Raw genomic sequence first — 113389 nt, forward strand, 5'->3', positions numbered from 1 at the left:
GTTCTTCTTGCCGAACCACAATGCCGCCAGCATCACGCCAATAAAGCCGCCGTGGAACGACATGCCGCCCTTCCACACTTCGAAAATCAGCGTCGGGTTGGCCAGATAGGCATTCAGATCGTAGAACAGCACATAGCCCAGGCGGCCGCCGACGATCACGCCCATCGACATCCAGAACACCATGTCGGAGAGCTTCTCCTTGGTCCAGGTCGGGTCGAAGCGGTTCAGCCGGCGGGACGCCAGCCACCATGCGCCGCCGATGCCGATCAGGTACATCAGGCCGTACCAGTGGATTTTCAGCGGACCGATGGCCAAGGCCACCGGGTCGATCTGCGGGTAAGGCAGCATTGCGACTCCTCGTTAGAGTTGAAACTTTCTAAATTCCCGGGCGACGCTGTCACGCCAGGATTAAGCCAGTATTGCGGAGCGCGTCAAAGCAGGAAGCTGAGCCCGACGCAGAACAGCAAAGCGGCAAACAGTCTTTTCAGCAACTTCGGCGACAATCGGTGAGCCAGCCGCGCGCCCACCCGGGCGAAGAACATGCTGGTCAGGGCAATGCCCAGAAGCGCCGGTAAATAAATAAAACCGAGACTATGGGCCGGCAACAACGGATCGTGCCAGCCCAGAATCATGAAACTTAAAGCACTGGCCAGCGCAATCGGCAGGCCGCACGCCGATGACGTGGCCACCGCCTGCTGCATTGGCACGCTGCGCCAGGTCAGGAACGGCACGGTCAGCGAGCCACCGCCGATCCCGAAAATCGCCGACGCCCAACCGATCACGCTGCCGGCCAGGGTCAGACCGACTTTGCCGGGCACCGTTCGGCTGGCCTTGGGCTTGACGTCCAGAGCCAGCTGCACAGCGATGACCAGCGCAAATACGCCAATAATCTTCTGCAGGTTCGGCCCGGAGATCGCTTCGGCCGTCAGCGCACCAAAGCCGGCGCCCATCAGGATACCCACGGTCATCCACGCGAAGATCGGCCAACGCACGGCCCCGCGGCGATGATGCTCGCGAACCGCATTGACCGAGGTGAAAATGATCGTCGCCAGGGATGTACCCACCGCCAGGTGAGTCAGGATCGACGCATCGAAACCCTGCAAAGTGAAACTGAACACCAGTACCGGGACGATAATGATGCCGCCCCCCACCCCGAACAGCCCGGCCAGTACGCCCGCACAGGCGCCCAGCGCCAGATAGAGCAGAATTTCCATGGCCATATCCCTAGCATCGTGAAATCAGGAGCGGCATGGTAACGGATGCGGGGGCCAAGGCTCCACTGTGCAAGGCGATGGATCGACGGACGATGACTGCGTACAGTGGGAAAAAAACGCATGGGACCCTCTTATGTGCCTGATTGTTTTTGCCTGGCGACCCGGGCATGCCCAGCCGCTGATCGTGGCGGCCAACCGCGACGAGTTCTACGCCCGTCCCAGCCTGCCCCTTGCGCAGTGGTCGCAAGCGCCGCAGGTATATGCCGGTCGCGACCTGGAAGCCGGCGGCACCTGGCTCGGTATCGGCGCCAATGGCCGCTTCGCCGCGCTGACCAATATTCGCGACCCCCATCAGCCACCAGCGCGCAAATCCCGGGGTGAGCTGGTAGCGCGGTTCCTCTGTGGCGACATGCCAATTGATGATTATTTAACCGACGTTGTCGGACGTTCGGTTGAATATGCCGGGTTTAACCTGTTGGTGGGCAACAATCATGAGATGTGGCACTTCAACGCCCGGGAGTCGGAGGCGGTGATGCTGCAGCCGGGTGTCTATGGTTTATCCAATGCCGGTCTCGACACGCCCTGGCCCAAGTTGCTCAAGGCCCGCTCGGCACTGGAAAGAGCGCTGGACGATCCACAGCCTGATGTTCTGCTCGCGCTCCTCAACGACCCGCAGACAGCCGACTTTGCCGAGCTGCCGGATACCGGCGTGGGGCTGGCAACCGAGGCGTTGCTGTCGAGTGTGTTCATTGCCAGCCCGACTTACGGAACGCGGGCGAGTACGGCGCTGATTGTGCAGGCGGATGGCACGCGGTATATGGTCGAACGGAGCTTCGGGCCGTATGGCGGGCATCTGGGGGAAGTGGAAATCAGGGTTTGATTTTTTCTTGCCTGGGCCGGCCTCATCGCGGGCAAGCCCGCTCCCACAGGGTTGCGCGGTGTGACACAGATTGCGGTCACACCAGAGACTCTAAGGGAGAGAGCCTGCTCGCGATCAGGCCATCAGCTATTTAGAGAACCTTGGCAGTCGCCGGATTATTGATCCGGGCCAACCCAAGGTTCTTCAGCGCCAACTGCAACGAGCTGTGGATAACTTGCGGGTTGTCGATGGTCATCAGCTCCGCCAGCAACTCCTTGGCCTTGCTCAGATTGATCTGGCGCAGCATCCATTTCACCTTGGGCAGGTTGGTGGCGTTCATCGACAGGCTGTCGAAACCCATCGCCATCAACAACACCGCCGCCGCAGGATCACCGGCCATCTCGCCGCAGATACTCACCGGCTTACCCTCGGCATGGGCATCACGCACTACGTTCTGCAGCGCCTGAAGCACTGCCGGGTGCAGGTAATCGTAGAGATCGGCCACCCGCGGGTTGTTGCGATCCACCGCCAGCAGGTACTGGGTCAAGTCATTCGAACCGACCGACAGGAAATCGACTTGCCGCGCCAGCTCCTTGGTCTGGTACACCGCCGCCGGAATCTCGATCATCACGCCAATCGGGGGCATCGGTACGTCCGTGCCCTCGTCGCGCACTTCACCCCAGGCCCGGTGGATCAGGTGCAGGGCTTCTTCGAGCTCGTGGGTGCCGGAGATCATCGGCAACAGGATTCGCAGGTTGTTCAGGCCCTCACTGGCCTTGAGCATGGCCCGGGTCTGCACCAGAAAGATTTCCGGGTGGTCGAGGGTGACGCGAATGCCGCGCCATCCCAGGAACGGGTTGTCTTCCTTGATGGGGAAATACGACAGCGACTTGTCACCGCCGATATCCAGACTGCGCATGGTGACCGGCTGCGGGTGGAACGCGGCGAGCTGCTCGCGATAGATCGCCAGTTGCTCCTTTTCGCTCGGGAAGCGCTGGTTGATCATGAACGGCACTTCGGTTCGGTACAAGCCAACGCCCTCGGCGCCACGCTTCTGCGCCCGCGCCACATCCGCCAGCAGGCCGGTGTTGACCCACAGCGGCATGCGGTGGCCGTCGAGTGTCACGCATGGCAGGTCTCGCAAAGAGTCGAGGCCCAGGGCCAGTTGCTTCTCTTCTTCCACCACCTCGGCGAATTGCTTGCGCAGCACGTCACTGGGGTTGGTGTAGACCTCGCCACGATTGCCGTCGACGATCAGCTCGATGCCGTCAACCTTGGCGTATGGCAGGTCAACCAGGCCCATAACCGTCGGGATACCCATGGCCCGGGCCAGAATCGCAACGTGGGAGTTACCCGAGCCGAGCACCGAGACCAGGCCAACCAGCGTGCCTTCCGGAACCTCGCCGAGCATCGCCGGCGTCAGTTCTTCGCTGACCAGAATGGTTTTTTCCGGGTAGACCAGGTTTTGCTGACGCTCCTCCTGCAAGTAAGCCAGCAGGCGTCGGCCGAGGTCCTTGACGTCCGATGCGCGCTCACGCAGGTAGGCGTCGTCCATCAGTTCGAAGCGGTTGACGTGATCGGTGACGACCTGGCGCAACGCGCCTTGGGCCCACTGCCCGGTCTTGATCACGGTGGTGACTTCGTTGCCCAGCGCGGCATCGTCGAGCATCATCAGATAGACGTCGAACAACGCGCGCTCTTCCGGGCGCAGTTGGGTCGCAAGCTTGGCCGACAAGGCACGCATGTCGGCACGCACACCTTCGATGGCAGTCTTGAACAGCCCAAGTTCGGCATCGATGTCGGTAATGGTCTTGTCCGGCACCACATCCAGATCCGCCGGCGGCAGCATGACCACCGCCGTACCGACCGCCGCGCCCGGCGAACCGGGAACGCCGACGAACTTCGCCTCCTGGATGCCCTTGCCCTGGCGCCCCAGCCCGCGGATCGAGCCGGTGGCCTCGGCGTGGGCAATAACGCCAGCGAGCTGCGCGCTCATGGTCACGAGGAAGGCTTCTTCACCTTCATCGAACTGGCGGCGTTCTTTCTGTTGAATGACCAGCACGCCGACGACGCGGCGGTGGTGAATGATCGGCGCCCCGAGGAAGGAGGCGTAGCGCTCTTCCCCCGTCTCGGCGAAGTAACGGTAGCGCGGGTGATCCGCAGCGTTTTCGAGGTTCAGGGGTTCTTCACGCGTACCGACCAGGCCCACCAGACCTTCGTTCGGCGCCATGCTGACCTTGCCGATCGAGCGCTTGTTGAGGCCTTCGGTGGCCATCAGGACGAAGCGGTTGGTCTCGGGGTCGAGCAGGTAGACCGAGCAAACCTGGCTGCCCATGGCCTCTTTGACGCGCAACACAATAATCCCCAACGCCGCCTTGAGATCCTTGGCGGAGTTAACTTCCTGGACGATCTTGCGCAGCGTATTGAGCATGGCTCGGGGTCGAACTCCGTCGTCAGTCGCGCGTTAAAAGGCGCGGGGCAAGCTCTTTGAGAGCGCGTCGATACACCTCGCGCTTGAATGTCACCACCTGGCCCAACGGATACCAATAGCTGACCCAGCGCCAGCCATCGAACTCCGGTTTACCGGTCAAATCCATCCGCACCCGCTGCTCGTTGGAGATCAGGCGCAGGAGAAACCATTTCTGTTTCTGGCCGATGCACAGCGGTTGGCTGTGGGTCCTGACCAGACGTTGCGGCAAACGATAGCGCAACCAGCCCCGGGTACAGGCGAGAATTTCAACATCTTCGCGTTCCAGGCCCACTTCTTCGTTCAACTCGCGGTACAAGGCGTCTTCCGGCGTCTCCTGGGGATTGATTCCACCCTGGGGAAACTGCCAGGCATCTTGATTGATACGGCGAGCCCATAGCACCTGTCCGGCATCATTCGTGAGAATGATCCCGACATTGGGGCGGAAACCATCGGGGTCGATCACGGCAACAACCTCGCAAACGCATGTCGTCGCATTGTTCCACAAAGGTTGTGAAGGCAGCAACGAGCCGGCCTACCTTATGTGCACTCTTGTGAAAAGTCCGTATTCTGGACGCCTTTCTACAGACTTTTCAGCGAGTAACTGCAATGCGGCTGGCTTTATTCGACTTGGACAACACACTTCTGGGCGGCGACAGCGACCACGCCTGGGGCGATTACCTGTGCGAACGCGGGTTCCTCGACGCGGTTGCCTACAAGACACGCAACGACGAGTTCTATCAGGATTACCTGGCCGGCAAGCTCGATAACGCCGCCTACCTGAACTTTTGCCTGGAGGTCCTGGGCCGCACCGAAATGGCCACGCTGGCGCAGTGGCACCAGGACTACATGCGCGACTGCATTGAGCCGATCGTGTTACCCAAGGCTATCGAGCTGCTGGCCAAGCACCGTGACGCGGGTGACAAGCTGGTGATCATCACCGCGACCAACCGTTTCGTAACCGGACCGATTGCCGAGCGCCTGGGCGTTGAAACCCTGATTGCTACCGAGTGCGAAATGCTCGACGGCCGTTACACCGGGCGCAGCACCGACGTACCGTGCTTCCGCGAAGGCAAGGTCACCCGATTGAATCGCTGGCTGCAAGAGACCGGGCATTCGTTGGACGACAGCTATTTCTATAGCGATTCGATGAATGATTTGCCGCTGCTGGAGCAGGTGGCGAATCCGGTGGCGGTTGATCCGGACCCTAACTTGCGGGCTGAGGCCGAGAACCGCGGTTGGCCGGTGATCACCCTGCGCGACTGAAGATCAAAAGATCGTCCGAAGGCTCGGGCCGCGTTCGGACGATCTTTCGGGCTAAACCGGCTTCGCGCCCATTAACCCCGCAATCGCGACCAGGCAAACAAAACTGAACAGCGCCAGGGCAAAAGTAAATCTGCCATTACCCCCCGGCGCCTTGCGCAATTTGTTCAGCCGCACCAGCAGCCAGAACCACCCCAACGCCGCCAAGGTATAAAGCACACTGGAGGCCAGCAGCCAGGTCTGTCCCAAGGGCCAGCCCACCAGGTGCACCATCCACCAGCCGGTGAATGGCATGCTCAGCAGGGCCAGGCCCATCAGCAGCCAGACAAACACCCGTGGCCTCTGCAAGGTGCGGCTGCCCGCCGTGGCGTCGCCACCGCGCCGCGTTTGCCACACCCAGATCCCCAGGCCCAGCGCACAACCCAGCAATATCGCGGTCGCCGCAGTGTGGGCCATTTTCAGGGCGGTTAACGTGTCCATTGTTCGATTTCCTTATGGCTTGCCCAACAGCGTAGTCGCTCAGCCCAGAAACAGCAGATAGGCCGGGTTGTCGCTTTCGTCCCAATACGGGTAGCCGATTTCTTCCAGCGCCGCAGGCACCAGGTGACGCTCGTCATGCGGTACCTGCAGCCCCGCGACGACTCGGCCGTCGGCAGCGCCGTGGTTGCGATAATGGAACATCGATATGTTCCAGCGCCCGCCCAGCTTGTTGAGGAAGTTGAACAGCGCACCCGGGCGCTCCGGGAATTCAAACCGCAGAATCACTTCATCGACCACATGCGCGGCACGACCGCCCACCATGTGACGGATGTGCAACTTGGCCAGTTCGTTGTCGGTCAGGTCGAGCACCGGAAAGCCCTGCTCGCCCAGGCTGGCAATCAGCGCGCTGCGCGGATCGGTGTCCGGATGCGTTTGCACCCCGACAAAAATGTGCGCTTCGCTGCCGGTGTTGTAGCGGTAGTTGAATTCGGTGATCTGGCGCTTGCCGATGGCTTCGCAGAACGCCTTGAAGCTGCCAGGCTTCTCGGGAATGGTCACGGCGATGATGGCTTCGCGACCCTCGCCCAGCTCGGCTCGCTCGGCGACGTGGCGCAGGCGGTCGAAGTTGACGTTGGCGCCGGAGTCGATGGCCACGAAGGTATGGCCGGTGACACCATGCTGTTCGACGTACTTTTTGATCCCGGCCACGCCCAGCGCGCCGGCGGGCTCGGTGATGGAGCGGGTGTCGTCGTAAATGTCCTTGATTGCCGCACAGATTTCGTCAGTGCTGACGGTGATGACTTCATCGACATAGTCTTTGCAGATGTCGAATGTGTGCTGGCCGATCTGCGCCACCGCCACACCGTCGGCGAAAATGCCCACGGTCGGCAAGACCACGCGTTCACCGGCAGCCATGGCTGCTTGCAGGCAGTTGGAATCGTCCGGTTCGACGCCGATGACCTTGATTTCAGGTCGAAGGTATTTAACGTATGCCGCAATACCGGCGATCAGCCCGCCACCGCCCACCGGAACGAAAATAGCATCCAGGCGGCCCGGGTGCTGGCGCAGGATCTCCATGGCCACCGTGCCCTGCCCGGCGATGGTATGAGGATCGTCATAGGGATGAATGTAGACGTAGCCTTTTTCGTCGACCAGTTTCAGCGAGTAGGCCAGGGCTTCCGGGAATGAATCCCCGTGCAACACGACTTTGCCGCCACGCGAGCGTACGCCTTCGACCTTGATTTCCGGGGTGGTCTTGGGCATCACGATGGTCGCTTTCACGCCCAGTACCTTGGCCGCCAGGGCCAGCCCTTGGGCATGGTTGCCGGCAGAAGCGGTGACGACACCGCGCGCCCGCTCTTCCTCGCTCAGTTGGGTGAGCTTGTTGTAGGCGCCGCGGATCTTGAACGAGAACACCGGTTGCAAGTCTTCGCGCTTGAGCCAAATGCTGTTGCCCAGCCGCTCGGAGAGCTGGCGAGCAGTCTGCAGTGGGGTTTCTACGGCAACGTCATAAACGCGCGAGGTGAGGATCTTCTTGACGTACTGTTCGAGCATCGGAAAGCATCACTGAGCGGGTTGGGCAGGACCAACGAGTCTAACCCGGCTTCGCGCCACACGACCACACCCCAATCCAAACCTGTGGGAGCAAGCTTTGCCCCTACCGGGATATCCCCCAGGTTTGAGCATGACCTTCCCTGCCCCGCAGCCTATAATGCCGGCCTTCAGCCCCCTCTTCGGCACTTCGGAGCCCGCATGACCCAGGATCAACTCAAACAGGCAGTGGCCCAGGCCGCCGTCGACTTCATCCTCCCGAAACTCGATGACAAGAGCATCGTCGGGGTCGGCACCGGCTCCACCGCCAATTGCTTTATCGACGCCCTGGCGCAACACAAAGGCGCGTTTGATGGCGCCGTCGCCAGCTCCGAAGCCACTGCCGCGCGCCTCAAGGGCCACGGGATTCCGGTGTACGAACTCAATACCGTCAGCGATCTGGAGTTCTACGTCGACGGCGCCGATGAAAGCGACGAGCACCTGAACCTGATCAAGGGCGGTGGCGCCGCCCTGACTCGCGAGAAGATCGTGGCGGCCGTGGCCAAGACGTTCATCTGCATTGCCGACGCCAGCAAGCTGGTGCCGGTCCTGGGCGAGTTCCCGCTGCCAGTGGAAGTGATCCCGATGGCCCGCAGCCACGTGGCCCGCGAACTGGTCAAGCTGGGCGGCGACCCGGTCTACCGAGAAGGTGTGCTGACCGACAATGGCAACATCATCCTCGACGTGTACAACATGCAGATCACCAACCCGGTGCAGCTGGAGACGCAGATCAATGCGATCGTCGGCGTGGTGACCAATGGTTTGTTTGCTGCACGCCCCGCGGACTTGCTGTTGCTGGGCACAAGCGAAGGCGTGAAAACCCTGCGCGCAGAGTAACCAGAAACACCGATAAACCTGTGGGGGCGGGCTTGCCCGCGATGAGGCCATTACAATCAACATTCTGTTGAGTGACCGGCCGCCATCGCGAGCAAGCCCGCTCCCATAATGTTGTGGGGTGCTGGTTAGTTTTGTGCGGGCTTCCTGAACACGTAGAACAGGTTCGGCTCGCTCACCAGGTACATGGTGCCTTCGTCATCCATGGCGATCCCCTCCGCCTGCGGCACGGTCTTTTGCAGGCCCTGGCGTCCCTTGCTCAGCGACATGGTACTGAGCGGGCGCCCGTCCACGTCCAGCTCCAGAATCAACCGCGACTCGTCCGACAGCGCCAGCAGATGGCCGCTGCGTTCGTCGTACTGCAGGCTGGACAGGTCTCGCACGAACATCCCGGCATCGCGCTTGGGGTTATTGACCACATGTACCGCGTAGGACTTTTCCGGATTGTAGTGCGGAAAACCCTGCACTTCGTAAATCAGCATCGGGTCGCGCTCCTTGGCAACAAACAGGCGCTTGCCCACCGAGTCGTACGCCAGGCCCTCAAAGCCCTTGTTACCGGCCATATGCACGCCAAGGGTCATCTGCTCGGCGTCCGCCGCGTCGAGGAAGGTGGTGTCTTTCTCCAGATGAATCTTGATCAATCGCTGCTCGCGCTCGTCAGTGATCACGTAGGTGTCGGCGCTGATGTACTCCACCGCTTCCGGATCGCCAAAGCCCACCAGCGAAATGCGCCGGATAATCTGGCCATCCAGGGACAGCTCGATCAATTCGGAATTCTTGTTGGTGACCGTGAACAGGCTTTTGCGCACTGGATCGAATGTCAGGGCCGACACGTCGTCATCCAGGCCATCGATCACCCGCGCCTCGACCGTGACCTGATAACGATCAAGACCAATGGAAAGTGCGCTCTCGGCCTGCCACAGCGCATGCAGGTTGAACCAGCCGCGCTCGAACAGGCGCAGGTATTGGCCCATGGCGATCAACGCCAGCAGTGCGACCATCGCGAAGATCAGGATCAGGGGTTTGGGACGGGCAAATCGACGCATTCTGGTGGGCTCGGATTCAGGACAGGCGGATGAAATATCACGTCTGTCTGAACTCAAGCTTAATGGCCACTTGCCCTATCCTACAACTGCACAGGCGTAATCCTGCACAGCAGCGTCATCATTCGTGCTTTTCGAAGCGGTAAAACAAGTTCGGCTCGCTCACCATGTACAGGTTGCCAGCGTCATCCATGGTCACGCCTTCGGCGCGGGGGATGGTGCTCTTCAACCCGTTGAAGCCCCCCAGCAGGGTCATGAAGCTGACCTGCTCGCCTTTCTCGTCCAGCTCCAGCAGCAGGTGGGAATCGGCTGACAGCACCAGGGTATGGCCGGTGCGTGGGTCGATGGCCAGGGCAGACAGATTACGCAGGTCCAGTTCGTCACTGTCGAGCTTCTGCTTGTCGCCCGCCAGCGAGACGCCGTCGCTGCTTTTCCAGGTAAACAGCGCCGGTGGACGCTCTTCACCCAACAACATCTGCTGATTGCGCGAGTCCCAGACAATGGCTTCGAACGCCTTGTTCTGATCTTTCGAAGGGCCAAGATCGTACTTGGGGAAGTCGCCGATGTTCAGCTCCCGGGTATCGGCATCGACCTTGACGATGGACAGCAGGTGCTCGCGCTCGTCGACGATGGCCATCAGGCCATTGCCCATCACCGTCAGGCCTTCCGGATTGCTCCAGCCGACCAGGGGCATCTTGCGCAGCACGTCGCCCTGCAAGGACAGTTCGACGAGAAAGGGGTTCTTGCCCATAACCGAGAACAGGGTTTTGGTCTGAGGGTTGTACGCCAGGTCGGACGCTTCGTCCTTCTCCATGCCTGGCAGCAATTTGGCGTCGATGACTGCGGTGTAATTCGGCAGCCAGATACTTTCCTGGCGCTCGGCAGGGCTTTCGAAACGTTCCTGCAACCAGAGCGCACCGCGGTCATCCCAATGCATGGCAATGGCCAGGCCATAGGTTATGGCGGCAACCAGCAATAGCCAGTAATACCAGCGCATGAAAAAGCGCGGGCGGCGGGCAGGTTTGAGCGTGGGCAGCGGTGGGTTGGCCATTAACGGATGGATTCCGGATAGTCATGAATGGGAGTCATGGGAGCAATCCCGGTCGGGATGCAATTCCTGTGGGAGCAAATTCCTGTGGGAGCAAAGCGTGCTCGCGATGAGGCCTTTGAATTCAACATTGAAGTTGAATGGTAGACCGCTATCGCGAGCACGCTTTGCTCCCACAGGCAGCTTTGCTCCCACGGGAGGCTGTGCTGTCAGCGGACGCTGGTGGTAAAGCTGCTGGCGCCTGGCAATTCGATGACCAGTTCGTCGCCCACATTCAGCGGGCCAACGCCCACTGGCGTGCCGGTCAGGATCACGTCACCGGCCTGCAGCGAGAAGCATCCGGCCATGTGCTGGATCATCGGCACAATAGGGTTGAGCATGGCGCTGCTGTTGCCGTCCTGGCGAACTTCACCATTGATGGTCAGGCGAATGCCGATGTCGGCCAGGTCGGCGAAGGTGCTGCCGGACACGAACGGCGCAATCACCGCCGCGCCGTCGAACGACTTGGCGATTTCCCAGGGCAGGCCCTTGGATTTCAGTTCAGCCTGCTTGTCGCGCAGCGTCAGGTCCAGGGCCGGTGCGAAACCGGAGATCGCATCCAGCACTTCTTCCCGGCTTGGCTTGGTCGACAGCGGCTTGCCGATCAACACGGCAATTTCTGCTTCGTAATGCACCGAACCGCGCTCGGTCGGAATGCTGAAGCCGCCTTCGAGCGGCACGACGCAACTGCCCGGTTTGATGAACAGCAGCGGTTCGGTAGGCACCGGGTTGTCCAGTTCCTTGGCGTGTTCGGCGTAGTTACGACCGATGCAGACCATTTTGCCCAGTGGAAAGTGGATACGCGTACCGTCGACATACTGGTGCTGATAGCTCATTGACCGGCTCCTGGTTCTTAGCGCTTAAGTTCGAAAGTCAAACAGCAAAAATCTTGCCCGGGTTCATGATGCCGTTCGGGTCGAACACTGCCTTGACGGCTTTCATGTACTCGATCTCAACCTCTGAACGGCTATAGGTCAAGTAGTCACGTTTGGTCATGCCCACGCCGTGTTCGGCGGAAATCGAACCGTTGTACTTCTCGACGGTTTCGAACACCCACTTGTTGACCGTGGCGCACTTGGCGAAGAACTCGTCCTTGCTCAGGTTATCCGGCTTGAGGATGTTCAAGTGCAGGTTGCCGTCGCCGATGTGACCAAACCAGACGATTTCGAAATCCGGATAGTGTTGGCCGACGATCGCGTCGATTTCCTTGAGGAACGCCGGCACTTTCGACACGGTGACCGAAATGTCGTTCTTGTACGGAGTCCAGTGGGAGATGGTCTCGGAGATGTATTCGCGCAGCTTCCAGAGGTTCTGCAACTGGGTTTCACTCTGGCTCATCACACCGTCCAGCACCCAGCCCTGCTCGACGCAGTGTTCGAAGGTTTCCAGGGCGTGGTTGGCCACTTCTTCAGTGGTCGCTTCAAATTCCAGCAGCGCGTAAAACGGGCAATCGGTTTCGAAAGGCGCCGGAACATCACCGCGCGCCATGACTTTGGCCAGGGCCTTGTCGGAGAAAAATTCAAAGGCCGTCAGGTCGAGTTTGCCCTGGAAAGCGTGCAGTACCGGCATGATCGAATCGAAATCGGCGGTACCGAGCACCATGGCAGTCAGGTTTTTCGGCGCGCGATCCAGGCGCATGGTCGCTTCGACCACAAAACCCAGGGTCCCTTCGGCGCCGATGAACAGCTGACGCATGTCGTAGCCCGTGGCGTTCTTGATCAGGTCGCGGTTCAACTCAAGCAGGTCACCCTTGCCGGTGACGACCTTCATGCCGGCGACCCAGTTGCGGGTCATCCCGTAGCGAATCACTTTGATTCCGCCGGCATTGGTGCCGATATTGCCGCCAATCTGGCTGGAGCCGGCCGAGGCGAAATCTACCGGGTAGTACAGGCCCTTTTCTTCGGCGACATTCTGCAGGTGCTCGGTGACCACGCCCGGCTGGCACACGGCGGTGCGATCGGTGAGGTTTACCTCGAGAATCTGGTTCATGTAGTCGAACGACACCACCACTTCGCCGTTGGCTGCCACGGCGGCGGCGGAAAGCCCGGTACGACCGCCGGATGGCACCAGCGCCACCTTGCGTTCGTTGGCCCAACGGACAATGGCCTGAACCTGCTCGGTGGTCTTGGGAAACACGATCGCGGTGGGCGCCGGGGCGAAATGCTTGGTCCAATCCTTGCCATAAGCATTGAGGGAGTCGGCATCGGTCAGCACCTTGCCAGGCTCAACCAGGGTCTTCAGCTCATCAATCAGGGCAGGATTGGTCATCGACAGAACTCTCGAACAATTCATGGTCATCCTGAGAACGCTTCACGTCGCAGGAATGAGTGTTTAGCGGGGCGCCTATGCTAGCATACCGACCCCGCAGCATAGTGCCCAAAGGCGATTCTGCGGCGACGGCGTTCCTGCCGTCCGGGGTCAGCGTCTGCTGACTTCCTGCCATTTTTCTCCGGGATACAGGTTTACGCAGATGAGCAAGACTTCTCTCGATAAGAGCAAGATCAAGTTCCTTCTTCTCGAAGGCGTCCACCAATCGGCTGTCGACGTCCTCAAGGCGGCGGGCTACACCAGCATCGAGTACCTCACTGGTTCTCTGCCGGAAGCCCAACTGAAGGAAAAGATCGCTGATGCGCACTTCATCGGCATTCGCTCCCGCACGCAACTGACCGAAGAGATCTTCGATCACGCGAAGAAGCTCGTCGCTGTCGGTTGCTTCTGCATCGGCACCAACCAGGTCGACCTGAACGCGGCTCGCGAACGCGGGATCGCAGTATTCAACGCACCGTACTCCAACACTCGCTCCGTAGCCGAGCTGGTGCTGGCCGAAGCGATTCTGTTGTTGCGTGGCATCCCCGAGAAAAACGCTTCCTGCCATCGTGGCGGCTGGATCAAGAGCGCGGCCAATTCCTTCGAAATCCGCGGCAAGAAGCTGGGCATCGTCGGTTACGGCTCGATCGGTACCCAACTGTCGGTACTGGCTGAAGGCCTCGGCATGCAAGTGTACTTCTATGACACCGTGACCAAGCTGCCACTGGGTAACGCGACCCAGGTCGGCAACCTGCACGACCTGCTGGGCATGTCCGACATCGTCACCCTGCATGTCCCGGAAACCGCTGCGACCCAGTGGATGATCGGCGAGAAGGAAATCCGCGCCATCAAAAAGGGCGGCATCCTGATCAACGCTGCGCGCGGCACCGTGGTCGAGCTGGACGCCCTGGCGGACGCGATCAAGGACAAACACCTGATCGGCGCAGCCATCGACGTGTTCCCGGTAGAACCGCGCTCCAACGACGAAGAGTTCGAAAGCCCGCTGCGTGGCCTGGACAACGTGATCCTGACCCCGCACATCGGTGGTTCCACCGCCGAGGCGCAGGCCAACATCGGCCTGGAAGTGGCCGAGAAGCTGGTCAAGTACAGCGACAACGGTACTTCGGTATCGTCGGTGAACTTCCCGGAAGTGGCCCTGCCGGCTCACCCTGGCAAGCACCGCCTGCTGCACATCCACGAGAACATTCCGGGCGTGATGAGCGAGATCAACAAGGTCTTCGCCGAAAACGGCATCAACATTTCCGGTCAGTTCCTGCAGACCAACGAGAAAGTCGGCTACGTCGTGATCGACGTCGACGCCGACTACTCGGAGATCGCCCAGGAGAAGCTGCAGCACATCAACGGCACCATTCGTTGCCGCGTACTGTTCTGACAGCGATGTTGAGCGACAAAAAAGGGAGCCTTCGGGGCTCCCTTTTTTCTGCCTGCGAAAAGTTACTCCACAGTCACGGTGATCTTTTTCGACACGATCGGCGGATCGAACGGAATGTGCCCGCTGTCACCCAGCTCAAGCTGCAAGGTGTGCTTGCCTGGCGGCAGCTTGATGGTCGCTTCGGTCTGCGCCTTGCCGAAATGCATGTGGTTGGCGTCCGTCGGAATCGGCTGACCGGCGGCTGGGAGCTCTTTGACATCGATCAGCAGGTGGTGGTGACCGGTGTGTTTGGTCGTATCGCCAGCCGGGGCCAGGGAAATGTCCTTGACGCCAAACTTGACCTTGAATTCCTGTGGCACCTTGGCGCCGTCTTCGGGCGACACGATGAACGCTTCTGCTCCCTTGGGAGCCGGAGTGGCTGCCGTTGCCAGCATCGAAGCCCCCATCAACAGGCCAGCCAATGCTGCTCGTGACATAAAGGTTTTCATTCTCTTCTCCAGTTTTTACGTAAAATCTGCGCAGTCATGACAACTTCATGACCATTTGTTGTCGAAGGCACTCGACAACCATAGCAAAGCGAGCCGATCCAGAGCCTCGCAATAATGAATTCAAAGGAGTGACCATGCGTTTTTTGCCTGGCCTGATCTGCCTGCTACCCCTTTTGAGCCCACTGGCTCATGCCGAGTTGATTGACGACATCAACGACCGTGGCGAACTACGCATCGCTCTTGAGGCTAATACACCACCCTTCAATTTCAAGGACGACGGCAAGCTCGCCGGCTTTGAAGTCGAACTGGGCCAGCTGCTGGCCCAAGAGCTGGACGTGCGGGCCGACTTCGTCGTTGCCAATGCCAGTGAGCTGTTGCCTGGGGTTGAAAGCGGCAAATACGATGTCGCCATCAACCACATAGCACTGACCCCGGATCTGAAGGATCGTTTCGACTTCACCGAACCTTACAGCTATGCCAAGGCAGATCTGATCGCGCAGAAAGAACCGGAGCCGCGCTCGATGCTGCTGGTACAGACCCTGGCGCAGGACAAACCCAAGGCGGCTGCGCCGGTGCGCCTGGCCATCCCGTTCCAGAAGGGCAACCCGGCGTTTCATGCCAGCCTGGAGAATGCGCTGGGGCGGATCAAGGCGGACGGACGCCTGCAGGCACTGTCGCAGAAGTGGTTTGGTGCGGATACGAGTGTGGCGCCGAAGCCCTGAGCCGAGGCAGATGGATAACCCAGGGGGCGCGAGCTGCTCGCGATGAGGCCGGCATATCCAGCTAAGGTGTTGAGGGACAGGCCGCCATCGCGAGCAGGCTCGCTCCCACAGCAGATGTGTTCGGGCGGTTAGTCTTGTGTGGTCAAAGCACGGGCCGCTTCCGGCAGTTGCAGCTCGCTGAAGACTTGCACCCCGTAGCGTCGCAGCAATGCCGCAGTGACGCCCTCACCGCTGACCTTCACACCGCTGAACGTCCCGTCGTAAGTCAACAGATTCCCGCACGACGGGCTGTTGGCCTTCAGCACCGCAATCCGGATGCCGTGCTTTTGCACCAGTTCCAGGGCCTGATACGCCCCCGACAGGAACTCGGCGCTGACATCCGCACCATCAGTGGTGATGACCGCCGCCCGCCCATCCAGCACTTCACCGCCCTGCCCGCCGGGGATTTCCGCGGCAGCCCGGGGAGTCGGCAAGCCGCCGGCCACCTCGGGGCACAAAGGCACGACCCGACCCTCATCGACCCATTGCTGCAACTGATCGAAAGGCCCACTGGCACCGCCGTCGTAGCGAACGCGGTGACCCAGCAGGCAGCGGCTTACCAGAATTTTCTGCATGGTCAGAAGGGCTCGTTGCCGCGTCGCCGGAACCAGCCGGTCAACGACAGGCGATTTCGGCTGGCGGGCAGGACTTCGTGGGGCACTTCGCCGGACAGGAAGACCACCAGGCAGCCGCCGGTTGGCACGACGTCATGCTGCACGCCTTCGTCCAGGTACATGCGCAACTGGCCACCGTGCTCGGGTAGCCAGGCATCATTCAGGTAGACCACCGCCGACACCATGCGCCGGTCGTCGTCGCGAAAGCGATCGACGTGCTTGAGGTAAAAAGCGCCTGGCGGGTACAACGCGAAATGGCTTTCGAAATCCTCCAGGCCGAGGAACAGGCCCCGATTCATCGCCTCGCGCAGGCTGTCCATCAGCTGTAGATAACTGTCACACGCCAGCGCCTGGCCGGGCTCGATCCACTGAATGCGGTCACCACGAATGCCCTCGCGAATCTCCGAAGTGGGCCCGCGACCCACGGCGGCAGGCGCCAATTCACCTTCGGCTGAACGTTTATGGCACTCAGCAGCCAGTTCCCGGGTCAGACCCAGAGGCAGGAAAATATTCTGCTGCGACCAGCCATGTGTGGCCAGGTCGTCGACGATACGTAACAGCAGCGGATGATCAGAGGGTATTTGCATGGCGCGCATAGTATTCCTGTGCCTGCAAATCCGACAGAGCCGTGCAGCGGCTTGATACGAATTCTCGACAAGTCCGAATGCCACACGGAGAATAGTCGCCTGCTGACAGGAGTCCCTAATGCGTCGTTTGCTTTTCTCACTGTTGATGTTCTGCGTTTTACCCGCCTGGGCAGACGACCACGACCAGTTGTACAAGGTCGCCGGTTGGCCGGAACAACGCGCGCATTTTAACGATGCCTTGTCGGCGGCACAGCAGCGTTACCAGAACAGCCTGCCACCGGCAGTGTTCCAGGCATTGGTGAACAACAGCAATCAGCGTTTTGCGCCTCAAGCGGTCGATCAGCGGGCGGAAGCGCAGCTGCGCAAGACCCTGGCCGATCCCAAGCCGGCATTGGCCTTTTTCCAGTCACCGCTGGGCAAGAAAATCGTCGCGGCGGAGTTGCTGGCAACCCGCCGCGATCAGCTGGCGAAGAATGCCAAGGGCTTGCCGAAAATCGAGGCCAGTGACACGCGCCTGCTGATCATCGGACATCTGGCCCAGGCCCTGCCTGCGCGCGAAGCGGGCGCCGAGGTCAGCCTGGCGATTGCCGGCGTCGCGGCGGACAGTCTGAGCTCCATGATCCCCGGCCTGCTGGGCGGCGGCCAGGCTCAGGGCATGCTGAATGGTCAGCGCCAGCGCCTGATGGACCAGATCGGCAGCGACCTGAACAACACCTTGCTGTACGTCTATCGCGACCTGTCGGATACCGAGCTGGAAGAGTTCGCGACCTTTGCCGAATCGACTGAAGGCAAGGCTTATTACCAGGCGGCGCTGGCGGCTATTCGGGCGGGGTTGGCGGTGGGGCAGACTAACCTTGGCCAATAATTTTCAGTGCCTGGCATGACGCCATCGCGGGCCTTCACTGCCACTACAAATTCCGCCCCTTGATCCGCTTGGTCAAGAACCCGAAATACTCCGCCCGCAAAGCCAGCGTTTCATTCGCCAGATGATGCCGCGCCTCAGGCAGCATCAACACCTGCGGCCGGTCGAATTTGGCCCGCAACACCCCAAGGTTATGCTGCCAGTCCACCGTCATGTCCGCCTGCCCCTGCACGATCAGCGGCCGACGCAAGCTGTGCGGTGCTGCCTCGATGCGCTTGACCCAACGGGCGAGCGCGCCTACCCAGGCGGTGGGCAGGCGCAGCGGTTGTAGCGGGTCTGCTTGCAGGAAGGGCAGGAAGTCCGGATCGTTGGAGTTTTCGCTGAAGCGCCGGGCGATACCTTTGACGAAGGGCCTGAGCAGGTGATAACTCAATTGTGACCAACCCCACGCCCGTGGTCGAACCAGTGGCGACAGCAAAATCACCTGGCCCTGGGCTGGGCTTTGCGCGCCCGCGTTGAGCACATGATCAATCACAATCGCACCCCCGGTGCTTTGCCCGCACAAGTGCCACGGCTGCGGCAGATCAATCGACTTCGCTTCGGCGAACAAGCCCTGCAGCGTGTCCTGGTACTCGCTGAAATCCCGAATGCTCGCCCGCTCGCCACTGGACAGGCCATGCCCCGGCAGGTCGCAGGCAATGACGGCGAAGCCCTGATCCAGCGCCCAGTCGATCACGTGCCGATACAACCCGGTGTGATCGTAGAAACCGTGAAACAGGAACAACGTCGCTTTCGCCCGCGCCGGCCACCAGAACTGACTGACCAGCTGATAACCACCCGCCTCGAATCGGCCCAGGCCAGTGCGCAGTTCGCGCCCGGGAAAATCCAGGCCATAAAAGTGCCGATACGCCCGCGCTTGCTCCGACAATGGCTGGGCATCGGCCAATGGCCGCAGGCTGGCGCGCAAGTGATCGGGGGCGAAAGTGGCAGACATGAGCAATTTCCAGCGAGTGAAACGGACTTTATCGGCCTGCGATATTCATCTGTCCCGGCAAGCATGGCAAGCTAACCGACCTCCAAGGAAAGCATTCCATGCGCCCGGCCTACCGCACCACACTGCTCGCCAGCCTGCTCACCCTCGTGTGCGCCGTCGTACTGTGGGCGGCATACGACTGGTTTCAAGGTCGCTACCTGCGCGCATTCAGCGAACATACGGCAGTATTCTCCGGCGACCCCTTGCGTCTGCCGGACGACCTTGCAGGCCCCGGGGCCATTCGCCTGGTGCACTTCTGGGACCCTGCGTGCCCCTGCAATGTCGGCAACCAGCAGCATCTCAGTGAGCTTGTCGAGCGTTATGTTCCACAGGGCATCGAGTTCTACTCGGTGCAAAAACCCGGTAGCCACGGTCAGTTACCGAGCACCCTGGGCGGGCTGAAAAACATCAACGTGTTGCCTGGCTCCGAGCAGATCCCCGCCAGCCCCGCCGTGGCGATATGGGATCGAACCGGCAAACTGGCCTATTTTGGCCCCTACAGCGAAGGCCTGACGTGCAATTCCAGTAACAGCTTCATCGAACCGATCCTGCAGGCGCTGAACGAAGGGCGTGAGGTGAGCGCCACTCACACACTGGCGGTGGGGTGTTACTGCCCCTGGCCTGTGGCGGCAACGAAGTAGGGAAGATCCGGCAATACGAATCCCTCCTAAGGGCGATGGGCCGTCGCGGCAGGTCGTGTTAAACAGTGTCGCCAGGGAATTGCTGTCACTCATAACAAGAACAAGGAATCACCATGAAACGCCTCCTGACCGTTCTCGTCCTGCTGGTTGTGCTGCTCGTCGCCGGCGCTGGCTGGTACGTCTATAGCAAACAGCCGACGCGCACGGGCATGGTTGAACTGCAACACCTGCAGGGTCCGGTCACGGTGCGCTACGACGAACGCGGCGTCCCGCATATCCGCGCCGAAAACGAACCCGACCTGTACCGCGCGCTGGGCTATGTGCACGCCCAGGACCGGCTGTTCCAGATGGAAGTCCTGCGTCGCCTCGCCCGAGGTGAACTGGCCGAAGTGCTGGGGCCCAAACTGCTCGATACCGACAAGCTGATGCGTAGCCTGCGCATCCGGGAGCGCGCTGAGACCTACTTCGCCAGCCTGGATCAACAGTCGCCGGCGTTTATCGCCATGCAGGCGTATCTGGACGGCATCAATCAGTACCAGGACAGCCATGCGCGACCGGTGGAGTTCGACGTGCTGGGCATCCCCAAGCGCCCGTTTACCGCACAGGACACCATCAGCATCGCCGGCTACATGGCCTACAGTTTCGCCGCAGCGTTTCGTACCGAGCCCCTGCTGACCTACGTGCGTGATCAACTCGGCGCGAACTACCTCAATGTGTTCGATCTCGACTGGCAGCCCAAAGGCGTGCTGGCCAGTCAGCAGGGTGGCGCTGCCAGGCCCCTTGCCAGTGTCGACTGGAAGGACCTCAACGCCCTCGCCCGACTGAGTGAACAGGCCCTGGCGGAGCACGGCCTGCCGCAGTTCGAAGGCAGCAACGCCTGGGTCGTCGCCGGCAGCCGCACCAAGAGCGGCAAGCCGCTGCTGGCGGGTGACCCGCACATTCGCTTCTCGGCGCCGTCGGTATGGTATGAGGCGCAGCTCTCGGCACCCGGCTTTGACCTTTACGGTCACTATCAGGCGCTGATGCCGTTTGCGTCACTCGGCCTGAATCACGATTTCGGCTGGAGCATCACCATGTTCCAGAACGATGACCTGGACCTGATCGCGGAGAAGGTCAATCCGGACAATCCCAACCAGGTCTGGTATCGCGGCAAGTGGGTGGACATGACCTCCAGCGAGCAGCAGATCGCGGTTAAGGGTCAGGCCCCAGTGACCCTGGTACTGCGCCAGTCGCCCCATGGGCCGATCGTCAACGATGCGCTGGGCGCGAACGTGGGCAAGACCCCGATCGCCATGTGGTGGGGCTTCCTCGAAAGCCCCAATCCGATTCTCGAAGGCTTCTACCAGCTCAACCGCGCCGACACCCTGGCCAAGGCGCGCAGTGCCGCAGCCAAGGTCCAGGCGCCCGGCCTGAACATCGTCTGGGCCAATGCCAAGGGCGACATCGGCTGGTGGGCGGCAGCGCAGCTACCCAAGCGTCCCGCAGGGGTGCGGGGTGGCTTTATTCTCGATGGCAGCACTGCCGAGGCGGAGAAGGACGGCTTCTACCCGTTCAGCGCCAACCCTCAGGAAGAAAATCCGTCGCGGGGCTACATCGTGTCGGCCAACTTCCAGCCGGTATCGCCAACCGGCATGGACATCCCCGGGTACTACAACCTGGCGGATCGTGGCCAGCAGCTCAATCGCCAGCTCGGCGACAAAGCCGTCAAGTGGGACCTGGAAGCCAGCCAGAAGCTGCAACTGGGCACCACCACCGGCTACGGGCCACGCTTGCTCGCCCCATTGTTGCCGGTGTTACGCGAAGTGGTGAGCGATCCTGCCGAACTGCGGCTGGTGGAGCAACTGGCCCGGTGGCAAGGTGATTACCCGCTGGACTCCACCAGTGCCACGCTGTTCAACCAGTTCCTGTTCAACCTGACTGACGCAACCATGCATGACGAGCTGGGCGATGGGTTTTTCGAAACCCTGCTGTCGACCCGGGTGATCGATGCAGCACTGCCGCGCCTGGCCGCCAGCGCGGATTCACCGTGGTGGGACAACCGCGACACCCTCGTCAGGGAAACCCGCGCCGACACGGTCAAGGTGGCATGGCAAGCGAGCCTGGCGCACCTTCGGAACACGCTTGGCGCAGACTTCGCGCAGTGGCAGTGGGGCAAGGCGCATACCCTGACCCATGGTCATCCGGTAGGGCAGCAAAAACCGCTGGACCAGGTCTTCAACGTCGGGCCCTTCGCAGCGCCGGGCACTCATGAAGTCCCCAACAACCTGTCGGCGAAGATCGGCCCGGCGCCCTGGCCTGTCACCTATGGCCCGTCGACCCGGCGCCTGATCGACTTCGCCGACCCGGCCCACAGCCTGACCGTCAACCCGGTCGGTCAGAGCGGCGTGCCCTTTAACAGCCACTATGAAGACCAGGCCGAGGCGTATATCGAAGGGGTTTATTTCCAGGCTTACCTCAATGAGGAGGAAGTGGCGGCGAATACGCGCAGTACTTTGAAGTTGGTGCCAGTGGCTCAGTAGATTTGTGTTGGCTAGGCTGACGCCTTCGCGGGCAAGCCCGCTCCCACAGGATTTGCGCCGTACACATAATTCGTAATCGGCGCGACCATTGTGGGAGCGGGCTTGCCCGCGATGGGGCGCGCATGGACACCCCAGACCTCTGCCTCACACCACCACCGCAAAATTCAGCCTGAACTGCTGGGGCGTCACCCCCAGCCGCCGGTTGAACACACTGCGCATGTGCTGTGCATCGCGAAAACCACACTGATACGCCACTGTCTTCAGTGGTGCACGGGTGCTCTCCAGCAACACCCGCGCCGCATCCAACCTCGCTCTTTCGACGAACTCCGCCGGGGTGATCTTCGCTTCCCGGGCGAACACCCGGGAAAAATTACGGGTGCTCATGTTTGCGGCGTTGGCCAGGTCGGCGATGGTCAGGTCCCCGGTGAGGTTGGCCAGCACATGGAGCTGCACCAGCGCCACCGCCGAGGTCGGTTCGGCATGGGGCGTGAGGAATGGACTGAACTGCGACTGCCCGCCCGAGCGCTGGGTGAACACCACCAGGCGCTTCGCCACGCTCAAGGCGACTTCCGGGCCGTGATCCTGGGCCAGCAGGAACAGCGACAGATCAATCCCTGCAGTCACTCCCGCCGAGGTGTACAGCGCACCATCCTGCACGTACAGCCGGTCGGCTTCGACACGCGTACCAGGACATAAAGCGGCCAGCGCCGCCGCATCGCCCCAGTGGGTGGTCACCGTTTTGCCTTCCAGCAGCCCGGCTCGGGCAAGCATGAATGCGCCATTGCAGATCGAGCCGAACCGTTGCGCCCGAGCGCTGGCGTCGCGCAGCCAGGCATCAAAAGTCGCGCCGAAATTCATGTACGGCAACTGCGGGCCGCCGGCCACCAGAAGCAGGTCATAGTCCTCCAGCGCTTCGCAGTAATGCCGATGGGCATTGACTGCCAAACCGTTGGAACAGGCCATCACCCCATGCTCGACACCAATGACTTCCAGGCGATAGTGGTCGGCCCGTGCCAGGAAACGATTGGCCTCGGAAAACACATCCATGGGCCCGGTGACGTCCAGGGACTGAACGCCGGCAAAGACCACGATGGCAACGGTTTTACTCATGACAGACTTGCCCCCATTCAATGCCCCCTGCAGGAGTGAGCTCGCTCGCAATGGACTCAATGGCGCCATTTCGTCCAGCCAGCCCTCTTCATCGTTCACCTCCATCGCGAGCAAGCTCGCGCCTACAGGAACTTAGCCAATCGCGGCGCAACAAGCGAGGCTGGCGCGATATGCATGTTCATTGGCAAGGATCGCAGCCATGGCTTGATTGTCCGCTGTGTGGTGCAGGAACAGACTTGTTCCATCAGCGCCACCAAGGCGTTCCCCACGAGGAAAGCACCCATGAGCAGCCACATCGCCGGCATCCAGATCCCCGACAGCGCCCTGGCCAGGGCCACCACCGAATACATTCGCGACGTCGAGTCAGACCTGCTTTATCACCACTCTCGCCGGGTGTTCCTGTTCGGCGCTCTTAGCGGCGAACGCCAGCAGTTGGCCTACGACCCGGAACTACTCTACGTCGGCGCGATGTTTCATGACCTGGGCCTGGTGGAAAGCCACCGCTCTGCCGATGAGCGTTTCGAGGTCGACAGCGCGAACGCCGCCAAAGCCTTCCTCAAGCCCTATGGCTTAAGCGATGACGACATCGAACAGGTGTGGTTATCGATTGCCTTGCACACCACGCCGGGAGTGCCGCAACACCTTCGCCCCAACGTGGCCCTGGTAACAGCCGGGGTCGAGATGGATGTACTGGGCATCGATTACGCGGCGTTTTCCACCGTGCAGCGCGAAGCGGTGGTGCATGCGCATCCACGGGGTGAAGGGTTCAAGGAGTGCATCCTGTGTGCCTTTGCCAACGGCTTCAAGGACAAGCCAGGCACCACCTTCGGCACGGTGAATGCGGATGTGCTGGTGGACAGTGAGCCAGGTTTCAAGCCGATGAACTTCGTCGAGATCATCCGCAAGTCCCCGTGGATTTCCTGACCGCTGAAAAACCTGTGGAAGACTTCATGCTGCGGGGCTGCCGCACCTGGACTCCGCACCCAGCGAACAGCCCTTGCCGGCGTGAGCCTGCTCGCGATTGCGGACTGACATTCAACATCTTCGTTGAACGTTAAACCTTCATCGCGAGCAGGCTCGCTCCCACAGGTGTTCGAGCCTACAGACTCAAACGGCTTCCGGTGCCTGCGCGCGACGCACGTCCGGTTGCTTCCATGAGTCGGCAGCGCTTTCCTCAATGGCCTGCTGGATCGCTTTCTTGCGCGACTCTTCCGCACGACGGCTGAAGAACCACACCAGGAAGGTCACCAGCGACACCGCCAGCAGAATCAAACTGGCCACGGCGTTGATCTCAGGCTTCACGCCCAGGCGCACGGCCGAGAACACTTCCATCGGCAAGGTCGTAGAACCCGGCCCGGAAACGAAACTCGCCAACACCAGGTCATCCAGGGACAACGCGAAGGACATCATGCCCCCCGCTGCCAGCGATGGCGCGATCATCGGGATGGTGATCAGGAAGAACACCTTCCACGGCCGTGCGCCAAGGTCCATGGCGGCCTCTTCGATGGACAGGTCCAGCTCACGCAGGCGCGCCGACACCACCACCGCCACATACGCCGCACAGAACGTCGTGTGAGCGATCCAGATGGTGACGATGCCACGTTCCTGGGGCCAGCCGATCATCTGTGCCATTGCCACGAACAGCAGCAACAACGACAGACCGGTAATCACCTCGGGCATCACCAGCGGCGCGGTGACAAGGCCACCGAACAACGTGCGCCCCTTGAAGTGGGTGATTCGGGTCAACACGAAGGCCGCCAGTGTACCCAGCGCTACCGCCGCGACCGCCGTGTAGCAGGCGATCTCCAGCGAGCGCAGCACCGAGCCCATCAGTTGGCTGTTGTCCATCAGGCCGACGTACCACTTGATCGACCAGCCGCCCCATACCGTCACCAGTTTCGAGGCGTTGAACGAGTAGATCACCAGGATCAGCATCGGCGCGTAGATGAACAGCAGTCCCACTACCAGCATGAAACTCGAGAAACGGAAGCGCTTCATTCCTTGCCCTCCATCTCTTTGGCCTGGCTACGGTTGAACAGGATGATCGGCACGATCAGGATCGCCAGCATCACCACCGCCAGGGCAGACGCCACCGGCCAGTCACGGTTGTTGAAGAATTCCTGCCACAGCACTTTACCGATCATCAGGGTTTCCGGACCGCCGAGCAGTTCCGGGATGACGAACTCACCCACGACCGGAATGAACACCAGCATGCAGCCAGCGACGATGCCGTTCTTGGACAATGGAATGGTGATTTTCCAGAAGCTGTTGAACGTGCTTGAGCCCAGGTCGGAGGCCGCCTCCAGCAGGCTGTTGTCATGCTTCACCAGGTTGGCGTAAAGCGGCAGGATCATGAACGGCAGGTAGGAATAAACCACGCCGATATACACCGCCAGGTTGGTGTTGAGAATCTGCAGCGGTTCGTTGATCCAGCCCATGGTCATCAGGAAGCCGTTGAGCAGGCCGTTGTTACTGAGGATGCCCATCCACGCATACACGCGGATCAGGATCGCGGTCCAGGTCGGCATCATGATCAGCAGCACCAGCACCGTCTGCATCTCTTTGCGGGCACTGGCGATGGCGTAGGCCATCGGATAGCCGATCAGCAGGCAGAGGACAGTGCTGATCAGCGCCATCTTCAACGAGCCAAGATACGCGGCGATGTACAGCTCGTCGTCGCCCAGCATCGCGTAGTTGCCCAGGTTCAACAGCACCTGGAGCTTCTGGTCGATGAAGCTGTAGATCTCGGTGTACGGCGGAATGGCCACGTCGGCTTCGGCGAAGCTGATCTTCAATACGATGAAGAACGGCAACATGAAGAACAGGAACAGCCAGATGAACGGAACCCCGATGACCAGCTGGCGGCCACCGGGAATTATTCGATTGAGGCGGCGTTTGAATTTGCGCATGTTCATGAGCGAAGTACCACGCCGCTATCGTCTTCCCACCACACATACACCTGGTCGCCCCAGGTCGGACGCTGGCCTCGACGCTCGGCGTTGGCCACGAATGACTGCACCAGCTTGCCGCTTGGCAGCTCGACGTAGAACACCGAGTGGCCGCCCAGGTAGGCGATGTCGTGGACCTTGCCGCTGGACCAGTTGTATTCGCACGTCGGCATGTCGGCGGTAACCAGCAGTTTTTCCGGACGGATCGCGTAGGTGACCGACTTGTCCTGCACCGAGGTGCTGATGCCGTGGCCCACGTAGATTTTGCGGTCCAGGTCCTTGCAGGTAATGATCGCGTGGCCTTCGGCGTCGTCGATGACTTCGCCTTCGAAGATGTTCACGTTACCGATGAATTCACAGACCAGGCGGCTGGTCGGGGTTTCGTAGATGTCGATCGGGCTGCCGATCTGGGCGATCCAGCCCAGGTGCATGATCGCGATGCGCTCGGCCATGGTCATGGCCTCTTCCTGGTCGTGGGTCACCATGACGCAGGTTACACCGACTCGTTCGATGATCTCGACCAGCTCCAGCTGCATCTGCGAGCGCAGTTTCTTGTCCAGTGCGCCCATTGGCTCATCGAGCAGCAACAGCTTCGGCCGCTTGGCCAGGGAGCGCGCCAGGGCCACACGCTGACGCTGGCCGCCAGACAGTTGATGCGGCTTGCGCTTGGCGTACTGGCTCATCTGCACCAGCTTGAGCATTTCGGCTACGCGGGCGTCGACTTCGGCCGCGGGAATCTTGTCCTGCTTGAGGCCGAAGGCAATGTTCTGTGCCACGGTCATGTGCGGGAACAAGGCGTAGGACTGGAACATCATGTTGATCGGCCGCTCGTACGGCGGCATATCGGTGATGTCCACACCGTCGAGGAAAATGCGCCCCTCCGTAGGCCGTTCGAAGCCCGCAAGCATGCGCAGCAACGTGGACTTGCCCGATCCCGAACCGCCGAGCAGGGCGAAAATCTCGCCTTTCTTGATTTCCAGGGACACATCGTCCACGGCAATCGTCTCGTCGAACTTCTTCGTGACCCGGTCGATTTTGACCAGCACCTGTTTAGGTGTCTGGTCGCCCTCGAGGGCTTTCTTGTAGGCGCCGGAGGCAACTGCCATTTACGAAACTCCCAAAAAAACAGAGTGCAGTTCGCTCAAGGTGAGCCAACCTTGGATAGTTTTGAAGCTATTTACCCGACTTGACCTTGGTCCAGCTGCGGGTCATCAAACGTTGAATATTGGGTGGCAGCTCGATGGACACGTAGGTCTTGTCGAGGACTGCCTGCGGTGGATAAACCGCTTCGTCGGTGCGAATGGACTGCTCCATCAGTTTGTCCGACCCAGGGTTAGGGTTGGCGTAGCCGACGTAGTCACTGACCTGGGCGATGACCTCAGGTTTCAGCAAATAGTTAATGAAGGCGTGGGCTTCCTTGACGTTGCTCGAGTCCTTTGGAATCGCCAGCATGTCAAACCACAGCGCGCCACCTTCCTTGGGAATCGAGTAGGCGATGTTCACGCCCTTCTTCGCTTCTTCAGCGCGGTTTTTCGCCTGGAACATGTCGCCGGAGAAACCGATAGCCACGCAGATGTCGCCGTTGGCCAGGTCCGAGATGTACTTGGAGGAGTGGAAGTAAGTCACGTAAGGCCGCACCGCCAGCAACTTGGCCTCAGCCTTCTTGTAGTCCTGCGGGTTGGTACTGTTGGCATCCAGGCCCATGTAGTTGAGCACTGTCGGCATCATTTCGTCAGCCGAATCGAGGAAGGCGACACCACAGCTGTGAAGCTTCTTGATGTTCTCCGGCTCGAACAGCACGGCCCAGGAATCGATCTTGTCGACACCCAGTACCGCCTTGACCTTATCGACGTTGTAACCGATGCCGTTAGTGCCCCACAGGTACGGCACGGCATAGAGGTTGCCGGGATCGTTCTGCTCCAGGCGCTTGAGCAGCACTGGGTCGAGGTTCGAATAGTTGGGCAGCTTCGACTTGTCGAGTTTCTGGAATGCGCCCGCCTTGATCTGTTTGCCCAGGAAGTGGTTGGACGGCACGACGACGTCGTAACCGGTGCGCCCGGCCAGCAACTTGCCTTCCAGGGTTTCGTTGGAGTCGAAGACGTCATACACCGGCTTGATGCCGGTTTCTTTCTGGAAGTCTTCCAGGGTGGTCTGACCGATGTAATCCGACCAGTTATAAATATGCACCGTACCGGCAGCCTGGGCACCGAAAGCAACTGTCAGTCCGGCAGCCATCAACAGGGCATTGCGAAACAAAGAAGAAATAGGCAAGTGGAGGTCCTCTGAAATTAGTTGGGCCCAAGTTGCCCCGCGCTGCATGACAGCCCTCGACTGCCCGACAACAAACCGGCGCGCAACTTACCCTCGAAAAACCGTTCCAGCAAAACTTTTATGCATATAGCCCTGTAGGAGCTCGCTCGCGATGGTCGCCAACGATAACCAGGGAGGCCTGACACCCAACGGTGCTCCAGCGTTCTTCGCGAGCGAGCTCGCTCCTACAGGTTTATTTATTTACCCGATTTGATCTTGGTCCAGCTGCGGGTCAGGATTCGCTGGGTAGCGGCCGGCAAGTCGGCAATCGCGTACAGCTTGGCCAGAACGTCGGCTGGTGGATAAACGCCCGGGTCGCTGGTGATGTCTTTATCAACCAGCGCTGTTGCCGCTGCGTTACCGTTCGGGAAGCGCACGGCGTTGGTGATCTCCGCCATGATTTCCGGCTTCATCAGGAAGGTCATGAACTTGTAGGCACCTTCGACGTTTTCGGCATCTTTAGGGATGGCGACCATGTCGTAGAAGCTGCCAGCACCTTCTTTGGGAATGTTGTAGCTGACCTTCACCTTGTCACCGGCTTCAGCCGCACGGGACTTGGCCTGGTAGATGTCGCCCGAGTAACCGATGGCCACACAGATGTTGCCGTTGGCGAGGTCGGAGATGTACTTGGACGAATGGAAGTAGCCGATCGAAGGACGGACTTTCAGGAACAGTGCTTCAGCTTCAGCCAGCTGTTTCTTGTCCTGGCTGTCGGTCGGATAGCCCAGGTAGTGCAGCGCCACCGGAATCATCTCGGTTGGCGAATCGAGGACACTGATGCCGCATGATTTCAGCTTGGCAGCATTTTCAGGCTTGAAGATCAGGTCCCAGGAATTGGTTGGTGCATCGGCACCCAGTGCTGCCTTGACCTTTTCGTCGTTGAAGCCGATACCGATCGAACCCCACATGTACGGGAATGCATGTTCGTTACCCGGATCGCTCACCGATACCGCTTTGAGCAGGTCGGTATTGAGGTTTTTCCACAACGGCAGTTTGGACTTGTCGAGTTTCTGGTAAACGCCAGCCTTGATCTGCTTGGCCAGGAAGTTGTTCGACGGCACGACGATGTCGTAGCCGGACTTGCCTGCCAGCAACTTCGCCTCCAGCGTTTCGTTGCTGTCGAATACGTCGTAGACCACCTTGATGCCCGACTCGGCTTCGAACTTCTTGACGGTGTCCGGCGCGATGTAATCAGACCAGTTGTATACGTGCAGAACCTTGTCGTCCGCTTGAACTGCGCCTGCCATCATGCCCATCAGGGACATGGCCAGGAGGGTCTTGCCAGCTATCTTCATACCTAATGCCTTCATGGGTAATGCTCCAATTTTTCTTTTTAACCACGTGCTCAGCGGCCTTTGCCGGGCATCTGAAACAACCGGTAGTCTGGCAAGATCCGAGGCAGCCTTTCAAGGAAAGACCCATCCTTTGTTTGCCCTGAGCGAAATGCAAACCTTGCACCCCGCTCAGAGCCTAGCACTTAGGCTTGCAGCGCACTCAGTGTCAGGTCCAGGCACTTGCGAGCCTTGGTCACCAGCTCATCGATTTCCGCCTTGGTGATCACCAGTGGCGGAGCAATGATCATGGTGTCGCCGACGGCGCGCATGATCAGGCCGTTGTCGAAGCAGAAGGTGCGGCAAATCATGCCGACGCCTTTACCTTCGTAACGCTTGCGAGTGGCCTTGTCCTGGACCAGTTCGATGGCCCCCAGCAGCCCTACCCCACGTACTTCGCCCACCAGTGGGTGATCGTTCAGTTCCCGCAGGCGACTTTGCAAATACGGTGCCGTTTCTGCGTGGACGTGCTCGATGATTTTTTCATCACGGATGATGCGAATGTTTTCCAGCGCCACCGCAGCCGCCACCGGGTGACCGGAATAGGTGAAACCGTGGTTGAAGTCGCCGCCTTCGTTGAGCACTGCCACCACTTCGTCGCGCACGATCAGGCCACCCATAGGGATGTAGCCGGAGGTGAGGCCTTTGGCGATGGTCATCATGTCGGGCTTGAGGTCATAGAAATCGGAACCGAACCACTCGCCTGTACGACCGAAACCGCAGATCACTTCGTCCGCCACGAAAAGGATGTCGTACTTGGCGAGGATTTCCTTGATGCGCGGCCAGTAGGTCTCAGGCGGAATGATCACGCCACCGGCACCCTGGATCGGCTCGGCAATAAAGGCACCGACGTTATCAACGCCGATTTCCAGAATTTTTTCTTCCAGCTGGTTGGCAGCCCACACGCCAAACTCTTCAGGCGTCATGTCGCCGCCTTCGGCGAACCAGTACGGCTGGGCAATGTGAACGATGCCTGGAATCGGCAGGTCGCCCTGTTCGTGCATATAAGTCATGCCACCCAGGCTCGCGCCGGCCACAGTGGAACCGTGATAGCCGTTCTTGCGGCTGATGATGACTTTCTTGTTCGGCTGGCCCTTGATCGCCCAGTAGTGGCGCACCATCCGTAGCATGGTGTCATTGCCTTCGGAACCGGAGCCGGTGAAGAACACGTGGTTCATGCCTTCCGGCGCGATATCGGCAATGGCCTTGGCCAGTTCCAGTACGGGAGGGTGAGCGGTCTGGAAGAACAGGTTGTAGTACGGCAGCTCGCGCATCTGCTTGCTGGCTGCGTCAGCCAGTTCGTCGCGACCGTAACCGATAGCCACACACCACAGGCCGGCCATGCCGTCGAGGATCTTGTTGCCTTCGCTGTCCCACAGGTAGACGCCCTTGGCGCTGGTGATGATGCGCGGGCCTTTTTCCTTCAGCTGCTTGAAGTCACTGAACGGTGGCAGGTGATGGTCGTTGCTCAGTGCTTGCCACTCACGGGTTTGCGGATTGTTACTAGTCATGCGAATTCTCCTAAGTTTGCAGTGAGGGCGCGGTTATTTCCTACCGCGCCGCAGCGCATCAGACGGCGAAGAGCAGGAATTCCCGCTCCCACGAACTGATCACGCGCTTGAAGTTTTCATGCTCGGCCCGCTTGACCGCGACATAGCCAGTGATGAATTTCTTGCCCAGGTACTTCTCGACGGTCGCGCTGTTTTCCATGCGCTCCAACGCGTCCTCGATGGTCAGTGGCAGGCGCAGGTTGCGGCGTTCATAACCACGTCCCACCACCGGCGCACTTGGGTTCAAGCCTTCGACCATGCCGATGTAACCGCAGAGCAGGCTCGCGGCGATCGCCAGGTAAGGGTTGGCATCGGCACCCGGCAGGCGGTTTTCCACTCGACGGTTCTGTGGCCCGGCATCCGGCACCCGCAGGCCCACCGTGCGGTTTTCTTCGCCCCACTCCACGTTTACCGGTGCCGAGGTATCCGGCAGGAAGCGGCGGAACGAGTTGACGTTCGGTGCGAACAGCGGCAGCAGCTCGGGGATCAGCTTCTGCAGCCCGCCGATGTGGTGCAGGAACAGCTGGCTCATGGTCCCGTCTTCATTAGAGAAGACATTCTTGCCGGTCTCTATGTCGATAATGCTCTGGTGCAAGTGCATCGCGCTGCCCGGCTCACCGGTCATGGGCTTGGCCATGAAGGTGGCGGCCACATCATGCTTGAGTGCCGCTTCGCGCATGGTGCGCTTGAAGATCAGGATCTGGTCGGCCAGGGACAGGGCATCACCGTGACGGAAGTTGATTTCCATCTGCGCCGTACCGTCCTCGTGGATCAGTGTGTCGAGGTCCAGCTCCTGCAGTTCGCACCAGTCATAGACGTCTTCGAACAACGGGTCGAACTCGTTCGCCGCTTCGATGGAAAACGACTGACGACCGATTTCCGGACGACCGGAACGGCCAATTGGCGGTTGCAACGGGTAGTCCGGGTCGTCACTGCGCTTGGTCAGGTAAAACTCCATTTCCGGCGCCACGATCGGCTGCCAGCCTTTGTCGGCATAGAGTTTCAGCACTTTCTTGAGCACGTTGCGCGGCGACAGCTCAATCGGGTTGCCTTGCTTGTCATAGGTGTCGTGGATCACCTGGGCGGTGGGCTCCACGGACCACGGCACCAGGTACACCGCGTTCTGGTCGGGACGGCAGATCATGTCGATGTCGGCCGGGTCGAGCAGTTCGTAATAGATGTCGTCTTCGACATAGTCGCCAGTCACGGTCTGTAACAGAACGCTTTCGGGCAGGCGCATGCCTTTTTCCGCAATGAATTTGTTGGTCGGCGAAATCTTGCCCCGGGTGATACCGGTCAGATCGGCGATCATGCATTCGACTTCTGTGATCTTGTGGTCTTTCAACCAATCGGTGAGCTGGTCGAGGTTGTGACTCATAAATGCCTCTTAGGCTGAGTTTCCGGACTCTGATAAGTCAGGCGTTGTTTGACGCATCGGCGTCGTGTGGTACAGATTGCCCTTGCAATTGCCGGGCACATGAATGCTCGCCTCGAAAGAAGCGTGGGGCAACAGGTGTATGGGTGAGGCGTGCACAATTACCGGCAGTCTGCGCTACGAAGTACGGGCCGCTGGAGTAAAACGGTTCTATATTGGATGCAGAGCCGGTAAAGAGAATGCCATCCAGACCGTCCAGAATATCGGACGCTGCCAGCTGATCGGTCTGCCGTGAGCAGCCGGTGACGCCGATTAACGGCAGGCGAGACATGAAACACCCCGGTATTATTGCTGTTATGGGTTTGATTCGAGCTTAGCCTTGTTCATTTTTTTACACAACACCCCCGTAAAAAATACAACACGGCCCGCTCAAGCCTGCGGCTGGCAATAAGCCCGAGGGCAAAAAAACGCCCCAAAGTGCCTCAAAAAAGCCTCACGGGCGCTTTTTTAGGGCAAAAAAGGCCTCGCTTGACTTCGGCATGCCGTTCGGGTTGACTGAAACCCGAAGAGATCAATGATTGATATTTTTAACAACAAAGGTGTTGCATCATGTCGGTACCCCCGCGTGCCGTTCAGCTTAACGAAGCGAACGCGTTCCTTAAGGAACATCCTGAGGTTCTGTACGTTGACCTTCTGATTGCGGATATGAATGGTGTGGTGCGCGGCAAGCGCATCGAACGCACCAGCCTCCACAAGGTTTACGAGAAAGGCATCAACCTGCCGGCCTCCCTCTTTGCCCTGGATATCAACGGCTCGACGGTGGAAAGCACCGGCCTGGGCCTGGACATCGGCGATGCTGACCGAATCTGTTATCCAATCCCTGACACCCTGTGCAACGAGCCTTGGCAGAAGCGCCCTACTGCGCAACTGTTGATGACCATGCACGAACTCGAAGGTGAACCCTTCTTCGCCGACCCCCGGGAAGTCCTGCGTCAGGTTGTCGCCAAGTTCGACGAAATGGGTCTTACGATCTGTGCCGCTTTCGAACTGGAGTTCTACCTGATCGACCAGGAGAACGTGAACGGTCGCCCGCAACCTCCGCGCTCGCCGATCTCCGGCAAACGCCCGCACTCGACACAGGTCTACCTGATCGACGACCTCGACGAATACGTCGACTGCCTCCAGGACATTCTGGAAGGTGCTAAGGAGCAAGGCATTCCTGCCGACGCGATCGTCAAGGAAAGTGCCCCGGCGCAGTTCGAAGTGAACCTGCACCACGTGGCCGACGCCATCAAGGCGTGTGACTACGCGGTACTGCTCAAGCGCCTGATCAAGAACATCGCCTACGACCATGAGATGGACACCACCTTCATGGCCAAGCCTTACCCGGGCCAGGCAGGAAATGGACTGCACGTCCATATCTCGATCCTTGATAAAGACGGCAAGAATATTTTTGCCAGTGAGGATCCCGAGCAGAACGCCGCACTGCGTCACGCGATCGGCGGTGTGCTCGAGACCCTACCGGCGCAGATGGCTTTCCTGTGCCCGAACGTCAACTCCTACCGTCGCTTCGGCGCACAGTTCTACGTGCCCAATGCGCCGTGCTGGGGTCTGGATAACCGGACTGTAGCGGTACGAGTACCGACCGGTTCCGCCGACGCGGTCCGCCTGGAGCACCGTGTTGCCGGCGCCGACGCCAACCCGTACCTGCTGATGGCTTCGGTCCTGGCTGGCGTGCACCACGGCCTGGTCAACAAGATCGAACCGGGCGCGCCCGTGGAAGGCAACTCCTACGAGCAGAACGAGCAGAGCCTGCCGAACAACCTGCGTGATGCACTGCGCGAGCTGGACGACAGCGAAGTGATGGCCAAGTACATCGATCCAAAATACATCGACATTTTTGTCGCGTGTAAAGAGAGCGAGCTGGAGGAGTTTGAACACTCCATCTCCGATCTTGAGTACAACTGGTACCTGCATACCGTTTAAGCGGTTGCAGTAAAAAACGAACGCCGTCGGCTGGTAGAGCTGACGGCGTTTTTTTTATGGCCGCCTGCGGCGGATCGCTGGCAAGCCAGCTCCCACAAGTCACTTGCCGTACACAAAATGAGTGTTTCGCTGGAAATCCTTGAGAGCTGGCTTGCCAGCTCCCACAAGGTTTTCCAGCGAAACACTCATTTTGTGTACGGCAAGTGACTTGTGGGAGCGGGCTTGCCAGCTCCCACAAGGTTTTCCAGCGAAACACTCATTTTGTGTACGGCAAGTGACTTGTGGGAGCGGGCTTGCCAGCTCCCACAAGGTTTTCCAGCGAAACACTCATTTTGTGTACGGCAAGTGACTTGTGGGAGCGGGCTTGCCAGCTCCCACAAGTCACTTGCCGCACACAAAATGTGTGTTTCGCTGGAAATCCTTGTGGGAGCTGGCTTGCCAGCGATGGCGGCCGACAAGACAACACATCACCCGGCTCGTACAATGCCCCCTGCCCCGCAGGAGTCTCCAATGACGCGCACCGCCACCGTCCGCAAACCTCGCGCCCGCAGCCAGGCGCGGATCGATTCCATACTCGACGCCGCCCGTACGCTGCTGGCCGCCGAAGGCGTGGGCAGCCTGTCGATCTACAGCGTGGCCGAGCGCGCCGAAATCCCGCCGTCCTCGGTGTATCACTTTTTCGCCAGCGTACCGTCCTTGCTCGAAGCGCTGACGGCCGACGTCCACGCCGCTTTCCGGGCATGCCTGCAAGCCCCCATCGACCACAACGCCCTCAGCGGCTGGCGCGACCTGTCACGCCTGGTGGAGCAGCGCATGCTCGACATCTACAGCGACGACGCCGCCGCCCGACAATTGATTCTTGCCCAGCACGGCCTGACCGAAGTCACCCAGGCCGACCGCCAACACGACATCGAGCTGGGCGAACTGATGCACAAGCTCTTCGATCATCACTTCGAACTGCCGAAGTTGCCGAGTGATGTCGATGTGTTTGCGCTGGCGATGGAGCTGGGGGATCGGGTGTATGCGCGTTCGGTGCAGCAGCATGGGCAGATCACGCCGCGCATGGCTGAGGAAGGGATGCGGGTGTTTGATGCGTATCTGGGGCTTTATCTGCCGCCTTATATGCCCAAGCGCGCTCACTCAATCTGACTACGGCACATGTCATGCTGGCCTCATCGCGGGCCAGCCCGCTCCCACAAGAATCTCCAGCGAACACAGATTTTGTAAGTGACACATCAACCTGTGGGAGCGGGCTTGCCCGCGATGGCCACACCGCTGACTCCACTGAATCACGCACACAAAAAACCCGAAGGGCTCACACCCTCCGGGGTTGTGCGCAGTGCACGCCCTTTACAACTTGGCGATCGACACCTCGGTGGATTTCACGAACGCGATCACTTCACTGCCCACCACCAGCTCAAGCTCTTTGACAGAACGAGTGGTGATGACTGAAGTGACGATGCCCGAAGCGGTCTGCACGTCGATTTCCGACAGCACGTCGCCCAGCACGATTTCCTTGATCGAGCCTTTGAACTGATTACGAACGTTGATGGCCTTGATAGTCATGAGGTTGTTCCTGTCGTTGGATAAGGTGAGTTATTGCGCCCAACGCAATTGCGTGGGCAATGGTGAAACAGGTTCCGGTTCCGGCGGCTCGCCGGGCAGTGACAGCACGCGGTTGAGGACTTCGGTCTCCAGCGCCGCCAGCCGGTGGGAACCGCGAACCCGAGGGCGCGGTAGTTCCACGTGGAGGTCGAGGCCGACTTCACCCTCTTCGATCAGGATGACCCGATCTGCAATCGCGACCGCTTCACTGACGTCGTGGGTCACCAGCAACACCGTGAAGCCGTGCTTTTGCCAGAGGCGTTCGATCAGTTGCTGCATTTCAATTCGGGTCAGGGCATCGAGAGCGCCCAAGGGCTCGTCCAGCAACAGCAAGCGCGGTTGGTGGATCAGCGCGCGGGCCAAGGCCACGCGCTGCTTCTGCCCACCGGACAGCGCCGCAGGCCACTCATTGGCGCGGTCGGCCAGGCCAACTGACTCCAACGCGTCCAGTGCTTGTGGCCGCCAGTTGCCCTTGAGCCCTAGGCCAACGTTGTCGATAACTTTTTTCCACGGCAGCAGACGCGCTTCCTGGAACATCAAGCGGGTGTCTTCCAGCGCAGCGCTCAAAGGCGCCGAACCCGCCAGCAGTTCACCGCCAGTGGGTTTGTCGAGGCCGGCGAGCAAGCGCAACAAGGTACTTTTACCGCACCCGCTGCGCCCGACCACGGCCACGAACTGCCCGGCCGGAATGTGCAGGTCGATCTCGCGCAGCACCTGCCGCGAACCAAAGGTCTTTTGCAACTTGCGCACCGCCAGTGGAATTCCGCGCAGCAAGCGTGGAGGTTGTTGAGCCGTCATGCGGCACCTCCCTTGGCAGCCTGATAGGCCGGATGCCAGCGCAGCCATACTCGTTCAAGTCCGCGCGCAGCGAGGTCGGCCAGTTTGCCGAGCACCGCGTACAACAGGATCGCCAGCACCACCACGTCGGTCTGCAGGAATTCCCGGGCATTCATTGCCAGGTAACCGATGCCGGAACTGGCAGAAATGGTTTCCGCAACGATCAGCGTCAGCCACATGAAGCCCAACGCGAAGCGCACACCGACCAGGATCGAAGGCAGTGCGCCCGGCAGGATCACCTGGCGGAACAGGCTGAAACCGGACAAACCGTAACTGCGCGCCATCTCCACCAGCGCCGGATCGACGTTGCGAATGCCGTGATAAGTGTTGAGGTAGATCGGGAACAATGTGCCCAGGGCCACCAGGAAAATCTTCGCCGACTCATCGATGCCAAACCACAGGATGACCAGAGGGATCAGCGCCAGGTGCGGCACGTTGCGCACCATCTGCACCGAACTGTCGAGCAGGCGCTCGCCCCACTTCGACAGGCCCGTGATGAAACCCAGCACCAGGCCGATGCTGCCACCGATGGTAAAGCCCAAGGCAGCACGCCAGCCGCTGATTGCCAGATGGGTCCAGATTTCACCGCTGCGCACCAGGCTCACGCCGGCTTCGATGACGGCTATCGGCGCCGGCAGAATCCGTGTCGACAACCAGCCCGTCGACACCGACAACTGCCACACCGCCAGCAACAGCACCGGCAACGCCCAGGGCGCCAGGTTGTGGATAACTTTCTTCATGGCGCGCCTCAGCTCTGCGACGCGGCTTTGGGAAGGATATCGTTGGCGACCATCTCGCCGAACGGGCTGACGTAGTTGGCACCCTGGGGCAGCTGCGGACGCTCGATATCCAGGTGCGGGAACAACAGCTCCGCAACCCGATAGGACTCTTCCAGGTGTGGATAACCGGAGAAGATGAACGTATCGATGCCCAGGTCCGCGTATTCCTTTACGCGGGCGGCCACTGTCGGACCGTCCCCCACCAGTGCCGTGCCGGCACCACCACGCACCAGGCCGACGCCGGCCCAGAGATTGGGGCTGACTTCCAGGTTGTCGCGACTGCCACCGTGCAGCGCGGCCATGCGTTGCTGGCCAACCGAATCGAAGCGCGACAGCGACGCCTGGGCGCGGGCGATGGTTTCATCATCCACGTGGGAGATCAGCCGGTCCGCCGCTTGCCAGGCTTCAGCATTGGTTTCCCGAACGATCACGTGCAAGCGAATCCCGAACCGCACGGTACGCCCCAACTTGGAGGCCTTGGCCCGTACCTGTTCGATCTTCTCGGCAACAGCGGCCGGCGGCTCACCCCAGGTCAGAACCATCTCGACCTGCTCGGCGGCAAGGTCCTGCGCCGCTTCCGACGAGCCACCGAAGTACAGCGGTGGACGCGGTTGCTGGATCGGTGGGTAGAGCAGCTTGGCGCCCTTCACGCTGATGTGCTGACCATCGTAGTCAACGGTTTCACCTTCCAGCACCCGACGCCAGATGCGGGTGAACTCCACCGAAGCCTGATAGCGCTCTTCGTGGGTCAGGAACAGACCATCGCCGGCCAACTCTTCCGGATCTCCGCCGGTCACCAGGTTGAACAGCGCACGCCCGCCGGACAACCGATCCAGCGTCGCCGCCTGGCGCGCGGCCACCGTCGGGGAAATGATCCCGGGGCGCAGGGCAACCAGAAACTTCAGGCGCTGGGTTACCGGGATCAACGACGCGGCCACCAGCCACGAATCTTCGCAGGAGCGCCCGGTGGGGATCAGCACCCCGCCAAAGCCCAGGCGGTCGGCTGCTTGCGCGATCTGTTGCAGGTAACCGTGGTCGACGGCGCGAGCGCCTTCGGCGGTGCCAAGGTAATGGCCGTCGCCGTGGGTCGGCAGGAACCAGAAGATGTTGAGGCTCATGGAGTGGTCTCCTTAGGAATTCAAATTACTGTGCTTTGGCAACGGCCGCCGGTGGCGTCCAGATCACGTCCTTGATGCTCAGCGGCTTCGGAATCAGCTTGAGCTGGTAAAAGCTGTCGGCGATCTTCTGTTGCGCGGCCACCACTTCCGGGGTCAGGAATAGCGCGCCGTAGCCCTGGCGTTTCACCGAAGTCAGGGTGATGTCTGCCGGCAGGCCAAGCAGTGGCGAAACCTGTTGGGTCACGTCTTCAGGGTTGGCCTTGGACCATTCGCCGACTGCGCGCACTTGCTCCACCAAAGTCTTGATCACCTCGGGATTTTTCTGCGCGTAGGGTTTGGTCGCCAGGTAGAACTGATGGTTGTCGACGATGCCTTTGCCGTCACGCAGGGTGCGGGCCTGCAGTTGCTGTTCGGCCGCAGCCTGGTACGGGTCCCAGATGACCCAGGCGTCGACACTGCCACGCTCGAACGCGGCGCGGGCATCGGCAGGCGGCAGGAACACGGTCTGGACATCGCTGTATTTGAGGCCGGCGTCTTCTAGAGCCCGCACCAGCAGGTAGTGAACGTTGGAGCCTTTGTTCAGGGCGATTTTCTTGCCCTTGAGTTCCTGCACCGATTTGATCGGCGAGTCTTTGGGCACCAGGATCGCCTCGCTGTGAGGCGCTGGTGGTTCATAGGCGACATAGAGCAGATCGGCACCGGCCGCCTGGGCAAACACCGGCGGGGTTTCGCCGGTAACGCCGAAGTCGATGGAGCCGACGTTCAGGCCTTCAAGCAACTGCGGGCCACCGGGGAATTCAGTCCATTGCACGTCCACACCTTGGGCGGCGAGGCGTTTCTCCAGAGTACCCTTGGCCTTGAGCAGCACCAGGGTGCCGTACTTCTGATAACCGATTCGAAGTGTCTCGGCCTGAGCTTGAGTAATGGCGCCGAAGGTGACAGCCGCAGCAAACAGAGCGACCAGACCACGACGCAAAATGACAGTGCGCATAGCGCTCTCCTTTTTGCAGTTGGGTTTTGGCTGCACCTGCTTGGCCGTTAGCGGCTGAGTAAGGTGGAGTGAAGCAAATTCAGGGTAGATTGAGTGCGGGCTCAAATGCTCCAGCGAGCACTCAGCAAACGTTCATTCAACAGGTTCGGATCGATTGGTTTCGGCCGTCGCGCCATGGCGATGAGAAACAGCTCCAGTGACTCATCGAGTCGTTGTTCCAGCTCAGGCGCCAACTGCGCCTGGGCGCTGCCCTCGCCGTAAGCGATCTGACTGTCCACGGCGAAAATCCCGTGCAACATTTCCTGGGCTTTGAGCGCCGACAGCACCGGTTTGAGCGCGTAATCCACCGCCAGCATGTGCGCGATACTGCCGCCGGTAGCCATGGGTAAAACCACTTTGTGGTCCAACGCACGCTCGGGCAGCAGGTCCAGCACGGTTTTCAGTGCACCGGAGAACGAGGCCTTGTAAACCGGCGTAGCGATCAGCAGGCCGTCAGCGTTTTCAATCTGTTGCAGCAGGTCGATCACCTTGGGGCTATCGAAGCGTGCATGCAGCAAGTCTTCGGCCGGGAAGTCCCGTACCTGGTAACTCACCACTTCCACACCTTGCTCGCGCAACCAGCGCTGAGCGTGGTCCAGCAGCACTCCGGAACGGGAGCGTTGGCTAGGACTGCCACCGATTGAGACAACCAGCATTCAGGAATTCCTTAAGCTATTTTGGCAATTCGCAGTGTGCGATCTCGCTTTGATGGAGTGACCTTAACAGCTGATTGTTATATCCATAAATCATATTTATTCATTTGGTTATTCGATTAAGAGATATAAAGAGACTGGATGTCCAGGCGAAAAAAAAGGCCGTCGAAACGGCCTGAAATCCCCTGCTTTGTGGTGTGGGTTCAAAAAGATCGCAGCCTTCGGCAGCTCCTACAGGGCCCGCCTATCCGTGTAGGAGCTGCCGGAGGCTGCGATCTTCTGATCTTCAACGATTGGGTTGCGGCGTCAGGCGCAGGTACGGCTTCACCGCGCGATAACCTTTGGGAAAACGCTTCTGGATTTCTTCCTCGTCCTTGAGCGATGGCACGATCACTACTTCATCACCGTCCTGCCAGTTGGCGGGGGTCGCCACCTTGTAGTTGTCGGTGAGTTGCAGCGAGTCGATGACCCGCAGGATTTCATGGAAGTTACGGCCAGTGCTCGCTGGGTAGGTGATGGTGAGCCGCACCTTCTTGTTCGGGTCGATGACGAACAGCGAGCGCACGGTCAGGGTGTCGTTGGCATTGGGATGAATCAGATCATACAGGTCCGACACCTTGCGATCGGCGTCAGCCAGAATCGGGAAATTGACCTGGGTGTCCTGGGTCTCGTTGATGTCTTCGATCCATTTGTGGTGCGAATCCACCGGGTCCACGGACAGGGCAATCGCCTTGACGCCCCGCTCGGCGAACTGGTCTTTCAGCTTGGCGGTAAAGCCCAGCTCGGTGGTGCATACCGGCGTGAAGTCTGCCGGGTGGGAGAACAGCACGCCCCAGCTATTGCCCAGCCATTCATGAAAACGAATGGTGCCGGCACTGGAATCCTGTTCGAAGTCGGGGGCGATGTCGCCAAGTCTGAGGCTCATGATGCTGCTCCTGGTGAGTGCTTGATGAGCTCAACTGTGCCTGCGTTTTTTATCTATTAAAAAGAATAAATATTGATTTGTTTAGAATTAAAATGCATATAAAAAGCCAGTTAAAAAACACAAAAAACCCCGCCCGGCAGGGTGCCAGGCAGGGCGTTTTTTACTTCGGTAACGCGAGCGCTATTACAACAGCGGGATCGAATAGCTGAGGATCAGGCGGTTTTCGTCCTGCGAACGGGTGTTCGGCAGGTCGGTGCGCCAGGTAGCATTTTTCCACATGAAGCCTACGTTTTTCAGAGGGCCTTCTGGTACCACGTAAGCGAGGGTGAAGTCGCGTTCCCACTCGGAGGCACCCGAGGCAGCTTGTTGGCCGTTGGTGCCCACGGTGTCGATATCGTCACCTCTGAGGTACACAGCACCAGCAGTCAGACCAGGCACGCCGACTTTAGCGAAGTCATAGGAGTAGCGTACTTGCCAGGTTTTCTCGCCAGCACGGCCGAATTTCTGGATCTGCATGTCGGTGATGGTGTAGTTCGACGAACCGTCGCCCTGGTTCAGCCAAGGGAAGTCGCTACTGCCGTTGCTGACCTGATAGCCACCGCCGAAGGTGTGCCCTGCAACGGTGTAAAGGAACAGACCGCTGTACAGGTTGTTGGAGACTTCACCGCGACCATTACGCAAGCCTGTGTAGTTGCCCGAACTGTAGTAGTTCGAATCTGTGCCGTTTTTTCCGTCATCAGAGCTATTGAAGTAACGCAGGTCAGACTTCAATACACCTGGGCCGATTGCCCAGCTATGAACCAGACCCAGGAAGTGCTGTTTGTAGAAGTCTTCCAGGTTGCCGTAGTAGTACTGGGCAGTCAGGTCCTTGGTGATTTTGTAGTCACCGCCTGCGTAGATGAACTTGTTGCTGTCGCGCCAGGCTGTGCCACGGGTGTTCGCGCCGCCGATGCTCAGTTGTTCGTTGTTGCTGGAGTTACGACCTTTCACGGCTTCGATCTGGCCACCGACCAGGGTCAGGTCCTTGATCTCGCCAGAAGTGATCTGGCCACCCTGCCAGGTTTGTGGCAGCAGGCGACCATCGTTAGTGGCAATGACCGGATTCTTCGGCTGCAAAGTACCCAGCTTCAATTCAGTCTGGGAGATCTTGGCCTTGGCCGTCAGGCCCAGGCTGGAGAAGTTATCGACCGCTTCACCGTTGGATTTGCTAGGGAACACGGTGCCGCCATAGGACGTGGCCGTCGCACCGTTAGTACCGCCACCGGAATCGAGGCGTACGCCCAGCAGGCCAATGGCATCGATACCGAAGCCAACAGTTCCTTGGGTGTAACCGGAGATGAAACGCAGGTCGAAGCCTTGGCCCCATTCTTCGTTTTTATTGGCGCCGGTACCGTCACGGTTATCGGTGTTGATGTAGAAGTTGCGCAGGCCCAGGGTGGCCTTGCTGTCTTCGATGAAACCGGCGGCGCCTGCCTGCTGCGCCAAAACCCCTACGGCCACAGCCAGGGCCAAAGTGGACTTGTTCATTGTTTCGCTCCTATCGTCTCTAATTTTTTTTCGGTCCAGAGTCGAATGCTCTGGATCCTGAAATGCGCGGTGACCGCAAACCACGGTTCATCGCGTGATGCGTCTACCCCGGGCATCTGACCGAGGGGAATGGGGCCCGCATGGTAAACGGATAAAAAATAATTTCATTCTTTTAATGCCATTCAGGAATAAGGGAATGGCATTTATTCGTGTCAGGCCACCGGTATCGGCCCCAGAGGAACGCACTTTAGGGCTTCGCGTTAAAAGCTAAAAAGAATAATAAATTACATACTAAGACCCAATTTGAATATAAGAAATAATCCAAAAAAAAGCCCCGCCAGCTGGCAGGGCTTTTTCCGTGTTGGGTGTTACAGGAAGCTATAGGTGTAGTTGAAAATCACGCGGGTCTGGTCTTGCGCGGAGATGTTGGTGTCGCCGCGGTAGGTGCCGTGACGCAGGGTCGTACCGAACCCCTTGAGCGCGCCGGTTTGAATCACGTAGTCCACGCGCAGGTCGCGCTCCCACTCGGTCTGGTCTTTGCCAACGCCGTTGGTGGCCTTGATGTCCTCGCCGCGCAGATAAGCGGCCGAGGCCTTCAGGCCTGGGACGCCCAGGGATGCGAAGTCGAAGGTGTACTGACCGAATGTGGTGTTCTCGCCTGCACGTACGAAGCCGTTGATCATGGCGTCGGTGAACGAGTAGAAGCTCGCACCGCCGGCTCCTTCGTTGCGACCATTGCCGTCGAGCACGTTGCCCTGGTTCAGGTAGACGAAACCACCGTCATCGCTGACACGCTGATGGCCCAGCAAGAATGCGTTCGGACCCAGGGTGTAGGTGAACATGGCGCTCCAGGTCTGGTTATCCACCTCGCCCGGATTCTTCGCATAACCGCCGTTGTTGTTGAAGCGGTAACCCGCATCACCGTTCTTGCCGTCGGAGCTGCTGTCGAAATAGCGCAGGTCAGTCTTGAACGACTGGGTGGCGCTGATCGGGTAGACGTGTACCAGGCCCAGGAAATGCTGCTTGTAGTAGTCTTCCAGATTGGCGTAGTAGTACTGCAGCATCAGGTCTTTGGTGACCTTCCAGTCAGCACCACCGTAACGGAATTTGTTGCTTTCTTCAGTGCCACCAGCGACTGCCAGACCGGTGGTGTTCGACGACGCTCGACCTGCGGCGTGCTCGAGCTGGCCGGCGTTGAACGTGACGTTGTCGATTTCCTTCGAGGTGATGGTGCCGCCTTCGAAGGTCTGTGGCAGCAGGCGGCTGTCGTTCGCGATCAGTACCGGCATGCTCGGTTGCAAGGCACCACCGAGGTGGGCTTCGGTTTTCGAGATGCGTGCCTTGACGTTACCGGCTACCCGGCTCCATGGGTCGGATGCCGAGCCGTCAGTGTCACTTGGGAAGAATGAGTTGTTGTCCGGGTGATGACCGCGACCACCGTCCAGATGAATGCCGACCAGCGCCTGGGCGTCAAAGCCGAAGCCGACTGTGCCTTGGGTGAAGCCCGACAGGTAATCGAACTTGAGGCCCTGAGCAGTTTCGCGCTGATCGTTGGCGGCACCTTCGCGAGTGTCGGCGTTGTAATACATGGTGCGAGAACTGACGGAAGCCTTGCTGTCTTCAATGAATCCGGCGGCGCCTGCCTGCTGCGCCATTACCCCTACGGCCACGGCCAAGGCCAAGGTGGACTTGTTCATTTTTTAAGCTCCTCTCGTTTCTAATTTTTGTATTCCTGGCCCTGGGTCAAATGCCCGGGATCCTAGGATTTGCGATTAGCGCCAGACCGTGACCTGCAAGTCAATCGTAACCGTATGTGACTACGACCATGGTCTAATCCCTGTTGAATCCAGCGTCGGCAGATAAATCGGTTTTGCATAAATCCAATACGAAGCATCCGATGTTTTTTAATAGCCTTTAGGAACTGAACGCAGCGCGCGGTCCGTTGAACGCAAGCCTATAAGCTAATTCCCAAAAGATATTTATTGGCCGTTTTTTAGATCGATTAGATTTAACGGAAATCCGCATTTCCTCTCATCGAAGACCTGGCCATGACAATCAAGCGCGCACTATCCAATCCAATTGTTACAGTTTGTGTATCGGCTTTAATTTCTTTTAACGCCGTCGCCGCCAACCTGACCGTGGGATATCAGACCGGGATTGATCCGAGCAAGGTGCCGCAGGCCGACGGCCTGTATGAGAAAACCATTGGCCAGAAAATCGATTGGCGCCGCTTCAACAGCGGGCCAGAGGTGGTCACGGCCATTGCTTCCGGGGATGTGCAGATCGGGAATCTGGGCTCCAGCCCGCTGGCCGCCGCGGCTTCGCGGAACCTGCCGATCGTTGCCTTCATCGTTTCGGCGCAGATCAATGCCGCCGAGGCGCTGGTAGTCCGTAACGGGAGCGGGATCAATAAACCGGAAGATCTGATCGGCAAGACCATCGCCACGCCCTTCGTTTCCACCTCTCATTACAGCCTGCTCGGCGCACTGAAGCATTGGGGCCTGAGTACTTCGCAAGTGAAGGTGGTGAACCTGCAGCCGGCGGAAATTGCTGCTGCCTGGAAGCGTGGTGATATCGACGGGGCCTTCGTCTGGTCGCCTGCCCTGGGCGAAATCCGCAAGACCGGCAAGACCCTGACCGATGCGGCCGAGGTTGGCCAATGGGGCGCTCCGACTTTCGAAGTGTGGGTGGCGCGCAAGGATTACGCCGAGAAGCACCCGGAAGTGATTGCCAGGTTCGCCAAGGTCACCCTGGACTCATTCGCCGACTACGCCGCGCACAAAGACAGCTGGACTGCCGATTCGGTGCCGGTGCAGAAAATCGCCAAATTGACCGGTGCCAATGCTGCCGATGTGCCTGAACTGCTGGCCGGCTCGGCCTTCCCGGACGCCAAGGCACAGCAGACCACCGCATTGCTGGATGGCGGCACGGCCAAGGCGATTGGCGAGACCGCGAAGTTCCTGAAGGAACAGGGCAAAGTCGAGACGGTGCTGCCGGATTATTCGGCGTACGTCAGCTCTAAATACGTGGAATAAACGCAATCCCCGTAGGAGCCTGCGGCAGCTCCTACAGGGGGATTGCGTTACAGGGTTTTTTCGAAGATCTTCGAATTACGCTGATAGTTGTACAGCGACGCTCGCGCCGACGGCAACCGGTCCACGCTGCTTGGCACGAACCCGCGCTCGCGGAACCAGTGGGCGGTACGGGTCGTAAGGACGAACAGGGTTTTCAGGCCCTGGGCCCGGGCGCGAGTTTCGATGCGCTCCAGCAGTTCATCGCCACGCCCGCCGTGGCGGTACTCCGGGTTGACCGCCAGGCACGCCAGCTCACCCGCATCCGAATCGGCAATCTGATACAGCGCCGCGCAGGCGATGATCATGCCTTCGCGCTCGACCACGCTGAACTGCTCGATCTCGCGTTCCAGTACCTCGCGGGAACGACGCACCAGGATGCCCTGCTCTTCCAGCGGGCTGATCAGGTCCAGCAAGCCACCCACGTCCTCAATCGCCGCTTCGCGCACGATTTCGAATTGCTCCTGGGCCACCAGGGTACCGCCACCGTCGCGGGTGAACAGCTCGGTCAGCAGCGCACCGTCTTCGGCATAACTGACAATATGACTGCGTGCTACACCGCCACGGCAGGCCTCGGCGGCGGCATCGAGCAGTTCGCCCTGATAATTGCTGCCCAGGCGAAGCAGGTGCGCCGGCACCTGCTGAGGACGCAACTCACGCACCAGGCGTCCGTTTTCGTCGATCAGGCCCAGATCGGCACCGAACAGCAGCAGTTTGTCGGCGCCCAGGTCGATGGCGGCGCGGGTCGCGACGTCTTCGCAAGCCAGATTGAAGATCTCGCCGGTTGGCGAATAGCCCAAAGGCGACAGCACCACGATGGAGCGCTCGTCCAGCAAGCGATTGATGCCTTTGCGGTCGACCCGACGCACCTCACCGGTGTGGTGATAATCAACCCCTTCGAGCACGCCGATCGGCCGTGCAGTTACCAGGTTGCCGCTGGCCACCCGCAGGCGCGAGCCCTGCATCGGCGAAGACGCCATGTCCATCGACAGTCGCGCTTCGATGGCGATCCGCAGCTGGCCGACGGCATCGATCACGCATTCAAGGGTGGCGGCATCGGTGATACGCATCCCATGGTGGTAATGCGGAGTCAGGCCACGGGCAGCCAGGCGCGCTTCGATTTGTGGCCGGGAGCCGTGAACCAGCACCAGCCGCACGCCCAGGCTGTGCAGCAGCACCAGGTCATGGACGATGTTGCCAAAGTTTGGATGCTCCACGCCATCGCCGGGCAGCATTACAACGAAGGTGCAATCGCGGTGGGCGTTGATGTAGGGGGAAGCGTGACGAAGCCAATTAACGTATTCGGGCATGAACCTGGGCCTGTAATAAATAGCAGCCAAAAAATGGGCGAAACTGAACAACGCACAGCGGGCTGATGGTTATCGTCGGAACAGGCTTGGCGACACGCGCGCTCTCCTCATGAATACGGGATTGATGACCGGCAATTTACACGGCGAACGGTGTAGGAGCTGCCGCAGGCTGCGATCTTTTGATGTTGCTCCGAAAAACAAGATCAAAAGATCGCAGCCTGCGGCAGCGCCTACGGAGGTAGCGTTCAACCGACAGATTTGGCCGGCATCAGGCAGTAATGTTCAATCAGTTGACGTAATAGATGCACCGTAGGCTGCAAACGTGACATTTCGAGGTATTCCCCCGGCTGGTGGGCACAGGCTATATCTCCAGGGCCAAGCACCAGCGTTTCACAACCAAGGCGCTGAAGATAAGGCGCTTCGGTGCCGAACGCTACTGCTTCGGCCATGTGACCTGTGAGCTTTTCGGCGACGCGTACCAATTCAGCGTCTTCGGCCTGCTCGAACGGCGGCACTTCAGGGAATAGCGGCGCGTAATCAATTTTTACCTGATGCCGTTCGGCAACCGGCTTGAGCCGGTGCAGAATTTCCGCGCGCAGGGCCTTCGGGTCCATGCCTGGAAGCGGTCGCAAATCGAACTCCAGGGAGCACTGCCCGCAAATCCGGTTGGGGTTGTCGCCGCCGTGAATGCACCCGAAGTTCATGGTGGGCGTGGGTACGCCGAACTGCGGGTTGCGAAACTCGCGTTGCCAGAGCAAGCGCAGGCCACGGAGCTCACCGATGGCATCGTGCATCGCTTCGAGGGCACTGTGTCCCAGGCGGGGGTCGGAGGAATGGCCACTCTGCCCGAGGATGTCGATGCGCTCCATCATGATGCCCTTGTGCATGCGGATCGGCTTCAGGCCGGTCGGTTCGCCGATCACTGCCGCGCGCCCCAGCGGCCGTCCGGCTGCGGCCAGCGCGCGGGCACCGGACATCGAGCTTTCTTCATCGCAGGTGGCGAGGATCAGCAGCGGCTGTTTGAACGGCTGGTCGAGCAAGGGTATGACGGCTTCGATCGCCAAAGCGAAGAAACCCTTCATGTCGCAACTGCCCAAACCCACCCAGCGGCCGCCGACTTCGGTCAGCTTCAGTGGATCGGTCTGCCACAAGGCGCCATCGAACGGCACGGTGTCGCTATGCCCGGCCAGTACCAGGCCACCAGGGCCGGAACCGAAACTGGCGAGCAGATTAAATTTGCCGGGGCTGACCTGCTGGATGTCGCAGGCAAAACCCAGGTCGCCCAGCCAGGTGGCCAGCAGGTCGATGACCGGGCGGTTGGTCTGATCGAGACTGGCCTGGGTGCAACTGACAGACGGTGCAGCGATCAGCGCAGCGAACTGATCTTTCATGGACGGCAAAGGCATCGCTGACTCCAACTCCCGAATTGAAGTCCATCATAGAGCTATCTGGCGACAGGAATAAACCGTCGCGGCACGTAGGATGGATGAGTCCTGTACACTGCACGGCCTTGGCAGCCACACATTCCACCGGCTGCGCTCCCGATCCTGGATTTTCCGGCCATGCAGAAAGAAACCGAAATCAAACTCCGCGTCAGCCGCGAAACCCTCGCTGCTCTGCGCGAGCACCCGCTACTGAAAAAACGCAACAAAAGTGGCTGGGAACGCCGTGAACTGATGAACCAGTACTTCGACACGCCTGAGCGCGACCTGGCCCGCGCCAAGGTTGCCCTGCGCCTGCGCCGTGATGGCGAAGAAGTGATTCAGACCCTCAAGACCCGCGGCCACAGCGTTGCCGGTCTGTCCGAGCGTAACGAATACGACTGGAACCTGCCCAAAGCCAAGCTCGATGTGAAAAAACTCGACGGCGAATGCTGGCCTGAAGAGTTGGCCGAGCTGGACAAGAAAACCCTCAAAGCCATCTTCACCACCGACTTCGTTCGCGAACGTGCCGAAATCGCTTGGGGCCGTGGCAAAACCAAGGTGGTCATCGAAGCCGCGCTGGACCTGGGCCATGTAGTGGTCGGCAAGCAGAAAGAAGAAATCTGCGAGCTGGAACTGGAACTGCGCGAAGGTGAACCTGCCGCCCTGCTGGAACTCGCTGCCGAACTGGCCGCGACCCTGGCGTTGATGCCGTGTGACATCAGCAAGGCCGAGCGCGGTTATCGCCTCTTCGACGCCAACAGCTATTCACTGAGCCTGCCGGCACCGCAAATCAGCGCCGAAATGCCGCTGGACGACGCATTTGCCGCGCTGTGCTGGCATTTGCTGGGCAGTAGCCAGCGCCTGGCCGAGCAGTACCGCTTCAATGGCCACTGGCGTTTGCTGCAGGACTGGGTCGAAAACCTGGCTGAAATGCGCGCACTGCTCAGCAGCCTGGGGCAAGCCGCACCGCGTCAATCGACCCACGACCTGCGAGTCGCGCTGGACGCGTTGCTCGAAGACTGGCGCCCACTGGTCCAGGCCGGGGTGGATGACGAGGATGTGCGCAAAGCCGCGCCTGAACAATTCCTGGAAGAGCTCGAAGACCCGCGCTGGGGTCTGTTCTCCCTCAACACTTCGCGCTGGTTGCTGGCCCGTACCTGGACCGCCGAGCGTAACGTACGTGGCAATCGCCAAGGCGCAGCGCAACTGGGCAGCTGGCTTCCACGCCTGCTGGGCGAAGAGGCAACCTCTTTGCAGCTGCAGCGCTATCAGCAGCAACCGGAAGACCTCGCCGAGCAACTGCCGCGCATCGAGCGCATCCAGTCCTGGCTGCACCATGCCCGCGGCGTGCTGGAGATCCCGGAAATGGATCGCCTGTATGGGGAGCTGAAACAGCTGGCGCAACTGGCCAACGAGCCGATTAGCGACGAATCCCTGGATGCGCGCAAGCAGCAGGCGATTGCGGTTTATCAGAACCGTGCCTGGAAAATGTTGCTGCGTATGTAACATTGTTAAAAGATCGCGGCCTCCGGCAGCTCCTACGGGTGTACACACTCCCCCGCAGGAGCTGCCGTGCTGTGGTCGATCTTTTGCTTCACCGCAGCACGGGCAAACTGGTCGTCGACTTGATCTCCGACAACGCCACAATCGAGTTCACCTCCTGAATCCCCGGCACCATCGACAACTTCTCGAAGAAAAACCGCTCATACGCCTCGATGTCCGCCGTGACGATCCGCAGCAAAAAATCCACCGAACCCATCAGTACATAACACTCCAGCACCTCGGGGAAACCGCGAATCGCCTCGGTGAACTCGGTGAAGTTCGAGCGCCCATGGGCGTTGAGCTTGATCTCGGCGAAAATCTGCGTATTCAGCCCGATCTTTTTGCGATCCAGCAGCGTCACCTGGCCGCGAATGATCCCCTCCTCCTTCATCCGCTGGATACGCCGCCAGCAGGGCGACTGCGACAACCCCACCTGCTCGGCGATCTGCGCACTGGAGAGCGAAGCATCTTCCTGCAGCAGGGCAAGAATCTTGCGGTCGTAGCCATCCAGATCACTGTGCATAAATAAACCCGCTAACCCTACTAAATTGAATTGTACGATTCGAAGAATCGCCAATTAGGTCCATCATAGATAAGAAATACCCGGCTTCGAATGTAAAAATTCCTCCATTGATCCTGGAGCCTGCCCCATGCCTCACCTCGAAGCCGTAAAAAGTCCCCACTTGCGCCCCGATGCGTGGAACGTCCATACCGCCCATTGCCGCGTGCACTACCAGCTGCTGGGCGAAGCCGAACCCGACCTGCTGTGTCGCGCGCTCAATCTGTTTGCCCTGCAATGCCTCACCCCGCACCAGGTCAATGTGCAGCGCAGCGACGATTTGTTGTCGATGGATATCGTCATTGATGGCCTGAGCTGGCATCGTGCCCAGGTGATAGCGGAAAAATTGCGTAATCTGATCAGCGTCTGCTCGGTCGATCTGCAAAACGCCGATTCCTCCTGGAATATCGCGGCTCAAGCGGCAGGCTGAAACCCCTCGATACGGCTTCGTCGGGTAGTGGCCCAACGATTGGCGGCTGCGCGTCTATCCTTTGCGCACTGTTGTTCATGAGGAGCCCGCATGTCCGTTCAACTCGCCATTCAGGACCGCTGGCTGGATCTCAATGATTTGCTGCGCGAACTGGTCGCCCAAGGTTTTATCAGCCAGGACTCGGCCGAACTCGCACTCAATGCCAGACGGCGCCACGCGGCTAATGGCCAACTGCACCCACTGGAGTTCATCGCCGGCCAGCATCTCGATGATCTCAGCCGCCCCGGCAAACATCTCGACCTGGAAAGCCTGACCCTGTGGCTGTCGCAGCAGGCCGGCCAACCCTACCTGCGCATCGACCCGCTGAAGATCAATGTCGCGGCCATCACGCCGCTGATGTCCTACGCGTTCGCCCAGCGCCACAAGATTCTTGCCGTCTCGGTCGACCGCGACGCCGTTACCGTGGCCAGCGCCCAGCCGTACGTCAACGGCTGGGAAGCCGACCTGACCCATGTCCTGAAGCTGCCGATCAAACGGGTGGTCGCCAACCCGGTGGACATCCAGCGCTTCAGCGTGGAGTTTTTCCGCCTGGCCAAATCGGTCAGCGGCGCGACCACCGGTGATCAGCAGATCAATTCCATGGGCAACTTCGAACAGTTGCTCAACCTTGGCGCCAGCGACCAGGAACCGGATGCCAACGACGCGCACATCGTCAACATCGTCGACTGGCTGTTCCAGTACGCCTTCCAGCAGCGCGCCAGCGATATTCACATCGAGCCGCGGCGTGAGCAGGGCACCGTGCGCTTTCGCATCGACGGTGTGCTGCACAACGTCTATCAATTCCCGCCGCAGGTGACCATGGCAATCGTCAGTCGCCTGAAAAGCCTGGGCCGGATGAATGTTGCAGAAAAACGCAAACCCCAGGACGGCCGCGTGAAAACCAAGACCCCGGACGGGGGTGAGGTCGAGCTGCGCCTGTCGACGTTGCCGACGGCGTTCGGCGAAAAAATGGTCATGCGGATTTTCGACCCGGAAGTGCTGCTCAAGGACTTCGATCAGCTGGGTTTTTCCGCCGAAGACCTGCGCCGCTGGCAGGACATGACCCGCCAGCCCAACGGCATCATCCTGGTCACCGGGCCGACCGGTTCCGGCAAGACCACCACGCTCTATACCACCCTGAAAAAGCTGGCGACGCCCGAGGTCAACCTCTGCACCATCGAGGACCCGATCGAAATGGTCGAGCCGGCGTTCAACCAGATGCAGGTCCAGCACAACATCGACCTGACCTTTGCCGCCGGCGTGCGCGCGCTGATGAGGCAAGACCCGGACATCATCATGATTGGCGAGATCCGCGACCTCGAAACCGCTGAAATGGCGATCCAGGCGGCGCTCACCGGCCACCTTGTGCTGTCCACGCTGCATACCAACGATGCACCCAGTGCCATCAGCCGCCTGCTGGAACTGGGCGTGCCGCACTACCTGATCAAGGCCACGGTGCTCGGCGTCATGGCCCAGCGCCTGGTACGCACCCTTTGTCCGCACTGCAAGGCGCCGCTGGCCCTGGGCGAAGAAGACTGGCAAACCCTGACCAGGCCATGGCAGGCACCGCTGCCAGGTAACGCACAGCGCGCCATCGGCTGCCTGGAGTGTCGTGACACCGGCTATCGTGGACGTGCGGGGGTGTATGAAATCATGCAGCTGACCGACGGAATCAAGGCGCTGATCAGTCCCGATACCGACTTGCTGGCGGTGCGCAGGCAGGCTTTCAAGGAAGGCATGCGCAGCCTGCGATTATCCGGTGCACAGAAGGTCGCGGCGGGGCTGACGACCATCGAAGAGGTGCTGCGGGTCACGCCACAGAGCGAGCAGAAATAATCCTTTGTGTCTCTTGATGATGCGAGAGCCCGGTTCCGGTTCATATCCATGACCTGCACCGCTACACTTCTGCGATCGAGAATTCATTGATGTACTCAACAGGGAATTGTTATGCAGATCGGTACCGTGCTCCTGCTTTTTGTCGGCCTGGTGGTCGCCATTCTTTTCATGGGTTTCAAAGTCGTGCCCCAGGGTTATCAATGGACGGTCGAACGATTCGGCCGTTATACCAACACCCTCAAGCCCGGCCTGAACATCATCATTCCGGTCATGGACCGCATCGGCCGCAAAATCAACGTGATGGAAAGCGTGCTGGATATTCCGCCGCAGGAAGTCATCACCGCCGACAACGCCACGGTGCAGATCGATGCGGTGTGCTTCTTCCAGGTGGTCAATACGGCGCAGGCGGCCTATGAGGTCAACAACCTCGAACACGCGATTCGCAACCTCCTGCAGACCAACATCCGTACCGTCCTTGGCTCCATGGAGCTGGATGCGATGCTCAGCCAGCGTGACGGGATCAACGAAAAACTGCTGCGCACCGTCGATGAAGCGACTGCACCGTGGGGCATCAAGATCACCCGAATCGAAATCAAGGACATTAGCCCGCCTGCCGACCTGATGGCCGCGATGTCCGGGCAGATGAAGGCCGAGCGGATCAAGCGCGCCCAGATTCTCGAGGCCGAAGGCCTGCGTGCAGCAGCGATCCTCACCGCCGAAGGCAAGAAGCAGGCGCAGATCCTCGAAGCCGAGGGTGGTCGCCAGGCCGCATTCCTCGAAGCGGAAGCCCGGGAGCGTCAAGCCGAAGCCGAAGCCCAGGCCACCAAGGTGGTGTCGGAAGCGATCGCCGGCGGCAACGTGCAGGCGGTCAATTACTTCGTCGCGCAGAAGTACATCGATGCGCTGGGCAAACTGGCCTCGGCCAACAACAGCAAAGTGATCCTGATGCCGCTTGAGGCCAGTTCGATGATCGGCGCGGTCGGCGGCATCGGCGAAATCGTCAAGGCGACGTTCGATCACAAGAAGGCCTGAGGCATACCATGTGGGCATTCCTGCAAAATCTGTCGTTCTGGGACTGGCTGGCCGTCGGCACGCTGCTGCTGATTCTTGAAGTGTTCGGAGCCGGCGGCTATCTGCTGTGGATCGGCATGGCCGCCGCGGCTGTTGGCGTGCTGACCTTCCTGCTACCGGGAATGGCCTGGGAGGTGCAGTTCCTGCTGTTCGGCTTGCTCTCTATCGCCACGGCGCTGTACTGGTGGCGACGCCAGCGCAGCGCAGTACGCCAGAGTGACGAGCCGAACCTCAACTTGCGAGGGCAGGAGTTGATCGGCAGGACCTTTGTCGTGCACGAAGCGATCGTCGACGGACGCGGCAAGATCAAGGTGGCCGACGGCGTGTGGATGGCCCGCGGACCCGATGCGGCCCCCGGCAGTCGGGTGCGGGTGACGGGGCAGCAAGGGGCGATCCTGCTGGTTGAACCTTCCGAGTGAGCCACCACGGAACTGGATTGCCAGATTGGCGATCCAACAGGGTAGTTAATCCAGTGGAGTCACCCATCATGCGTTTCAAGTGTGCTGTCGCTACCCTCGCCTTGCTGTCCCTTCCAGTCGGATCGGCGATGGCCGACAGCTTTTGGCGTAACGTCATCTCGTCCGGCGCCACCACCGGTTCGACTTACCTGACGTTCAAGGATCACAAGCTGATTGTCGCGGCTCAAGATGACGCAGGTAGCTTCGTCGCCAGTGACGGCGGCATCCGCGGCCCGTACCTGGAAGCCGCCATGCAGAAGGTCCGCGCCGACAATCCTGGCCTGCAGGCCACCGACATGGAACTGGCCAATGCGATTTTGGCGAAGAATGCCATTGCCTCGGAATAAGCCTGTCGGCTGAACATTGGCTGAACAAAAATGCCGCTCCCATGAGTGGCATTTTTTTTGCCTGACATACCTCTGCGTCCCCCGTGATATCCCTCTGTGATTATCCACGTGCCAAGGGTCTATCAGCGGTAATCATCCACCGGCACGCACGCGCAAAACAGGTTGCGGTCGCCGTACACATTGTCCACCCGATTCACCGCCGGCCAGTACTTGTGCGCCCTGGTATGGGCATCCGGCGTCACCGCTTGCTCGATACTATAGGGCCGCTCCCAAACCCCGGTGATATCGGCCAACGTATGTGGCGCACCCTTGAGCGGGTTGTCTTCAGCTGGCCAGTTGCCGTTCTGTACCTCGGTGATTTCCGCGCGAATGCTGAGCATCGCGCCGATGAAGCGGTCCAGCTCCGCTTTCGATTCGCTTTCGGTAGGCTCCACCATCAAGGTCCCGGGCACCGGAAACGACATGGTCGGGGCATGAAAACCGTAGTCCATCAAACGCTTGGCAACGTCTTCCTCAGTGATCCCGGTCAACGCTTTCAAGGGGCGCAAGTCGAGAATGCATTCATGCGCGACCCGGTCGTTGCGCCCGGTGTAGAGGACGGGAAAAGCCCCGGACAGATGTTGTGCCAGATAGTTGGCCGCTAAAATCGCCACTTCGCTGGCATCCGCCAACTGTGGCCCCATCATCGCGATATACATCCAGCTGATCGGCAGAATGCTCGCGCTGCCCCAGGGAGCGGCACTCACGGCGTCATTCTGTGGCAGCGGCCCGTCAATCGGCACGACGGGGTGATTGGCCACGAAAGGCGCCAGGTGCGCCCGCACGCCGATCGGCCCCATGCCCGGCCCGCCCCCGCCATGGGGGATGCAAAAGGTCTTGTGCAGGTTCATGTGCGAGACGTCTGCACCAATGTCGGCCGGGCGCGCCAGCCCGACCTGGGCGTTCAGGTTGGCGCCGTCCATGTACACCTGGCCACCCTGGCTGTGGACAACTTCGCAAATTTCGCTGATCCCCTCCTCGTACACACCATGCGTTGAAGGGTACGTCGCCATCAGGCAGGCGAGTTTGTCCCCTGCGGCGGCGGCCTTGTCTTTCAGGTCGTCGAGATCGACATTACCTGCCTCGTCGCACTCGACGATTACCACACGCATCCCGGCCATCTGCGCCGAAGCAGGATTGGTACCGTGGGCCGAAGAGGGAATCAGGCAGATATCCCGCGCGCCCTGCTGCCGGCTCTCATGGTATTTGCGAATCGCCACTAGCCCGGCGTATTCGCCTTGGGCGCCGGAATTGGGCTGCATGCAAATAGCGTCAAATCCGGTGATCGCGCAGAGCCAGCGCTCCAGCTCCTCGATCATCAACGTATACCCCGCCGCCTGCTCCCTCGGCACGAAGGGATGCAGGTTGGCGAACTCGGGCCAGGTGATGGGGATCATTTCGCTGGTAGCGTTGAGCTTCATGGTGCAGGAGCCCAACGGGATCATCGACTGGTTGAGCGCCAGGTCCTTGTTCTCCAGCTGCTTGAGGTAGCGCAGCATTTCGGTTTCGCTGTGATGGGCGTTGAACACCGGGTGGCGCAAGTAGGGAGAGGTCCTGAGCAGCGCCTCTGGAATACCGCTGGCCAGGGCTTGCGCGTCCATTTCCTCGACGATGAGCCCATGATCGGCACCCAGGAACACATCGAACAATCGGGCCACGGTAGTTTCATCGCAGGTTTCGTCCAGGCTTAGACCCAGTTGCCCGCGCCCCAGGATGCGCAGGTTGATCTGCGCCGCCCGGGCGCTTTCGATGATCGCCGTCTGTGTACCGCCGACCTCCAGGGTCAGAGTGTCGAAGAAGTGCTGATTGAGACGGATGATGCCGTGGCGCTCAAGTCCCGCCGCCAGGATGCAGGTCAGGCGATGAACCCTTTGGGCGATGCGCCTGAGCCCTTCAGGTCCGTGGTAGACCGCGTAGCAGCTGGCAATGTTGGCGAGCAGGACCTGGGCGGTGCAGATGTTCGAGTTGGCCTTTTCGCGGCGAATATGTTGCTCGCGGGTCTGCAGGGCCATGCGCAAGGCGACGTTACCGCGCGCATCCTTGGACACACCAATGATGCGCCCCGGAATCGCCCGTTTGTACTCTTCGCGACTGGCAAAGAATGCCGCATGGGGGCCGCCGTAGCCCATGGGCACGCCAAATCGCTGGGACGAGCCGAACACCACGTCGGCCCCCAGCTCTCCCGGCGCTGTGAGCATCAGCAGGCTTAACAGGTCGGTCGCGACGCAGGCCAGCGCCTGCTGTGCATGCAAGTGATCAATCAGCGGGCGCAGATCACGAATTTCGCCATGGGTGTCGGGATATTGCAGCAGCGCGCCGAAGACCTGGTGCTGCCTGAGGTTGTCCACCGAGGCGATGATCAGCTCGAAACCGAAACCTTCTGCGCGGGTCTTCACCACCGAAATAGTCTGCGGATGACAGTTTTCATCGACGAAGAACAGGTTGCTTCGCGACTTGGCCACGCGCTTGGCCAGCGCCATGGCTTCCGCCGCCGCCGTGGCCTCATCCAGCAGCGAGGCATTGGCCAGCTCCAGCCCGGTAAGGTCGATGGTCAGCTGCTGGAAGTTCAGCAGCGCCTCCAGTCGGCCTTGGGCGATCTCGGGCTGATAAGGGGTGTAGGCGGTGTACCAACCTGGATTTTCCAGGACGTTACGCACAATGACCGGCGGCGTGAGGGTGCCGTGGTAGCCCATGCCGATCAGGCTGGTCCAGACCTGGTTTTGCCGGGCATAACCGCGCAGCCTGGCCAACGCGGCTTCTTCGTCGAGTGCGGGGGGCAGATCAAGGGCACGGTTCAGGCGAATACCCGGCGGCACCGTCTGCTCGATCAGCTCGACACGACTACCGATGCCCAGGCTGTCGAGCATGGCTTGCTGCTCGGCGGCATCGGGGCCCAGGTGCCGGCGAAGGAAGGCATTGGGGTCGCGTAACTGGCTCAGGGACGGCAACTGGGACATGACGGGCTCTCTCTTGAGTGGCGCTCGGCGTCGATGTAACACGGGTCAAACCAGCATAGCAGGCACCGTCGCGGTGTCCGCGAAGATCAAAAGATCGAAAAAAAGCCCCGACAGGTCGGGGCTTTGGGGTGGCGCTGAACGCTTACTCGCCGATAGCGGCTTTGTAGGCGCCGGCATCGAGCAGCTTGTCCAGGTCAGCCACGTTGCTTGGCTTGAGCTTGAAGATCCAAGCGCCGTACGGGTCGGTGTTGAGCAACTCGGGCGAACCGCCCAACTCTTCGTTGACTGCAACCACTTCACCGGCAATCGGGGAATAGATGTCCGAAGCGGCCTTCACCGACTCGACTACGCCCGCCTGATCTTCAGCGGCGAAGACTTTACCGACTTCAGTCAGCTCGACGAACACTACGTCACCCAGGGCTTCCTGAGCGTGGTCGCTGATGCCCACGGTAACGGTGCCATCGGCTTCAAGACGGGCCCATTCGTGACTTTCGGCAAAACGCAGGTCGGCAGGGATATTGCTCATTTCTGTGTCCTCGGGAATAAATATCAGCGGTCATTGCCCGCCAAAAAAGTTAGATCAAGGTTTTGCCATGGCGTACGAAGGTCGGTTTGACCACTCGAACCGGGTACCACTTGCCACGGATTTCCACTTCGGCGCGGTCGGCAGTGGCCATCGGCACGCGCGCCAGTGCAATCGACTTGCTAAGCGTAGGAGAGAAACTACCACTGGTGATCTCTCCTTCGCCAACATCGGCTATGCGAACGACCTGATGAGCGCGAAGTACCCCACGCTCTTCCAGCACCAGGCCGACCAGTTTGTGTTGAATGCCTCCGGCCCGCTCGGCTTCCAGGGCCGCGCGGCCGACGAACTGGCGACTGGCCGGTTCCCAGGCAATGCTCCAGGCCATGTTTGAAACCAGGGGCGAAACCTCTTGATCGATGTCCTGGCCGTAAAGGTTCATGCCGGCTTCAACCCGCAACGTGTCGCGTGCACCCAGGCCGATCGGCGAAATGCCTGCGCCAACCAGGTCGTTGAAGAAGCCCGGCGCCTGACTGGCGGGCAGGACAATTTCCAGCCCGTCTTCACCGGTATAGCCGGTGCGGGCGATGAACCAGTCACCATCGCTGCGACCTTCAAACGGTTTGAGCAGCTGGATCAGGTTGCCACGGGACTGGGAGACGAGTTCGCATATCTTGTGTCGAGCCTGGGGGCCCTGGATGGCCAGCATGGCCAGTTCCGAGCGCTCAACCAGTTGCACATCGAACCCGTCGAGATGCGCCTGCATCCAGGCCAGGTCCTGGTCGCGAGTGGAAGCGTTGACCACCAACCGATAACCGTCCTCGAGTCGATAGACCAACATGTCATCGACGATGCCGCCCCGCTCGTTGAGCATGGTGCTGTACAAGGCACGGCCGGGGCTGTGCAGTCGCTCGACATCATTGGCCAGCAAATACTGGAGCCAGGCCTTGGCCTGGGGGCCGCTGATATCGATCACGGTCATGTGGGATACATCGAAAACCCCGCAATCGCGGCGCACCTGGTGGTGTTCCTCGACCTGCGAGCCGTAATGCAGGGGCATATCCCAACCGCCAAAATCGACCATCTTCGCGCCGAGGGCGAGATGAAGGTCATACAGAGGCGTACGCTGTCCCATGGGTTTCTCCTTCCGGGCGTGGCGAAGGTGCGGGCAAGTTCTGCATGGGCTGAAAGCCTTGAATTAGAGGGCTTTGAGCCGATTTCAGCGACCAGAGCTGTAGTACATGCCGCACCGAATGCCGCGCATTGTAGCTGCAAGGTGTAGGACTGGCACCTAGGCGTTTCGATGCGCCGAGCGTCTGATCAATCCGATGACCGGTAACAGTCCCACCATAACCAGCGTCAGCGCCGGCAAAGACGCCCTCGCCCACTCGCCCTCGCTGGTCATTTCAAAGATCCGCACCGCCAGCGTGTCCCAGCCAAACGGGCGCATCAGCAGGGTCGCGGGCATTTCCTTGAGCACGTCGACGAATACCAGCAAGGCAGCGCTCAAGGTCCCCGGGAGCAATAACGGCAGATACACCTTGAAAAACAGTCGCGGGCCACTGACGCCGAGGCTACGTGCCGCTTCGGGCAATGATGGCCGTATACGCGCCAGGCTGCTTTCCAGGGGGCCGTAGGCCACGGCTATGAATCGCACCAGGTAGGCCAGCAGCAACGCGCACAGGCTGCCCAGCAGCAGCGGCTTGCCCGCCCCGCCCAGCCAACCGGACAGCGGAATCACCAGTTCGCGATCCAGATAACTGAATGCCAGCATGATCGAAACCGCCAGAACCGACCCGGGCAAGGCGTATCCCAGATTGGCCAGGCTTACGCCGGAACGAATTGCCCGGGTCGGCGCCAGGCGGCGGGCGAATGCCAGCACCAGCGCGACGCTGACGGTAATCAACGCAGCCATGGCGCCCAGATACAGGGTATGAACGATCAGCCCGGCGTAGCGCTCATCGAGGTCCAGGCGCCCCCGCTGCCAGAACCACACGACCAGTTGCAGCATGGGGATGACGAATGCACAGGCGAACACCAGCCCGCACCAACTCATGGCGGCGACCGCCTTGAATCCGCGCAGGTGATACAGCGCCTTGACCCGCGGCCGCTCGTTGCTTGCCCGGTTGGCGCCACGGGCCCGTCGCTCGCCGTACAGCACCACCATCACTACCAGCAGCAACAGGCTGGCCAACTGAGCCGCCGTGGACAGGCTGAAGAATCCATACCAGGTCTTGTAGATAGCTGTCGTGAACGTATCGAAGTTGAACACCGACACGGCCCCGAAATCCGCCAGGGTCTCCATCAGGGCCAACGCCACGCCGGCGCCGATCGCCGGGCGAGCCATGGGCAGTGCCACTCGCCAGAACGCCTGCCACGGGGACTGGCCAAGGACGCGCGCAGCTTCCATCAAGCCTTTGCCCTGGGCCAGAAACGCAGTGCGCGCCAACAGGTAAACGTAGGGATAGAACACCAGCACCAGAACCAGGATAACGCCACCGGTCGAGCGCACTCGCGGCAGCCGCAGCCCGGTGCCGAACCATTCACGCAGCAAGGTTTGCACGGGACCGGCGAAATCCAGCAACCCGACGAAGACAAAGGCCAGCACGTACGCAGGGATCGCGAACGGCAGCATCAGCGCCCAATCCAGCCAACGACGCCCGGGAAATTCGCAGAGGCTGGTGAGCCAGGCCAGGCTGACGCCCAGCAACGTAACGCCGACCCCGACGCCGACCACCAGGGTCAGCGTATTGCCCAGCAGCCGCGGCATCTGGGTGTCCCAGAGGTGGGACCAGATCTGATAATCGATGCTCTTCCATGACAACAGCAAGACACTGAGGGGCAGCAGGACCAGCGCAGCGATGGCGAAGACCAGGGGATACCAGCGGCGTTGGGCGGGGTGGGCCAAGGAAGCGCTCTCGCGGGAAAATCGTGCAGTGTAGGGAAAACGCAAAAAGATCGCAGCCTCCCGCAGCGCCTACATTGGGATTATGTACACCCTGTAAGCGCTGCCGGAGGCTGCGATCTTTTGATCTTTAAAGAACCCGACTCAGTTCCAGCCAGCCCGATCCATCATCCGGATCGCTTCCGCCTGACGCTTGCCGGCAATTTCCACCGGCAAGGTGTCGGCGACAAACTTGCCCCAGCTCGCCACTTCAGCGGACGGCGGCACAGCCGGGTTGGCCGGGAATTCCTGGTTCACGTCAGCGAAGATTTTTTGCGCTTCAGGGGTCGTCATCCATTCCACCAGCGCCTTGGCCGCCTCCGGGTGTGGCGCATGCTTGGTCAGGCCGATACCCGACAGGTTGACGTGCACCCCGCGATCCCCCTGGTTAGGCCAGAACAGCTTTACCGCCAGGTCCGGCTTCTGCTTGTGCAGGCGGCCGTAGTAGTAGGTGTTGACGATGCCCACATCGCATTGGCCGGCGTTGATCGCTTCCAGCACGGCGATGTCATCGGAGAAAACGTCGGTGGACAGGTTGTTCACCCAGCCCTTGAGGATCTGCTCGGTTTTGTCGGCGCCATGGACTTCGATCATGGTCGCGGTCAGGGACTGGTTGTAGACCTTTTTCGCCGTGCGAAGGCACAGGCGCCCTTCCCAGTTCTTGTCGGCCAGGCCTTCATAGGTGGTCAACTCGCCGGGTTTCACTCGCGTCGTCGAATAGGCAATGGTCCGCGCTCGCAGGCTCAGGCCGGTCCAGGCGTGGGCCGACGAGCGGTACTGCAAGGGGATGTTGGCGTCGATCACTTTGGAGGTGAACGGTTGCAGGATGCCCATCTGCTCCGCTTGCCAGAGGTTGCCGGCATCGACGGTGAGCAGCAGGTCGGCCGTGGCATTCTCGCCTTCGGCCTTGATCCGCTGCATCAGCGGCGCTTCCTTGTCGGTGATGAATTTGACCTGCACCCCGGTTTTTGCGGTGTAGGCATCAAAAACCGGCTTGATCAGCTCGTCGATACGCGACGAGTAAACCACTACCTCATCGGCAGCCTGGGCGATGGTGCTGCCGATCAGGGTCAGGGCGAGTGCGGTCAGTAGACGCTTCGGTGCCAACATGGGAGGGTTCTCTCGATTGAAGTGTGAGGCGAAATGATAAGGACTCACATTTGCCTTCTCAATCGATGAGTGGGTGGAGGAGTTACCAGATGTTGCATGGCTGCGATCTGTCGTAGGAGCTGCCGAAGGCTGAGACTTTTGATTTTTGCTTTTCCGCGAACCAAACACATTCAAGATCAAAAGTCGCAGCCTTCGGCAGTTCCTGCAAGATCTTGCCCTTCGCCCCAACAAAGGGTCAGATCCTGGCCAGCGCCGGCAAATCCCCGGTCAACCCCAGCGCCTCGCGCACGAACAGCGCCTTCGCCTCGGGCATCTGGTCCACCAGCTTCAAACCGGCATTGCGCAACCAGCGCACCGGCAACGGATCGGCCTGGAACAAACGTTCAAAGCCTTCCATCGCCGCCATCAGCGCCAAGTTGTGGGGCATGCGCCGACGCTCGTAGCGGCTCAGAACCTTCGGGTCCGCCAGGCGCTCGCCGCGCTCGAGCGCTTGCAGCAGGACCTCCGCCAGTACCGCTGCATCGAGGAACCCCAGGTTCACGCCCTGGCCAGCCAGCGGGTGAATGGTGTGGGCTGCATCGCCAATCAATGCCAGGCCTTCAGCGACATAGCGCTTGGCATGGCGCTGGCGCAATGGCACGCATACGCGTGGATCGGCACCCAGCACGGTGCCGAGTCGACCTTCGAAGGCCCGCTCCAGTTCGCGACAGAAACCTTGTTCGTCCAGCCCCATCAGCCGCTCGGCTTCGCCGGGGGTGGTCGACCACACAATCGAGCACCAATCCTGCTGACCGTCGCGTTCCAACGGCAGGAAGGCCAGGGGCCCATGGTCGGTGAAGCGTTGCCAGGCGGTCATCTGATGTGATTGGGAACTGCGCACGCTGGTGACGATCGCGTGGTGCAGGTAATTCCACTCGCGCGTGGCCATGCCGGTCAGGCGCCGTACCGCCGAATTGGCGCCATCGGCAGCGATCACCAGCGGTGCGCGCAACGTGCGACCGTCGGCCAGGGTCAGCAACCAGTCATCCCCGGAACGACGCATCTGCTCCAGGCGTGCATTGGCCAGCAGGCCAAGGTCACAGTCGTGCAGGCGATCGAGCAAGGCATCCTGAACCACGCGGTTTTCGACAATGTGCCCAAGCACTTCGGCGTGAACACTGGCCGCCGAGAAGTGAATCTGCCCGGTGCCACTGCCGTCCCATACGTGCATGTCGGTGTAGGGGCTGGTGCGCCGGCTGGCGATGCCATCCCAAACACCCAGACGCTCCAGAATCCGCTGGCTGGCGGCCGACAGGGCACTCACCCGCGGCTCGAACGGCGCCTGGTTGTCGAAGGGTTTGACGCTCATGGGGCTGCCGTCCAGCAGCAGCACTTCCAGCCCGCTGCCCTGTAACGCCAGCGCCAGGGTACTGCCGACCATTCCGGCCCCGACAATCAGCAGATCTGCGCGCATTTCCATGCTTATGCCTGTCTCGCTTGCGGCTTGAGCCGCACGTAAAGGGTTTTGCCGACCCGCGCCACCAACTGGCCGGCGCCGTCATGAATATCGACCTGCAACTGCGGCAGGTATTTTTTGCCATCGGCCGTTTGCCGGCGGATCTCATCGAGCAAGGTATCGTCAATGGTGAACCGGGCGAATACCGGGCCCTTGCCGGGCGCAATGAAATCGATATCGGCGGCCTTGTCCCAGACGATGTACCGGTGACCGAGGTTCTCCATCAGCATCAACATGAAAAACGGATCGACCATCGAATACAGGCTGCCGCCGAACTGGGTCCCGACATAATTGCGGTTGTACCAGCCCAGCCCCATGCGCACCCGCACGTCACGAAAGTCATCGCTGATGTGCTGCACACGGACGCCGGCACCGAGGTACGGCGGGTACAGGGTCATCGCCCAGCGCATCAGCCGTGCCTTGCCAAAATTTTTGCTCAACCAGTCAAGCATCGGGACGGGTACCCAGTCCCATGGCCTGCCGGGCGAACCAGCGCTTGGCCGGCGGCAGCAGGTCCAGGCCCAGCAGGCCGAGATTGCGACCCAGGGAAACCAGTGGCTGGGTGCTGCCGAACAAGCGAGTGACCTGGTCCGAGAAGCCGACCGTCAAGTTTTGATCCAGGCGCTGACGCTCGCGGTAAGCCTGCAGGGTGGCGAAATCGCCGGGGGCTTTTGCGCTCGCCAGCAGCGCATCGGCCAGGGCCTGGGCATCACGCAGCGACAGGTTGAAACCCTGGCCGGCAATCGGGTGCAGGCTATGTGCCGCATTGCCGAGAATTGCCAGGTGCGGACGCACCTGCTCCTCGGCCTCAATCAGCGTCAAAGGGTACAGATGTCGCGCACCGACCTGCTTGAGGGTGCCAAGGCGATAACCGAAAACACCCTGCAGCTCACTGAGGAATGCACGCTCGTCCAGCGCCGCCAGGCGCTGCGCGTCCATCCCCTGGCGCGTCCAGACCAGTGCGCAGCGGTTGTCCGGCAATGGCAGCAATGCCATCGGGCCGTCGTCGGTAAAACGCTCGAACGCCACGCCGTTATGGGATTCACTCGGGGTGATGTTGGCAATCAGCGCGCTCTGGTTGTACGGACGCTTGCGGATGCCCACGCCCAATTGCTCGCGCAGCCCGGAGCGACCACCATCAGCCAGCACGGCGAGGTCGCATTCCAGGGTGGTTTCATCGTTGAGGGTCAGGCGATAACCATCGGTTAGCGGCTCCATGGCGGTGACTTCCGCCGGACAGCGCCATGTGATGACGTCCTTGTCCAGCGCTTGCCACAGGCACTGTCCAAGCCAGGCGTTCTCCACCACATAACCCAGCGCCGGCACGCCCTCCTCCATCGCCGACAGGCGCGCGGTAGAGAAGCGGCCGCGGTCAGAGACGTGGATCTGCTTGATCGGCTCGGCGCGGCGGGTAATCTCCTGCCACACGCCCAGCCGTTGATAAATCTGTCGGGCGCCGTAGGACAGCGCCGAGGAACGCGCATCATAGCTTGGCTGGTAGGTGTCGCCGGGCGCAAACGGCTCGATCAGCACGATCTTCCAGCCACGGGCCTTGGCTCCAGCCTGCAACGCCAGGGCCAGACTGGCGCCGACCAGGCCACCCCCGATGATTGCCAGGTTTGCCCGACTCATGCCGCTTGTGCCCGTGCGGCAGCCATCAAGGCCTCGATCTCGGCGACCGTCTTCGGTACGCCTCTGGTCAGGATTTCACAACCGGTCTTGGTCACCACCACGTCGTCCTCGATGCGCACGCCAATGCCGCGCCATTTTTTCGCAACTTTCTGATTGTCCGCGGCAATGTAGATGCCCGGTTCCACCGTCAGCGCCATGCCGACTTCCAGCACCCGCCACTCGCCGCCAACCTTGTACTCGCCGACATCATGCACATCCATGCCCAGCCAGTGCCCGGCGCGGTGCATGTAGAAAGCCTTGTAGGCTTCGCTGGCAATCAGCTCATCGACATCGCCCTGCAGCAGACCCAACTCCACCAGGCCCGAGGTGATTACCCGCACCGTAGCTTCGTGCGCCTGGTTCCAGTGTTTGTTTGGCGCAATTTCGGCGAACGCGGCTTCCTGGGAAGCCAGCACCAGTTCATATATCGCCTTCTGTTCAGCCGAATACTTGCCATTCACCGGCCAGGTGCGGGTGATGTCGCTGGCGTAGCAGTCGATCTCGCAACCGGCGTCTATCAGCACCAGATCGCCATCCTTGAGCAGCGCGTCGTTCTGCTGGTAGTGCAGGATGCAGGTGTTGCGCCCCGCGGCGACAATCGAGCCGTAAGCCGGCATCTTCGCCCCGCCTTTGCGGAATTCGTAGTCCAGCTCGGCTTCCAGGCTGAATTCGTAAAGACCGGGCCGACTGGCCTGCATCGCACGAATATGCGCCTGGGCGGAAATCCGTGCGGCCTCGCGCATCACCTTCACTTCTGCCGCCGATTTATACAGGCGCATGTCGTGCAGCAGATGATCCAGGGCAACGTATTCGTTCGGCGGCTGGGCGCCCAGGTGGGCCTTGGAGCGGATCACGTTGATCCAGTCCATCAGGTGCCGATCGAATTCCGGATTGCTGCCCATGGCCGAATACACCCGGTCGCGCCCTTCGATCAGGCCCGGGAGGATGTCGTCTATGTCGGTAATGGGAAACGCATCGTCGGCGCCAAAGTCGCGGATCGCGCCTTCCTGACCCGCACGCAGGCCGTCCCACAACTCGCGTTCGGCATTGCGCTCACGGCAGAACAGAATGTACTCGCCATGTGACCGCCCAGGCATCAGCACCAGCACGGCCTGGGGCTCGGGAAAACCGCTCAGGTATTGGAAGTCGCTGTCCTGACGGTAGACGTGCTCCACGTCACGATTGCGAATGGCCACCGCTGCAGCGGGCAGGATGGCAATGCTGTTGGGCTCCATCTGCGCCATCAGGGCCTTGCGGCGACGGCTGTATTCCGATTTCGGGATATGAATCATGGGCAGATGGCTTTCCCTGGCAGACGATTAATGCAGTGACGGCTTGGCGGCAGCCGGCGCATCCGGCTTCCTGGTTTCGGAGAACAGCAGCAGCGGTGCTACTCGCAGGTACTCCATCACTTCCATGTAATCGCTTTCGCCGTCGTCGGACTCTTCCAGGGCGTCCTGCACCTGGGAAATGGCTGCCAGATCCTGTAACACTTCTGTGGCTTCGGTGCTCAGCATGCTGCTGTCACGGCAGTTCAAGCCAAAACCGCTGAGGAAACCCTGGCACCATTGGCCCAGCGCGGCGGCGCGGTCAGCCAATGGTTCGTCATCGGTCGGCAGCAGCAGAACGACGGTAACGTCGTCGCCGGTGAGCTCGCCTTTGACCATCTCCTGCAAGCCGATCAAGGCGTTGCGGACGTTGTCCTGAGGCTCGCTTTCCAGCAGCTCGGCGGCATCGATCAGCCACTCGTCGGCATTGAAGCCGGCACCGGCGCAGCTACGGCCGAGCAACAGCCCGTGGAGCTCAGCGGGCGAGACGTTATGCCCGCTGGAAGTCAGCAGGGTGGCGAAGGCTTGGTACGGGGAATTCTGAATGGGCATGGGCAGCTAGGCGCCAGACGGCGCTATGTCTAGAATGAAGGCCTTGTATCCTACATCGACTCCTCTGCAGGAGCGAGCTTGTTCCGGGCGGCGATCCGACGATGGTCGCAAACGATAACGCGGTGTACGTGACACCCCCCGCAGCGTTCTCGGGTTCATCGTCGGATCGCCGCCCCGACCAAGCTCGCTCCTGCAGTCCGACACCCATCAGACAGTGAAGACAATGGAAGACACCGACCTGCAAGCGCTGATGGCCAGACTCGAGTTGTTAATTAACCGGGTCGAGCAACTAAAGAGCCAAAACGGACTCCTATTAGCTCAGGAAAAGACCTGGCGCGAGGAACGCGCGCACCTCATTGAAAAAAATGAAATCGCTCGGCGTAAGGTCGAATCGATGATTTCGCGCCTCAAGGCCCTGGAGCAAGACTCATGAGTTCAAGCAATAGCGTTACCGTGCAGATCCTCGATAAAGAATATTCGATCATCTGCCCCCAGGAAGAGCGCAGCAACCTGGTGAGCGCCGCCCGTTACCTGGACGGCAAGATGCGCGAGATCCGCAGCAGCGGCAAAGTCATCGGTGCCGATCGCATTGCCGTGATGGCCGCGCTGAACATCACGCACGACCTCCTGCACAAGGAAGAACGCCCGGATGTACAGGCCAGCGGCTCGACCCGCGAGCAGGTTCGCGACCTGCTCGATCGTGTCGATCTGGTGCTCGCTACCGATCCGGACGTCACCAAGGGCTGATTCGTGTGACTGCTTGGGGTATACTCGCATCACTCCCTGGGGTGCTTGCCAGTTGACCACGTCCCTGAGCCGATTCGCACTACCCTGGAGGTTGCACGTTGGGCTGGTGTGCATGTCCGCTAGACGGAAAGCCTTAAAGCCTACTGCATCTTCCACCTTGAACTTTCGGGTTCAAGGGCTAAGTCAGCAGCGGTTCATCCGGGGAGCCTGATTCCAGTCCGATGCCGGTTTCGTTACCGGCATCGGCTTTTTTACGGGTACGATTTAGTCACCCGACCCGCGAGCCCGAATTCATGACCGAACCTGCGCTGCTGCCCCGCCCGCAACTTCGACGCATGCTGCGCAAGGCTCGCCGCGCACTGACTCCCAGTCAACAACGCCAGGCCGCTCGCGGGCTGTATAGGCAACTGGCCCAGCATCCGCTGTTTCGCCGCGCAAAACATATCTCGCTCTACTTGCCCACCGACGGTGAAATTGATCCGCGCCTGCTGCTGCGTGCGGCTCAGCAAAGGGGCAAAGTGACGTACCTGCCAGTGCTCAGCGCCTGGCCACGCACGCGCATGGTGTTCCAGCGAATTCGCCCCGGGGAAAAACTCAAGCCCAACCGCTTTCGCATCCTCGAGCCCCGAGCCAACCTCGCTTCGCAGCGCAAAGTCTGGACGCTCGACCTGGTCCTGCTGCCATTGGTCGGTTTTGACGCCGTCGGCGGACGCCTGGGCATGGGTGGCGGTTTTTATGACAGGAGCCTGGCGTATCTGGCACGCCGCAAAAGCTGGCGCAAGCCGACGCTGCTGGGGCTGGCTCATGAGTGTCAGAAAGTCGAGCGACTGGCTCAAGCGAGCTGGGATGTGCCGCTGCAGGGAACGGTAACGGACAGGGGCTGGTATTTCGCAGGTACCGCACCGTAGGAGCAAAGCTTGCTCACGATAGCGATCTTTCAGGCAGTTGGATGTTCAATGTGACGCCGCCGTCGCGAGCAAGCTTTGCTCCTACAGGTGCGGCGTCCGGAAATCAGATCAGCGCTTGAAGGCCGACGGCTGTTGCTGCTGGGTCAATTCCATAGGAGCGTCAGTCTTGTTGCTCCACAGACTTTGGGCATAACCGGTGGTCACGACGCCGAGGCCGAACAAAATAACCAAAATCCATAGTAAATCCGGTTTGCGTTTCATCGATTGCCCCCCAAAGGCATATCAACACGATGACAGCAGCGGTTTCCGTTGTAGGCCGTGCAGCAGCGTCAAGCTAAGAAGGCCGGCATTTTGCGACAACGGGACCCTACACGCAAACGCTGGCGTCAACCGACTGTCGGTTTGTCATAAAATTGCCCGACAACTTGCCCACTGACTTCGCAAGGAGCAAAACCATGGCCTATTGGCTGATGAAATCCGAGCCAGACGAACTGTCCATCAAGGACCTGGCAAAGTTGGGCACTGCGCGCTGGGACGGGGTTCGCAACTATCAGGCGCGCAATTTCCTGCGGGCCATGACGGTAGGCGACGAGTTTTTCTTCTATCACTCCAGTTGTCCGGAACCGGGGATCGCCGGGATCGGCAAGATCATTGCAGCCGCATACCCGGACCCTACGGCTCTGGAGCCTGAAAGCCATTACTACGACCCGAAGGCCACGGCCGAGAAAAACGCCTGGAGCGCGATTGATGTCGCCCATGTGGAGACGTTTGCCAAGGTGTTGAAGCTGGACTACCTGAAACAGCAGGCGGCGCTGGCCGAGATGCCGCTGGTGCACAAAGGCTCGCGGCTGTCGGTGATGCCGGTTACCCCTGAGCAATGGGCGGCGGTGATTGCTTTGCGCTAATACACAAAGATCGCAGCCTGCGACAGCGCCTTCAGGCGTTCGCGCTCACAGACAGGAACTGCCGCTGGCTGCCATCTTTTGAGGTTTAAATCAGACAAAGAAAGGCTTACTGGATAATAAGGTTGTTGAACAACAGATCCTCAACCACCGGCTTGCCCGTCTCGTCATTCATGATTTGCTGGGTCTGCTTCAAGGCTTCCTGACGCAGTTTCTCCTTGGCCTCCACATTGTTCATCGCCTCGGTCGTCTGCTGCGCGAACAACGCCACCAGCTGATTGCGAATCAACGGCTCGTTGGCCTTCACCAGCTTGGTCGCCTCATCCCCAGTGACGCGCAAGGCGACATCCGCCTTGTAGACCTTGAGCTTGGGAGTGCCGTCCAGGCCGTAGTTGCCCACAAATGGCGGGGTCAGGGTGATGTAGTTGACCTTCGGCGCTACTTCTTCCTTGGCTTCTTCGGCCATCGCTGCCACCGGCAGACACAGGGCCAGCATCAATACGGTCCACGCTTTCACAATTCGCTCCTTATCCGGTTTGCGGCCTAGCATAACGACCCGCTGTGTCAGCACAAGCTTATGGCTGACTATCAGGGCGAGGCATGCTCGTTGACCCGTTGACTCACACACCTACACTTATCGGCCATCACTCCCAAAGGAATAGCCCTGATGAAAGCCGTGCTGTGCAAAGCCTTCGGCCCTGCCGAATCGCTGGTGCTGGAAGACGTCGCCAGCCCTGTCGCAAAAAAGAATGAAATCCTGCTGGACGTGCACGCTGCCGGGGTCAATTTCCCGGACACGCTGATCATCGAGGGCAAATACCAGTTCAAGCCGCCCTTCCCGTTTTCCCCTGGTGGCGAGGCGGCTGGCGTAGTGAGTGCGGTCGGTGAAAAAGTCAGCCATCTGAAGGTCGGTGACCGCGTCATGGCCTTGACCGGCTGGGGCAGTTTCGCCGAGCAGGTGGCGGTGCCAGGCTATAACGTGTTGCCGATTCCGTCGTCGATGGACTTCAACACCGCCGCAGCGTTCAGCATGACCTACGGCACTTCAATGCACGCGCTCAAGCAAAGAGGCAACCTGCAGCCGGGTGAAACCCTGCTGGTACTGGGCGCCTCCGGAGGGGTCGGCCTGGCCGCCGTGGAAATCGGCAAAGCCATGGGCGCACGGGTGATCGCCGCCGCCAGCAGCGCGGAAAAGCTTGCAGTGGCCAAGGCGGCCGGCGCAGATGAGCTGATCAACTACAGCGAAACCAGCCTCAAGGATGAGATCAAACGCCTGACCGATGGCCAGGGCGCCGACGTGATCTACGACCCGGTCGGCGGCGACCTGTTCGACCAGGCCATCCGCGCCATCGCCTGGAACGGCCGCCTGCTGGTAGTGGGTTTTGCCAGTGGGCGTATTCCGGAACTGCCGGTGAACCTTGCGTTGCTCAAGGGCGCAGCGGTAGTCGGGGTGTTCTGGGGCTCGTTTGCCCAACGCCAGCCGCAAGACAACGCGGCGAACTTCCAGCAGCTGTTTGGCTGGTTCGCTGAAGGCAAATTGAAGCCTCTGGTGTCGCAGGTGTATCCGCTCAGCAATGCGGCACAGGCAATCAATGACCTTGGACAGCGCAAGGCGGTCGGCAAGGTGGTGGTGCAAGTTCGCTAAAGCTCTGGAGCGGTCTGGCCTGGACCCACCCCGTCCAGGTCAACTCCTCAGCCGGACTTCCTCCATGAATCGATTCGCGAACGGCTTCCTGCATCGTTTACAGGCCGAAAAACCGAAAAAGAACGTAATGACTTCCGGTACGCACGCAGGACATTTCCCCTGAAACCTGGCTAAAGCGTGCGCCCGAGTGCGTGAGCGCGGCCAAAGCAATCCTTCCTGCAACGTCCTTCATTTATGCCTGAGCGACATGTTCGTAAAAGAACATGCGATCTCGAACATTTCCGCTGTTTGGTCGATGGCAACCGGTGCTATTTTCGGTAACGAAACTGTAACATTCGCATCCGCAGTCAAAACAAGAATCTGGAGCTCTTGAATGTTTGCTTTCTTTCGTCCTGCCGCACATCAGGCTCCTTTGCCTGAAGACAAAATAGACAGTACTTACCGACGCCATCGCTGGCAGATCTTTGCCGGTATCTTTATCGGCTACGCCGGATACTACCTGCTGCGCAAAAACTTCTCATTGGCCATGCCCTACCTGATCGAAGAGGGTTACACCCGCGGCGAGCTGGGCCTGGCGCTGTCTGCCATCGCCATTGCCTATGGCCTGTCGAAATTCCTGATGGGCATCGTCTCCGACCGCTCGAACCCGCGCTTCTTCCTGCCGTTCGGGCTACTGGTGTCGGCCGGGGTCATGTTCATTTTCGGTTTCGCGCCATGGGCAACGTCCAGCGTGACCATTATGTTCATCCTGCTGTTCATCAACGGCTGGGCCCAGGGCATGGGCTGGCCGCCGAGTGGCCGGACCATGGTCCACTGGTGGTCGCAAAAGGAACGCGGCGGCGTGGTGTCGCTGTGGAACGTGGCGCACAACGTCGGCGGCGGCTTGATCGGCCCGCTGTTCCTGCTGGGCATGGGCCTGTTCAATGACTGGCATGCGGCCTTCTATGTGCCTGCAGCCGTAGCCTTGGCCGTGGCGGTATTTGCCTTTGCCACCATGCGCGATACGCCACAATCGGTCGGCCTGCCGCCCATCGAGAAGTACAAGAACGATTATCCGGAAGGCTACGACGCCAGCCATGAAGAAGAATTCAGCGCCAAGGAAATCTTCGTCAAGTACGTGCTGCGCAACAAAATGCTCTGGTACATCGCCCTGGCCAACGTCTTCGTCTACCTGCTGCGCTACGGCGTGCTGGACTGGGCACCGACCTACCTCAAGGAAGCCAAGGGTTTCACCGTTGATAAAACCTCGTGGGCGTACTTCTTCTACGAGTGGGCTGGTATCCCGGGCACGCTGTTGTGCGGCTGGATGTCGGACAAGATCTTCCGCGGCAACCGCGGCCTGACCGGCATGGTGTTCATGGCACTGGTGACCGTGGCCACTCTGGTGTATTGGCTGAACCCGGCCGGAAACCCGACCGTCGACATGATCGCGCTGGTTTCGATCGGCTTCCTGATCTACGGACCGGTCATGCTGATCGGCCTGCAGGCACTGGAACTGGCGCCGAAGAAGGCAGCCGGTACGGCGGCGGGCTTTACCGGCCTGTTTGGCTACCTGGGTGGATCGGTGGCGGCCAGTGCGGCGATGGGCTACACGGTGGACCACTTCGGCTGGGACGGCGGCTTCGTGCTATTGATCGGCGCGTGCCTGCTGGCCATGGCCTTCCTGGCACCCACGCTGTGGCACAAGCAAGTGGCCAGTCAGAGCCGCGAAGCGGTCGCCTGATCCACTGAGGACTTGCAGCGCTTGAGCCGCGCCTCCAGATTCCGGTCTGGCATGGCGTGGCTACGCAAGGCGTGGGCGGTCTGCTCGACGTAATCGCGAGTAGTGCCGTAGCGCCCGCAAGCATTTTCGAATACCTGACTCAGCACGTGGTCCGGCAAGTTGCCGGCGTAGCTGGGCAAGTGTCGCTCCAACACGAACCCCAATGCCTGGACCTGACTTCCGTCTTCGAGACGGCAGTTGAGCCAGTGTGGGCGATAGGAAGGGAATGGCATTTCACGCTGCCAGAGCGCATACAGCGAGGCATCCAGCTGTTCTTCCGGCAGGCGATAGGCGAAGCCGCTGCAGGAGCCGCCGCGATCCAGGCCGAATACCAGCCCGGGCACTTCAGGCGTGCCGCGATGCTCGTGCGACCACAGGTACAAACCGCGATGATAGCCATGCACCCGACCGCGTACCCGCTCTACAGCCGGGCACTCGGGCCGCCAGATCAAGGAACCGTAAGCGAACAGCCATACCGGCCCACCTTTGTGGCGCGCCATGGTGGACTGCATCGAGCTGAGCAATTGTTCGTGAGTGAGCTGCGGCCCCAGATCGAGCTGCGGAGGGTAAGCCAGATTCAGAAAAGCAGATTCAATGGCGCTCATGGCGATTAGCGTTCAGCTCCCCGCGAGTGAAGAATTACTTAATAGAACGCACCGCTGTAACAATAAGGCACATATGTTTTAAGGCAATTTAAGTGCCATGGCAGAGTTCTTAAATGATTGCCTTGATGAGATATAACCTACCGGTATTTATAATAATCTATAAATACCGATCAGCTATATAGGAGGTTATAAGGATACAAAGCGTAGGAGCTGCCGAAGGCTGCGATCTTTTGATTTTCAAGGCAAAGTCAAAAGATCGCAGCCTGCGGCAGCTCCTACAAGGGCAAGGTCAGAATCGCAGGCCAAGATCGCGGATCAAGATCGCGGATCAAGATCGAGGCGCATACGCAAATACATCCGCACGCATCTGATGCGCGTCCATCCCGGCTTCTACCAGCGCGTCCAGCGTGCCGTACACCATCGCTGGCGAGCCACTTGCGTAGACATGCAACGGCTTCAGGTCGGCGAAGTCCTCGCAGACCGCCTCGTGCAGCATACCGCAACGCCCTTCCCAGCCGCATTGATCGCTCACGACTTTATGCAGGAACAGGTTGGGCAGCTTCAGCCATTCGTCCCAGTGCTCGATTTCATAGAAATCTTCAGGCCGACGCACGCCCCAATACAGGTGGACCGGATGCTTGAAACCTGCGGCTCGACAGTGCTCGATCAGGCTATGAATCTGGCCCATGCCGGTTCCCGCAGCGATCAGCACCAGCGGGCCGTCGGGCAACTCCGCCAGGTGGGTGTCGCCAAATGGCATCTCGATGCGCACCATCGCCTTGCGTTGCAGCTGATCTACCAGGCTCAGCGCACTGCTTTCGCGCGCCAGCACGTGTATTTGCAGGTCCCGGCCCGAATGGGGCGCCGAGGCCAGGGAAAAGGCCGACTTCTCGCCATTCTCCCGCTCGATCATCAGATACTGTCCGGCGTGATAGCGCGGCGGCTTGCCGGCAGGCGCTCGCAAGCTGACGCGCCAGGTGTCGCCACCCACGTCCCGGCACTCGATGACCTGACACGCCAAGCTACGCACAGGTAATTCTCCCAGCGAGAGCACGCCATCCCACAGCACGACACAGTCTTCCAGCGGCTGCGCAATGCAAGTGTAGAACTCACCGTGATCGCGCACATCGCCGCTCTGCTCGACGCGGCCTTCCACCAGCAGCGCGGCGCACACATGACAGTTGCCGTTGCGACAGCTTTGCGGGCAGTCGTAGCCCAGGCGCCGCGCCCCATCGAGAATCCGCTCGCCGGGCAGAATCTGTAGCACCGCTCCGGAAGGCTGCAAAGTTACACGCATCAATCTATTCCTAACTGATTCCAGATGGCATCGACCCGTTTGGTCACGGCTTCGTCCTTGACGATGACCCGGCCCCACTCGCGAGTGGTTTCACCCGGCCATTTATGCGTGGCATCGAGCCCCATCTTCGAACCCAGGCCGGATACCGGCGAAGCGAAGTCCAGGTAGTCGATCGGCGTGTTGTCGATCATCACCGTATCGCGCTTGGGGTCCATGCGCGTGGTGATGGCCCAGATCACGTCGTTCCAGTCTCGCGCGTTGATATCGTCATCAGTGACGATAACGAACTTGGTGTACATGAACTGTCGCAAAAACGACCAGACACCCAACATTACCCGCTTGGCATGGCCGGGATATGACTTCTTCATGGTTACGATAGCCATGCGGTACGAGCAGCCTTCGGGCGGCAGGTAGAAGTCGGTGATCTCCGGGAACTGCTTTTGCAGAATCGGTACGAACACTTCGTTCAGGGCCACGCCGAGAATCGCCGGTTCATCCGGCGGACGGCCGGTGTAGGTGCTGTGGTAGATCGGCTTGATGCGGTGAGTGATGCGCTCCACCGTGAACACCGGGAAGCTGTCGACTTCGTTGTAGTAGCCGGTGTGGTCGCCGTACGGACCTTCATCCGCCATCTCACCCGGATGGATCACACCTTCAAGGATGATCTCGGCGGTGGCCGGCACTTGCAGGTCATTGCCACGGCACTTCACCAGCTCGGTGCGGTTGCCGCGCAGCAAACCGGCGAAGGCGTATTCAGACAGGCTGTCCGGCACCGGTGTCACGGCGCCGAGAATGGTCGCCGGATCAGCGCCAAGCGCTACGGAAACCGGGAACGGCTGCCCAGGATGCTTCTCACACCACTCGCGGTAATCCAGCGCACCACCCCGGTGACTGAGCCACCGCATGATCACCTTGTTGCGGCCGATCACTTGCTGACGGTAAATACCGAGGTTCTGGCGGTCCTTGTTCGGACCTTTGGTGACGGTCAGGCCCCAGGTAATCAGCGGGCCGACGTCGCCTGGCCAGCAGGTCTGCACTGGCAGCATCGCGAGGTCGACGTCGTCGCCTTCAATGACCACTTCCTGGCAGACCGCATCCTTGACGACTTTTGGCGCCATGGCGATGATCTTGCGGAAAATCGGCAGCTTGGACCAGGCGTCTTTCAGGCCCTTGGGCGGCTCGGGCTCCTTGAGGAAGGCCAGCAGCTTGCCGATCTCGCGCAACTCGCTGACGGCTTCCGCCCCCATGCCCAGCGCCACGCGCTCAGGCGTACCAAACAGGTTGCCGAGCACCGGGATGTCATAACCCGTCGGGTTTTCGAAAAGCAGCGCGGGGCCCTTGGCGCGCAAGGTGCGATCGCACACCTCGGTCATTTCCAGCACAGGGGACACCGGAACCTGGATGCGCTTGAGCTCGCCGCGCTTTTCCAGACCGCTGATAAAGTCGCGCAAGTCGCGATACTGCATGCGTGAGCCTCGTTTTGGCCGTGGCGTTCGGGGGAGGCAGTTTAGCGCCGAACCCCGCTGTTCAGAACCACGAACTGCCATTGATCAAAAATCAGATAGCAAAAAGCCGGGTTTCCCCGGCTTTTGCTGATCTATCGACTTACTTGCGTTTCATCGACAGGAAGAACTCATCGTTGGTCTTGGTCGTTTTCAGCTTGTCGACCAGGAACTCGATGGCAGCGATCTCGTCCATCGGGTGCAGCAGCTTGCGCAGGATCCACATGCGCTGCAACTCGTCATCGGCCGTCAGCAACTCTTCGCGGCGAGTGCCGGAACGGTTGATGTTGATAGCCGGGAAGACACGCTTTTCAGCGATACGACGATCCAGCGGCAGTTCCATGTTGCCCGTGCCTTTGAATTCCTCGTAGATCACTTCGTCCATCTTCGAGCCGGTTTCAACCAGCGCGGTGGCGATGATGGTCAGCGAACCGCCTTCCTCGATGTTCCGCGCGGCACCGAAGAAACGTTTCGGTTTCTCCAGGGCGTGGGCATCGACACCACCGGTGAGTACCTTGCCGGAGCTCGGGATCACGGTGTTGTAGGCACGAGCCAGACGCGTGATGGAGTCGAGCAGGATCACCACGTCTTTCTTGTGTTCGACCAGGCGCTTGGCCTTCTCGATCACCATCTCGGCAACCTGCACGTGGCGGGTTGGCGGCTCATCGAACGTCGAGGCAACCACTTCGCCACGCACGGTGCGCTGCATTTCGGTTACTTCTTCCGGACGCTCGTCGATCAGCAGCACGATCAGATGAACTTCAGGATTGTTACGCGCGATGTTGGCTGCGATGTTCTGCAGCATGATGGTCTTACCGGCTTTCGGCGGTGCCACGATCAAACCACGCTGGCCTTTGCCGATCGGGGCGCACAGGTCGATGACCCGACCGGTGAGGTCTTCGGTGGAACCGTTGCCGGCTTCCATCTTCATGCGCACAGTCGGGAACAACGGGGTCAGGTTCTCGAAGAGAATCTTGTTTTTCGCATTCTCGGGACGATCGTAGTTGATCGTGTCGACCTTGAGCAGCGCGAAATAACGCTCGCCTTCCTTGGGAGGGCGGATCTTGCCAACGATGGTGTCACCGGTGCGCAAGTTGAAGCGACGAATCTGGCTTGGCGAGACGTAGATATCGTCTGGGCCAGCGAGATAGGAAGCGTCAGCGGAGCGAAGGAAGCCGAAGCCGTCCTGGAGAATCTCCAGCACGCCATCACCGGAGATTTCCTCGCCGCTTTTCGCGTGCTTTTTGAGCAGGGAGAAAATCACGTCCTGCTTGCGCGAACGGGCCATATTTTCTATGCCCATCTGTTCGGCCAATTCGAGCAGTTCGGTAATCGGCTTTTGCTTGAGTTCAGTCAGATTCATATAGGAATGACGTAATCATTTATGGAGGGGGGGAAATTAAGCTTTTGGCTTAATGAGGCCGCGCCGCAGAGAAGGCGACAGGATCGCGTACTTATTCGAAAAGGAGTGCGTCGGCGACGGCTAGCAGGGGGCAAAGGAGAAACCAGTGCGGGGCCGAATGTACCACCTGAGTTTCGGAGCGTCTAGCCCTCGATAACGAAAAAGCCCCGCAAATAGCGGGGCCTTTTTTCAGACACTTTATTACGACGCTTAGATGTTGGCGTCCAGGAAAGCGGCCAATTGCGACTTCGACAGTGCGCCGACCTTGGTCGCTTCAACGTTACCGTTCTTGAACAGCATCAGCGTCGGGATACCGCGCACGCCGTGCTTGGCCGGGGTTTCCTGGTTTTCGTCGATGTTCAGCTTGGCAACGGTCAGCTTGCCTTTGTAGGTTTCTGCAATCTCGTCCAGGACAGGAGCGATCATTTTGCAAGGGCCGCACCATTCAGCCCAGTAGTCGACCAGCACAGCGCCTTCGGCCTTCAGTACATCGGCCTCGAAGCTAGCGTCGCTAACGTGTTTGATAAGATCGCTGCTCATGGAAGTCTCCAGGTTGTAAGCAAAAAAACGTGGCCCATCATAGCCGCCCTTCCCTCGTTCAGGAAGCTGCAGATGATTGACTCTTGCTATGGTGCCGCATGAGTTTGGGTATAGCTCAATTCATCAGGCGGCGGGGGCGATGAAGGCAATTCCGGTGCGCAGCGCGGCATTGCGCACGTGTTCCTGCATCGCCTTCTGTGCGGCGCCGGACGCCCGGCGTGCCAGTGCGCGGAGAATCTTGCGGTGCTCCTGCCAGGTTTCCATGGCGCGCTCGGCCCGGATGAACGGTAGCTTCTGGCTCTCCAGGAAGATGTCGGCACTGGCGGTCAGGATACTCAGCATCGCCTGATTGCCGCTGGCCAGCAGGATGCGCCGGTGAAACTCGAAATCCAGGCGCGCCGCCGCTTCAAAGTCGCCCACCTTCAACTCGTTGCGCATCGCGGCCACGTTGTCTTCCAGCGCATCGAGCTGGACAGTACTTAACGTCACCGCTGCCAAGCCCGCAGCAAACCCCTCCAGGGCATAGCGCAACTGGAAGATGTCCAGGGGCGACGCCTGTGCCGCGAAGGGCCAGCTCAACGCCGCGTCGGACCGCGCCAGGTCCACGGGCGCCTGCACAAACACCCCTTTGCCCGGCTGGATGCTGATCAGCCCCAGGGCACTTAACGACGACAGCGCTTCGCGTAACGACGCCCGGCTCACGCCCAATTGCACCGCCAGGTCCCGTTGCGAGGGCAAGGCATCCCCCGGCCCGAACCCCTGCTCGGTGATCAGTTTACGGATGGCTTGCAGCGCCACTTCAGGAACGGCTCGGGAGATGGAATTCATGGTTTTTCAGACGAACCGGATGAATGAGCGGACAGTTTTAAAGCTATTCGCAGCGTCCGGCAAGTCGTGCCCCATGGGGGTTCGCAGAGTTATGACGATGCGCTATCAGGGTGCGAATCAGGGCTCAACTGTTCAGACCAGTAAGACCGAGCAAACCCAGTAAACCCGGGGGCTGTGCCACCCGAAACCGATACTTGGCATGGCCCGTGCTCTGTCGATCCGCAGAAATCACTTCTCGCCGATTCGGAGATTTGCCATGACCCAGCGTTACAGCGCCCTCCTCGCAGCCCTGTTTGCCAGCCTGATGCTGAGCCAGGCGCCCGCCCACGCCGATGGCCTGGAGGACGTGGTCAAGCGCGGCGTCCTCAAAGTTGCCGTGCCACAGGACTTCCCGCCCTTCGGCTCGGTGGGTCCGGACATGAAGCCTCGCGGCCTGGACATCGACACTGCCAAGCTGCTGGCGGACCAGCTCAAGGTCAAACTCGAACTGACCCCGGTCAACAGCACCAACCGCATTCCGTTCCTGACCACCGGCAAGGTCGACCTGGTGATTTCCAGCCTTGGCAAGAACGCCGAACGCGAGAAGGTCATCGACTTCTCCAGCGCCTACGCGCCCTTTTACCTCGCGGTGTTCGGCCCGCCAGAGGCCACGATCGAGACGCTGGATGACCTCAAGGGCAAGACCATCAGCGTCACCCGTGGCGCCATCGAAGACATCGAGCTGACCAAGGTGGCCCCGCAAGGCGTGACCATCAAGCGCTTTGAAGATAACAATTCGACCATCGCCGCCTACCTCGCCGGCCAGGTCGATCTGATCGCCAGCGGCAACGTGGTGATGGTGGCGATCAGCGAGAAGAACCCCAAGCGCGTGCCGGCTTTGAAAGTGAAGCTCAAGGATTCGCCGGTCTACGTCGGGGTGAACAAGAACGAGCCGGCGCTACTGGGCAAGGTCAACCAGATCCTCGCTACTGCTAAAACAGACGGCGCACTGGAGAAAAACTCCCAGACCTGGCTGAAAGAGCCACTGCCGGCCGATCTCTGATCGTCGCTCGGGAGATTTGACATGGCTTATCAGTTCGACTTTCTACCGGTGGTGCAAAATACCGACCTGCTACTGCGCGGTGCGTTGTTCACCCTTGAACTGACCGCCATTGGCGCGGTATTCGGGGTGGCGCTCGGCATCGTCGGCGCGCTGGTACGGGCGTGGAACATTCGCCCGTTCTCGGTGATTTTCGGGGTTTACGTCGAGTTGATCCGCAACACACCCTTCCTGGTGCAGTTGTTTTTCATCTTCTTCGGCCTGCCGTCACTGGGTGTGCAGATTTCCGAATGGCAGGCCGCCGTACTGGCGATGGTGATCAACCTGGGCGCCTATTCCACGGAAATCATCCGTGCCGGCATTCAGGCGATCCCCCGAGGCCAGCTGGAAGCCGCCGCAGCGCTGGCGATGACTCGCTTCGAAGCGTTTCGCCACGTCATCCTGCTGCCGGCGCTGGGCAAGGTCTGGCCAGCCCTGAGCAGCCAAATCATCATCGTCATGCTCGGCTCGGCGGTCTGCTCGCAGATCGCCACCGAAGAGCTGAGTTTCGCCGCCAACTTCATTCAGTCGCGCAACTTCCGCGCCTTTGAAACCTATGCCCTGACCACGCTGATCTACCTGTGCATGGCGTTGCTGATTCGCCAGCTGCTGAACTGGATCGGCCGTCGTTACATCGCAAGGAGCAGCCAATGAGCGATTTCACCTTCTGGGACATCGTGCGCAACCTGCTCACGGGCCTGCAATGGACGCTGGCGCTGTCGCTCGTGGCGTTCATTGGCGGCGGGCTGATCGGCCTGCTGGTCATGGTCATGCGCATCTCGAAGAAAGCCTTGCCGCGCAATATCGCGCGCACCTACATCGAACTGTTCCAGGGCACGCCGCTGCTGATGCAGTTGTTCCTGGTATTTTTCGGTGTGGCGCTGGCGGGTGTGGAAATCTCAGCGTGGATGGCCGCGGCCGTAGCACTGACCCTGTTTACCAGCGCCTACCTGGCGGAGATCTGGCGCGGCTGCGTCGAGTCGATCCCCAACGGCCAATGGGAAGCCTCATCGAGCCTGGCGCTCAACCCGCTGGAGCAATTGCGCTACGTGATCCTGCCGCAAGCGCTGCGCATCGCCGTGGCGCCAACCGTAGGCTTTTCGGTGCAAGTGGTCAAAGGCACGGCGGTCACCTCGATCATCGGCTTCACCGAGCTGACCAAAACCGGCGGCATGCTCGCCAACGCGACCTTCGAACCGTTCATGGTCTATGGCCTCGTCGCCCTTGGTTACTTCCTGCTTTGCTACCCCTTGTCCCTCAGTGCGCGCTACCTGGAAAGGAGACTGCATGCCTCTGCTTAGAATTTCCGCCCTGCATAAATATTACGGCGATCACCACGTGCTCAAAGGCATCGACCTCAGTGTCGAGGAAGGCCAGGTGGTGGCCATCATCGGCCGCAGTGGCTCGGGCAAATCGACCTTGCTGCGCACGCTCAATGGCCTGGAGTCGATCAATGATGGCGTGATTGAAGTCGACGGCGAATACCTCGACGCCGCCCGTGCCGACCTGCGCACTCTGCGACAGAAGGTCGGGATGGTGTTTCAGCAGTTCAACCTGTTCCCCCACCTGACCGTTGGCGAAAACGTGATGCTCGCCCCGCAAGTTGTGCAGAAGGTACCGAAGGCCAAAGCCCGGGAACTGGCGCGCGAAATGCTGGAGCGGGTCGGGCTCGGGGAAAAGTTTGATGCATTCCCGGATCGGTTGTCCGGCGGGCAGCAGCAACGCGTGGCAATCGCCCGGGCATTGGCGATGTCGCCGAAGGTGTTGCTGTGCGACGAAATCACCTCGGCGCTGGACCCGGAATTGGTCAATGAGGTGCTGAGTGTGGTTCGGCAACTGGCCAAAGACGGTATGACGCTGATCATGGTCACCCACGAAATGCGCTTTGCCCGGGAGGTTGGGGATAAGTTGGTGTTCATGCACCTGGGCAAGGTGCATGAGGTGGGAGACCCGAAGATCTTGTTTGCCAACCCGCAGACGGCAGAGCTGGCGAACTTTATTGGGACCGTGGAGGCGACAGTCTGAAAGTTCTGCAGGGCCTGTGATGGCCTTATCGCGGGCAAGCCCGCTCCCACAGGATCATGTGTTGAAACAGGATTGTGTGTTCGACGCCAAAACCTGTGGGAGCGGGCTTGCCGCGATTGCCTGCGCAGCGGTCATCTACAGGGTTGCGCAGGATCAAGGGTTTGAACACTGCGCGTTGGCGTCAGCCTTTGATCGTGGCACGATGTCGAGGTTATCGACCGAGACCTCCAGACCATGCCGCAATCCCAAGCCAAGAATCTGTCCCTGATCGCCGCAATCGACCTGGGCTCCAACAGCTTTCACATGGTCGTGGCCAAGGCCCAGAACGGCGAAATCCGTATTCTCGAGCGTCTCGGGGAGAAGGTTCAGCTGGCAGCAGGTATCGACGAAGAGCGCCAGCTCAACGAAGAATCCATGCAGCGCGGGCTCGACTGCCTGAAACGCTTTGCCCAACTGATCAACGGTATGCCCCAGGGCGCCGTGCGGATCGTGGGCACCAACGCCCTGCGCGAAGCGCGTAATCGCAATGAATTCATCCGTCGCGCCGAGGAAATCCTCGGTCACCCGGTGGAAGTCATCTCCGGCCGGGAAGAAGCGCGCCTGATCTACCTTGGCGTGTCCCACACCCTCGCCGACACCCCGGGCAAGCGCCTGGTGGCCGACATCGGCGGCGGCAGTACCGAGTTCATCATCGGCCAGCGCTTCGAGCCACTGCTGCGCGAAAGCCTGCAAATGGGCTGCGTGAGCTTCACCCAGCGCTATTTCAAGGACGGCAAGGTCACACCGGCTCGCTACGCCCAGGCTTACACGGCGGCGCGGCTCGAGATCATGAGCATTGAACATGCTCTGCACCGCCTGACCTGGGACGAAGCCATTGGCTCCTCGGGCACCATCCGCGCGATAGGCCTGGCACTGAAGGCCGGCGGGCATGGCAGCGGCGAAGTCAACGCCGAGGGCCTGGCCTGGCTCAAGCGCAAGCTGTTCAAGCTGGGGGACGCCGACAAAATCGATTTCGAAGGCATCAAGCCCGACCGTCGCGCAATCTTCCCGGCCGGCCTGGCGATCCTCGAAGCCATCTTCGACGCCCTTGAACTGCAACGCATGGACCACTGTGAAGGCGCACTGCGTGAAGGGGTGCTCTACGACCTGCTGGGCCGTCATCATCACGAAGACGTCCGTGAGCGCACCCTGAGCTCGCTGATGGAGCGTTATCACGTCGACCTGGAACAAGCGGCGCGGGTAGAACGCAAGGCGCTGCACGCCTTCGACCAGGTAGCCGAAGATTGGGACCTGGATGACGGTGTCTGGCGCGAACTGCTGGGCTGGGCGGCCAAGGTCCACGAAGTGGGCCTGGACATCGCTCACTATCATTACCACAAGCATGGCGCCTACCTGATCGAGCACTCGGACCTCGCCGGATTCTCCCGCGAAGACCAGCAGATGCTCGCACTGCTGGTGCGCGGCCATCGCCGTAACATTCCCCGGGACAAGTTTGCCGAGTTCGGCAGTGACGGCAGCAAGCTGATCCGCCTGTGCGTGCTGCTGCGCTTCGCGATCCTGTTCCACCACATCCGTGGCACCCAGGAAATGCCCCAGGTGGTCCTGCGGGCCAATGGCGACAGCCTGGATGTGTTGTTCCCGGCCAACTGGCTGGATGAAAACCAGCTGACCCAGGCGGATTTTGCCCTGGAAGCGGAGTGGCTTACCCGGGTGGGCTTCACCCTCAACGTCCGGTAGTGCCCCTGTAGGAGCGAGCTTGCTCGCGATGCACGTGAACGATAAAGCTGGCAGCCTGACACCCCGCAGCGCTCTCAGGTTTTTCGCGAGCAAGCTCGCTCCTACATTGATTGCAGCGAGTGTGGTGATTGCAGTTGCGGTGATTGTGACGGCAGTGACGGCAGCAAAAAAAATGGCGATCCGCAGGGATCGCCATTTTTTATGCCCCTTGAGGCTTAACGCACTGCCAGGATCGGGCTGCCCAACCGCTCCAGCAACGTCGCCTGCGCACTGCGCGGGTTCTGGTTGCCGGTAGGCGTGTTGCGGATGTAACGGCCGTCCGACTGCAAGCTCCAGCTGTGGGTGTTGTCGGTCAGGTACAGCTCCAGCTCTTTCTTGACCCGCATAATCAGCTTCTTGCCTTCTACCGGGAAGCAAGTCTCGACCCGCTTGTCGAGGTTGCGCTCCATCCAGTCGGCGCTGGAGAGGAACATCTGCTCTTCCCCGCCATTGAGGAAGTAGAACACCCGCGTATGCTCCAGGAAGCGCCCGATGATCGAGCGCACATGGATGTTGTGCGAAACCCCGGCGATGCCCGGCCGCAGGCAGCACATGCCGCGCACGACCAGGTCGATGCGCACCCCGGACTGACTGGCCTTGTACAGCGCGCGAATGATCTTCGGATCAGTCAGCGAGTTGAACTTGGCAATGATGTGTGCCGGCTTGCCTTCCAGGGCGAACTGCGTTTCCCGGGCAATCATGTCGAGCATGCCCTTTTTCAGGGTGAACGGCGCATGCAGCAGTTTCTTCATGCGCAGGGTCTTGCCCATGCCGATCAACTGGCTGAACAGCTTGCCCACGTCCTCGCACAACGCATCGTCGGAGGTCAGCAAGCTGTAGTCGGTGTACAGACGGGCGTTGGCTGCGTGGTAGTTGCCGGTGCCCAAGTGAGCGTACCGCACGATCTCCCCGGCCTCGCGACGCAGGATCAGCATCATCTTGGCGTGGGTCTTGAACCCCACCACGCCGTAGATCACCACTGCACCGGCCGCTTGCAGGCGGCTGGCCAGTTGCAGGTTGGACTCTTCATCGAACCGCGCGCGCAATTCGATCACCGCGGTGACTTCCTTGCCGTTACGGGCAGCATCCACCAACGCGTCGACGATTTCCGAGTTGGCACCGGAGCGGTACAGCGTCTGGCGCACGGCCAATACATGCGGGTCTTTCGCGGCCTGGCGCAACAGGTCGACCACCGGGGTGAACGACTCGAACGGGTGCAGCAACAGGATGTCCTGCTTGCTGATCACGCTGAAGATGTTCTCGCTGTTCTGCAGCAGTTTCGGAATCTGCGGGGTGAATGGCAGGTATTGCAGCTCGCGCTGGCTGTCGAGGCCGGTGATGCTGAACAAACGGGTCAGGTTGACCGGCCCGTTGACCTGATACAGCTCGGTCTCGTGCAGATTGAACTGCTTGAGCAGGTAGTCGGAGAGGTGCTTGGGGCAAGTGTCAGCCACTTCCAGTCGCACCGCATCGCCATAACGACGGGAGAACAGCTCACCACGCAGCGCGCGGGCCAGGTCTTCAACGTCTTCAGTGTCGACCGCCAGGTCGGCGTTACGGGTCAGGCGGAACTGATAGCAGCCCTTGACCTTCATGCCCTGGAACAGGTCATCGGCGTGCGCGTGGATCATCGACGACAGGAACACATAGTTGTCACCGGAGCCGCCCACCTCCTCCGGCACCTTGATCACTCGCGGCAGCAGGCGCGGAGCAGGGATGATCGCCAGGCCAGAGTCGCGGCCAAACGCATCGATGCCTTCCAGTTCGACGATGAAGTTCAGACTCTTGTTCACCAGCAACGGGAACGGGTGAGTCGGGTCAAGGCCGATCGGCGTGATGATCGGCGCAATCTCGTCGCGGAAGAACCGGCGCACCCAGGTCTTGATCTTGGTGGTCCAGTGACGGCGACGGATGAAGCGGACCTGATGTTTCTCCAGCTCCGGCAGCAGAATATCGTTGAGAATGGCGTACTGGCGGTCGACATGACCATGCACCAACTCGCTGATGCGTGCCAGGGCCTGATGCGGTTGCAAGCCATCGGCGCCCGCCTGCTCACGGGCGAAGGTGATCTGCTTCTTCAGGCCGGCCACACGAATCTCGAAGAACTCGTCCAGGTTGCTGGAGAAGATCAGCAGGAACTTCAGCCGCTCCAGCAACGGGTAGGACTCATCCAGTGCCTGTTCCAGCACGCGAATGTTGAACTGCAGCTGCGAAAGCTCGCGATGGATGTACAGGCTGCTGTCATCCAGGCCGGGAATGGCAATCGCAGGCGCCGCCACCGCGGCTTCGACGACCACTGCGGGTGGCGCTGGCTCCAGCTCCGGCGGTGTTTCGGCGACTTGCTCCACCACGGGTTGAGCCTCTTTTACGGCAACTTCAGTGAGTCCTTCGGTATTCATGGAATGTTCCTGGGAGGGCTATTTTTGCTCTCGTAACAATTGAGCGGCACGGACGGCAAAGTAGGTCAGGATGCCGTCGGCGCCTGCGCGTTTAAAAGCGGTCAGGGATTCGAGTATCACCCCTTCGCTCAACCAGCCATTCTGGATCGCCGCCATGTGCATGGCATATTCGCCGCTGACTTGATAAACAAACGTCGGCACTTTGAATTCTTCTTTGACCCGCCACAGGATGTCCAGATACGGCATGCCTGGCTTGACCATGACCATGTCCGCGCCTTCTGACAAGTCCGCCGCCACTTCGTGCAGCGCCTCGTTGCTGTTGGCCGGGTCCATCTGGTAGGAGGCCTTGTTGGCCTTGCCCAGGTTCAGCGCCGAACCCACCGCATCGCGGAAGGGACCGTAATAGGCGCTAGCGTATTTCGCCGAGTAGGCCATGATCCGCACGTTAACGTGACCGGCCAGCTCCAGCGCCTCGCGGATCGCCTGGATGCGCCCGTCCATCATATCGGACGGCGCCACCACCTGGGCGCCGGCTTCGGCATGGGACAGGGCCTGGCGGACCAGTGCATCGACGGTAATGTCGTTCTGCACATAGCCTTCTTCATCGAGAATACCGTCCTGGCCGTGGGTAGTGAACGGATCCAGGGCAACGTCGGTGATCACACCCAGCTCGGGGAACTGCGCACGTAATGCGCGGGTGGCGCGCTGGGCAATGCCATTCGGGTTCCAGGCTTCGGCCGCGTCCAGCGACTTGAGCTCCGCCGGCGTCACGGGGAACAACGCCAGCGCGGGAATACCCAGCTCGACCCACTTGGCGGCCTCTTCAAGCAACAGATCAATGGTCAGGCGCTCGACGCCCGGCATCGACGCCACCGCTTCGCGACGATTCTCACCGTCCAGTACAAATACCGGCAGGATCAGGTCGTCGACGCTGAGGACGTTTTCACGAACCAGGCGGCGCGAGAAATCATCACGACGATTGCGTCGCAGACGGGTGGCTGGGAACAGGCGGTTGGCGGGGGTAAAGCTCACGGCAGACTCCTGAGCCCGCGCTGGCGGGCGAGCATGACAGTTATAAGCTGCCATTATGACCGTCGTATTACAGTTATGTGCACACCTGTGACAGGTAGTCGCATTCCATTGTCCTTGCAGGAAATGTTCACGTCGAGACACATTTGGACACTTTCATGAATGTGCCCGAAGGGTTAGGCTGCGCGTTCATTTCGCCAGCACCCAGACAATGCTCCAGCAATTTCTTCAGGAATTCGGGTATTTCGCCCTCTTTCTCGGCACGTTCTTCGAAGGCGAAACCATTCTGGTACTCGCGGGCTTCCTTGCGTTCCGCGGTTACATGGACATCAAGATCGTCACCATAGTCGCGTTCTGTGGCAGTTATGCGGGCGATCAGCTGTGGTATTTCCTTGGCCGCAAGCACGGGCGCAAATTGCTGGCGCGCAAGCCGCGCTGGCAGTTGATGGGCGATCGGGCGCTGGAACACATCCGCAAGCACCCGGACATCTGGGTCCTGAGCTTCCGCTTCGTCTACGGGTTACGCACGGTAATGCCCGTGGCGATCGGTCTGTCGGGCTATCCACCGGGACGTTATCTGTTGCTGAACGGGATTGGCGCGGCGATCTGGGCTTCGGCACTGGCGGCGGCCGCGTATCATTTTGGTGCCGTGCTGGAAGGCATGCTTGGCAGCGTCAAGAAGTACGAGCTATGGGTGCTGGGCGCCCTGCTGGTCCTGGGCGTGGGCCTGTGGCTGCGCCGGCGCTTCAAGAACGCCCAGCTGGCCAAAAAAGTCTATGCCGACGAGCAGGCATTGAAAGCTGAACAGGCCAAGGCCGCAGCGCCCAAGACGCCCACCGAATAAAACGGTCCCTGCACCCCGTAGAGACCGCTCCTGCTCGCCCGATGCGCCCCCCGCACGTCGCACCCCTGCGCGCGTCGCCACGCCGCGTGACAGACGCTCGCAAATAATGAACACCCTGGCTTCGTTGCGATCCATTTAGAAAGCCTTCTGCTCCGGGCCAGCCCCATGTTGGGGCGGCGCGCCCTGGTTGTTACCGCACATTATCCCTATGGCAACGAGTGGCGAATTAGTGGACATTTAACGCCATGAACAAGGAGAAAAGCCCATGAGCAAAAAAATCGCAGTGATCCTTTCCGGTTGTGGCGTCTACGACGGTGCCGAGGTCCACGAGAGCGTGATCACCCTGTTGCGGCTGGACCAGCGTGGCGCTCAGGTGCAGTGTTTCGCCCCCAATATCTCGCAGTTGCATGTGATCAACCACCTCACGGGCGAGGAAATGCCCGAGTCGCGTAACGTGCTGGTTGAATCGGCGCGAATCGCCCGTGGGAACATCAAGGACATCCGCGAGGCCAGCGTAGAGGACTTCGATGCGCTGATCGTGCCTGGCGGGTTTGGTGCGGCGAAGAACCTGTCGAACTTCGCCATCGAAGGTGCCGGCTGTACCGTGCAACCTGACGTCCTGGCGCTGACTGAAGCCTTTGCCGAAGCAGGCAAGCCAGTCGGGCTGATCTGCATCTCGCCCGCCCTGGCGGCGAAGATCTACGGCCCAGGTGTGACCTGCACCATCGGCAACGATGCCGATACCGCCGCGGCCATGAACAAGATGGGGGCGACCCATGCCGAGTGCGCGGTCACCGACATTGTCGAAGACAAGGCGCGCAAACTGGTGAGCACGCCAGCGTACATGCTGGCGCAGTCGATCAGTGAAGCGGCCTCAGGGATTAACAAACTGGTGGATCGCGTGCTCGAACTGACTCACGAAAACGACGCGTGATGCAGGCATGAGTGTGGGCTTGGGCAGTGTGGAAGCGACCCTGCTCGCGATAGCGGAGTGGCCGCCGCAAGCGATGTTGACTGTGCCGGTGTCATCGCGAGCAGGCTCGCTTCCACAGGGGGCCGCTCACAGGATTTCGTCTCAGGTTCGAGGTGGGCTCAGGGCTTGCGGGACAGTCGAGTCAGGATACGGTCCAGCGAATTGGCGAACGCTTGCTTCTCACGTTCGCCAAAGGGCGCTGGCCCCCCGCTCATCTGGCCTTGTTCACGCAGGTCGGTGAACAGGTTACGTACAGCCAGCCGGTCGCCCATGTTCTGCGCGTCAAATTCCTTGCCTCGCGGATCCAGCACGGTGACGCCGTTCTTCACCAATCGGTCGGCCAGCGGTACGTCACTGCAAATCACCAGCTCGCCCGGCACTGCGTGTTCCACCAGATAATCGTCCGCTGCATCCGGGCCGCTGGGCACCACGATCAATTTCACCAGTGACAGGCCCGGCTTGATTTGCGGTTGGCCGGCCACCAGCACCACTTCAAACTGGCGCTTGAGAGCGAACTTCACTACCAGGTCCTTGGCCGCCCGTGGGCAGGCGTCGGCATCTATCCAAACGCGCATCACATTTCCTCTGAAAAACCGAACAGATCGCAGCCGGCATCGACATGCCTACTCCCTGTAGGAGCTGCCGCAGGCTACGATCTTTCCAGGTTTACTCGGGTCAGGAAACCTGAACCCGACGCTTCTGCGCCAACCAGCTACGCCCATACAGCACGATTATCGCGATAATCGCCACCATCTGGGCACTTAACGAGTAGGCATCCGCGTGAATGCCCAGCCAGTCGAATTCGAAGAATGGCACCGGACGCGTGCCGAAAATCCCCGCCTCCTGCAATGCCTTGACCCCATGACCGGCAAACACCACCGATAGCGCGCACAACAACGCGGCGTTGATGCTGAAGAACAACGACAGCGGCAGCTTGGCCGAGCCGCGCAGGATCACCCAGGCCAGCCCCACCAGCAATACCAGCGCAGTGGCACCGCCTGCGAGCACTGCGTTATGCCCGGCAGGACCCGCCTGCAGCCACAGGGTCTCGTAGAACAGGATCACTTCGAACAACTCACGATAAACCGAGAAAAACGCCAGGGTCGCAAACCCGAACCGTCCGCCGCCGCCCACCAGGCTGCTCTTGATGTAATTCTGCCAGGCCGCGGCGTGGCGACGATCGTGCATCCACACCCCGAGCCACAGCACCATCACGCTGGCGAACAACGCGGTGGCACCTTCAAGCAACTCGCGCTGCGAGCCGCTGACGTCGATAACGTAGGCGGCCAGACCCCAGGTGGCAAGGCCGGCCAGCAGCGCCAGGCCCCAACCGACGTTAACGCTGCGTACCGCAGATTGCTGGCCGGTGTTGCGCAGGAATGCGAGGATCGCCGCCAGCACCAGAATCGCTTCCAGACCTTCGCGCAGCAAAATCAACAACCCGGAAATGTAGCTCAGGGACCAGCTCAAGCCATCGCTGCCCAACAGGCCGGCAGACTCTTTCAATTTACCTTTCGCAGTATCCAGGCGCTGCTGGGCGTGGGCCACCGGCAAGCCATCCTGCAGGGACTGGCGGTAGGCCATCAGGGATTTTTCGGTGTCTTTGCGTACATTGGCGTCGACGTTGTCCAGGGAGCTCTCGACCAGCTCAAACCCTTCCAGGTACGCCGCCACCGACAAGTCATAGGCCTGATCGTGATCCCCGGCCCGGTAGGCAGCGATGCTCTTGTCCAGCGTGGCTGCGGTGTAATCGAGCAGTTGCGCCGGGCCACGTTTGACCTGCGGCGGCTGAGCGCGCTGCGCACGATAGGCCGCGGCGGCCTGCGGACCTTCGCCAGCCTGCACTTCGGCAGGCGTCTGACGGGCGAGGTCGGCAATGTTGTAGGTCTTTTCAACAGCGCCAGCATCCGGGGCGGCGCTGAAGCTGGCAATGTAGGTGGCCAGGTCCCAGCGCTGGCGATCATCCAGTTGATCGGCGAACGCTGGCATGTCGGTGCCCTCGATACCCAGGCCCAGGGTGCTATAGATCGCATAGAGGCTCAGGTGATCCATGCGCACGCTGTCGCGCAGATTCGACGGTGGCGGTGTCAGGCCGACGCCTGCCGGGCCATCGCCGGCTCCCGCATCACCATGGCACACCGAGCAATGCTGGGCGTACAACGGCGCACCTCGGGTCGGATCGGGGGTAATGATCGGTGCCTGGCTGATTTCATAGGCCACTGCCAGCTTTGCCGCGAGCTGCCGGGACTGACGAGCCACGTCGGTGCCATCCTGACGCTCGGTAATGGCGTTGCGCAGCGAATTGACGCCCTGCAGCAAAGCGGCTTGCTCCGGTTTGGCCGGCATTGCACTGATCAAGCCTTGCACGGCCTGGAGCGAATCGAGCTGATCTCGATAACTGGACTCCTTGACCACCCTGCCTGCCTGCACCGTCTGCGGGTAATCCGCTGCGATGTAATCGAGCCCATGCAGCGCCTGTGGGGCGCCGTCCACGGGGTCGGCCAGCAGTCTAGTGCTGCATAAGGCTGCCAAGGGGATTAACAGCCAGGCCAGGAATCGCGACGGGGCAATCATGAATGAATCTCAGTAGGAAATACGAAGTTACATATTGTTCACTTCGAATGAGATTCACTCAAGCGTTGTTCGCAGGCTCGATGCCGATTGTCTGGTTATTTTGCGATTGCTTGTCCCGCGCACCGCGCGGTAATCAGCTTTCGGCTTCGGGTTATACGGATGGGCATTCAACAAAAAAGCGACCCGCAGGTCGCTTTTTTTCCAGCATCGGGGCTTTACGCTGCGGCTTTGCGCAACGTCGCCATGAACGCTGCCGCGCCGATAAACAAACCGGCAAACGTGCGGTTCATGCGTTTCTGCTGCTGGGGAGTACGCAACATGCGCAGCACCTTGGACGCCAGGCCGGTGTAACCGGCCATGACGATCAGGTCGACGCAGACCATGGTGGCGCCGATCACTAAATACTGGATCAGCAGTGGCGCATGGGGGTCGATGAACTGCGGCAGCACCGCCAGCATGAACACCAGGGCCTTGGGGTTGCTGATGTTGACCAGGAAACCACGGAACACCAGGGCCATCGGCTTGCCGATCTGGCGCACTGCGGCATCGTCGCTCATGTCATTGGGCAATGCGCGCCATTGCTTGATCGCGAGGAATACCAGGTAGGCGACGCCAAACCACTTGATCGCATGGAAGGCTGTGGCCGACGCTGTGAGGATCGCGCCAACACCGGCACCCACAATGGCAATCTGCACCGCCAGGCCGATCTGCAGGCCCAGGGCGTTCCAGTAACCGCGCCAGAAACCGTATTGCAGACCACTGGACATCGACGCAATGGCGCCGGCACCGGGAGACAGGCTGATCACCCAGCAGGCGGCAAAGAACGCCAGCCATGTTTGAAGCTCCATTGCACACCTCGACCGAGACTCTTTTGACAGGTCTCTAAGCTAATGCGGCTCGGGGGGAAAAGCAAAAGATCGCAGCCTCCGACAGCTCCTGCATGGAAACGCGCCTCCTGTAGGAGCTGCCGAAGGCTGTGATCTTGAGGATTACTTCTCGAACCCGCTCGAAGGAAACACATCACTCCCCCGCCACCGCCGAACCGAACGCTGGAAGAACAGGCTGTTGGGCACTTGCACCATGGCACTGCCGGTGCCCAGCTCTTCGGCCTCGATCAAGGTGGTGTAGAGCAGATTGATCGCGATCACCCGCCCCTTCACGCCCGGCTTGTCGGTGGTATCGACCAGTTCGACCACGTCGCCAATGCGAAACGGCCCCACGGTGAAGATCAGGATCGCGCACAGCAAGTTGGACAGCACGCTCCACATGGCGAAGAACGCCACCGCCGCGACCGCAACAAAACCGGACAATGCTGTCCACAGCACTGTCGCGGACACGCCCAGGCGCTCCAGCACGAAAATCAGCGCACTGCCCATGATCAGCCAGCGCAGGCCGCCTCGCAGCGGCAGCAGCAGCTGAGGGGGAAACGGATAACGCTCCCCCAGGCGGTTCAGGCATTTGGCAACAAAGCGCTGGGCGATGTAACCCGCGAGCAAAATCAGCAGGATCTGCAGCACCAGCCACAGCGGCTCTATCCACATGGCAGACAGCGGCAGCCTGAAGGCCTCCATCAGGACAACGCCTCCAGCTCCGCCTGCATGCTTTCGAGCAACTCGAGGGCTTCCATCCAGGACTCCTCGAGCTCGGCTTCACGCACTTTCAGCTTTGCCTGTTCGGCCAGCAGGTCACGCAAATCGTTCTTGCGGGCCGGCTCGTAGATATCGCTGTCGCCCAGGCTCACGTCGATTTTGGCCAGCTTTTCGTGCAGCTTGCCCAGTTCGGCTTCGAGCTTGTCGGCCTCGCGCTTGTGCGGCGCCAACTGCTGGCGCAAGGCAGCGGCGGCCTGGCGCTGGGCTTTCTTGTCGGTCTTGTCCGGATTGACCGGCGTGTTGCTGACCGGCGCATTGCGCTGGCGATACTCCACCAGCCAACGGGTGTAGTCGTCCAGATCGCCGTCGAACTCCTCGACCTTGCCATCGGCGACCAGGTAGAAATTGTCAGTGGTGCTTTTGAGCAGGTGGCGGTCGTGGGAGACCACCAGGACCGCACCAGTGAATTCCTGCAAGGCCATGGTCAGCGCCAGGCGCATTTCCAGGTCAAGGTGGTTGGTGGGTTCGTCGAGCAGCAGCAGGTTCGGCCGGTCCCAGGCGATCAATGCCAAGGCCAGGCGCGCTTTCTCGCCCCCGGAGAAATTCAGCACCGGCTCGTCGATGCGCGCACCGCGGAAGTCGAACCCCCCGAGGAAGTCCCGCAACGTCTGTTCGCGCTCGGTAGGCGCCAGGCGCTGCAAGTGCAGCAACGGGCTGGCCTTGGAGTCCAGGGAGTCAAGCTGATGCTGGGCAAAGTAACCGACGACCGTGTTTTCGCCACGGGTCAGTCGACCGGCCAAGGGCTCCAGCTCACCCGCAAGGTTCTTGATCAGGGTCGACTTACCGGCACCATTAGGGCCGAGCAAACCGATCCGTGCGCCAGGGGTCAGTTGCAGCTTGACCTTCTCCAGCACGGTTTTCTCGCCGTAGCCCAAGCGGGCATCGGACAGGTCGATCAGCGGGCTGGAAATCTTCGTCGATTCGCGGAAGACGAAGTCGAACGGCGAATCGACATGGGCCGCAGACAACTCTTCCATCCGCTCCAGCGCCTTGATCCGGCTTTGGGCCTGACGGGCCTTGGTGGCCTGGGCCTTGAAGCGCGCGATGTAGCTTTCCATATGCGCTCGCTGCGCCTGCTGCTTCTCGTAGGCCTGTTGCTGTTGGGCCAGGCGTTCGGCACGGGCACGCTCGAACGCGGTGTAGCCACCGCGATACAGCGTGATCTTGCGCTGATCGACGTGGGCCACGTGGTCGACCACCGCATCGAGGAAATCCCGGTCGTGGGAGATCAGCAACAAGGTGCCCGGATAACTTTTCAGCCACTCCTCAAGCCAGATGATGGCGTCGAGGTCCAAGTGGTTGGTGGGTTCGTCGAGCAGCAATAAGTCCGAGGGGCACATCAGTGCCTGCGCCAGGTTCAGGCGCATCCGCCAGCCACCGGAGAAATCCCCGACCTGACGATCCATCTGTTCGTTAGTGAACCCCAGGCCGGCCAGCAGCTTGCGAGCCCGGGCATCAGCGGTGTAGCCATCGGCGCTGTCGAGTTCAGAGTGAAGGCGGGCCTGAGCGGCACCGTCGTGCGCCGCTTCCGCCGCCGCCAGGTCATGTTGCACCTCACGCAGGCGAAGGTCGCCATCGAGCACGTAGTCGACCGCAATGCGTTCGAGCGTCTCGATTTCCTGGCGCATGTGGGCGATGCGCCAGTCGGCCGGCAGGAAGCAGTCACCCGAGTCCGGGTGCAGCTCACCCCGAAGCAGGGCGAACAGGCTCGATTTGCCGGCGCCATTGGCACCAATGAGGCCGGCTTTGTGGCCGGCGTGCAGGGTCAGCTCGGCGTCTTCTAGCAGACGTTGCGGGCCACGCTGTAAAGTCAGGTTCTGAAGTCGAATCATAATGGCGGCGGAGTCTACCAGCTTCGCTCGCAACTGGCGCGAGTAGCACTATGTCCTCTGACCTGTGGAGCTTTTCCCTTGACGCTTACGCGAGGCCCGGCGCTGAGCGGGCGTGCCTGCAACTGCAATCGGCGGGCACGAACGTGTGCCTGCTGCTGTGCGGATTGTGGCTGGAACACCGAGGGGTAGTCTTTAACGAACTGCGATTGCTGGAACTGCGGGAAGTAGTCGAAGGCTGGGATGCGGGCGTGATTCAGCCCCTTCGTGCATTACGCGGCCAGTGGAAAGCCGCCGCAGCTGACGATACAGACCTCAATATCTTGCGGGAAAAAGTCAAGGCGCTGGAACTTGAAGGCGAGCAAATTCTTTTGTCGCGACTGGAAAAAACCGCGCAGCAGTGGCCGCAGAATGACAAGGCCGGATCAACGGCCTGGCTGGAAGGTGTCGCGGCGGACACCACCAACGTTGGCCGCGACGCGCTGCATCAGCTGCGCGTCGCGGTGACCGGCACTTAGGAAGCGCTGGTTGGGGTAGTGCCTGTGTTCGACGATGCAGCTGGCGTTGGCGCCGCCGCAGGGGCCGAAGTGCTGCCGGTGGTTGGCGAAGCCGGAGCTGAGTTCGACGATGATGCAGGCGCTGCCGGCTTGGCAGCAGGGGTCGAAGTCGGCTTCGCAGCGGCGGGCTTTTTCACCGCTGGCTTGGCTGCAGGTTTCGCAGCTGGCTTGGCAGCAGCTGGTTTTGCAGCGGTGGCTGGCTTGGCAGCGGCAGCAGGTTTCGCACCGGCCGTTTTGGCAGCAGGCTTGGTCGCCACTTTTGCAGCGGATTTGGCGGCCGGCTTGGCAGCAGGTTTCGCCGCGGCCGGTTTAGCTGCAGCAAGTTTGGCAGCAGGCTTCGCGGCTGCAGTTCTAGCAGCTGGTTTGGCTGCTGCGCTTTTTGCTGCAGCCGGTTTGTTAGCGGCAGGTTTGGCAGGCGCTTTTGCAGCAGCGGTTTTGGCAGCAGCTGGTTTTGCCGCTGCGGATTTAGCAGCAGGTTTGGCTGCAGCGGTTTTCGCCGCCGGCTTGGCTACCGGTTTTGCCGCAGCAGTTTTGGCCGCTGGCTTGGCAACTGGTTTTGCCGCAGCCGATTTAGCAGCCGGCTTGGCAGCACTGGCAGCCACTGGTTTTTTAGCAGCCACTTTCACCGGTGCTTTCGCGGCTGGTTTGGCAGCAGCCTTGGCGGGTGCTTTTGCAGCTGTCGATTTGGCTGCGGCTTTCTTGGCAGGTGCCGCAGCAGGCTTGGCCGAACGCAGGGACAACGCCTTGCCGACAGCCTCTTGAACACGACCGACACCCTGGGCCAGTTTCAGGCTTTCCTGAGCATCACGCTTGAGTTGCAGGATGTAGTTGCGGGTCTCGGATTGACGATCCTTGAGGGCATCGAGCAGGTCTTCAAGTTCCTTGACTCCATCCTTGGCCTTGGCTTGCGCCTTAGCCTTGCCGGCCGCCGCAGCGTCCTGCAATTTGGTACGGGATTTGTGCAATTTTTCCTGCGCTTTACCGCGCTGTTTTTCCAGCTTGGCGAGCAGTTTTTCAGCATCAGCCAAGGCTTGCGAACAAGCAGTTTCCAAATGCTCGAGCAAGCTGCCCGACAATTGTTGGAGTAAGTGCAACGGAGTATTTACAGGCTTCTTGGTGGCCGACATGGTTTACCTCCTGGCTGACGTGGGTGCGGCTCATACTAGACCTCTGCAGACACCGCCGCTAGGCCATGTTGACAGTATCGAAAGCGTTGCGTTGCACCTGACAGCAAAACTTCTGCTCCCGCCCGAAAGCAGTTCACCGTTCATTGCATTCGCACTGGCATAATCGGCCGCATCTCAGGCCGGAGAGTGCCCATGTCGCGTTATCTTTTTTTATCGTTGTGCGTGTTTTTTTCAGTGGCTCAGGCTGCGGAAAAAACCACCGAAACCGACGCTCACAATCTCGCCTACAGCCTGGGGGCGAGCCTCGGCGAACGGCTGCGCCAGGAGGTACCTGACCTTCAAGTGCAGGCACTGCTCGACGGTTTGCAGCAGGCTTATCAGGGCAAGCCCCTGGCACTGAAAGACGAACAGATCGAGCAGATCCTGGCCGAACATGAAGCGCAAATTGCCGAGCAACCGACAGTGCCGCAAAGCGAAATTGCCCTCGAAAAAGAACAGCGTTTTCTCACCGCGGAAAAGGCCCGACCTGGCGCTCGGGAAATCGAGGACGGCATCCTGCTGACGGAACTGACGCCAGGTGCCGGAGCAAAGGCCGGTCCGAATGGCAAGGTACAGGTGCTGTACATCGGACGCCTCCCCGACGGCACGGTGTTCGATCAAAACAGCCAGCCGCAATGGTTCAGCCTGGACAGTGTGATCTCGGGCTGGCGTACGGCGCTGCAGAACATGCCGGTGGGCGCGAAATGGCGACTGGTGATTCCATCGGCGCAAGCCTATGGCGCCGAAGGTGCCGGGGACCTGATTGCGCCCTTCACGCCCCTGGTATTCGAGGTGGAATTACGCGACGCGAAAGGCTGAATTCCACGCACAAAAAACGGCGCGCCAAGCGCACCGTTTTTTAAGGTACTGCACAAAGAAATTCAGGCCTGAACCGGATCTTCTTCCTTGTGCGCGGTGTGCAACACTTCGATCAGGCAGTCTTCCAGTTCGAAGCGCTCGTGCAACAAGCCACCGAGCTCCTTGAACTTCTCCGCCACGCACTGACCTGCATCGCACAGGTCGTTGAACGCCAGCAGCTTCTCAGTGATGACGTCGATTCGCGGGTAAATGGTCTCGGCCAGTTCCAGCCCACGCTTGTCATTGAAGGCCTTGGCCTCCCCTGTCAGTTGTTCGTAGATCTCGAAATGCCCGGCTGAGACGTAATCGACCAGCACACCGCAGAATTCCTGCAAAGGCTTGCGGTTCTCGCTCAGCGCCTCGGGCTTTTCGCCGAGATCGTCATAAGCCCGCACCAGTTCGTGACGCTCCTGCAACCAGCGATCGATCAGCAGATGCACTCCACCCCATCGTTCTTGAGCATTCTGACAACTTTCGAGCATGGTGATCTCTCTTCCCTTGTGGGTCATGCTGCCCTACACCTGTCACGCACTTGAAGGTCAAGGATCGGTCAGGCAGAGCGTCATTCGAGCAACATAATTCCAATGACACGTGCGGGCCAGATTATGCCCGCGCGACTGTGGCTTCAAGGTACGCAGGAGATAAAGTTCATACAAGTGTTTAATCGCGCGCCAGACTGCCCTGCGACGACTCGCCGCTGAGTGGTCGCCGAAAGGTGCGCCACAGAAGCCCGAGCGGTTGAAAAACAACCACAATTGTCACTGCAAAGAAGAACAGCAGGCTCCACTCCGGGATGCTCAGATCGAACAGCGTCCATGAAATCTCGGCACAATCGAAAGTACCTTCGAACATCTGCTTCAGTGCGCCCGACCAGGATGTATTGGCAAAAGCATCAGCCAGGCTCGCGGAGCAGTCGGACAGGTGATGCAGCGGATCGCTCTGCAGCACGACTTGACGCCATGCCGTAACCGTTCCCGCCACACTGCTGATCAACACCGGCAACCCATACACCAGCGTACCCGCACGGCCAGGGCCATGCAGGCAAGCAGACAAGCACACCCCCGTGAGCAACCACAGGCAGCCGCGCTGCAGGATGCACAGGCCGCACAGCCTGAGGCCGACTGCGTATTGCAGGTAATAGGAAATGCCTAACGCCAGGGCACCTGCGACGAAAACCATGAAGAACAAGGAGCGTGTGCGGGCCAAAGACATGGCATTTCCGTAACAGTAAGAGACAGGCAATTACGTTAGAGGAAAGCGCGCGGATCTTTCAAGGTACTACAGCAGGGAGAGTTCCACAGCGAGGGTGGGAAACCACGACAGATGCGCTAGGATCTGACGTAACCGTCTGTAGGAATAAGCCGACTCGGCACATTGAGGGGAATAATCTGACAGCAGCAGGGTGCTTTTTGACGAGGGAGCGAGCCCCCTCATCTCGAGCCCCCTACCTCGAACTCAAGCGCGGATCGGTACGGGTAACGGTGCCGCCAGCAAGCGTTCGTCCAGCAGGCCCAACCCTTCCTGGAACAGCTGATTGCTGCGTTCGGTATCACCCAATTGCGCCAGCAACCGCGCCAGTTCTGCACAGGCTTCCGGATTACGCTGCACTCGCAGGCTGCTCTCCAGATAGTCTCGCGCCTTGCCCCATAAACTGCTTTGCAGGCACAGGCGGCCCAGTGTCAGGAGCAGGCTCGGATCGGCCGGATGATCCTTGAGCCAGCCCTCGGCAGTTTGCAGCTGCCGCACCGGGTCGCTACCGCGCACGAGCCCGTAAAGACGCGCCAGGTGGCTGTTGTAATCACGCTTGAGCGCTGTGCGCAGCACCTCTTCCGCTTCCACCTGGGCACCCAGTTGGCGCAGCTGCTCGGCGTAGGCCAGCACCAGTTGCGGCTCCTGGCGCTGGGCCGATGTCAGCTTCTGCCAGGCGCTGTTGAGCGACTGCAGGCCGACAGTGCCGTCCTCTTCCCGCTGCGCTGCCAGGGACAGGTTCTCACCCCAGGCACGGCGCTCCAGGTCGGCCAGCTCGGCAGGTGGCAGTACCTTGTCCTTGCGCAATTCCGGCAACAACCGGATCACTGCCGACCAATCGCCCCGTTGTTGATGCAGGCGTTGCAGCTGGCGCAACGTCTGCACGTTATGCGGATGGCGCTCGTGCATGGCTTGAAGCGTCGCCAGGGCACCCTCGGTGTCGCCTCGATCGGTCTGCAGTTGCGCATGATTCAAGGCAATCGCCAGCTCGGCCTGTGGTTGGCGCTCGAGCGCCCGCTCGAGCAGGTTGTCGCTCTCTTCGTACTTGCCTTGTTCGTTGGCCGCGCGGGCAGCGCCGAGGTAGTAAAGCAGCGGTTGGCGCTCGGCTTCCGCAGCTCGATGCAGGTGACGCTGCGCACTGGCCCAGCGGCCCTCGGCCAGATCCAGCTGGCCATGTTCGATCGCGACCTGCACGCGGCGACTGCGATTGCGTCGCGACCAGGGATTGACCACGCCACTGGATGTCATCACCAGTTCGATCAGCGCCTTGATGCCCCAAATCACCAGCCACAAAACGGCCACCAGCGCGAGGGTAGCCCACAGGCTCGATTCGAAACGAAAGCTCTTGTAGGCGATCAGCACGTAGCCGGAATGCTCGGCAATCGCCAGGCCCAGCGCGGCCGCAGCAGCTATCACCAGAAACACGATCACATACAGGCGTTTCATGGCGTGGCCTCCTGCGCGGTGTCAGCGGCAGGCTTGGCCATCGGCTTGACGGAGGCCTCGGCGTTGACGTTGCGTCGCTCCAGGTACCCTTGCACCGCGCTCAGTGCGCCAGTGAGGTCCGGGGTCACCACGGTCACCGGCTGTTTGCTCAGCTCACCCACCTGCTCAAGCATCACTTTGCTCTGCGGGTTGTCCGGGTTGAAGTTGCCCTTGAGTATGTCCCGGGCTTCGGCCAGGGCCTGGGTGTACACCGGAGCCTGACCATTCAGTGCAGCCCACTGGGCTTGCTCCAGGGCCAGGCTAAGCGCCAGGCGCACCTGGCTGAGGCTCTGGCCTGCCAGCAATGGGCGAACATTCTTGTCGGCGTTGAAGTCGAGGCGGATGTAGCGCGAGATCTGGTCCCACCATTGAGCCCAGCGGCTTGCGCCATCGCCATCGGCGGTCAGGCCCAGCAACGACTCGCCACGGTCCTTGTACTCCGGCGCCAGCTCGGTGAGGTTAATCACCTGGTCGCGCAATGCGCCCAGGCGCAGGAACAGTCCGGTGCGGTCCGGCTGCTCGGTGCTGCGTAGCGCGACCAGGGTCTTGGCCACTTGCTCGCGGGCAGCGAAGGAGCCCGGATCGTTCTGTTCGCGCAGAATTTCGTCGGCACCCTGGACCAGGGCCTGAGCGCTGCTGATGTCCTGCAAAGCAGACAGGCGCAGGCTGGCGAGACGCAACAAATGCTCCGCCTCAGCCAGGCGCCAGTCCTTGCGGCTGGCACCGAGGATGGTCTCCAGGCGCTGGTTCAGGCGCTGCTGATCGCCTTGCAACTGAGCCACCAAGCGGCTGCGGGCTTCAAGTTCATCGGCAGGGGGCAGTTGCTCCAACCGAGCGCTCAGGCGTTGCTCATTGAGTTTCAGGCTCTGCGCCTGATCGTTCAAGGCCTGCACCTGGCTCAGCTGTTGCTGGTTATTGGCCTGCAGGTGACGCACCTGCCAGACACCCCAACCACCGACAGCAACGCCGGTAGCACCCAGCAACAGCGCGACGATTGCCAGGCCATTGCCACGGCGCTGCACGGGAGCAGGAGGTACGGTATCAATCGGATCTTCAACCGGGGCATGCAGCACTGGCTGGACGTCATCTTTTGGCAAGGCTGTTTCGCTCACGTATCCATCCTTTGCATTAGAGAACGGGTTCGGGATGCTCCCGTAACGCCGTCAGCAAGGCCGCGGCACTGGCGCCACGACAATCCACAACTATTTGCGCCCCGGCAGCACGTGCCATTTCGGCGACCCGGGGGCTCGGTACAAACAACGGCAACTGCGCCAAGTGCGGCCAGGAATCGCCAGCCAATTGATGCAAGTGCTCAAAACCCTGTCCACTGCTGACCACCAGCCCGTTCAAGCGTTCCGCGCAGATCCGCTCAGGCAGCGTTGCCGGCGGGTAGTGGGGCAATTCGCGACGGTACAACTGCAGATACTCGACACTAGCACCAAGCCCGCGCAAACGCTCAGCGAGCAATTCGCGCCCGCCCTCCCCGCGCATGATCAACACACGCGAAGCAGGCCCGGCGATTGCCTGGCGAAACGCGTCATGCTCAAGCAATGCTTCGCTGTCATCGCCCTGCTCGGGAAAGCTGACGTCCAGACGATGCTTATCGAGTATCTGCGCGGTAGCTGCGCCGACGCTGAACCACTTCAAGGCCGGTGGCTCTGGCCAATACTGGCTGAGCAACTCGACGGCGATCCTGGCGGCGGGTTTGCTGACCACGATCACCGCATCGAAGCGATCCAGCCTCTGGATCACCTCGCGCATGTTGGCAGAAACGGGAAGAGGCTCTATGTCCAAAAGCGGCAAGCTGCTGCTGAAAACTCCCGCGTCCATCAACACGCCAGCCAGTGCCATCGACTCATCGGCTGGACGCGTCAGCAACAGGCGCCAGCAAGTCACTCGTGACCTGCCTCGCCATAGACCGCCTTGAGGATGTCATCGGCACCCTGGCTCAGGAGGTCTTCAGCCACTTGCACGCCAAGGGCCTCGGCCTCGCTGCGTGGTGCACGTGCCTCGGCGCTGAGCAACAGGCCGCCGCTTGGGTCACCCACCAGGCCGCGCAACCAGACCTGCTCGCCTTCAAGCACGGCGTAGCAGGCGATCGGCACCTGGCAGCCGCCATTCAGATGCTTGTTCAGGGCTCGCTCGGCGGTGACACGGGTAGCCGTGTCCTGATGGTGCAACGGCGCCAGCAAGGCGTGGATTTGCGTATCGACGCTGCGGCACTCGATGCCCACTGCGCCCTGACCGCCGGCAGGCAGGCTGTCGTCGACGCTGATGGCCGAGGTGATGCGGTCTTCGAAGCCCAGTCGAATCAGGCCGGCAGCTGCCAGGATGATCGCGTCATATTCACCTGCATCGAGCTTGGCAAGTCGCGTGTTGACGTTGCCGCGCAGGAAACGGATTTCCAGATCCGGGCGACGAGTCAGCAACTGGGCCTGGCGACGCAGGCTGGAGGTACCGACGATGCTGCCCTCAGGCAGTTCGTCCAGGCTTGCGTAGGTGTTAGAGACGAAAGCGTCGCGCGGGTCTTCGCGCTCGCAGATGCAGAACAGCCCCAGGCCTTCGGGGAAGTCCATTGGCACGTCTTTCATTGAGTGCACGGCGATGTCCGCTTCGTTTTCCAGCAGTGCCGTTTCCAGTTCCTTGACGAACAGGCCTTTGCCACCGATTTTCGAGAGCGGCGAGTCGAGCAGCTTGTCGCCGCGACTGACCATTGGCACCAGTGTTACCAGCAGTCCCGGATGGGCCTGTTCCAGGCGGGCTTTGACATATTCGGCCTGCCACAGGGCGAGAGCACTTTTGCGGGTGGCGATGCGGATTTCGCGAGAGGACATGGATCAATCCGTACTGAATAGATACGGCGGATAATAACAGCTCAGCCAAATCCACTTTGACTTGTATCAGAAACGTAGTGGCCTCCCTGGCCTCGGATGTCCTGCAAGCCGCTGGACAAAACGCCTGTGAACCGCGAGTTAAAGCTGCTGCATCATTTTTCGCACGCCCGCCACATGGCGGCGACTGACGATCAGCGCATCACCATTCAAGCCCTTGAGGTACAGCTGGAAATGCCCAAGAGGCGTACGTTGCAGGCGTTCAATTCGCTCGCGAGCCACCAGCGCATTGCGATGGATACGCACGAACCGGTCGCCGAATTCATCCTCAAGCGCCTTGAGAGGCTCGTCGAGCAGCACTTCGCCGCCTTCGTGGCGCAACGTCACATATTTGTGGTCGGCGATAAAATAGACCACCTGGCCCAGCGGGATCAGCTCGATGCCCTTACGGGTTCGGGCGCTGATATGACTTCGCGGGCCGCTGCCAGTCTCGGCGGCAGGACGGGTGAGTGCAGCGAGCTGGACGCGATTGGGGCGCTCGGCTTTTTTTAACGCTTCTTGCAAGTGTTCGGTGCGCACAGGTTTCACCAGATAGCCTACGGCGCTGGCCTGTAAGGCTTCCACGGCAAATTCATCGGGCCCTGTGCAAAACACCACGGCGGGCGGGGTTTCGCGTTCGCACAATCTTGCAGCCACTTGCAGGCCATCAAGGCCTGGCATGCCGATATCGAGCAACACGATATCCGGCTTGTGGCTGTCGATCAGTGCCAACGCCTCTTCGCCGTTCGTGGCGCTAGGCTCCAGGACGCTGTATCCCTCGAGTTCGCCAACCATTCGGCTCAGGCGCTCGCGGGCCAAGGGTTCGTCATCAACGATCAGGACATTCATATTGCGCTGGATTCCTGCGTGAGTCTCGCACAAGGATAGCGTAGACAGGTGAAGTGACGTCCGTCACCGCGATCCACGCTAAGACTAGCGCGAGGGCCAAAAAGTGCCGCTGGAACGACGGCTAAATTTTCATCATCCGGGCAATTATCGGCCCAGGCCCGCGTTGGCGAGGCATCGCCGTAGGGTTTGCTGATACACAATATGCACACCCCCTCTTTTTATAGCCAGTTGCAGCGCCCGGAAGTGCGCTGATCCCTCTGTCCAACTGTAGACGGTTGCCGGCGCGATATTGCTCAATCGAAAAATATCGTTGTGCGAATTATTGAAAGTCGGACCTGCCCCGGCTCGGCAGCCTCTGAAATCATTCCTGTCGACCAGTGTCAGCGACAGGCTTGGCAACCCTGTTATTATCCGCCACAGCTTCCAACGTCACTTTATTTCACCCGATACGAGCGAATTCATGAGCACTGACAAGACCAATCAGTCCTGGGGCGGCCGCTTCAGTGAACCCGTCGACGCCTTCGTCGCCCGCTTCACCGCCTCCGTCACCTTCGACCAGCGCCTGTATCGCCACGACATCATGGGCTCGATCGCCCACGCCACCATGCTGGCCAAGGTCGGCGTACTGACCGACGCCGAACGCGACAGCATCATCGATGGCCTGAACACCATCCAGGGTGAAATCGAGGCCGGACAATTCGACTGGCGCATCGACCTCGAAGACGTGCACATGAACATCGAGGCGCGCCTGACCGATCGCATCGGCGTGACCGGAAAAAAACTGCACACCGGGCGCAGCCGTAACGACCAGGTCGCAACCGACATCCGCTTGTGGCTGCGTGACGAGATCGACCTGATCCTCGCCGAAATCACCCGCCTGCAACAAGGGCTGCTGGAGCAGGCCGAGCGCGAAGCCGACAGCATCATGCCGGGCTTCACCCACCTGCAAACCGCGCAGCCGGTGACTTTCGGGCACCACATGCTGGCCTGGTTCGAAATGCTCAGCCGTGACTACGAGCGCCTGGTCGACTGCCGCAAGCGCACCAACCGCATGCCCTTGGGCAGCGCTGCGCTGGCCGGCACCACCTACCCGATCGACCGCGAGTACACCGCCCAGCTGCTGAATTTCGACGCTGTCGGCGGTAATTCGCTGGACAACGTTTCCGATCGTGACTTCGCCATCGAATTCTGTTCGGCCGCCAGTATCGCGATGATGCACCTGTCGCGCTTCTCCGAAGAACTGGTGCTTTGGACCAGCGCGCAGTTCCAGTTCATCGACCTGCCGGACCGCTTCTGCACCGGCAGCTCGATCATGCCGCAAAAGAAGAACCCGGACGTGCCCGAACTGGTTCGCGGCAAGACCGGCCGCGTATTCGGCGCATTGATGGGCCTGCTGACCCTGATGAAAGGCCAACCCCTGGCCTACAACAAGGACAACCAGGAAGACAAGGAACCGCTATTCGACGCCGCCGACACCTTGCGCGACTCGCTGCGGGCGTTCGCCGACATGATCCCGGCGATCAAACCCAAGCACGCCATGATGCGCGAAGCGGCCCTGCGCGGGTTTTCCACTGCGACTGACCTGGCCGACTACCTGGTCCGTCGTGGCCTGCCATTCCGTGACTGCCACGAAATTGTTGGGCATGCCGTGAAATACGGCGTTGAAAGTGGCAAGGACCTGGCGGAAATGAGCCTGGAAGAGCTGCGCAAGTTCAGCGACCAGATCGACCAGGACGTGTTCGCGGTGCTGACCCTTGAAGGCTCGGTGAATGCCCGTGACCATATCGGCGGGACTGCACCCGCGCAGGTGAAAAAGGCTGTGGTTCGCGGCCAGGCACTGCTCGCCAGCCGCTAGAAACATCGCGGGCAAGCTCCCACAGGTTTCTCTGGTGGCCACAGACCGTTGGCCAACAGGGATCCTTGTGGGAGCGGGCTTGCCCGCGATGACTGACTTCAAAGGGCTACAAAACCTACCTCTTGGACGCGACCATCGCCATAAACGCCGGCATGGCCGCTTCCTTGTCCTTTGCAATCCGCTGCACATGCGGATTCTGCTCCAGCCGCTCCAGCAGAAGCCTGGCCGCCGGCAGCTCCGCCAGCAAATCCAGGTCGAATAGCTTCTTCGCCACTGCGCACGCCAGCGGCACGCTGTACAGGAAATACAGATCTGCCACGCTCAGGCTGTCACCCGCTACGTAAGGAGCGAACCTGGCGTGCCTGCCCAGCGAGGCAAACCCCAGCAGCAACTCCGCCTTGGTCTTTTCCTTGATCGCATCCGCTACCGGCATGCCGAAAAATGCTTCGGGATAGCACGCGCGGCCTGGCAATTCGATATACAACTCGATTTCCTTGGCCAGCGCCAACACCTGGGCCCGCTCGAACGGATCGCTCGGCAGCAGTGGCTTGCCCGCCTGGCTCTGCTCTATGTACTCGAGGATTACCGCGGTTTCATTGACGAACCCCTGCTCGACGCCCAGCACCGGCACTTTGCCGCGCGGGCTGATCGCCAGGGCTTCGGCACTGGTGCCGGCATAAAACGGCACTTCCTCAAACGGCAGACCCTTTTCCAGCAGTGCCAGTTTGACCATGTTGTAATAGTTGCTGACAGAAAATCCGTAAAGCTTGAGCATCACAAAGCCTCCAGGCCGTGCAGGGGTTGGCAGCGCCAGTTATAGAACGCCCCTGCAGTTCTTGCCAGCAGCATCACAGCGCTGAATGCAGGTAAACTGGCCGTCTTAACTTGAGGAGCCTGCCATGAGCGAGCCAACAGATATCGAGATCGACGAAGAAGAATTCGCCGAGAACACTCTGGTCGAAGCGATCGAAAACCAGATTGAAAGCGACAACCCGCCTGCGGCCAAGGCCACCTTCAACAAGCTGACACTGGTGGGTTACGAGCGCGAAGAAATTCTTAACCTGATGGCCCACGTGCTGGCAGTAGAAATTGACGCAATCCTCGAAGAAGACCGCGCGTTCAACACCGAATGGTACGAAACGGCCCTGCGCGCCCTGCCCGAGCTGCCACCAGAAAAGAAATAACCCAATCCACTGTAGGAGCGAGCTCGCTCGCGAAAAACTCAAGAGCGCCGCTGAGCATCTGGCTAACCGCGTTTTCGTTCACGATCTTCGCGAACACGCTCGCTCCTACAGAAAAGCATCCGCAATATCACTATTGCCTCTCCCGCAGCAAAAAAACCCCACTGCAAGCACTGGACATGCCGCACAACTCGGCTCACCTTAGGGGCGCTATCGTCCAATTCCTAGAAAGTCTGGAGTCCTTATGTCGCTTACCCCTGAGTTGGTTGCCGAACTGGAAATCCTCGCACTCTTCAACCTGGACAGTTCCCAGGAAGGTTTGAAAATTCATCAGACCGCTGCCCCAAAAGCCATTGCCGCTGCCAAGCGCCTGTACGACAAAGAGCTGATCGATCAGCCTGACGGCGGTTATCTGACCAGCCTCGGACGTGACGCCGCACAAAATATCCAAACACTGCTGACCATCCTGAACGTCGAAGAAACAGCCTGAATGTGACTGTATCGCCCACGGAAACCCCTGTTACGGGATTTCCGCGGGCACCCTCTGTCATACGTCGGCGCGGCACGATAAAAATCTGACGCCAGAAAACCTAAATCAGCTTAAATGTCCCGGGCCCGAGGCGCTAAACTGCGCTTATCCCGAGATCACCTGCGCCCGTGCCTACCGAGCCGGTTTGAGCTGACATGACCCGCAACCATGAAATCCGCCCCGACCTGGACGAAGGCATTGACCGCAAGGTTCTCAGCCAGCTGCGCGCACGTTTTCTAACGCTCAACGAAGGTCGTATCGCCCGTGCGCTCGAAGGCCTGTCGAGCCGTCAGCAGGCTGTGCTGACGCTGCTGCCACTGTTCTTTCACGTCAATCATCCGCTGCTGCCCGGCTACGTCTCGGGCAATACACCGGCCGGGCTGTCGAATTACGAGCCGGACGCCACCACCCTCGCCGATGCCCAGCGCCTGACCCGATCGTTTTCCTACAAGCCGCGCCACGGCAGCAACCCGCCACGCCCCATCCATGGCCTGTTCCTGATGGGCAGTCTCGGCACCCTGGCCCAGGCGGACCAGAGCGATATGGATGTCTGGGTGTGCCACGCAACGGATCTGGGCGAGAACGAACTCGCCGAGCTGCGCAAGAAGTGTCAGTTGCTGGAAACCTGGGCCGCGAGCCAGGGGGCCGAGGCACACTTTTTCCTGATCGACGCGGCGCGCTTTGTTCGCGGCGAGCGGGATAACCAGCTCAGCTCGCAAGACTGCGGCACCACTCAGCACTACCTGTTGCTGGACGAGTTCTATCGCACCGCCATCTGGCTGGCCGGCCGCACCCCCATCTGGTGGCTGGTGCCGGTGTACGAAGAGGCGAACTACGAACGGTATACCCACGCGCTGATCTCCAAGCGCTTCATCCGCGCCGACGAGACTCTGGACCTGGGTCATATGGCGTACATCCCGCCTGGCGAATTCATCGGCGCAGGCCTGTGGCAGTTGTTCAAGGGCATCGACTCGCCCTACAAATCAGTGCTCAAGCTGCTATTGATCGAGGTTTACGCCAGCGAACATCCCAGGGTCAATTGCCTCAGCCTGCGCTTCAAACAAGCGGTGTTCGCCAACCAGCTCGACCTGGACGAGCTCGACCCCTACGTCGTGGTCTATCGGCGCATCGAGGAATACCTCAAGGCCCGAGGGGAATCGGAGCGCCTGGAGCTGGTGCGTCGCGCGCTGTACCTGAAGGTCGCCCGCAAGCTGACCTCCAGCAACAATCGCACCCGCAGCTGGCAACGTTCTCTGCTCGAACGCCTGGCCCATGAGTGGAACTGGGACGACCGGCACCTGGCCCTGCTCGACAGCCGCAGCCAGTGGAAAGTGCGCCAGGTCGGCACTGAACGCCGCGCCCTGGTCAGCGAACTCAACTACAGCTATCGCTTCCTGACCCGCTTCGCCCGTGATGAACAAACCGCCAGCCTGATTAACAAACGCGACCTTAATGTGCTGGGGCGCCGGCTGTATGCAGCCTTCGAGCGCAAGTCGAACAAGGTCGAATTCATCAATCCGGGGATTGCTCCGGACCTGGCCGAAGACACATTGACGCTGGTGTTCGCACCGGGCAAGAAGGAAACGGGGCAATCTCAATGGGGCCTGTACAACGGCAGCCTGGCGGCGCACGAGTGGGAGCATTTCGCGCCGATCAAGCGCAGCCGCCATTTGCTGGAATTGCTCACCTGGTGCCATCGCAACGGCGTGATCGACAACAGCACGCGCCTGGCGCTGCACCCGGGCGCCAGCGACCTCAGCGAATTCGAGCTGTTCAACCTGCTCGGCAGCCTGCAACAGAGCATCGCCCTGCCCCTGACCGCCGTCGCCGAAGAACCGCTGCTGCGCGCCGCCGTACCGAGCGAAGTGTTACTCCTGATAAACGTGGGAGTGGATCCGCTCAAGCATCATCGCGACCTCAATATCCTGATGACCACCGAACGCACCGACTCCCTCAGCTACGCCGGGGTGCGGGAGAACCTGGTGCTGACCCTGGATCAGGTAACGCTCAACAGCTGGAACGAAGTGCTGGTCAACCGTTTCGACGGCCCCCACGCTTTGCTCGACTGCCTGTGCGACTACCTCAACCATTTGCCGGAAGGCCGGCAGCAACCCCGGTTGCGCGTGCGCTGCTTCTGTCACAACCGCGCGCAGTTCATCGCCCAGCGGGTCGAAGAGATCATCGACAGTGCGCATGACCTGCTGCTGAGCCGCCTCAATCATCGCTACCTGCTTCAGGTCCAGCAGCACTACCACGTGCTGGAGCTGGTGCCGGGACAGGTCAAACATGTTGCCTTGGCCACGCTGGCCGAACTGGTCGACTACCTTGCCAGGCAACAGACGAGCTACAGCCCGCTGCACCTGGACCCCATGGCCCTTGCCGACCATGACCTGGCGCTGATCCTGCCAATGGGCCAGCCAGCCTGCATCCAGGTGTTCTACCGGGTCCATGAAGACCAGGCAGATATCTACGTATTGGATGAGTTCAACGCCTTGTGGCAGCAGCGTCTGCCCTATCACGACGATCAAAGCCTGCTGGTGCCACTGCAGCGTTTCCTTCAGTCCATCGGGTTTCGACGCGAAGCCTTGCTGCCCATGAGTGGCGTACAGCCGTCGAGCCTCGAACTACAGTATTACCAGGTGTTACCGTCAGGCCCGGCGCGGGCTCGGCGGGTCGAAAACCGATCGGCGCCGGTGCTTGCGCCGAACCAACCGTTCTATGACGTGCAAGCCATCGTTGGCAAAGCCGGGGCCGACAGGGTGCAGGTCACCCTGTACTGTAATCAGCGCGAGTTTTCGGAGTTGGAGCATGGTGATCATCTGTTCAGGGTGGTGGCCCGGGAAATCGTCGAGCAACGCCGGGAACCCGAACGTTATCGGTGCTACATCACCGATCTGGACCTGTCGGGCCTGGCCGGTGATGATCAGCGCTCAAGCAATGTGTACCTGGGTTACAAGGCCGACCTGGAGCGCGCCTTGAACGAGGCGCTCGAGCAGGTCTGAGGAGTCTTACTCCGGGAAATCACCGCCATTGGCAGGTTGGGATTCAACTTCCAGCAGGGTCAGCTTCAGGGTCTTGCCACCCGGTGCCGGCCAGTCGATGTGCTGACCCACCTTGAGGCCCAGCAGCGCGCTGCCGACAGGTGCCAGGATGGAAATCTTGCCTTCGTCGGCGTTCGCATCCTTGGGGTAGACCAGGGTCAGGTGGTAGTCCTTGCCGCTGCTTTCCTCCCGGCAATGCACTTTGGAATTCATGGTCACGACGTCGGCAGGCACATCTTCGTGTCCGACCAGGGTATCGGCGCGATCCAGTTCGGTTTGCAGCGCGATAACGCCCGGCAGCGTGTCATCCAGGCTGTCGATCAGGCGCTCCAGACGTTGCACGTCCAGACGGGTAAGGGTGATGGAAGGTGCGGTCATGATCAGGGCAGACTCCTTTCTTCTGCACGAAAAAAGCAAAACCCCGCCACAAAAAGGCGGGGTTTTCACGAGCCTCGATGGGTTGAGGCGTACCCGGACACTATCACAGCTCAATAAATATACAAGCCAGTGGTGGCGGACGGCTTTGCCCCCCGTAGGAGCTGCCGCAGGCCGCGATCTTTTGATCTTGTTCTACGGCGAACTCGGTATCGCTAAAAATCAAGATCAAAAGATCGCAGCCTTCGGCAGCTCCTACAGGATATTGGTGGTGGCTTTGCGATTTGAGGCCTGGGCGCAGATAACCCGGCGGCGATCATCGTCGGCCGAGCGCCATTCGCGGATATCTTCGACGTGGCGAGAACACCCCAGGCAAACCTTTTGCTCGTCCAGCCGGCAGACTCCACTGCACGGCGACGGGACTGCCGCGCTGACGTTGCTGTAGAGCGGCTTGGGCGGACGAACAGATGCAGGCTCGGCCACTTTTTACAAACCTTCGAAATCGAATTCAGCACCGGCCTGCTGCTTGACGATGCGCTCGAGCATCTCGCCAAGCTGCTCTTCGCTCTTGTCGCACATCCAGCGCTCGCTCTCTTCGTCGTAGTCGAAGTGGAACCCACCGGACACCGCTGCCAGCCACAGCTGACGCAACGGCTCCTGACGGCTGAAGATCAACTGGCTGCCGTTTTCGAACTTCACGGTCAACACGCCAGCCGAACTCTCCAGATCGATGTCCAGGTCGCTGTCGTCAAAGATATCCTCCAGCGTTTGCTGGGTGGCATCGACCAGATCGTGGAAACGGGCTTCGGTCAAACTCATTACGGCAACCTCAAAAAGTGTCTACTCGCGCTCAAGCGCCGCACGATACGGGCGAGCCCCGGTGATTGCAAAGGATAACGATCAAGGGTCGATACAGGTACATAAAACACTGTACCCGTGGGAGCGGGCTTGCCCGCGAAGGGGCCAGCCCATTCAAGATCTTTGTTGACTGACACACCGCTTTCGCGAGCAAGCCCGCTCCCACAGGCATTGCGGCACCGTTCCGTGGATCGTGCACAGCCCCGCCGGACGGGAGGGCCGTCGCATAGGCAAGCTGCCGGGTGGCCGGTATACTCCGGCGCAATTAAAGCATTTTCAAGGATTTCGCCATGAAGCGCCTGATCTCTTCCCTTGCTGCGCTCGCTGCGGTTGCCTGCCTGCTGTCGGCCTGTGGGCAAAAAGGCCCGCTG

Annotated in this window: 110 protein-coding genes and 1 other RNA gene (2 of these 111 running past the window's edge); 39 read left to right on the forward strand and 72 right to left on the reverse strand. The window is 60.3% G+C overall.

Features of this window, described 5'->3' with window-relative positions; genetic code table 11:
• Together lgt and HYI44_RS04210 are read right to left on the reverse strand one after the other, a co-directional pair.
• A protein-coding gene (gene lgt / locus HYI44_RS04205; RefSeq protein WP_045059780.1) for a prolipoprotein diacylglyceryl transferase crosses the window boundary here: on the reverse strand, positions 1–348 show its beginning. It extends 459 nt beyond the left edge of the window; the window shows 348 of its 807 coding nt (coding positions 1–348); it begins with the start codon at positions 346–348; the stop codon falls past the left edge of the window.
• An 83-nt stretch (positions 349–431) separates the two neighbouring features.
• Positions 432–1214, reverse strand: a complete 783-nt coding sequence (locus tag HYI44_RS04210; RefSeq protein WP_045059779.1) for a sulfite exporter TauE/SafE family protein — start codon at positions 1212–1214, stop codon at positions 432–434.
• A 133-nt stretch (positions 1215–1347) separates the two neighbouring features.
• On the opposite strand from HYI44_RS04210, the gene HYI44_RS04215 reads away from it, so the two are divergent.
• Positions 1348–2094, forward strand: a complete 747-nt coding sequence (locus HYI44_RS04215; protein WP_122841107.1) for an NRDE family protein — start codon at positions 1348–1350, stop codon at positions 2092–2094.
• Between the two features lie 130 nt (positions 2095–2224).
• On the opposite strand, the gene ptsP is transcribed toward HYI44_RS04215, so the two are convergent.
• Together ptsP and HYI44_RS04225 are read right to left on the reverse strand one after the other, a co-directional pair.
• Positions 2225–4504 carry a phosphoenolpyruvate--protein phosphotransferase gene (gene ptsP / locus HYI44_RS04220; RefSeq protein WP_045059777.1) on the reverse strand — a complete coding sequence of 760 codons (2280 nt, stop codon included), beginning with the start codon at positions 4502–4504 and terminating at the stop codon, positions 2225–2227.
• 22 nt (positions 4505–4526) lie between these two features.
• On the reverse strand, positions 4527–5006 hold the full coding sequence (locus tag HYI44_RS04225; RefSeq protein WP_007945562.1) for an RNA pyrophosphohydrolase: 480 nt from the start codon (positions 5004–5006) through the stop codon (positions 4527–4529).
• Between the two features lie 143 nt (positions 5007–5149).
• On the opposite strand from HYI44_RS04225, the gene HYI44_RS04230 reads away from it, so the two are divergent.
• Positions 5150–5806 (forward strand): HAD family hydrolase, encoded by a 657-nt coding sequence (locus tag HYI44_RS04230; protein ID WP_225568853.1) that lies wholly within the window; start codon positions 5150–5152, stop codon positions 5804–5806.
• A gap of 51 nt (positions 5807–5857) precedes the next feature.
• On the opposite strand, the gene HYI44_RS04235 is transcribed toward HYI44_RS04230, so the two are convergent.
• Together HYI44_RS04235 and ilvA are read right to left on the reverse strand one after the other, a co-directional pair.
• The gene (locus HYI44_RS04235; protein ID WP_045059775.1) at positions 5858–6283 is read right to left on the reverse strand and encodes a DUF2269 domain-containing protein; all 426 of its coding nucleotides are present in this window, start codon (positions 6281–6283) and stop codon (positions 5858–5860) included.
• Between the two features lie 39 nt (positions 6284–6322).
• Entirely contained in the window at positions 6323–7837 is a 1515-nt protein-coding gene (gene ilvA, locus HYI44_RS04240) for a threonine ammonia-lyase, biosynthetic (protein WP_122841104.1), read from the reverse strand.
• A gap of 198 nt (positions 7838–8035) precedes the next feature.
• Between ilvA and rpiA the strand changes: the two genes are divergently transcribed.
• Positions 8036–8710, forward strand: a complete 675-nt coding sequence (rpiA, locus tag HYI44_RS04245; protein ID WP_045059773.1) for a ribose-5-phosphate isomerase RpiA — start codon at positions 8036–8038, stop codon at positions 8708–8710.
• A gap of 125 nt (positions 8711–8835) precedes the next feature.
• Here rpiA and HYI44_RS04250 read toward each other — a convergent pair whose 3' ends face one another.
• The 4 genes from HYI44_RS04250 to HYI44_RS04265 all read right to left on the reverse strand — a co-directional run bounded on the left by HYI44_RS04250 (position 8836) and on the right by HYI44_RS04265 (position 13105).
• Positions 8836–9753: an SdiA-regulated domain-containing protein gene (locus HYI44_RS04250; RefSeq protein WP_122841102.1), complete on the reverse strand. Its 918-nt coding sequence runs from the start codon at positions 9751–9753 to the stop codon at positions 8836–8838.
• 118 nt (positions 9754–9871) lie between these two features.
• The gene (locus tag HYI44_RS04255; protein ID WP_122841101.1) at positions 9872–10801 is read right to left on the reverse strand and encodes an SdiA-regulated domain-containing protein; all 930 of its coding nucleotides are present in this window, start codon (positions 10799–10801) and stop codon (positions 9872–9874) included.
• 206 nt (positions 10802–11007) lie between these two features.
• Positions 11008–11673, reverse strand: coding sequence for a fumarylacetoacetate hydrolase family protein (locus HYI44_RS04260; RefSeq protein WP_225568854.1), 666 nt, complete (start codon positions 11671–11673; stop codon positions 11008–11010).
• Positions 11674–11710: 37 nt separating this feature from the next.
• A complete protein-coding gene (locus tag HYI44_RS04265) occupies positions 11711–13105 on the reverse strand; it encodes an FAD-binding oxidoreductase (RefSeq protein ID WP_122841099.1) in 1395 nt (464 codons plus the stop codon).
• 202 nt (positions 13106–13307) lie between these two features.
• Between HYI44_RS04265 and serA the strand changes: the two genes are divergently transcribed.
• Positions 13308–14537, forward strand: coding sequence for a phosphoglycerate dehydrogenase (serA, locus tag HYI44_RS04270; protein WP_122841096.1), 1230 nt, complete (start codon positions 13308–13310; stop codon positions 14535–14537).
• Positions 14538–14599: 62 nt separating this feature from the next.
• Here the strand turns inward: serA and HYI44_RS04275 are convergent, their stop codons facing one another.
• Complete coding sequence (locus HYI44_RS04275) at positions 14600–15025, reverse strand: DUF4399 domain-containing protein (RefSeq protein WP_045059767.1); 426 nt, start codon at positions 15023–15025, stop codon at positions 14600–14602.
• Between the two features lie 134 nt (positions 15026–15159).
• On the opposite strand from HYI44_RS04275, the gene HYI44_RS04280 reads away from it, so the two are divergent.
• Positions 15160–15747 carry a transporter substrate-binding domain-containing protein gene (locus HYI44_RS04280; protein WP_225568855.1) on the forward strand — a complete coding sequence of 196 codons (588 nt, stop codon included), beginning with the start codon at positions 15160–15162 and terminating at the stop codon, positions 15745–15747.
• 128 nt (positions 15748–15875) lie between these two features.
• Here HYI44_RS04280 and HYI44_RS04285 read toward each other — a convergent pair whose 3' ends face one another.
• Complete coding sequence (locus HYI44_RS04285; RefSeq protein ID WP_225568856.1) at positions 15876–16361, reverse strand: DUF523 domain-containing protein; 486 nt, start codon at positions 16359–16361, stop codon at positions 15876–15878.
• A gap of 2 nt (positions 16362–16363) precedes the next feature.
• On the reverse strand, positions 16364–16996 hold the full coding sequence (locus tag HYI44_RS04290) for a 2OG-Fe(II) oxygenase (protein ID WP_045059764.1): 633 nt from the start codon (positions 16994–16996) through the stop codon (positions 16364–16366).
• Positions 16997–17105: 109 nt separating this feature from the next.
• Here HYI44_RS04290 and HYI44_RS04295 point away from each other — a divergent pair, with 109 nt between their 5' ends.
• Entirely contained in the window at positions 17106–17852 is a 747-nt protein-coding gene (locus HYI44_RS04295; RefSeq protein ID WP_122841092.1) for a DUF2059 domain-containing protein, read from the forward strand.
• A gap of 43 nt (positions 17853–17895) precedes the next feature.
• Here HYI44_RS04295 and HYI44_RS04300 read toward each other — a convergent pair whose 3' ends face one another.
• On the reverse strand, positions 17896–18843 hold the full coding sequence (locus tag HYI44_RS04300) for an alpha/beta hydrolase (protein ID WP_122841090.1): 948 nt from the start codon (positions 18841–18843) through the stop codon (positions 17896–17898).
• 98 nt (positions 18844–18941) lie between these two features.
• On the opposite strand from HYI44_RS04300, the gene HYI44_RS04305 reads away from it, so the two are divergent.
• Both HYI44_RS04305 and HYI44_RS04310 read left to right on the forward strand, forming a co-directional pair.
• The gene (locus tag HYI44_RS04305) at positions 18942–19523 is read left to right on the forward strand and encodes a DUF6436 domain-containing protein (RefSeq protein ID WP_045059761.1); all 582 of its coding nucleotides are present in this window, start codon (positions 18942–18944) and stop codon (positions 19521–19523) included.
• Positions 19524–19636: 113 nt separating this feature from the next.
• The gene (locus HYI44_RS04310; protein WP_225568857.1) at positions 19637–22042 is read left to right on the forward strand and encodes a penicillin acylase family protein; all 2406 of its coding nucleotides are present in this window, start codon (positions 19637–19639) and stop codon (positions 22040–22042) included.
• 144 nt (positions 22043–22186) lie between these two features.
• Here the strand turns inward: HYI44_RS04310 and HYI44_RS04315 are convergent, their stop codons facing one another.
• Entirely contained in the window at positions 22187–23152 is a 966-nt protein-coding gene (locus HYI44_RS04315; RefSeq protein WP_122841283.1) for a GlxA family transcriptional regulator, read from the reverse strand.
• A 282-nt stretch (positions 23153–23434) separates the two neighbouring features.
• On the opposite strand from HYI44_RS04315, the gene HYI44_RS04320 reads away from it, so the two are divergent.
• Entirely contained in the window at positions 23435–24076 is a 642-nt protein-coding gene (locus HYI44_RS04320) for an HD domain-containing protein (RefSeq protein WP_122841282.1), read from the forward strand.
• A 183-nt stretch (positions 24077–24259) separates the two neighbouring features.
• Here HYI44_RS04320 and HYI44_RS04325 read toward each other — a convergent pair whose 3' ends face one another.
• From HYI44_RS04325 to HYI44_RS04360, 8 genes are all read right to left on the reverse strand, one after another.
• On the reverse strand, positions 24260–25150 hold the full coding sequence (locus HYI44_RS04325; protein ID WP_122841087.1) for an ABC transporter permease subunit: 891 nt from the start codon (positions 25148–25150) through the stop codon (positions 24260–24262).
• Complete coding sequence (locus HYI44_RS04330) at positions 25147–26067, reverse strand: ABC transporter permease subunit (RefSeq protein WP_122841086.1); 921 nt, start codon at positions 26065–26067, stop codon at positions 25147–25149. The genes HYI44_RS04325 and HYI44_RS04330 overlap by 4 nt, the downstream gene beginning before the upstream one ends.
• Positions 26064–27206, reverse strand: coding sequence for an ABC transporter ATP-binding protein (locus HYI44_RS04335; RefSeq protein ID WP_045059756.1), 1143 nt, complete (start codon positions 27204–27206; stop codon positions 26064–26066). Before HYI44_RS04335 ends, HYI44_RS04330 begins: the two co-directional genes overlap by 4 nt.
• 67 nt (positions 27207–27273) lie before the next feature.
• Positions 27274–28371 (reverse strand): polyamine ABC transporter substrate-binding protein, encoded by a 1098-nt coding sequence (locus HYI44_RS04340; protein WP_122841085.1) that lies wholly within the window; start codon positions 28369–28371, stop codon positions 27274–27276.
• Between the two features lie 236 nt (positions 28372–28607).
• Positions 28608–29705, reverse strand: a complete 1098-nt coding sequence (locus tag HYI44_RS04345; protein WP_122841084.1) for a polyamine ABC transporter substrate-binding protein — start codon at positions 29703–29705, stop codon at positions 28608–28610.
• A 182-nt stretch (positions 29706–29887) separates the two neighbouring features.
• Positions 29888–31252, reverse strand: coding sequence for an aspartate aminotransferase family protein (locus tag HYI44_RS04350; RefSeq protein ID WP_225568858.1), 1365 nt, complete (start codon positions 31250–31252; stop codon positions 29888–29890).
• Positions 31253–31310: 58 nt separating this feature from the next.
• Positions 31311–32669: a glutamine synthetase family protein gene (locus tag HYI44_RS04355; protein ID WP_045059752.1), complete on the reverse strand. Its 1359-nt coding sequence runs from the start codon at positions 32667–32669 to the stop codon at positions 31311–31313.
• Between the two features lie 37 nt (positions 32670–32706).
• Complete coding sequence (locus HYI44_RS04360; protein ID WP_225568859.1) at positions 32707–32997, reverse strand: glutamine amidotransferase; 291 nt, start codon at positions 32995–32997, stop codon at positions 32707–32709.
• 278 nt (positions 32998–33275) lie between these two features.
• On the opposite strand from HYI44_RS04360, the gene HYI44_RS04365 reads away from it, so the two are divergent.
• The gene (locus HYI44_RS04365; RefSeq protein ID WP_122841083.1) at positions 33276–34652 is read left to right on the forward strand and encodes a glutamine synthetase family protein; all 1377 of its coding nucleotides are present in this window, start codon (positions 33276–33278) and stop codon (positions 34650–34652) included.
• A gap of 510 nt (positions 34653–35162) precedes the next feature.
• On the forward strand, positions 35163–35801 hold the full coding sequence (locus HYI44_RS04370; RefSeq protein WP_122841081.1) for a TetR/AcrR family transcriptional regulator: 639 nt from the start codon (positions 35163–35165) through the stop codon (positions 35799–35801).
• 201 nt (positions 35802–36002) lie between these two features.
• On the opposite strand, the gene HYI44_RS04375 is transcribed toward HYI44_RS04370, so the two are convergent.
• The 9 genes from HYI44_RS04375 to HYI44_RS04415 form a co-directional block, all read right to left on the reverse strand.
• The gene (locus HYI44_RS04375) at positions 36003–36218 is read right to left on the reverse strand and encodes a TOBE domain-containing protein (protein WP_003229256.1); all 216 of its coding nucleotides are present in this window, start codon (positions 36216–36218) and stop codon (positions 36003–36005) included.
• A 30-nt stretch (positions 36219–36248) separates the two neighbouring features.
• Positions 36249–37055, reverse strand: a complete 807-nt coding sequence (ssuB, locus tag HYI44_RS04380; protein WP_225568860.1) for an aliphatic sulfonates ABC transporter ATP-binding protein — start codon at positions 37053–37055, stop codon at positions 36249–36251.
• On the reverse strand, positions 37052–37834 hold the full coding sequence (ssuC, locus tag HYI44_RS04385) for an aliphatic sulfonate ABC transporter permease SsuC (protein ID WP_225568861.1): 783 nt from the start codon (positions 37832–37834) through the stop codon (positions 37052–37054). Before ssuC ends, ssuB begins: the two co-directional genes overlap by 4 nt.
• Positions 37835–37842: 8 nt before the next feature.
• On the reverse strand, positions 37843–38991 hold the full coding sequence (gene ssuD / locus HYI44_RS04390) for an FMNH2-dependent alkanesulfonate monooxygenase (protein WP_225568862.1): 1149 nt from the start codon (positions 38989–38991) through the stop codon (positions 37843–37845).
• 25 nt (positions 38992–39016) lie between these two features.
• Complete coding sequence (locus tag HYI44_RS04395; RefSeq protein ID WP_225568863.1) at positions 39017–39982, reverse strand: sulfonate ABC transporter substrate-binding protein; 966 nt, start codon at positions 39980–39982, stop codon at positions 39017–39019.
• Between the two features lie 101 nt (positions 39983–40083).
• Positions 40084–40677 carry an NADPH-dependent FMN reductase gene (gene ssuE, locus HYI44_RS04400; protein ID WP_225568864.1) on the reverse strand — a complete coding sequence of 198 codons (594 nt, stop codon included), beginning with the start codon at positions 40675–40677 and terminating at the stop codon, positions 40084–40086.
• Between the two features lie 283 nt (positions 40678–40960).
• Positions 40961–41599 carry a peroxiredoxin gene (locus HYI44_RS04405; RefSeq protein WP_122841074.1) on the reverse strand — a complete coding sequence of 213 codons (639 nt, stop codon included), beginning with the start codon at positions 41597–41599 and terminating at the stop codon, positions 40961–40963.
• Positions 41600–41782: 183 nt separating this feature from the next.
• Entirely contained in the window at positions 41783–43126 is a 1344-nt protein-coding gene (locus HYI44_RS04410; protein WP_122841073.1) for an OprD family porin, read from the reverse strand.
• A gap of 368 nt (positions 43127–43494) precedes the next feature.
• Positions 43495–44823, reverse strand: coding sequence for an OprD family porin (locus HYI44_RS04415; protein WP_122841072.1), 1329 nt, complete (start codon positions 44821–44823; stop codon positions 43495–43497).
• A 351-nt stretch (positions 44824–45174) separates the two neighbouring features.
• Between HYI44_RS04415 and tauA the strand changes: the two genes are divergently transcribed.
• On the forward strand, positions 45175–46161 hold the full coding sequence (tauA, locus tag HYI44_RS04420; protein ID WP_225568865.1) for a taurine ABC transporter substrate-binding protein: 987 nt from the start codon (positions 45175–45177) through the stop codon (positions 46159–46161).
• Between the two features lie 47 nt (positions 46162–46208).
• On the opposite strand, the gene argA is transcribed toward tauA, so the two are convergent.
• Both argA and argE read right to left on the reverse strand, forming a co-directional pair.
• Positions 46209–47507: an amino-acid N-acetyltransferase gene (gene argA / locus HYI44_RS04425; RefSeq protein WP_225568866.1), complete on the reverse strand. Its 1299-nt coding sequence runs from the start codon at positions 47505–47507 to the stop codon at positions 46209–46211.
• Between the two features lie 245 nt (positions 47508–47752).
• Positions 47753–48913 (reverse strand): acetylornithine deacetylase, encoded by a 1161-nt coding sequence (gene argE / locus HYI44_RS04430; protein WP_225568867.1) that lies wholly within the window; start codon positions 48911–48913, stop codon positions 47753–47755.
• Positions 48914–49069: 156 nt separating this feature from the next.
• Here argE and HYI44_RS04435 point away from each other — a divergent pair, with 156 nt between their 5' ends.
• Positions 49070–50437, forward strand: coding sequence for an inorganic triphosphatase (locus HYI44_RS04435; RefSeq protein WP_225568868.1), 1368 nt, complete (start codon positions 49070–49072; stop codon positions 50435–50437).
• Between the two features lie 88 nt (positions 50438–50525).
• Here HYI44_RS04435 and HYI44_RS04440 read toward each other — a convergent pair whose 3' ends face one another.
• The gene (locus HYI44_RS04440) at positions 50526–50996 is read right to left on the reverse strand and encodes an Lrp/AsnC family transcriptional regulator (protein WP_045059634.1); all 471 of its coding nucleotides are present in this window, start codon (positions 50994–50996) and stop codon (positions 50526–50528) included.
• 127 nt (positions 50997–51123) lie between these two features.
• Here HYI44_RS04440 and HYI44_RS04445 point away from each other — a divergent pair, with 127 nt between their 5' ends.
• From HYI44_RS04445 to HYI44_RS04465, 5 genes are all read left to right on the forward strand, one after another.
• Positions 51124–51462 carry a hypothetical protein gene (locus tag HYI44_RS04445; protein WP_122841066.1) on the forward strand — a complete coding sequence of 113 codons (339 nt, stop codon included), beginning with the start codon at positions 51124–51126 and terminating at the stop codon, positions 51460–51462.
• Between the two features lie 90 nt (positions 51463–51552).
• Positions 51553–53337, forward strand: coding sequence for a GspE/PulE family protein (locus HYI44_RS04450; protein WP_045059636.1), 1785 nt, complete (start codon positions 51553–51555; stop codon positions 53335–53337).
• A 111-nt stretch (positions 53338–53448) separates the two neighbouring features.
• Positions 53449–54369: an SPFH domain-containing protein gene (locus HYI44_RS04455; protein WP_225568869.1), complete on the forward strand. Its 921-nt coding sequence runs from the start codon at positions 53449–53451 to the stop codon at positions 54367–54369.
• A gap of 8 nt (positions 54370–54377) precedes the next feature.
• Complete coding sequence (locus HYI44_RS04460; protein WP_122841064.1) at positions 54378–54827, forward strand: NfeD family protein; 450 nt, start codon at positions 54378–54380, stop codon at positions 54825–54827.
• Positions 54828–54895: 68 nt separating this feature from the next.
• The gene (locus HYI44_RS04465; protein ID WP_122841063.1) at positions 54896–55213 is read left to right on the forward strand and encodes a DUF2388 domain-containing protein; all 318 of its coding nucleotides are present in this window, start codon (positions 54896–54898) and stop codon (positions 55211–55213) included.
• A gap of 122 nt (positions 55214–55335) precedes the next feature.
• On the opposite strand, the gene gcvP is transcribed toward HYI44_RS04465, so the two are convergent.
• From gcvP to HYI44_RS04515, 10 genes are all read right to left on the reverse strand, one after another.
• Positions 55336–58209, reverse strand: a complete 2874-nt coding sequence (gene gcvP, locus HYI44_RS04470; RefSeq protein WP_225568870.1) for an aminomethyl-transferring glycine dehydrogenase — start codon at positions 58207–58209, stop codon at positions 55336–55338.
• A gap of 142 nt (positions 58210–58351) precedes the next feature.
• Positions 58352–58735 (reverse strand): glycine cleavage system protein GcvH, encoded by a 384-nt coding sequence (gcvH, locus tag HYI44_RS04475; protein ID WP_122841061.1) that lies wholly within the window; start codon positions 58733–58735, stop codon positions 58352–58354.
• 49 nt (positions 58736–58784) lie between these two features.
• Entirely contained in the window at positions 58785–59867 is a 1083-nt protein-coding gene (gcvT, locus tag HYI44_RS04480) for a glycine cleavage system aminomethyltransferase GcvT (protein ID WP_122841060.1), read from the reverse strand.
• A gap of 156 nt (positions 59868–60023) precedes the next feature.
• On the reverse strand, positions 60024–61640 hold the full coding sequence (locus tag HYI44_RS04485; protein ID WP_225568871.1) for an ABC transporter permease: 1617 nt from the start codon (positions 61638–61640) through the stop codon (positions 60024–60026).
• 141 nt (positions 61641–61781) lie between these two features.
• Positions 61782–62786, reverse strand: coding sequence for an extracellular solute-binding protein (locus HYI44_RS04490; protein WP_045059644.1), 1005 nt, complete (start codon positions 62784–62786; stop codon positions 61782–61784).
• Between the two features lie 235 nt (positions 62787–63021).
• Positions 63022–64239 (reverse strand): 2-octaprenyl-3-methyl-6-methoxy-1,4-benzoquinol hydroxylase, encoded by a 1218-nt coding sequence (locus HYI44_RS04495; RefSeq protein WP_225568987.1) that lies wholly within the window; start codon positions 64237–64239, stop codon positions 63022–63024.
• 8 nt (positions 64240–64247) lie between these two features.
• Positions 64248–64733 carry a DUF4442 domain-containing protein gene (locus HYI44_RS04500; protein WP_122841057.1) on the reverse strand — a complete coding sequence of 162 codons (486 nt, stop codon included), beginning with the start codon at positions 64731–64733 and terminating at the stop codon, positions 64248–64250.
• Positions 64726–65913 (reverse strand): 2-octaprenyl-6-methoxyphenyl hydroxylase, encoded by a 1188-nt coding sequence (ubiH, locus tag HYI44_RS04505; RefSeq protein WP_045059647.1) that lies wholly within the window; start codon positions 65911–65913, stop codon positions 64726–64728. Before ubiH ends, HYI44_RS04500 begins: the two co-directional genes overlap by 8 nt.
• A complete protein-coding gene (pepP, locus tag HYI44_RS04510; protein WP_045059648.1) occupies positions 65910–67244 on the reverse strand; it encodes a Xaa-Pro aminopeptidase in 1335 nt (444 codons plus the stop codon). The genes ubiH and pepP overlap by 4 nt, the downstream gene beginning before the upstream one ends.
• Before the next feature lie 27 nt (positions 67245–67271).
• Positions 67272–67832, reverse strand: a complete 561-nt coding sequence (locus HYI44_RS04515) for a YecA family protein (protein ID WP_045059649.1) — start codon at positions 67830–67832, stop codon at positions 67272–67274.
• Between the two features lie 223 nt (positions 67833–68055).
• Between HYI44_RS04515 and HYI44_RS04520 the strand changes: the two genes are divergently transcribed.
• The 4 genes from HYI44_RS04520 to HYI44_RS04535 all read left to right on the forward strand — a co-directional run bounded on the left by HYI44_RS04520 (position 68056) and on the right by HYI44_RS04535 (position 69487).
• Complete coding sequence (locus tag HYI44_RS04520; protein WP_003213954.1) at positions 68056–68265, forward strand: TIGR02449 family protein; 210 nt, start codon at positions 68056–68058, stop codon at positions 68263–68265.
• Positions 68262–68579, forward strand: coding sequence for a cell division protein ZapA (locus tag HYI44_RS04525; RefSeq protein WP_007942435.1), 318 nt, complete (start codon positions 68262–68264; stop codon positions 68577–68579). Before HYI44_RS04520 ends, HYI44_RS04525 begins: the two co-directional genes overlap by 4 nt.
• Before the next feature lie 30 nt (positions 68580–68609).
• Positions 68610–68788, forward strand: a non-coding RNA gene (gene ssrS / locus HYI44_RS04530) — 6S RNA.
• Positions 68789–68872: 84 nt separating this feature from the next.
• Positions 68873–69487: a 5-formyltetrahydrofolate cyclo-ligase gene (locus tag HYI44_RS04535; protein ID WP_225568872.1), complete on the forward strand. Its 615-nt coding sequence runs from the start codon at positions 68873–68875 to the stop codon at positions 69485–69487.
• A 108-nt stretch (positions 69488–69595) separates the two neighbouring features.
• Here the strand turns inward: HYI44_RS04535 and HYI44_RS04540 are convergent, their stop codons facing one another.
• Complete coding sequence (locus HYI44_RS04540; RefSeq protein WP_122841054.1) at positions 69596–69748, reverse strand: hypothetical protein; 153 nt, start codon at positions 69746–69748, stop codon at positions 69596–69598.
• A gap of 194 nt (positions 69749–69942) precedes the next feature.
• On the opposite strand from HYI44_RS04540, the gene HYI44_RS04545 reads away from it, so the two are divergent.
• Complete coding sequence (locus tag HYI44_RS04545) at positions 69943–70392, forward strand: EVE domain-containing protein (protein ID WP_122841053.1); 450 nt, start codon at positions 69943–69945, stop codon at positions 70390–70392.
• 106 nt (positions 70393–70498) lie between these two features.
• Here HYI44_RS04545 and HYI44_RS04550 read toward each other — a convergent pair whose 3' ends face one another.
• On the reverse strand, positions 70499–70906 hold the full coding sequence (locus HYI44_RS04550) for a flagellar basal body-associated protein FliL (RefSeq protein WP_045059652.1): 408 nt from the start codon (positions 70904–70906) through the stop codon (positions 70499–70501).
• Between the two features lie 150 nt (positions 70907–71056).
• Between HYI44_RS04550 and HYI44_RS04555 the strand changes: the two genes are divergently transcribed.
• Complete coding sequence (locus HYI44_RS04555) at positions 71057–72034, forward strand: NADPH:quinone oxidoreductase family protein (protein WP_122841051.1); 978 nt, start codon at positions 71057–71059, stop codon at positions 72032–72034.
• A 373-nt stretch (positions 72035–72407) separates the two neighbouring features.
• Positions 72408–73757: a glycerol-3-phosphate transporter gene (gene glpT, locus HYI44_RS04560; RefSeq protein WP_122841050.1), complete on the forward strand. Its 1350-nt coding sequence runs from the start codon at positions 72408–72410 to the stop codon at positions 73755–73757.
• Here the strand turns inward: glpT and HYI44_RS04565 are convergent.
• The 6 genes from HYI44_RS04565 to HYI44_RS04590 form a co-directional block, all read right to left on the reverse strand.
• On the reverse strand, positions 73733–74401 hold the full coding sequence (locus HYI44_RS04565) for a gamma-glutamylcyclotransferase (RefSeq protein WP_122841049.1): 669 nt from the start codon (positions 74399–74401) through the stop codon (positions 73733–73735). The two genes, glpT and HYI44_RS04565, sit on opposite strands and share 25 nt — an antisense overlap.
• 328 nt (positions 74402–74729) lie before the next feature.
• A complete protein-coding gene (locus HYI44_RS04570; RefSeq protein ID WP_122841048.1) occupies positions 74730–75698 on the reverse strand; it encodes a CDP-6-deoxy-delta-3,4-glucoseen reductase in 969 nt (322 codons plus the stop codon).
• Positions 75698–77164 (reverse strand): 4-hydroxy-3-polyprenylbenzoate decarboxylase, encoded by a 1467-nt coding sequence (gene ubiD / locus HYI44_RS04575; protein WP_045059657.1) that lies wholly within the window; start codon positions 77162–77164, stop codon positions 75698–75700. Before ubiD ends, HYI44_RS04570 begins: the two co-directional genes overlap by 1 nt.
• 139 nt (positions 77165–77303) lie before the next feature.
• Positions 77304–78563 (reverse strand): transcription termination factor Rho, encoded by a 1260-nt coding sequence (gene rho / locus HYI44_RS04580; RefSeq protein WP_007942421.1) that lies wholly within the window; start codon positions 78561–78563, stop codon positions 77304–77306.
• 249 nt (positions 78564–78812) lie between these two features.
• Positions 78813–79142 (reverse strand): thioredoxin TrxA, encoded by a 330-nt coding sequence (gene trxA / locus HYI44_RS04585; RefSeq protein ID WP_003206727.1) that lies wholly within the window; start codon positions 79140–79142, stop codon positions 78813–78815.
• A gap of 123 nt (positions 79143–79265) precedes the next feature.
• Positions 79266–79970: a FadR/GntR family transcriptional regulator gene (locus HYI44_RS04590; RefSeq protein WP_045059658.1), complete on the reverse strand. Its 705-nt coding sequence runs from the start codon at positions 79968–79970 to the stop codon at positions 79266–79268.
• Positions 79971–80226: 256 nt separating this feature from the next.
• Between HYI44_RS04590 and HYI44_RS04595 the strand changes: the two genes are divergently transcribed.
• From HYI44_RS04595 to ppx, 5 genes are all read left to right on the forward strand, one after another.
• Positions 80227–81012: a transporter substrate-binding domain-containing protein gene (locus tag HYI44_RS04595; RefSeq protein ID WP_122841047.1), complete on the forward strand. Its 786-nt coding sequence runs from the start codon at positions 80227–80229 to the stop codon at positions 81010–81012.
• 21 nt (positions 81013–81033) lie between these two features.
• The gene (locus HYI44_RS04600) at positions 81034–81702 is read left to right on the forward strand and encodes an amino acid ABC transporter permease (RefSeq protein WP_045059660.1); all 669 of its coding nucleotides are present in this window, start codon (positions 81034–81036) and stop codon (positions 81700–81702) included.
• Complete coding sequence (locus tag HYI44_RS04605) at positions 81699–82349, forward strand: amino acid ABC transporter permease (protein WP_225568873.1); 651 nt, start codon at positions 81699–81701, stop codon at positions 82347–82349. Before HYI44_RS04600 ends, HYI44_RS04605 begins: the two co-directional genes overlap by 4 nt.
• Positions 82336–83073: an amino acid ABC transporter ATP-binding protein gene (locus HYI44_RS04610; protein ID WP_045059662.1), complete on the forward strand. Its 738-nt coding sequence runs from the start codon at positions 82336–82338 to the stop codon at positions 83071–83073. The genes HYI44_RS04605 and HYI44_RS04610 overlap by 14 nt, the downstream gene beginning before the upstream one ends.
• A 234-nt stretch (positions 83074–83307) precedes the next feature.
• Positions 83308–84810 (forward strand): exopolyphosphatase, encoded by a 1503-nt coding sequence (gene ppx, locus HYI44_RS04615; protein WP_122841045.1) that lies wholly within the window; start codon positions 83308–83310, stop codon positions 84808–84810.
• A gap of 215 nt (positions 84811–85025) precedes the next feature.
• On the opposite strand, the gene ppk1 is transcribed toward ppx, so the two are convergent.
• Together ppk1 and hemB are read right to left on the reverse strand one after the other, a co-directional pair.
• Positions 85026–87248, reverse strand: a complete 2223-nt coding sequence (gene ppk1 / locus HYI44_RS04620) for a polyphosphate kinase 1 (RefSeq protein ID WP_122841042.1) — start codon at positions 87246–87248, stop codon at positions 85026–85028.
• A gap of 18 nt (positions 87249–87266) precedes the next feature.
• On the reverse strand, positions 87267–88280 hold the full coding sequence (hemB, locus tag HYI44_RS04625) for a porphobilinogen synthase (RefSeq protein ID WP_122841041.1): 1014 nt from the start codon (positions 88278–88280) through the stop codon (positions 87267–87269).
• A gap of 208 nt (positions 88281–88488) precedes the next feature.
• Here hemB and HYI44_RS04630 point away from each other — a divergent pair, with 208 nt between their 5' ends.
• Both HYI44_RS04630 and elbB read left to right on the forward strand, forming a co-directional pair.
• Positions 88489–89121, forward strand: a complete 633-nt coding sequence (locus HYI44_RS04630; RefSeq protein ID WP_122841040.1) for a DedA family protein — start codon at positions 88489–88491, stop codon at positions 89119–89121.
• Between the two features lie 265 nt (positions 89122–89386).
• A complete protein-coding gene (elbB, locus tag HYI44_RS04635; RefSeq protein ID WP_225568874.1) occupies positions 89387–90055 on the forward strand; it encodes an isoprenoid biosynthesis glyoxalase ElbB in 669 nt (222 codons plus the stop codon).
• Between the two features lie 158 nt (positions 90056–90213).
• On the opposite strand, the gene HYI44_RS04640 is transcribed toward elbB, so the two are convergent.
• From HYI44_RS04640 to HYI44_RS04660, 5 genes are all read right to left on the reverse strand, one after another.
• Positions 90214–90669, reverse strand: coding sequence for a YaiI/YqxD family protein (locus HYI44_RS04640; protein WP_045059668.1), 456 nt, complete (start codon positions 90667–90669; stop codon positions 90214–90216).
• Between the two features lie 100 nt (positions 90670–90769).
• Complete coding sequence (locus tag HYI44_RS04645) at positions 90770–92668, reverse strand: FTR1 family protein (protein ID WP_225568875.1); 1899 nt, start codon at positions 92666–92668, stop codon at positions 90770–90772.
• Between the two features lie 215 nt (positions 92669–92883).
• A complete protein-coding gene (rhtB, locus tag HYI44_RS04650) occupies positions 92884–93516 on the reverse strand; it encodes a homoserine/homoserine lactone efflux protein (RefSeq protein WP_122841034.1) in 633 nt (210 codons plus the stop codon).
• Between the two features lie 141 nt (positions 93517–93657).
• Positions 93658–94239: a mechanosensitive ion channel family protein gene (locus HYI44_RS04655; RefSeq protein ID WP_045059671.1), complete on the reverse strand. Its 582-nt coding sequence runs from the start codon at positions 94237–94239 to the stop codon at positions 93658–93660.
• On the reverse strand, positions 94239–96149 hold the full coding sequence (locus tag HYI44_RS04660; protein ID WP_045059672.1) for an ATP-binding cassette domain-containing protein: 1911 nt from the start codon (positions 96147–96149) through the stop codon (positions 94239–94241). The genes HYI44_RS04655 and HYI44_RS04660 overlap by 1 nt, the downstream gene beginning before the upstream one ends.
• A 50-nt stretch (positions 96150–96199) precedes the next feature.
• On the opposite strand from HYI44_RS04660, the gene HYI44_RS04665 reads away from it, so the two are divergent.
• A complete protein-coding gene (locus HYI44_RS04665; RefSeq protein ID WP_225568876.1) occupies positions 96200–96664 on the forward strand; it encodes a TIGR02444 family protein in 465 nt (154 codons plus the stop codon).
• Here HYI44_RS04665 and HYI44_RS04670 read toward each other — a convergent pair.
• Positions 96661–97830, reverse strand: a complete 1170-nt coding sequence (locus HYI44_RS04670; RefSeq protein WP_225568877.1) for an AlgP family protein — start codon at positions 97828–97830, stop codon at positions 96661–96663. The two genes, HYI44_RS04665 and HYI44_RS04670, sit on opposite strands and share 4 nt — an antisense overlap.
• 192 nt (positions 97831–98022) lie before the next feature.
• Between HYI44_RS04670 and HYI44_RS04675 the strand changes: the two genes are divergently transcribed.
• Positions 98023–98688 (forward strand): FKBP-type peptidyl-prolyl cis-trans isomerase, encoded by a 666-nt coding sequence (locus HYI44_RS04675; protein WP_122841028.1) that lies wholly within the window; start codon positions 98023–98025, stop codon positions 98686–98688.
• 62 nt (positions 98689–98750) lie between these two features.
• On the opposite strand, the gene rsd is transcribed toward HYI44_RS04675, so the two are convergent.
• From rsd to HYI44_RS04710, 7 genes are all read right to left on the reverse strand, one after another.
• The gene (gene rsd / locus HYI44_RS04680) at positions 98751–99209 is read right to left on the reverse strand and encodes a sigma D regulator (protein ID WP_122841027.1); all 459 of its coding nucleotides are present in this window, start codon (positions 99207–99209) and stop codon (positions 98751–98753) included.
• A gap of 178 nt (positions 99210–99387) precedes the next feature.
• Positions 99388–99939, reverse strand: a complete 552-nt coding sequence (locus tag HYI44_RS04685; RefSeq protein WP_225568878.1) for a disulfide bond formation protein B — start codon at positions 99937–99939, stop codon at positions 99388–99390.
• A 243-nt stretch (positions 99940–100182) separates the two neighbouring features.
• Positions 100183–101421, reverse strand: a complete 1239-nt coding sequence (locus HYI44_RS04690; protein ID WP_225568879.1) for a heme biosynthesis protein HemY — start codon at positions 101419–101421, stop codon at positions 100183–100185.
• Positions 101418–102572 carry a uroporphyrinogen-III C-methyltransferase gene (locus HYI44_RS04695; protein WP_225568880.1) on the reverse strand — a complete coding sequence of 385 codons (1155 nt, stop codon included), beginning with the start codon at positions 102570–102572 and terminating at the stop codon, positions 101418–101420. The genes HYI44_RS04690 and HYI44_RS04695 overlap by 4 nt, the downstream gene beginning before the upstream one ends.
• Positions 102573–102588: 16 nt before the next feature.
• Complete coding sequence (locus HYI44_RS04700) at positions 102589–103356, reverse strand: uroporphyrinogen-III synthase (RefSeq protein WP_122841023.1); 768 nt, start codon at positions 103354–103356, stop codon at positions 102589–102591.
• Complete coding sequence (gene hemC / locus HYI44_RS04705; RefSeq protein WP_122841022.1) at positions 103353–104294, reverse strand: hydroxymethylbilane synthase; 942 nt, start codon at positions 104292–104294, stop codon at positions 103353–103355. Before hemC ends, HYI44_RS04700 begins: the two co-directional genes overlap by 4 nt.
• 138 nt (positions 104295–104432) lie before the next feature.
• The gene (locus tag HYI44_RS04710; RefSeq protein WP_045059682.1) at positions 104433–105179 is read right to left on the reverse strand and encodes a LytR/AlgR family response regulator transcription factor; all 747 of its coding nucleotides are present in this window, start codon (positions 105177–105179) and stop codon (positions 104433–104435) included.
• 460 nt (positions 105180–105639) lie between these two features.
• On the opposite strand from HYI44_RS04710, the gene argH reads away from it, so the two are divergent.
• Positions 105640–107034, forward strand: a complete 1395-nt coding sequence (gene argH / locus HYI44_RS04715; RefSeq protein ID WP_045059683.1) for an argininosuccinate lyase — start codon at positions 105640–105642, stop codon at positions 107032–107034.
• 115 nt (positions 107035–107149) lie between these two features.
• On the opposite strand, the gene HYI44_RS04720 is transcribed toward argH, so the two are convergent.
• The gene (locus tag HYI44_RS04720; RefSeq protein ID WP_122841020.1) at positions 107150–107809 is read right to left on the reverse strand and encodes a glutathione S-transferase family protein; all 660 of its coding nucleotides are present in this window, start codon (positions 107807–107809) and stop codon (positions 107150–107152) included.
• A gap of 124 nt (positions 107810–107933) precedes the next feature.
• Between HYI44_RS04720 and HYI44_RS04725 the strand changes: the two genes are divergently transcribed.
• From HYI44_RS04725 to HYI44_RS04735, 3 genes are all read left to right on the forward strand, one after another.
• Positions 107934–108218, forward strand: a complete 285-nt coding sequence (locus HYI44_RS04725; RefSeq protein WP_045059685.1) for a hypothetical protein — start codon at positions 107934–107936, stop codon at positions 108216–108218.
• A gap of 241 nt (positions 108219–108459) precedes the next feature.
• Positions 108460–108705, forward strand: coding sequence for a TIGR02647 family protein (locus HYI44_RS04730; protein ID WP_045059686.1), 246 nt, complete (start codon positions 108460–108462; stop codon positions 108703–108705).
• Between the two features lie 194 nt (positions 108706–108899).
• Positions 108900–111746 (forward strand): class I adenylate cyclase, encoded by a 2847-nt coding sequence (locus tag HYI44_RS04735; protein ID WP_225568881.1) that lies wholly within the window; start codon positions 108900–108902, stop codon positions 111744–111746.
• Positions 111747–111752: 6 nt separating this feature from the next.
• Here HYI44_RS04735 and rnk read toward each other — a convergent pair whose 3' ends face one another.
• The 3 genes from rnk to cyaY all read right to left on the reverse strand — a co-directional run bounded on the left by rnk (position 111753) and on the right by cyaY (position 112979).
• Positions 111753–112163 (reverse strand): nucleoside diphosphate kinase regulator, encoded by a 411-nt coding sequence (rnk, locus tag HYI44_RS04740; protein WP_045059688.1) that lies wholly within the window; start codon positions 112161–112163, stop codon positions 111753–111755.
• Between the two features lie 252 nt (positions 112164–112415).
• Complete coding sequence (locus HYI44_RS04745) at positions 112416–112643, reverse strand: DUF1289 domain-containing protein (protein ID WP_225568882.1); 228 nt, start codon at positions 112641–112643, stop codon at positions 112416–112418.
• A 3-nt stretch (positions 112644–112646) separates the two neighbouring features.
• Complete coding sequence (gene cyaY, locus HYI44_RS04750; RefSeq protein WP_045059690.1) at positions 112647–112979, reverse strand: iron donor protein CyaY; 333 nt, start codon at positions 112977–112979, stop codon at positions 112647–112649.
• Between the two features lie 329 nt (positions 112980–113308).
• On the opposite strand from cyaY, the gene lptM reads away from it, so the two are divergent.
• On the forward strand, positions 113309–113389 hold the 5' end (the start) of the coding sequence (lptM, locus tag HYI44_RS04755) for an LPS translocon maturation chaperone LptM (protein WP_045059691.1). It continues 96 nt past the right edge of the window; the window shows 81 of its 177 coding nt (coding positions 1–81); it begins with the start codon at positions 113309–113311; its stop codon lies off the right edge, out of view.

The organism is Pseudomonas sp. Y24-6 (assembly GCF_020295325.1).
Classification (GTDB): Bacteria; Pseudomonadota; Gammaproteobacteria; order Pseudomonadales; family Pseudomonadaceae; genus Aquipseudomonas; species Aquipseudomonas gregormendelii.

Coding starts and splice junctions, on each gene's coding strand:
- HYI44_RS04210 (WP_045059779.1), bottom strand. CDS start 1,214: ATGGAAATTCTGCTCTATCTGGCGCTGGGCGCCTGTGCGGGCGTACTG.
- HYI44_RS04215 (WP_122841107.1), top strand. CDS start 1,348: ATGTGCCTGATTGTTTTTGCCTGGCGACCCGGGCATGCCCAGCCGCTG.
- ptsP (WP_045059777.1), bottom strand. CDS start 4,504: ATGCTCAATACGCTGCGCAAGATCGTCCAGGAAGTTAACTCCGCCAAG.
- HYI44_RS04230 (WP_225568853.1), top strand. CDS start 5,150: ATGCGGCTGGCTTTATTCGACTTGGACAACACACTTCTGGGCGGCGAC.
- HYI44_RS04235 (WP_045059775.1), bottom strand. CDS start 6,283: ATGGACACGTTAACCGCCCTGAAAATGGCCCACACTGCGGCGACCGCG.
- ilvA (WP_122841104.1), bottom strand. CDS start 7,837: ATGCTCGAACAGTACGTCAAGAAGATCCTCACCTCGCGCGTTTATGAC.
- rpiA (WP_045059773.1), top strand. CDS start 8,036: ATGACCCAGGATCAACTCAAACAGGCAGTGGCCCAGGCCGCCGTCGAC.
- HYI44_RS04250 (WP_122841102.1), bottom strand. CDS start 9,753: ATGCGTCGATTTGCCCGTCCCAAACCCCTGATCCTGATCTTCGCGATG.
- HYI44_RS04255 (WP_122841101.1), bottom strand. CDS start 10,801: ATGGCCAACCCACCGCTGCCCACGCTCAAACCTGCCCGCCGCCCGCGC.
- HYI44_RS04260 (WP_225568854.1), bottom strand. CDS start 11,673: ATGAGCTATCAGCACCAGTATGTCGACGGTACGCGTATCCACTTTCCA.
- HYI44_RS04265 (WP_122841099.1), bottom strand. CDS start 13,105: ATGACCAATCCTGCCCTGATTGATGAGCTGAAGACCCTGGTTGAGCCT.
- serA (WP_122841096.1), top strand. CDS start 13,308: ATGAGCAAGACTTCTCTCGATAAGAGCAAGATCAAGTTCCTTCTTCTC.
- HYI44_RS04275 (WP_045059767.1), bottom strand. CDS start 15,025: ATGAAAACCTTTATGTCACGAGCAGCATTGGCTGGCCTGTTGATGGGG.
- HYI44_RS04280 (WP_225568855.1), top strand. CDS start 15,160: ATGCGTTTTTTGCCTGGCCTGATCTGCCTGCTACCCCTTTTGAGCCCA.
- HYI44_RS04285 (WP_225568856.1), bottom strand. CDS start 16,361: ATGCAGAAAATTCTGGTAAGCCGCTGCCTGCTGGGTCACCGCGTTCGC.
- HYI44_RS04290 (WP_045059764.1), bottom strand. CDS start 16,996: ATGCGCGCCATGCAAATACCCTCTGATCATCCGCTGCTGTTACGTATC.
- HYI44_RS04295 (WP_122841092.1), top strand. CDS start 17,106: ATGCGTCGTTTGCTTTTCTCACTGTTGATGTTCTGCGTTTTACCCGCC.
- HYI44_RS04300 (WP_122841090.1), bottom strand. CDS start 18,843: ATGTCTGCCACTTTCGCCCCCGATCACTTGCGCGCCAGCCTGCGGCCA.
- HYI44_RS04305 (WP_045059761.1), top strand. CDS start 18,942: ATGCGCCCGGCCTACCGCACCACACTGCTCGCCAGCCTGCTCACCCTC.
- HYI44_RS04310 (WP_225568857.1), top strand. CDS start 19,637: ATGAAACGCCTCCTGACCGTTCTCGTCCTGCTGGTTGTGCTGCTCGTC.
- HYI44_RS04315 (WP_122841283.1), bottom strand. CDS start 23,152: ATGAGTAAAACCGTTGCCATCGTGGTCTTTGCCGGCGTTCAGTCCCTG.
- HYI44_RS04320 (WP_122841282.1), top strand. CDS start 23,435: ATGAGCAGCCACATCGCCGGCATCCAGATCCCCGACAGCGCCCTGGCC.
- HYI44_RS04325 (WP_122841087.1), bottom strand. CDS start 25,150: ATGAAGCGCTTCCGTTTCTCGAGTTTCATGCTGGTAGTGGGACTGCTG.
- HYI44_RS04330 (WP_122841086.1), bottom strand. CDS start 26,067: ATGAACATGCGCAAATTCAAACGCCGCCTCAATCGAATAATTCCCGGT.
- HYI44_RS04335 (WP_045059756.1), bottom strand. CDS start 27,206: ATGGCAGTTGCCTCCGGCGCCTACAAGAAAGCCCTCGAGGGCGACCAG.
- HYI44_RS04345 (WP_122841084.1), bottom strand. CDS start 29,705: ATGAAGATAGCTGGCAAGACCCTCCTGGCCATGTCCCTGATGGGCATG.
- HYI44_RS04350 (WP_225568858.1), bottom strand. CDS start 31,252: ATGACTAGTAACAATCCGCAAACCCGTGAGTGGCAAGCACTGAGCAAC.
- HYI44_RS04355 (WP_045059752.1), bottom strand. CDS start 32,669: ATGAGTCACAACCTCGACCAGCTCACCGATTGGTTGAAAGACCACAAG.
- HYI44_RS04360 (WP_225568859.1), bottom strand. CDS start 32,997: ATGTCTCGCCTGCCGTTAATCGGCGTCACCGGCTGCTCACGGCAGACC.
- HYI44_RS04365 (WP_122841083.1), top strand. CDS start 33,276: ATGTCGGTACCCCCGCGTGCCGTTCAGCTTAACGAAGCGAACGCGTTC.
- HYI44_RS04370 (WP_122841081.1), top strand. CDS start 35,163: ATGACGCGCACCGCCACCGTCCGCAAACCTCGCGCCCGCAGCCAGGCG.
- HYI44_RS04375 (WP_003229256.1), bottom strand. CDS start 36,218: ATGACTATCAAGGCCATCAACGTTCGTAATCAGTTCAAAGGCTCGATC.
- ssuB (WP_225568860.1), bottom strand. CDS start 37,055: ATGACGGCTCAACAACCTCCACGCTTGCTGCGCGGAATTCCACTGGCG.
- ssuC (WP_225568861.1), bottom strand. CDS start 37,834: ATGAAGAAAGTTATCCACAACCTGGCGCCCTGGGCGTTGCCGGTGCTG.
- ssuD (WP_225568862.1), bottom strand. CDS start 38,991: ATGAGCCTCAACATCTTCTGGTTCCTGCCGACCCACGGCGACGGCCAT.
- HYI44_RS04395 (WP_225568863.1), bottom strand. CDS start 39,982: ATGCGCACTGTCATTTTGCGTCGTGGTCTGGTCGCTCTGTTTGCTGCG.
- ssuE (WP_225568864.1), bottom strand. CDS start 40,677: ATGCTGGTTGTCTCAATCGGTGGCAGTCCTAGCCAACGCTCCCGTTCC.
- HYI44_RS04405 (WP_122841074.1), bottom strand. CDS start 41,599: ATGAGCCTCAGACTTGGCGACATCGCCCCCGACTTCGAACAGGATTCC.
- HYI44_RS04410 (WP_122841073.1), bottom strand. CDS start 43,126: ATGAACAAGTCCACTTTGGCCCTGGCTGTGGCCGTAGGGGTTTTGGCG.
- HYI44_RS04415 (WP_122841072.1), bottom strand. CDS start 44,823: ATGAACAAGTCCACCTTGGCCTTGGCCGTGGCCGTAGGGGTAATGGCG.
- tauA (WP_225568865.1), top strand. CDS start 45,175: ATGACAATCAAGCGCGCACTATCCAATCCAATTGTTACAGTTTGTGTA.
- argA (WP_225568866.1), bottom strand. CDS start 47,507: ATGCCCGAATACGTTAATTGGCTTCGTCACGCTTCCCCCTACATCAAC.
- argE (WP_225568867.1), bottom strand. CDS start 48,913: ATGCCTTTGCCGTCCATGAAAGATCAGTTCGCTGCGCTGATCGCTGCA.
- HYI44_RS04435 (WP_225568868.1), top strand. CDS start 49,070: ATGCAGAAAGAAACCGAAATCAAACTCCGCGTCAGCCGCGAAACCCTC.
- HYI44_RS04440 (WP_045059634.1), bottom strand. CDS start 50,996: ATGCACAGTGATCTGGATGGCTACGACCGCAAGATTCTTGCCCTGCTG.
- HYI44_RS04445 (WP_122841066.1), top strand. CDS start 51,124: ATGCCTCACCTCGAAGCCGTAAAAAGTCCCCACTTGCGCCCCGATGCG.
- HYI44_RS04450 (WP_045059636.1), top strand. CDS start 51,553: ATGTCCGTTCAACTCGCCATTCAGGACCGCTGGCTGGATCTCAATGAT.
- HYI44_RS04455 (WP_225568869.1), top strand. CDS start 53,449: ATGCAGATCGGTACCGTGCTCCTGCTTTTTGTCGGCCTGGTGGTCGCC.
- HYI44_RS04460 (WP_122841064.1), top strand. CDS start 54,378: ATGTGGGCATTCCTGCAAAATCTGTCGTTCTGGGACTGGCTGGCCGTC.
- HYI44_RS04465 (WP_122841063.1), top strand. CDS start 54,896: ATGCGTTTCAAGTGTGCTGTCGCTACCCTCGCCTTGCTGTCCCTTCCA.
- gcvP (WP_225568870.1), bottom strand. CDS start 58,209: ATGTCCCAGTTGCCGTCCCTGAGCCAGTTACGCGACCCCAATGCCTTC.
- gcvH (WP_122841061.1), bottom strand. CDS start 58,735: ATGAGCAATATCCCTGCCGACCTGCGTTTTGCCGAAAGTCACGAATGG.
- gcvT (WP_122841060.1), bottom strand. CDS start 59,867: ATGGGACAGCGTACGCCTCTGTATGACCTTCATCTCGCCCTCGGCGCG.
- HYI44_RS04490 (WP_045059644.1), bottom strand. CDS start 62,786: ATGTTGGCACCGAAGCGTCTACTGACCGCACTCGCCCTGACCCTGATC.
- HYI44_RS04495 (WP_225568987.1), bottom strand. CDS start 64,239: ATGCGCGCAGATCTGCTGATTGTCGGGGCCGGAATGGTCGGCAGTACC.
- HYI44_RS04500 (WP_122841057.1), bottom strand. CDS start 64,733: ATGCTTGACTGGTTGAGCAAAAATTTTGGCAAGGCACGGCTGATGCGC.
- ubiH (WP_045059647.1), bottom strand. CDS start 65,913: ATGAGTCGGGCAAACCTGGCAATCATCGGGGGTGGCCTGGTCGGCGCC.
- pepP (WP_045059648.1), bottom strand. CDS start 67,244: ATGATTCATATCCCGAAATCGGAATACAGCCGTCGCCGCAAGGCCCTG.
- HYI44_RS04515 (WP_045059649.1), bottom strand. CDS start 67,832: ATGCCCATTCAGAATTCCCCGTACCAAGCCTTCGCCACCCTGCTGACT.
- HYI44_RS04520 (WP_003213954.1), top strand. CDS start 68,056: ATGGAAGACACCGACCTGCAAGCGCTGATGGCCAGACTCGAGTTGTTA.
- HYI44_RS04525 (WP_007942435.1), top strand. CDS start 68,262: ATGAGTTCAAGCAATAGCGTTACCGTGCAGATCCTCGATAAAGAATAT.
- HYI44_RS04535 (WP_225568872.1), top strand. CDS start 68,873: ATGACCGAACCTGCGCTGCTGCCCCGCCCGCAACTTCGACGCATGCTG.
- HYI44_RS04540 (WP_122841054.1), bottom strand. CDS start 69,748: ATGAAACGCAAACCGGATTTACTATGGATTTTGGTTATTTTGTTCGGC.
- HYI44_RS04545 (WP_122841053.1), top strand. CDS start 69,943: ATGGCCTATTGGCTGATGAAATCCGAGCCAGACGAACTGTCCATCAAG.
- HYI44_RS04555 (WP_122841051.1), top strand. CDS start 71,057: ATGAAAGCCGTGCTGTGCAAAGCCTTCGGCCCTGCCGAATCGCTGGTG.
- glpT (WP_122841050.1), top strand. CDS start 72,408: ATGTTTGCTTTCTTTCGTCCTGCCGCACATCAGGCTCCTTTGCCTGAA.
- HYI44_RS04565 (WP_122841049.1), bottom strand. CDS start 74,401: ATGAGCGCCATTGAATCTGCTTTTCTGAATCTGGCTTACCCTCCGCAG.
- HYI44_RS04570 (WP_122841048.1), bottom strand. CDS start 75,698: ATGCGTGTAACTTTGCAGCCTTCCGGAGCGGTGCTACAGATTCTGCCC.
- ubiD (WP_045059657.1), bottom strand. CDS start 77,164: ATGCAGTATCGCGACTTGCGCGACTTTATCAGCGGTCTGGAAAAGCGC.
- rho (WP_007942421.1), bottom strand. CDS start 78,563: ATGAATCTGACTGAACTCAAGCAAAAGCCGATTACCGAACTGCTCGAA.
- trxA (WP_003206727.1), bottom strand. CDS start 79,142: ATGAGCAGCGATCTTATCAAACACGTTAGCGACGCTAGCTTCGAGGCC.
- HYI44_RS04590 (WP_045059658.1), bottom strand. CDS start 79,970: ATGAATTCCATCTCCCGAGCCGTTCCTGAAGTGGCGCTGCAAGCCATC.
- HYI44_RS04595 (WP_122841047.1), top strand. CDS start 80,227: ATGACCCAGCGTTACAGCGCCCTCCTCGCAGCCCTGTTTGCCAGCCTG.
- HYI44_RS04600 (WP_045059660.1), top strand. CDS start 81,034: ATGGCTTATCAGTTCGACTTTCTACCGGTGGTGCAAAATACCGACCTG.
- HYI44_RS04605 (WP_225568873.1), top strand. CDS start 81,699: ATGAGCGATTTCACCTTCTGGGACATCGTGCGCAACCTGCTCACGGGC.
- HYI44_RS04610 (WP_045059662.1), top strand. CDS start 82,336: ATGCCTCTGCTTAGAATTTCCGCCCTGCATAAATATTACGGCGATCAC.
- ppx (WP_122841045.1), top strand. CDS start 83,308: ATGCCGCAATCCCAAGCCAAGAATCTGTCCCTGATCGCCGCAATCGAC.
- ppk1 (WP_122841042.1), bottom strand. CDS start 87,248: ATGAATACCGAAGGACTCACTGAAGTTGCCGTAAAAGAGGCTCAACCC.
- HYI44_RS04630 (WP_122841040.1), top strand. CDS start 88,489: ATGCTCCAGCAATTTCTTCAGGAATTCGGGTATTTCGCCCTCTTTCTC.
- elbB (WP_225568874.1), top strand. CDS start 89,387: ATGAGCAAAAAAATCGCAGTGATCCTTTCCGGTTGTGGCGTCTACGAC.
- HYI44_RS04640 (WP_045059668.1), bottom strand. CDS start 90,669: ATGCGCGTTTGGATAGATGCCGACGCCTGCCCACGGGCGGCCAAGGAC.
- HYI44_RS04645 (WP_225568875.1), bottom strand. CDS start 92,668: ATGATTGCCCCGTCGCGATTCCTGGCCTGGCTGTTAATCCCCTTGGCA.
- rhtB (WP_122841034.1), bottom strand. CDS start 93,516: ATGGAGCTTCAAACATGGCTGGCGTTCTTTGCCGCCTGCTGGGTGATC.
- HYI44_RS04655 (WP_045059671.1), bottom strand. CDS start 94,239: ATGGAGGCCTTCAGGCTGCCGCTGTCTGCCATGTGGATAGAGCCGCTG.
- HYI44_RS04660 (WP_045059672.1), bottom strand. CDS start 96,149: ATGATTCGACTTCAGAACCTGACTTTACAGCGTGGCCCGCAACGTCTG.
- HYI44_RS04665 (WP_225568876.1), top strand. CDS start 96,200: ATGTCCTCTGACCTGTGGAGCTTTTCCCTTGACGCTTACGCGAGGCCC.
- HYI44_RS04670 (WP_225568877.1), bottom strand. CDS start 97,830: ATGTCGGCCACCAAGAAGCCTGTAAATACTCCGTTGCACTTACTCCAA.
- HYI44_RS04675 (WP_122841028.1), top strand. CDS start 98,023: ATGTCGCGTTATCTTTTTTTATCGTTGTGCGTGTTTTTTTCAGTGGCT.
- rsd (WP_122841027.1), bottom strand. CDS start 99,209: ATGCTCGAAAGTTGTCAGAATGCTCAAGAACGATGGGGTGGAGTGCAT.
- HYI44_RS04685 (WP_225568878.1), bottom strand. CDS start 99,939: ATGTCTTTGGCCCGCACACGCTCCTTGTTCTTCATGGTTTTCGTCGCA.
- HYI44_RS04690 (WP_225568879.1), bottom strand. CDS start 101,421: ATGAAACGCCTGTATGTGATCGTGTTTCTGGTGATAGCTGCTGCGGCC.
- hemC (WP_122841022.1), bottom strand. CDS start 104,294: ATGTCCTCTCGCGAAATCCGCATCGCCACCCGCAAAAGTGCTCTCGCC.
- HYI44_RS04710 (WP_045059682.1), bottom strand. CDS start 105,179: ATGAATGTCCTGATCGTTGATGACGAACCCTTGGCCCGCGAGCGCCTG.
- argH (WP_045059683.1), top strand. CDS start 105,640: ATGAGCACTGACAAGACCAATCAGTCCTGGGGCGGCCGCTTCAGTGAA.
- HYI44_RS04720 (WP_122841020.1), bottom strand. CDS start 107,809: ATGCTCAAGCTTTACGGATTTTCTGTCAGCAACTATTACAACATGGTC.
- HYI44_RS04725 (WP_045059685.1), top strand. CDS start 107,934: ATGAGCGAGCCAACAGATATCGAGATCGACGAAGAAGAATTCGCCGAG.
- HYI44_RS04730 (WP_045059686.1), top strand. CDS start 108,460: ATGTCGCTTACCCCTGAGTTGGTTGCCGAACTGGAAATCCTCGCACTC.
- HYI44_RS04735 (WP_225568881.1), top strand. CDS start 108,900: ATGACCCGCAACCATGAAATCCGCCCCGACCTGGACGAAGGCATTGAC.
- rnk (WP_045059688.1), bottom strand. CDS start 112,163: ATGACCGCACCTTCCATCACCCTTACCCGTCTGGACGTGCAACGTCTG.
- cyaY (WP_045059690.1), bottom strand. CDS start 112,979: ATGAGTTTGACCGAAGCCCGTTTCCACGATCTGGTCGATGCCACCCAG.